The organism is Schumannella sp. 10F1B-5-1 (assembly GCF_006517535.1).
GTDB lineage: Bacteria > Actinomycetota > Actinomycetes > Actinomycetales > Microbacteriaceae > Schumannella.
Window position 1 is genome coordinate 230687 of record NZ_VHQH01000034.1, and the last position, 87047, is coordinate 317733.

Below are 87047 nucleotides of genomic sequence, written 5' to 3' on the forward strand. Positions count from 1 at the left end.
GTCGATGCGCGGCTCGTCGGCGATGCGCGCGGCGGCCGTGCGGCCCGAGTCGACGATCAGCACGACACGGCGGTCGCGCTCGGGGCGCCAGGTGCGCACGACGAGCTTGAGCGCGCTCGGCACGAGCGGGTCGCGGCGGCGGGCGGTCGCGCGCCAGTCGATCGAGCGCACGTCGTCGCCGCGCACGTACTCGCGCAGGCTGTCGAACTCGGTGCCCTGGCCGCGGATCATCACGCTCGTGCGGCCGTCGAGCTCGCGCAGGCGGGCCAGGCGCGAGGGCAGGTGCTTGCGCGAGTGGAACGGCGGCAGCACGCGCACCGCGCCGGGCGCGGCCAGTGTCGCCTGACGCGCGGTCAGACGCAGGGGTCCGAAGGAGCGCACGGTCACGTGCGCGGCCCGGCGCTCGCCGCGGCGGAACGGCGTGAGCGTGATCGTCACGGCGCGACGCTCGCCGCGCGGCACCGCCAGGCGGCGGCGGGTCGGCGACGCTCCGGCCGAGGGCGTCCACGCGTCGCGCAGCACCCCGCGCACCGTGCGGCGGCCCGTGTTGGTCACGAGCAGGGTCGCCGCGACCGACTCGCCCAGCCGCATCCGCCCGGGCAGATCGCGCTCGAGGCGCAGCGCGCGCGGAGAGCCCGCGAGCACGAGATCGAGCACCGCGAGCACGACGCAGACGCCCAGCCACACGGCGAGGGCGAGCCAGCCGCCGCCCGCGATGACGGGCACGGCACCGAGCGCGACGAGCGCGACGAACCAACCGGAGACGGCCATGGGTCAGATCGGAACCCGCACCTGCTGCAGGATCGACCGCAGCACCGTATCGGCCCCGACGCCCTCCAGCTCGGCCTCGGGACGCAGCTGGATGCGGTGCCGCAGCACCGGGATCGCCATCGCCTGCACGTGGTCGGGCGTGACGCCGCTCGCGCCGGTCATCCACGCCCAGGCACGGGAGGCCGCGAGCAGCGCCGTCGTCCCTCGGGGGCTCACGCCGAGCTTGACCGAGGGGCTCGTGCGGGTCGCGCGGGCCAGATCGACGGCGTAGCCGAGCACATCGGGCGACACCGGCACGCGCTGCACCTCGGCCTGGGCCGCGGCGAGCTGCTGCGCATCCAGAACCGGGCGCACGCCGGCCGCATCCAGGTCGCGCGGGTTGAAGCCGCGGGCGTGGCGGCTGAGCACCTCGACCTCGGCGTCGCGCTCGGGCAGGTCGAGCACGAGCTTCAGCAGGAAGCGGTCGAGCTGCGCCTCGGGCAGCGTGTAGGTGCCCTCGTACTCGACCGGGTTCTGCGTCGCCGCGACCAGGAACGGCGACGGCAGCCGGCGGGTGATGCCGTCGGCCGAGACCTGGCGCTCCTCCATCGCCTCGAGCAGCGCCGACTGCGTCTTCGGGGGCGTGCGGTTGATCTCGTCGGCGAGCAGGATGTTGGTGAACACCGGCCCTTCGCGGAACTCGAAGTCGCCGCTCTTGGCGTCGTAGACGATCGAGCCGGTGATGTCGCCGGGCATCAGGTCGGGCGTGAACTGCACGCGCTTCGTGTCGAGGCTGAGCGCGTGGCTGAGGGTGCGCACGAGCAGCGTCTTCGCCACGCCGGGCACGCCCTCGAGCAGCACGTGACCGCCGGCCAGCAGAGCGATCAGCAGGCCCGAGACGGCGCCGTCCTGGCCGACGACCGACTTGGCGACCTCGGCGCGCACGGCGGCGACGGCATCCCGCAGCTCGCTGCCGGGCGGGGATGCCGGGGCCGGGGCCGGGGGAGCGGTCGGGGCGGGCTGCTGCGGCTCGACCGGCTGGGCCTGCGCCTCGGATGGCTGCGAGGTCTGCGGCGCCTGCGGTTCGAACGGCGCGGGCTGCGGCTCCGACGCGAACTGCGGGGACGGCTGCTGCGGCACCTGCGGCTCGAACGGCGCCGAGGGCTGCGGCGGCTGCCCCGCGGGCTGGTCGCCGTGCGGATACTGCGGGTCGGTCATCGGGGCATCCTCTGCGTGGTCGGTGTCGGTCAGGTCGGTGTCGGCGGCGTCCGCGCGCGGCGGGCGCCGGGCGGTCAGTGCGGCAGCCTCGCGGCGACCTCGCGCTCGAGGTCGAGCAGGCGGTCGGAGAGGCGCACGAGCTCGGCGTCGTCGCGCGGCTCGGCGTCGACGAGCAGCGCGCCGATCTCGGCGGGCGGACGGCCGACGAGGTCGGCGACCGCGAGCACGACCTCGGTCACAGTGGATGCGCTGGGCAGCCCCACCGCGCGGGCGAGCCGCTCGACCGTGCCGATGCGCAGGGCGTCGAGCGCCCGCAGGCGCGCCGACGAGCGCGCGTAGAGCCGGGCGCGCCCCTCCATCGTCTCGCTCGCGCGCACCGTGACGGGCAGGTTCTCGACCACGAGCGGGCCGAGGCGCCGGCCGCGCCACAGGATCGCGGCGAGCGCGACGCCGAACAGCAGCAGCACGAGCGGCACGTAGAAGCTCGGCGTCAGCGTGCCCTCGGTCGCCGAGGCGGGCAGGTCGGCGATGCCCGACCGGTACCAGACGAGGCGGTCGGTCTCGCCGAGCAGGTTGATCGTGAGCGCCGCGTTGCCGGCCACGTCGATGCCGTCGTTCTGCAGGGCCTTCGAGGCGCCGAGCACCGTGATCTCGACGCCGTCGCGCTCGAGCTGCACGAGGCTGTACCCGCGCGATTCGCTGCCGAGGCAGCGCGCAGTGACATCAGCGGAGTCGTCAGCGGAGTCGGCCGCGTAGGCGCGGCCCGTGGTCTCGACCCGCTGCGCCTTCTCGACGGCGGGCACGGTGCAGTCGGCGGCGCGGGCGCCCGAGACCTCGCCGCGCGCATCCACGCCAGGGGTGAGGCCGTTGAGCAGCCGGAAGCCGGGCTCGACCAGCACGATGCGGTCGGCGATCGAGGGCAGGTCGGCGATCTGGTCGGCGTCCAGGATGCCGGTGTCGTAGACGAGCAGGGTCGTGTCGGCCGGGTCGGCGGCGGCGTCGCGCGCCTCGGTCAGCGACTCCGCGGAGCGCACGTCGACGCCGTGCTGCCCGAGCACCTGCGCGAGGGCGCGGCTGCCGACGGGGCTCGCGTCGTCGGGAGAGAAGGGGTCGGCGCCCGAGCCGCCGCGGGCGAGCAGCACGCCGGCGAGCAGCAGCACGAGCACGACCGTGACCAGGCCGATCCAGGTGGATGCGCGGCGCAGGCGCGCCCGCACGGTCGGCGTCAGCACCTGCTGCTCGGCGTCGCCGAGCTGCTGCAGCGCGCTCACCGCGGCACCGTCGACACGGGCTCGGCGGCGTCGAGACGGGGGCGGGCGCCGGCGAGCTCGCGGTCGAGCGCGACGAGCTCGTCGTAGGCCTCGCGGCTACCCCCGCCGCCGAGGTAGCGCACGTCGTCGAAGGCGGCGGCTCCGCGGGCGAGTCCGTCGGCCTGCGCGGGGAACACGGCTCCCGCGCGGCGGGCGGCGTCGGCGGCCGTCGTGCCCGGGGTCAGCGTGACGGCCGTGCGCTCGGTCAGGGCGCGGGCGATCGCGCGGAACCGCTCGGCGATCGCGAGCGGCCAGTCGCCGGCCCGCGCGGCCTGGTCGGCGGCGCGGCGCAGGGCGGCCGCATCCCGCTCGTCCTTCGCGCCGAACAGCTCGCCGTCGGCGCCGCGGCGACTGCGGCGGTTCGCGCGCGGAACGCCCCAGACGAGCAGGGCGATCACGACGACCACCACGACCACGCCGAGCAGCAGGAGCAGGCCGAGCGGCGGCGCGCCGTCGGCGACGGGGACCTGCAGTGACTGGATCCACTTCCAGAACCGGTCGGCGATCTGGTCGAACAGCGTCGGCTTCGCCGCCTGGTACTCGCTCTTCGCCAGCTCGCGCAGGATCCACTCGCGCGCCTCGGGCGCGTCGGGGTCGACGGGCGGCTCGGCGACGCGCGCGAGCGCCGGCAGCGCCGCGGAGATCAGGCCCACGGCGACCCGGAGCTCGGGGGATAAGGCGTCGACGCACCGGGCGCGGCGGCACCGGCGGGCTGGTCACCGGACCAGCCGGCCGTGCCGGGCCCACCGGCGCCGGGCGCCCCCGGCATCCCGGGAGCGGGCGCCTCGTAGGGGTCGCGCAGATCGGTCGCGCCGCCGGCCCGGCCCTCGACGAAGCGGATCAGCTCGAGGTCGAGGCCCTCCCGCCGCATCCGGAGGTCGATGAACAGGATCGAGGTGGTCGCCGAGAGCATGACCGTGCCGATCGCCGAGACCACGAGCGAGACGACGAGCGTCGCGGCGTAGATGATGCCGAGCGTCACGAACATGCCGGTGGGGTCGTTCGGGTCGCTGTCGGCGCCGGTCGCGCCGCCGATGATCCCGCCGATGAAGCTGATCGGCGTCGTGATGATCTGCGAGGCCGTCGAGTAGATGACGTTGACCAGCAGGTAGATGCCGAAGGTCTTCCAGAACGAGCCGCGGATGAGCGTCCACGACCGCGCGACGGCGCCCCGGATGCTGCGGCGCTCGAGCGTGATCGCCGACGGCACGAAGATCAGCTTCGTGCCGATCCAGATCGCCGCGACGATGTAGGCGAGAAAGAAGAGGACGCCCAGCCCGATCGCGATGCCGATCGCGCTGCCGCCCAGCGTTCCAAGCGCGAACAGCCCGCCGCCGACCACGCCGATCACGAGCAGGTTGACGCCCGTGATGATGCCCGCCCAGCCGATCAGCGCGCCGAGGCGCGGCTTGAGCCGGCGCCAGAGCCCGGCCAGGCGCAGGCGCTCGCCGAGCGTGCCGCGGGCCACCTCGAGCGCGACCAGGCCCTGCACGATCGCGGTCACGACCAGCTGCAGCGCGAGGCTCACCAGGAACGCGACGACCGTGCCGGCGACGCCGCCCGCCCAGATCGCGTCCTGGTCGGCCGCGTCGGCGCTCATCGACCGGTCGTAGGTGAGGAACAGCATCCCGCCGACCAGGCCGACCGTGATGATGCCGAGCGCGGCGTTGAGCAGCAGCGCGAGGCCGAAGGTCGGCAGCGGGTTGCGGCGCATGACCTGGAAGGTCGCGCCGAGGATGTCGCCGAGCGTCAGCGGGCGCAGCGGCAGCAGGCCGGGGCGCGGCGGCGGGCGCCAGTCACCGCCCGGCATGCCCGGCTGCGGGCCGGGCGCGCCGCCCCAGGGCTGGGTCGGGGCGACGGGGTGCGCAGGGGCGCCACCCCAGGGCTGCTGCGGCGCGGGCGCGTGGACGGGCTGCCCGCCCCAGGGCTGCTGCGGCGCGGCCGGCGAGACAGGCTGCCCGCCCCAGGGCTGCTGCGGCGCGGCCGGCGCGGCGGGCTGCTGTGGCACCGGCGGAACGGACTCCGACGGAGGAACGTCCCCCTGCGGCTGCCAGCGCTGGTCGTCGCTCACCGGGCCCCTCCCGAACGTCGCGGACCCCGAACCGGGGTGATCCTCAGCCATGTTTCCACACTCGACTAACCTGGAACCGAAAACGGCGGTGCTGTGAGCGATCCGCCCCGGAACCCGAAGCGGCGAGGTGCATGAACGCGCGAATCCTGGTGGTCGACGACGACACCGCCCTCGCGGAGATGATCGGCATCGTGCTGCGCGCCGAGGGCTTCGACCCGGCGTTCTGCGCCGACGGCGCCGCCGCACTCGACGAGTTCCGCGCGGTGCGACCCGACCTGGTGCTGCTGGATGTGATGCTGCCCGGCAAGGACGGCATCCAGGTCTGCTCCGAGATCCGAGCCGAGAGCGGCGTGCCCATCATCATGCTGACGGCGAAGACCGACACCGCGGATGTGGTGCGCGGGCTCGAGAGCGGCGCCGACGACTACGTGGTCAAGCCCTTCAACCCGAAGGAGCTCGTGGCGCGCGTGCGCACCCGGCTGCGTCCCTCGCAGCCGGAGGCGTCGGAGACCATCACGGTCGGCGACCTGCTTATCGACGTGGCCGGGCACGAGGTGCGGCGCGGCGACGACCGGATCAACCTGACGCCGCTCGAGTTCCAGCTGCTGCTGGCGCTGGCCGCGAAACCGCAGCAGGTCTTCACCCGCGAGATGCTGCTCGAGCAGGTCTGGGGCTACCACTACAAGGCCGACACGCGCCTCGTGAACGTGCACGTGCAGCGCCTGCGCGCCAAGGTCGAGCACGACCCCGACAACCCCCGCATCGTGACGACCGTGCGCGGCGTGGGCTACCGCGCCGGCGGCGCGGTCTGAGCTCGGCGGTTCCCTCGTGAACCGGCTCTCGCTCCGGCTGTGGCTGGATCGGGCGCTGCACCTCTGGCGCAGCTCGCTGCAGCTGCGCACCCTGCTCGCGACGGTCGCGCTGTCGGGCATCGCCGTCGCCGTGATCGGCGGGTTCATCTCGACGAGCGTGCGCAGCAACCTGTTCGACTCGCGGCGTGACCAGGTCGTCGCCGAGTCGGAGCGCGCGACCGAGAACGCGCAGAGCGAGTTCAGCAACGCGGCCGAGCTCAGCGACTCGCAGGACTTCGACCAGGCCCAGTCGAGCGCGCGCGAGGCGATCGCCCGCAGCACCACGAGCCCCGGCGGCACCCTCGTGGCGATGCTGCGCGTGACCGGCCAGGACGGCCCGGTCGTCATGCAGAACCTGGTGAGCCGCGGCTTCGACGAGTCGACCATGGTGAGCGACGCGCTGCGCAAGTCCGTCGACGCGGATGCGGCGGGCCGCGTCTACTCGCAGCCGGTCGAGATCCCCGGCGACGACAACCGGCGCGATCCCGGGCTCATCACCGGCAGCGTGCTCGACGTGCCCGGCGGCGGTCGCTACGAGCTCTTCATCGTCTACAACCTGCGCGACGTGCAGAACACGCTCGACTTCGTGCAGCAGACGATCGCGGTCGGCGGCATCGCGCTCGTGTTCCTCATCGCGGCGGTGTCGTACGCGGTCGTGCGGCTCGTCGTGCGCCCCGTGCGCGTCGCGGCGGCCACGAGCCAGCGGCTCGCCGCGGGCGAGCTCGACCAGCGCATCCCGGTTCGCGGCGAAGACGTGCTGGCCACGCTCGCCCGCTCGTTCAACGGCATGGCCGACAGCATGCAGCGGCAGATCCGCCAGCTCGCCGACCTGTCGCGCGTGCAGCAGCGCTTCGTCTCCGACGTCTCGCACGAGCTGCGCACCCCGCTCACCACGATCCGCCTCGCCGGCGACGTGCTCTACGACCAGCGCGACGACTTCCCGGCCGCCACGGCGCGCGCCGCCGAGCTGCTGCACACGCAGACCGAGCGCTTCGAGCTGCTGCTCGGCGACCTGCTCGAGATGAGCCGCTACGACGCCGGCGCCGTGCAGCTCGAGACCGAGCCGACGAACCTGGTGCGCCTCGTCGAGGACGCGATCGAGGCCGTTCGCCCGCTCGCCGCCGAACGCGGCTCGGAGCTGCGGCTCGTCGCCCCGGGCGGCTACTTCGAGGCCGACGTGGATGCGCGCCGCATCCGCCGCATCCTGCAGAACCTGCTCGGCAACGCGATCGACCACGGCGAGGGGCTGCCGATCGTCGTGCACGTCGACAGCGACGCGGATGCGGTGGCGCTGGCCGTGCGCGACTACGGCATCGGCATGACGCCCGAGCAGGTCGAGCGCGTGTTCGACCGCTTCTGGCGCGCCGACCCGTCCCGGCAGCGCCGCACCGGCGGCACCGGACTCGGCCTCGCGATCGCGCAGGAGGACGCCGTGCTGCACGCCGGCCGCGTCGAGGTGTGGTCGCAGGACGGCGCGGGCAGCTGCTTCCGCCTGACGCTGCCGCGGCGCCGCGGCGAGGTGCCGGGGGAGTCGCCGCTCGACCTGCCGCCCGAGGACGGGCTCGACATCGAGGCGCTGACCTCCGACGGGGAGGGGGGATCGTGAGCGCGACATCCCGGATCGCACCGCGCTCGCGCCTCGCGACCGCGCTCGCCGCCGCGCTCGCGGCGCTGGCGCTGCTCGCCGGCTGCGTCAGCATCCCGACCTCCGGCGGGGTCACGGCCCACGACCGCACCGCCGACAGCGGCGACGACGGCGGCTTCGCGTTCCTGCCGCGCGGGCCGCAGAAGGGCGACACGCAGGAGGAGATCCTGCGCGGCTTCCTGCGCGCCGGCCTCGGCCCCGACGACCGCTACGGCGTCGCCCGCAGCTTCCTCACGACCGACTTCTCGTCGTCGTGGAACCCGAACGCCTCGGTCACGATCTCCGACGGCAGCGACGACACGATCACGCGCGCCGGCGACGACCGGCTCACGCTCGAGACCACGGTCACCGCGCGAGTGGATGCGACGGGCCAGTACCAGCCGCTCGCCACCTCGGTCACCGATGCGCTCGGCTTCCGCTTCGTGAAGGAGAAGGGCGAGTGGCGCATCGCGGAGGCGCCCGACGGCACGGTGCTCTCGCCCGGCAACTTCGCCACGATCTTCGAGGCCTACCCGCTCTACTTCTTCGACCCGAGCGGCGACTTCCTGGTGCCCGACCTGCGCTGGTTCCCGACGCTGCCGACCACCTCCGAGCGCATCGTGCGCACCCTGCTGCAGGGGCCGGCCAGCTGGCTCGGCTCGGGCGCCGTCATCAGCGCGTTCCCCAGCGGCACCCAGCTGGGCGGATCGCGGGTGATCGTCGGCGACGACGGCACCGCCCGCGTCGACGTCAGCGACGAGGTGCTGGGCGAGTCGACCGTGCAGAAGCGGCGGATGCTGCTGCAGCTGCTCGCCAGCCTGCGCAGCCTCGACAACGTGACGCAGGCCGAGATGACCGTGGGCGACATCGTCGTGGATGTCCCCGGCGGGCCTGCCACGGGCGTCGACTCCGACCCGCAGGTCGACAGCAGCCCGCTCGGCGTGCGCGACGGCGCCTTCGGCTACCTCACCTCGACCGGCGTGCGTGAGCTCGGGGCGCTCAGCGACCGCGTGGCCGCGCTCGCCCCGGTGGCCGTCGCGCTCGATCGCGACCAGACCTCGGCGGCCGTGCTGACCTCCGGCGGCGTCGCGCGCGCGGTCGCCTCGGCGACGCCGGGCATCGTCGACGGGCGCCGCGGGCTCGTCGCGCCCGGGATCGACCCGCTCGGCTTCATCTGGTCGGCGCCTTCGTCCGATCCCGGGGCGATCCTCGCGATCGACGTGAACGGGGTTCAGCATCCGGTGGCCCTGTCGACGCCGATGCCCGCCGGTGCGATCCTCGTCGACCTCGAGGTCGCCCGCGACGGAGCGCGGGTGCTGCTGTCGCTGTCGACGCCGACCGGGCCCATGGTGCTCGTCGAGGCGGTGCAGCGCGACGGCGACGGCGTGCCCGTGCGGCTCGGGGCCGCGGTCGAGCTGCCCATGCCGACCTCGGCCGGCGGCGTCGTGGATGCGGCGTGGATCGACGGCACGAGCGTGGCCGTCATGACCCAGCGCGGCGGCGGCGGCGTGCAGGTGCGTGCGGTGCAGATCGGCGGGCGCTCCACCGACCTCGGCGCCCCGGTCTCGGGCGTGCGGATCGTGGGTGGCAACGGCGGCAGCGGAGGAGTGCGCGTGCTCTCGGCCGAGGGGCAGGTGCTGCAGCGCGGCGGTGCGGGGTGGCAGGCGACCGGGCTGACGGCCTCGGTGCTCGCGACCCAGCAGTAGGGGCGGGTCGGCGCTCTCGTCCCCGTTCCTCCTCCCCAGCGCGCCGGCCGGCGGGGTTGTCCACGGATCGGCGGATGCGCAGGGCGCGGCGTGCGCAGAGCATCCAGCCTGGGTGCGTGACCGACCCCGACCCGCCGCCGTCGACCCCGCCGCCCTCGACGCCGCCGCGCCGGCGCGACGTCGTGCGCGCGGCGCTGCTCGACGCGCTCGCGGTCGTGCTGCCGGTCGACTGCGTCGGCTGCGGGGCGCCCGATCGCGCGCTTTGCGACTCCTGCCGCGCCGAGCTCGCCCCGCTGCCCGTGGAGCGGCGCATCCCCGTCGGCGACGACGGGCCCGGGATGCTCGTGGTCGCCGGTCTCGCGTACGGCGGCGTCGCGCGTCGAGCCCTCGTCGCGCTCAAGGAGCAGGAGCGCACCGAGCTGCTCGGCGCGCTCGCTCCGCCGCTCGCGGCGGCCGCGGTGCGCCTCGGCGAGCTGCTCGGGCCGGCCGCCGACCCGGGCGGCGACCTCGAGCTGTGCCGGGTGCCGACCTCGCGCGCCGCATTCCGCCGCCGGGGGCGCGAGCCGGTCGCGCAGCTCGCGGATCGCGCCGGGCTGCGCACCCGCAGCCTGCTGCGGCTCGGCGGGGCGATCGCGCGTCAGAAGCGGCTCGGCGTGGAGGAGCGAGCCGAGAACCTGCGCGGTGCGATGAGCGCCCGGCGTCCGCTGCTCGGACGCCGCATCGTGCTCGTCGACGACGTCGTGACGACCGGCGCCACGCTCGCCGAGGCCGCGCGGGCGGTGCAGGCGGCCGGCGGCGAGGTGCTCGGCGCGATCGTCGTGGCGTCGACGCCCAAGCTGTTCCGCGGTGCGGGAGACGGCGCATCCACGGTCTCGGCGCGGGCTCCGGATGAACGCTGACCGATCCCGGAGGAGATGCACCGAGAACGGGTGGTGACAACGGAGGTGGCCGGGACTAGCGTGGCCGCACAAGACACGGCGTGAAGGGATGACCGCCTGGAACCGGGCGGTAGCACGCCGGAACAGGAGGTCGCGCATGGACATCACGATCACCGGCCGGGGGGTCGGCATTCCGGAGCGTTTCGAGGATTACGCCACCGAGAAGGCCGACAAGGTCGCGAAGCTCGCCGAGAAGGCACTCGCCCTCGAGATCAAGGTCTGTCGCCATCACGAGAAGGCCGGCGGAACGAGCGGCGACGATCGCGTCGAGCTCACCCTGATCGGGCCCGGGCCCATCGTGCGCGCCGAGGCCGGTGCCGGCGACAAGTACGCCGCCTTCGATCTGGCGCTCGACAAGATGGTCGAGCGCATCCGCCAGGCCAAGGACCGCAAGAAGGTGCACCGCGGTCAGCACCGCCCCACCTCGCTGCGCGAGGCCAGCGCCGACGGATTCCGCACCGCCGGCCTCGAGGCCGCGTCGGCCGAGGCGATCGAGCGGGTCTCGACCGGCTCGATCCCCGTGCAGGCGGAGGAGGAGCAGGACTGGAGCCCCGTCGTCATCCGGCAGAAGGTGTTCCCCGCGTCGCGGATGACGCAGGAGGACGCGGTCGACCACATGGAGCTGGTCGGTCACGACTTCTTCCTCTTCATCGACGCGCGCACCGATCGCCCGAGCGTGGTCTACCGGCGCAAGGGCTGGGACTACGGCGTGATCGGGCTCGAGGAGTCGGCCGACGCGCTGGTCGGCGCTCGCTGACGGCGGCGCTCGCCGAAGATCGTGCAACCTCGTGGGGCGGCGGCCGGTGGTCGTCGCCCCACGGCGTGCTCGGCCGAGGAGCCGCGGCCCCGCAGTGGGGTCAGACAAGCCCAGGATGCACGCCCGGCGGATTGGTAGAGTAACGCGCTGGTAACAGCGGCGATGCCGCGTGCCGCTCAACGGAAACGGAGTCGCTGTGGCGAACGTGCTCGAGAAGGTCCTCCGCGTCGGGGAGGGTCGCATCCTGCGACGTCTCAAGAACTACGCGAAGGCGGTCGACCAGCTCGAAGAGGCCTTCGAGGAGCTGACCGACGACGAGCTGCGCGACGAGACCACGCAGCTGCGCGAGCGCTACGCCGCCGGCGAGAGCCTCGACGACCTGCTGCCCGAGGCGTTCGCGGCCGTGCGCGAGGCAGCCAAGCGCACCCTCGGCATGCGCCCCTTCGAGGTGCAGGCCATGGGCGGGGCGAACCTGCACCTCGGCAACATCTCCGAGATGAAGACCGGTGAGGGCAAGACCCTGACGGCCGTCTTCGCCGCCTACCTCAACGCCATCCCGGCCCGCGGCGTGCACATCGTCACGGTCAACGACTTCCTCGCGAGCTACCAGTCGGAGCTCATGGGCCGCGTCTACCGCGCGCTCGGCATGACCACCGGGTGCATCATCGCCGGGCAGAGCCCGCAAGAGCGCCGCGAGCAGTACGCGGCCGACATCACCTACGGCACGAACAACGAGTTCGGCTTCGACTACCTGCGCGACAACATGGCCTGGCAGGCGCCCGACATGGTGCAGCGCGGCCACTTCTTCGCCGTCGTCGACGAGGTCGACTCGATCCTCATCGACGAGGCCCGCACGCCGCTCATCATCTCCGGCCCGTCGTCGGGCGAGGCCAACCGCTGGTTCGGCGAGTTCGCCAGCATCGCGAAGCGTCTCGTCGAGAACGAGGACTACGAGGTCGACGAGAAGAAGCGCACGGTCGGCGTGCTCGAGCCCGGCATCGAGAAGGTCGAGGACTACCTCGGCATCGACAACCTGTACGAGTCGGCCAACACCCCGCTGATCTCGTTCCTCAACAACTCGATCAAGGCCGCCGCGCTGTTCAAGCGCGACAAGGACTACGTCGTGATGAACGGCGAGGTGCTCATCGTCGACGAGCACACCGGCCGCATCCTGATGGGCCGCCGCTACAACGAGGGCATCCACCAGGCCATCGAGGCCAAGGAAGGCGTGCAGGTCAAGGCCGAGAACCAGACCCTCGCCACGATCACGCTGCAGAACTACTTCCGTCTCTACGAGAAGCTCTCGGGCATGACCGGAACCGCCGAGACCGAGGCGGCCGAGTTCATGTCGACCTACAAGCTCGGCGTCGTGCCCATCCCGACCAACAAGCCCATGGTGCGCAAGGACCAGCCCGACCTCGTCTACAAGAACGAGAAGGGCAAGTTCGACCAGGTCGTCGAGGACATCGTCGAGCGCCACAAGGAGGGCCAGCCGGTCCTCGTCGGCACCACGAGCGTCGAGAAGAGCGAGTACCTGTCGCGCCTGCTCGCCAAGAAGGGCGTCAAGCACGAGGTGCTCAACGCCAAGAACCACGCGCGCGAGGCGGCGATCGTCGCCCAGGCTGGTCGCGTCGGCGCCGTCACGGTCGCCACGAACATGGCCGGTCGCGGCACCGACATCATGCTCGGCGGCAACGCCGAGTTCATGGCGGTCGCCGAGATGAACGCCAAGGGCCTGAGCCCGGCCGACACTCCCGACGAGTACGAGAAGGAGTGGGACGGCGTCTTCTCCGCCACCAAGAAGCAGGTCGAGGAGGAGGCCGAGAAGGTCATCGACGCCGGCGGTCTCTACGTGCTCGGCACCGAGCGCCACGAGTCGCGCCGCATCGACAACCAGCTGCGCGGACGCTCCGGCCGCCAGGGCGACCCCGGCGAGAGCCGCTTCTACCTCTCGCTCGAAGACGACCTCATGCGCCTGTTCAACACGGGCGCCGCCGAGGCTCTCATGTCGCGCGCGCCCGACGACGTCGCGATCCAGTCGCGCACGGTGTCGAACGCGATCCGCTCGGCCCAGTCGCAGGTCGAGTCGCGCAACGCCGAGATCCGCAAGAACGTGCTCAAGTACGACGACGTGCTGAACCGCCAGCGCGAGGCGATCTACGGCGACCGCCGTCACATCCTCGAGGGCGACGACCTGCAGGAGCGCACCGAGAAGTTCCTCGACGACGTGATCGGCGAGGTCGTCGACGAGCGCACCGCCGAGGGCCAGAGCGAGGACTGGGACCTCGACGGCCTGTGGACCGAGCTGCGTCAGCTCTACCCGGTGTCGATCACGATCGACGAAGTCGTGACCGAGGCCGGCGGCAGCCGCGGCAAGCTCACCGCGAAGGCGCTCAAGGAGGAGGTCATCTCCGACGCGCGAATCGCCTACGACCGCCGCGAGGCCGACCTCGGCGAGCCCGCCATGCGCGAGCTCGAGCGTCGCGTCGTGCTGAGCGTGATCGACCGCCGCTGGCGCGACCACCTCTACGAGATGGACTACCTCAAGGACGGCATCGGCCTGCGCGCCATGGCGCAGCGCGACCCGCTGGTCGAGTACCAGCGCGAGGGCTACGCGCTGTTCCAGCAGATGATGGGCTCGATCCGCGAGGAGACCGTCGGCTTCCTGTTCAACCTCGAGGTCGAGGTGACCGCGCACGAGGGGCACCAGCACGTGGATGCCAAGGGACTGGACGGCGACGCCCCGCAGCAGCAGCTCAGCTACTCGGCCCCGAGCGATGACGCCTCGGGCGAGGTCGAGGTGCGCAACCAGCGCGGCCAGATCGAGCGCGGCGCGACGGCCCGCGCCCAGCAGAAGCAGGCGGCGCAGGAGGGCGGCAGCGCCCGGCGCGCGGCCCCGCCGGCGCAGCAGCAGCCCGCTCAGCCGGCCGCGCGCGGCGCCTTCGGTCAGCGCACCGGCGGCGACGACGCCGCCGCGGCGCCGGTCAACCGGGCTGAGCGTCGGGCCGCGCAGAAGAAGAAGTAGCGGCGTCTCCGGATGCCGGGCTCCACCGGCATCCAGAGATCGAGCGGCTCAGAGCACGTGGATCGCGGTCGCGCGCCAGCGGCGGTCGAGCCCCTCGAGCCGGAACGCGACGGCGCGGGCGCGCCCGCGGCCCAGCACGACGACGGTCGCCTCGACGACGCCGTCGGCGGGGTGGCAGATCACGACCGAGCCGATCGTGACCGCCGGCCGGGTCGCCTTCGCCCCGCGCATCTGGCGCGCGCGGGTGCTGAGCACGACCCGCTTGAGCAGGTGCTTGTAGACGCGATCGTCGACCCAGCGGGCGATCTGCTCCAGCTCGCGGGCTCCGGCGAGGATCTCGATCACGCTGCGGGTCAGGTTCTCGAGCAGCGGCCGCGGATCGGGCAGCTCGTCGGTGGTGGAGTGCTGGTGGCCGAACCACTCGTCGGCGTCGAAGCGCCCGCGCGGCGCCCGGGCGGCGGTGCCGTCGACGAGAGCGAGGGCGGGGCGGGCGTCGGACATACGGAGAACCTGACTTCCGGGGGCACGGGGTCTACCCCCGTTCGGGGGTGACCTTCACTCAACCATGCGGCGCGCATCCGCGTCCAGAGGATTCGTCGGATTGTGGAGAACTGCGTCGCGCATCCGCTGTGGAGAACTCGCGCGCCGCCGTCTCGAGCGCCGCTACCGTGCCCGCATGCGCTGGGACCGCCTGTTCGACGACCTCGAGAGTCAGCTCGAGCAGGAGCTCGACGCCGAGCGCTCCGACCTCATCGCCGAGGAGGAGCGGCTGCGCCTCGGCCGCCTCGCGCTGCGCGATCGCCTGACCGAGATGGTGCGCGCCGATGCGGGCGCCGAGCTCGACCTGCTGCTGCGCGATGGGACGCGCGTCGTGCTCGCGGTCGGCTCGACCGGGCGCGACTGGATCGCCGGCGAGCTGCGTGACGACACGCGCGTGCGCGCGTCGTGCATCCTGCCGCTCGCCGCCGTCGGCGCCGTCGTGCCCCGCGGCGACCAGCTCGCCGTGAGCCTCGGCGCGCCCCCGCTCGGCGACCCGCAGCCCTCGCTCTCGGCGCGACTCGGCCTCGGCTACGTGCTGCGCGAGCTGAGCCGCCGGCGCTCGCCGGTCGACCTCGTCACCGGGTGGGGCCGGATGCACGGCACGATCGACCGCGTCGGCCGCGACCACCTCGACCTCGCCGAGCACGACCCGGGCGCGCATCGGCGGCTCGGCGCCGTGCGGCGCACCCTGCTGCTGCCGTTCGGCGAGCTGCTGCTCGTGCGCTTCTGAGGGCGGCACTGCCGCCGGGGGAGTGCTCCGGGCGTCGCCGTCGAGTCCGGACCGGCTCAGCGTCGCCCGTCGCGATCGAAGAGGTCGGCCACGTCGGCGACGTCTCCGAGGTCCGACTGGTTCCAGCGGCTGAGCCGGCGGCTCTCCTCGTACTTGGCGGAGATGTACGACTCGAGCACGTCGCGCTCGACGCGCCACTGGCCGCGCCCGCCGACCTTGATCGCGGGCAGCTCGCCCGAGCGCACGAGCGCGTAGGCCTGCCCGAGCGAGATGTTCAGCACCTCGGCCGTGTCGGCGAGGGTCAGGAAGCGCCCCACGCTGGCAGACGAGTCGGCACCGGTCATGGCATCGAGTATGCGGCCGCCACGTGGGGGAGCGGCGGTCGATCGGGCGCCTGTGGATAAGTCGGCGCGACCTCGGCGCGGCCGGGGCACGATGTGCGGGTGACTTCCGCTCCTCCTCGCCGTCGACGTCCGATCGATCCGCGCCTGCTCATCGGGCTGGCGCTCGTGCTGCTCTCGGTCGCGGGCGTCGTCGGCATCGTGGCGGTGACCGACCGCACGGCGAAGGTCTACGCGGCGGGCGGCACGCTGACCGCCGGCGAGCGCGTCACCGCCGACGACCTCGTGCTGCGCAGCGTCGCCCTCGACGGCGCCGACAAGCACTACCTGCGTGACGGGCAGATCCCGAAGGGCGGGCTCGTCGTCACCCGCACGATCACCGGCGGCGAGCTGATCCCGTCGGCGGCGGTCGCCCGCGACGCCGAGGTCGAGTCGGCACGGCTCGTGCTGCAGGTCGACGGCAGCGTCGGCTCGGCCGTCACGGCCGGCGCCGACGTGGATGTGTGGGGTGCCGCCACCGAGGATCGCGCCGACCCCGACGGGGAGGTCGCGCCGCCCGCGGTGCTCGCGGCCGGGGCGACCGTCGTGCAGGTGCTCGACGACAAGGGCCTCGTCGCCGGCTCGTCGAACGTCGCCGTCGAGGTGCTCGTGCCGCGCGAGCGCGTCGCCCGCCTGCTCCAGGCGGTCGCCGACGGTCAGCGACTCACGCTGGTCGGGCGCGGAGGTCGCGCATGACCGACGTCGGTCTCGGGCTGCCCTTCGACGATGAGCAGCGGCTGGCCGACGCGGCCACCCGGCACGGGCACCGCGTCGTGCTGCGGTGCTCGGGTGCCGACGAGCTCGCGACCCGGGTCGCCGCCGCCGCGCCCGAGCTCGTGATCGTGGCGGCCGAGCCGCAGTACCTGACCGCGCGGCTGGTCGAGGTCTGCGACCGTGCCGGCGTGCGGATGCTCGTGGTCACGATGCCGGGGCGCGAGCGCTGGGCGCGATCGCTCGGCATCGTCGAGACGGTCAGCGGCCCCGCGCGCTGGGAGCTGCTCGAGGACCCGGACCGGGTGCCGCCGCCGCTCGGCGCGGACGGTCGCCCGGTCGCCGGCGAGCCGCCGGCCGATACGATGCCGCGGCCGATCGTCGGCGCGGGCGGCTCCGTCGGCCCCATCGCCGCGGACGCCGGCGCGGCAGCCGACGCCGACGAGCCTGCGCTCCCGCCACGCGCTCCCGGCACCGTGATCGCGGTGTGGGGTCCTCACGGCTCACCCGGGCGCACGACGCTGGCCATCGCGATCGCCGCCGAGCTCGCCGCCTCCGGAGCGCTCGTCGCGCTCGCCGACGCCGACACGCACGCACCCGGCGTCGCTCCCGCGCTCGGACTGCTCGACGAGGCGCCCGGCTTCGCGGCCGCGTGCCGGCTCGCCGGCGCGGGATCGCTCGACCAGGAGGAGTTCGAGCGGCTCGCGCGGGTGCACGAGGCGCCGGGGTCGCGCATCCGGGTGCTGACCGGTCTGACCCGTGCGGGGCGCTGGCCCGAGATCACCGGTGACCGGGTGCGGGCGGTGCTCGCCGCCTCCCGCGACTGGGTCGACTACCTCGTGGTCGATGTCGCCGCCAGCCTCGAGCACGACGAGGAGCTCACGAGCGACGTGATGGTGCCCCGCCGCAACGCCGCGACCGACGCCGTGCTGCACGCGGCCGACCACGTGATCGAGGTGGGCCGCGCCGACCCGGTCGGCATCTCGCGCCTGCTGCATGCGCACGCCGAGCTGCTGGAGCAGATCGCGCCCGCGCGCAGCACGGTCGTGCTGAATCGCCTGCGGTCGAGCGCGATCGGGCTGGATGCGGCGGGTCAGGTGCGTCAGACCCTCGCCCGCTTCGGCGGCATCGATCATCCCGTGCTGATCCCCGACGACGTGGCCGGCACGGACGCCGCCGTGCTGTCGGGCACGACGCTCGCGGCCGTGGCTCCGCGGTCGCCGGCGCTCGCCGCCCTGCGCGCCTTCGTCGCCGCCGAGCTGCTGCCGCCGTCGGCCGTGGTGCCCGCTCGCGGCCGCCGCCGGGGTCGCGACGGCGTCGTCGCGGGCGACGCCGCCGGCCGCCGGCGTGGACGGAGGGTCGGACGCCAACGGCTAGCCTGAACCGGTGAGCACCCTCTCGGAGACCGTCCTCTCGCAGGAGCGATCGACCCAGGCCGACGTCGACTGGCTGCAGGTGCTGGTCGCCGACGGACAGCTGCTCGCCGACCTCGCCTTCGCCGACATCGTGCTCTGGGTGCCCACCGACCTCGGCGGATTCATCGCGGTCTCGCACTCCCGGCCCAGCTCGGCGGCGACGCTCTTCTACCGCGACTTCGTCGGCCAGCAGATCAAGCCCGAGTGGAAGTCGCAGGTCACCGAGGCCTTCGAGACCGGCGCCATCATCGACACCGCCGCCCCCGACTGGTACGAGGAGACGCCGACGCGCGTCAGCGCCATCCCGGTCATGCGCCGACTCGATCCGAGCAGCACGGCCACGACCGACTCGCCGATCGCGGTCATCACCCGCCACTCGAACCTGAGCGAGGCGCGCACGCCCAGCCGCCAGGAGCTCACCTTCAACCAGTGCGCGACCGACCTGTTCGAGATGATCGCCGCGGGCGACTTCCCCGACATGCAGGCTCCCGCCGGCCCGCGTCGCGGCGCCCCGCGCGCCTCCGACGGACTGATCCGCCTCGATGTCGACGGCGTCGTCACCTTCGCCAGCCCGAACGGCCTCTCGGCGTTCAACCGTCTCGGCTTCGACGGCGAGCTCGAGGGCCTCTCGCTCGCCGAGGTCACGACCGAGCTCATCAAGGGCAAGCTCATCGTCGACGAGTCGCTGCCGCTCGTCGTCACCGGCCGGGCGCCGTGGCGCACCGACATCGAGGCCCGCGGCGTCACGATGACCCTGCGCACGATCCCCATCCGGCACGGCCTCACCCGCGTCGGCGCGATGGTGCTGGTGCGCGACGTCACCGAGGCGCGCCATCAGGAGCAGGAGCTCATCACCAAGGATGCGACGATCCGCGAGATCCACCACCGGGTGAAGAACAACCTGCAGACGGTGGCGTCGCTGCTGCGCATCCAGGCTCGCCGCAGTCACAGCCAGGAGGCGACCGATTCGCTGACCCAGGCCATGCGCCGGGTCGCGGCGATCGCGGTCGTGCACGACACGCTCAGCACCGGCCTCAGCCAGAACGTCGATTTCGACGAGGTCTTCGACCGGGTCGTCATGCTCACGGCCGAGGTCGCCGCCGGCCACAACTCCACCGTGCGTCCGGTGAAGAACGGCGAGTTCGGCGTGCTGCCGAGCGAGTATGCGACGCCGCTCGCCCTCGCGCTGACCGAGCTCGTGACGAACGCGGTCGAGCACGGGCTGCGCGACCGCGACGGCTCCGTCGAGATCCACGCGACCCGCGGCGACGACAAGCTGCGCGTCTCGGTCATCGACGACGGCGTCGGGCTGCCCGAGGGGCGGGTCGGATCGGGGCTCGGCACGCAGATCGTGCGCACCCTCATCCAGGGCGAGCTGAGCGGCACCATCGACTGGCACACCCGCACCGGCGAGGGCACCGAGGTCACGATCGAGGTGCCGCTGCGCTATCTCGAGAAGCGCTGATCGCGACGAGAGCGCAGATCGTCACGATGAGTGGATGCGCGCCCCGGCTGAGACTCGCTCAGAAAGCATCCGGAGACGACTCACGCCGCCACCTCGTCGGAACGAGGTTGACGGCGTGAGGGGTGCCGAGGCGCGGCGCCCCGGCGGAAGATCAGGAGGCGCGGCGGGCGCGGGCGGCGCGGCGCTTGAGCGCGCGACGCTCGTCTTCGCTGAGGCCGCCCCAGACGCCCGAGTCCTGGTTGGTCTCGAGGGCGTACTGCAGGCACATCTCGGTGACCGAGCACTGAGCGCAGACCGTCTTGGCCTTCTCGATCTGGTCGACGGCGGGGCCCGTGTTCCCGACGGGGAAGAACAGCTCGGGATCAGCGGTCAGGCAGGCGGCATTGTCGCGCCAGTCCATGGTGGTGCTCCTTGGGTTGTTGCGGGGACACACCGAATCGCGGACGAATCCGCACGATTCAGCGAAGATGAGATGACGTGGATTTCGGGAGGACGTCGACCTCATCGTCGGCGCTCAATCAACCGTCAGCCACTGTTTCATACTTGTTACGGCAGATCAATAGGTCTGAATGGAGTGCGCCTGTGAATCCCCGGCATCCCCGGCCCGTCGTCTGGGCGGCTCTCGTGCTGCTGGGAGTGGAGGCCGCGCTGGCCTTCGCGAGCGCCGTCTGGGTGCTCGTCAGCATCCTCGGCGGCGGCGCCGACTCGGCCGCGAGCGCCTGGGCGCTGCTCGTTCTGGCGGCGATCGCGGTCGCCTTCCTCGTGGGCCTCGTCGTCGCGGTCGCGCGAGGTCGCGCCTGGGCGCGCACGGCGGTGATCGTGACGCAGCTGCTGGTGATCCTGGTCGGCGCGAGCGCGCTCTGGGGTGTCGGTGCGCAGCCCGAGATCGGCTGGCCGCTGATCGTGCTCGGCGTCGCGCTGTTCGCGCTCATGCAGGTGCCGACCGTGCGACAGCACCTGCGCCTGCGCGGCGACGGCACGCTGCGCGAGGAGCCGGCGGATCGTGCCGGCTGAGTCGCCCACCGGACCGGCCGGACCCGCCGGACCGGCCGGGCCCGACGCGCCGCTCGCCCTCGAGCTGCGCGGACTGCGCAAGAGCTTCGGCGCGCAGGTCGCGGTCGACGGCATCGATCTCGCCGTGCCCGCCGGCTCCTTCTTCGGGCTCGTCGGTCCGAACGGCGCGGGCAAGACCACGACCCTGTCGATGGCGACCGGACTCCTGCGCCCCGACGCGGGAGCGGTGCGCGTGCACGGGCTCGACGTCTGGGCCGATCCGCTCGCGGCGAAGCGCGTGATCGGCAACCTCGCCGACGGGGTCGAGCTCTTCGACCGGCTCACCGGCGAGCAGCTCATCGTCTACACCGGGATGCTGTTCGGCCTCGACCGCGCCACCGCGGCCGGCCGCGCATCCGACCTGCTCGATCTGCTCGACCTCACCACGAGCGCGGGCTCGCCCGTCAGCGACTACTCGGCGGGCATGCGCAAGAAGATCGGGCTCGCGGCCGCGCTCGTGCACTCGCCCCGGCTGCTGGTGCTCGACGAGCCCTTCGAGTCGGTCGATCCGGTGTCGGCGGCGAACATCCGCGACATCCTGACCGGCTTCGCGCGCTCGGGCGGCACCGTCGTCGTGTCGAGCCATTCGATGGATCTGGTGCAGCGGATGTGCGACCACGTCGCGATCGTGGCCGGCGGACGCGTGCTCGCCGCCGGCTCGGTCGACGAGGTGCGCGGGCCGGGCACGCTCGAGGACCGCTTCCTGCAGCTGGTCGGAGGACGCCGGCACGACGAGGGGCCCGAGTGGCTGCGGGGCAGCTGACCGGCCCCGGGCCCGCCGCCGCGAGCGGACCGGGCGGACCGGGCGAGCGCGGCGCGACGGGCCCGCTGAGCGAGCGCGCGACGCTCGCCCTGCTGCTGCGTCTGCGGTTCCAGGTGCTGAGGAACACGCTGCGCGCCAACGTGCTGCAGCTCGTGCTGGTGATCCTCGGCGGGGTGCAGGGCTCGATCGTGGCGGTCCTCGCGATCGTGGGCCTCGTCGCTCTCGGCCTGCTCGGCGGCGACACGGCCGGCGCGCTCGAGACGCGGCAGCGCACGATCGTCGTCGGCGGGCTCGTGCTCACGCTCGGCTGGATGATCGTTCCCCTCATCACGAGCGGCGTCGAGAACACGCTCGACCCGCGGCGCCTCGCGCGGTTCCCGCTGCGGGTGGGCACCCTGCTGCGCGCCCAGGTGCTGGTGGGCCTGACCTGGATTCCCGGCATCCTCACCGCACTGGTCGCCCTGGCGACGGCCGCGGTGTGGCGGGGTCCGGCCGTCGCGGTGGCTCTGCTCTGCGCGGTGCCGGGCGTGCTGATCTGCGTGGTCGGCAGCCGGCTCGCCGCGTCGCTGATCTCGACCGCCATCGCGAGCCGCCGGATCGGCCTGCGGGTCGCGGTCGCCGTGGTGGCGCTGGCCGTGCTGGTGCTGCCGATCGGCGGGGCGATCGTGATCGGGATGCGCGCCCCCGAGCCGGTGGGCGGCGCCGTCGACGCGCTCGCCTGGTCGCCGCTCGCCGTGATCTGGACGGCGCCGGGCCTCGTCGCCGAGGGGCGCCCCGCATCCGCCGTTCTCGCGATCGCGCTGGGACTCATCGTGCTCGCGGTGCTCGTGCTCGCCTGGCGCGCGAGCGTGATCGCGACGACCCGCACGACCGGCGACGCGGGAGGCCGCTCGGTCGCGGCCGGACGCCTCGGCCCGCTGCGCTGGATGCCGGCGACGCCCGCCGGGGCGATCGCGGCGAGGTCGCTCGCGTACTGGTTCCGCGACACCCGCTACACCCGGCAGCTCGTGGTCGTGCCGCTCATGCCGGCCCTGCTGATCCTCTGGGCGCGCATCATCGATCAGCCGGCGCTCGCGATCGGCGTCGCCCCGCTCGTCGCCGGGCTGCTGCCGCTGACGATGTTCGCCGGCCTCTCCTACGACGGCACCGCTTTCGCGGGTCAGCTGATGTCGCCCGCGACGGGCCGCGACGATCGGGTGGGCCGCACCGCGGCGATCGCGCTGATCGCCGGCCCGGCCACGCTGGTGATCGCTCTCGTCGGGCTCGGCGTCGTCGGTCGCGTCGACCTGCTGCCCCCGGTGCTCGGGATGAGCGCGGCCGTGCTGCTCGGAGCGCTCGGCGTGATCGCGGTGTCGTCGGCGCTCGTCGTGGTGCCGGTTCCGCGCACGGGCCGCAACCCCTTCGCCGGCTCGGCCGGGGCCGGCATGACCTCGATCGTCGGCTCCTATGCCGTGACCGGCATCACCGGGCTGCTCGCCCTGCCGGCGCTCGGACTCGGCATCGCGGCGATCATCATCGGAGCGGGCTGGCTCGGCTGGCTCGCGCTCGCGGTCGGCGTGATCGAGGGCGTCGCGCTGCTGATCGTCGGCGTGCGCATGGGCGGCGGGTTGCTCGACCGGCGCGGGCCCGAGATCCTGGCGCGGTTGCGCAGCACGGGCGCCTGACGCGCATCCCTGTCGAGGCTCAGGCGGCGGCCGCGGAAGCGGCCGCGCCCCAGGCGGCCGCGGCTCAGGCGGCGGCGAGCCCCAGCTTCTTGCGCAGCATCGCGACGTGCCCGGTCGCCTTCGTGTTGTAGAAGGTCTGCTCGACCTTGCCGTCGGCGTCGATCACGAAGGTCGAGCGCAGCACGCCGGTGATCGTCTTGCCGTAGTTCTGCTTCTCGCCCCAGGCGGTGTAGGCCTCGTGCACGGCGTGGTCGGGGTCGCTCAGCAGCGGGAACGGCAGCTTCTCGTCGTCGCGGAAGCTCGCGAGCTTCTCGACGCTGTCGCGCGAGACGCCGAGCACCGTGTAGCCGGCGGCCTGCAGCGGCGCGGAGCTGTCGCGGAAGTCGCACGCCTGCGTCGTGCATCCCGGCGTGAACGCCTGCGGGTAGAAGTAAAGGATCACGCGCTGCCCGCGCAGCTGCGACAGCGTCACGGCGTCGCCGTGGTCGTCGCTCAGGGTGAAGTCGGGGGCGAGGTCTCCGGGCTGCAGGCGTTCGGTCACCCGACGAGCCTAGGTGGATGCGGTGGCCGCCGCCGCTCGAGCGGCCCGAGCCGGCCGTGGTCGCGAGCACCCTCCGCGGGGTGCTATCGTTGTCCCTCGGTTCGGTTCGCCGGATCAACCGCCTCACGGCGAGCACCTCTAGCTCAATTGGCAGAGCAACTGACTCTTAATCAGTGGGTTCCGGGTTCAAGTCCCGGGGGGTGTACCACGAAGGCCCGGATCCTCACGGATCCGGGCCTTTCTCGTTGCGCGGCGGCGTCTGCGAGGCCTCGACCCGATGGAAACCCGCCGTAATGGTGGGCGCTGGTTTTCGCTGAGTGCGCGTCGCGCTGATCGTCGACGGGAAGTCTTCGTGGCATTCTGGCCGACCTCGACCTCGACCTCAATCTCGCGGCGCCCGCTATCCACCACCTCAGCGGCCACGCGGTGCGACCCGACCGCGGGAGCCTGGCGGGCACGAGCTGACCCGCCAGGCTCCAATCGGGAACGCAACGAACTCCTGAGCGAGTTGCCGGCGTTCCCCAGTCGGGTGCCGAACGAGCTGTCAGCCGAGGATTCGGTTGGTCACCGCGCTGAGACTACGGAGAGCGCGCGCCGATGCGACGGCAGTGAAGATCGCGATCGCCCATGCGATCAGCAGGCCGGCAATGAACCGGATCTGCCCCGGGAACAGACGCCGCCAACGGGCGCGAGCTGATGGAGCGGTCCGTCCAGCGAGTTGAAGGTCACGAGCGAACCAGTCCAGTGTGAGGTCGCCCGCACTCCACGCCAGGATCCTCGACACAGTCGTATACGCGTGGTTGATCAGCTTGCGCGGCGAGTGCAGTTCGGTCATCAATGTCACCCGATGCTCGAGCCACTTCGCGACCCAGCGCTCGCGCGGCGAGAGCACCGCGTAGAAGCGCGGAACCAACATCGCTAGCTCGAGCTGGGGCGTGCTCAATCCGGTCGAGAACGGATGCCATTTCGCCTGGCGCGTCAGGCGCTCCGCAAAGTCGATGACGCGATCGACCAACTGAGCGCGCTGTTCAGCTACCGCGGCAGCGCGTCGCCGGTGGCCGTCGACAAACCAGAGCGACACAGTGACGGCCACCGCTGCAGCAGATGCCAAACTCCCGATCGCGAGGAGAAAAAGTGAGATATCCACGGCAGAACCATACGGTTCTTGAGGCATCGATCCGCCTGACTCGCTAGCTCCCGACCGCCGCACTAGGCGAGAGGCGACTGTCTGCGTGCGCTTCACCTCCGATCTGCATCGAGTGAGCGCAGGTAGCGGTAGGGCCTGCCAACCTCACAAAGGCGCGTCGATCCGGGCTACTGACTTCGGATCGAGAGCCAGTATCGACACGTCGGATCCGGTTCCTTGCTCAGCCATCGCTTCGTTGCCGACAAAAAGGACGCAGTTGGTGACACTCGAATCTCTCGAGGATCGCCAGATGACCCCGCCGACTCGCTCTTCGTCAACATGGAGTTCGTAGCGGAAGTACTCGGCGATGATCTGCGTCGGTACGTAGTCGAGGTTCTGGGTATCCGATGGGTCTGCGATTTTCGCGACGTCCTTCACGAAGTCGTGCATGAACTTGCGAGCCGCTCGCTTGTGGCCTTCTTCGGGATCGAAGAGAGAGGGGATGGCTCCGGCGGTGGTCAGATCCACGACTAGGACGTCGCGGAGAAGAGCGAACTTCCCGATCGTTCCGTCCAGAGACTTGCCAGCGTACCCGGCCACCTCGGCTCGAGCTCCTGCGGCGGTTGAGGCACCATAAAAGGCTCCGATGCCTTTTGGCGTCATCCGATTGTCGCGCGCAACTCCGTCAGGTGGGGATCCCAGGTCTCTTGCGCTGGAGTAGCTCTTGCTCGCATCGTGCGGTCGCACTCGCCACCAACTCGTGCCGGCAACGAGAGTGGTGATCTGTCCCGCTTCCTCGACAGCCGCCGTAACCGCGGCGGGGATCCCGTGCATGGCGATTTCGCCTGCGCCGTCGGCGGTGCTCTGGTCGAACGCCAGGAAGGTGTACCGACGCCGGTGCTTTACGAAGTCCCGGAAGCCTTCCCATCCCCATTGGAGTGCTTGTGTGGGGGACGCAGCATAGGGATCTCGCGGCACCCATTCCATTTGTGTGATGGACCGGGCGAGGTCGGCGAACAGGTCGCCGTTCTCGGTGACCTCGTGGATCTCGAGTAGGTCCTCGGGGTCGTAGATCGCCATCTGATAACCGCCGTCGGCTGAGGAGTAGAGCACCTGCTCGATGGGGTCCTCGTACTCCGTGCGGAATCCGTCAACTATCAGCTCGAGGATCAGCTCGGTGTTCGCTGAGGCATCGGGCCATTCGGGTGTGCGGGAGCAGTAGCTGCACTCAGCGCGGCCGCCTCCTAGCTGGACGAACCGCTGCAGCGCCTCATCCGAAACACAGTCGGAGCAGACGGTCGTGCCCAAGTCTGTCCATCCGCGCGCCTCGATCTCTTCGAGCCACCTTTTCGCACCACCCATGCGACCTCACCTCCAATCCGCGCATCGCTGCGCCGGATAAATCATCATCGGACTAGTTGTGATGATCGCCGACTTTCCAAGGGAATGTCACTCCTTCGTGAGACGATCGCGCTGTCCCTGAGCCAGAGGAGAAGCGTGGTCGATCCGTCTGCGGCGTTCGGCCCAGCCAAGCCGCTCCTTTCGAAGCTCGCCGCATTGATAAGCCTCGACATCCGGGTCGGTTTCGGCGCCTGGCGACGTATGCGCAGAAAGGGGAAGCCCTTCGATCGTCGACGACTCAACCAGGTCTTGGCGTACCCGGACTTCCGGCGGCTCCTGGTTTCCCGGTTGCCGTCCGATATCGCCAAAGCCGATGAACTTTTTCTCAGCTGTCTGCCGCCGGGTGCCCCCGAGGCGAGCATGGCTGACCTTCGGCGCTCAGTCGAACTCGCCTATCTTGCTTCCCTCGCTCCTTCAGCCTCTGTTGCCTTCAAGGACGAGCTCGAGACGATGCGTGAGCAGGTCGCTAGCGAGAGGGCCGCGCTGACGTCGAATGACGCAGCCTCATTCGAATCTCGACTGCGGAGCATGCGTCCGATTCGAGCCAAGCAACTCCGAGAGATTAGAGCCGAGTGGCCACGTATTGTCGGTCTCGTCGGATTGCTGGATGGGACCGACCGAACTGATCAGCAGATTTCGGATTGGTCTTCTGCACTGCCCGACTTCCTTGCTGAAGCGCCTGCGTCCGTTTTTGCCTACCTCGCCGATCTCGCCAACGATCGAGGGCTCGCGAGGGTCTCGATCTCATTTATCGAACGAGCGAGTGCCGGCGGAGCTGACGGCGCCGCATACTGGGCGATCAGAAAGGTCCAGGCTCAAGAGATCCACCACGAAGATGAGGCGGCGCGCGAACTCGCGGCTTACCGCGGCGATCCCCTGGTTGAAGCCTTTCTCGGAAAACCCAGCCTCAAGGAGGCACGTGCCAACCTCGCTAACTTCCAATCGAAGGGCCGCCGCGCAGAGATATTCCGCCGCTGGATACAGATCCACTACCTTGTTGCCGATCTCCTCCTCGACGAGGCGATCGACCTCGCTCAGAAAACCATCGCCGAGTTCGATTCCAGTCCAGTCCGCCTGCTCGAGGCCCGAGCGCGCATGTCGAGATCTGTAGTCGGACCGATTGCGACCCGTGAATCAGACCAAGCAATGGCCCGTGAGATCGCGATACGCACCCGGGACGAACAAGTCCGATGGGGTGTTGTGAGCGGGCCCGCGGCCGCCCTTGCGCTGCGCATCAGCAGACTCACGAATGACCAAGCAACCTTGATAAGACTGTCCGAGCCGCCACCGCTAGGGGAAGCGACTGCGTCGGAGTTGCAAGATGAGGCAGTCCTTGCGGAGATTGCGACTCTCCATGCGCAGAGCGGCGACATGCTCAAGGCGAAGAGTCTTATCGGCAAGTTGACCAGCGCCGGCGTCCGATCCCGGATAGAAGCTTCGATCGCTGACCGAGAAGGGCGCGACGACGACGCGATCTTGCTCTGGCAACGAGCCCTGGACAGCGACGACAGCGAGGACGAGAAGCCTGACATCGCGCTTCAACTCGCCATGAAGGGAGTCGCGAGCGCGTTTCTGGAGCAGCTTGCGGTTCGAAACCCCCAAGTCGCGGACGAGATCCGAGAGGTCGCGCGGCTGTTCGCCCACGAAGATGGGGCGCTCGATAAGTTCCGTATCACGGCAGCTTCGAGCGCTCGTGGAGCGGCCATTCTGGCGACCTACCTGCGGCAGGAGGGCGACCAGACTGGTCTGAGACGGGTCGTTCAGGACGCGGCGCGCCAGTGGAGTGATGCGGGCTTCTGGCTTGAGGCTTCCCAACTGTCGCTGGAAGCGGGCGAGCCTCGGATCGCTATGACCGAGGTCAGTAACGCGCTCGCCAGCGCGCCATCAGATTGGAGCGGCCGACGTCTAGCTTTTCGCCGCATGGTGCATGCAGCTTCAGCAGCGGACATGTGGCAAGAAGCGCGGAATGCAGCTATTCAACTTCTCGCGGTCGATGTTGGAAATCCTTCTGCTGTCTGGGCACTCGTTTCCTGTGAACTCCACATCAACCTGCCCGAGGACGCGTTCGCTACGTGGAAGGCACACGGTCGGCCGCAACCATATGACGAAATGTCCATCGGGAGTTGGATCGAACTTCGTCGGATCTTCGGCGACGAAGTGGGTCGCGCGCGCGATGCGCTCAAAATCGTCGAGCTTTATCCGAAAGACGAGGCGATCCGCCGAGGGCTCATTGGCGCTTTCGTGCTTCAACCCGTGCGTGATGACTCCGACTCCGACTCCGACTCGGGCTCGGTCTCGGACGGTGTGACGGCTGCCGATGCTGGGCCCGAGGAGCTCGCCGATCGCGAAGACGCACGCGCTCTTCTCGCTGGCTACTTCGCAGACTTCCCCGATGGCGCGATCCGTCAAATTGAGGTCGACCTCGAGAACCCGCTTCAGTCGCTTCTCGACGCTGTCGGGGAGCGACCGGACACGAGCGAGTTCGACGCGCAAGTTGCGCGGGGCACGGTCCCGCTCGGCATGAGCGCTGAAGTCCACGGCAAGGGATACCTCGAAGTTCTGCTGATGTCGCTCGAAGGACCGAGGTACGCCGGCGATCGATCGTCAGATTTCGAAGACGTCTGGTCGCGGGTCGAGGGCGGTGGAGCCGTGATCGACGCCAGCGCCCTAGTGACGCTGGCGCTTCTCCCCGAGCTCATCAGCGAGAAGATCCTCGGAGCGGTTGGGCGTCAGACGGTCATCACCGATCAACAGCGCGACGCGATCAGCGCGGTCGAGTGGCTGACTCGGCAAAGCGGGACTATCGGCAAACACGGGTTCGTTCTCACAGACCCAGCGGGCAGGAAGCTCGCACTAGCGCGGCGTGTGGTGGAGTTGTTCTCAACTCGACCGGGCGCAACTCATGGTCGGGTGACTGGGATCGTCGAACTCGCCGAGACTGAATGGCGAACGCCATTCCTTGCTGCTGTCGACTATGCGGCTGACGAGGGACGTCCAGTGTGGGCGGACGAGCGACCGCTGCGGGCGATCGCCCGAGCGGCAGGCGTCTCCGCCTTTGACACTGTCGACCTCCTCCACGGTCTTCATGAAAGGGAAGTGCTTGGTGCGGACGAGCTTCAGCTTGCGCTCGCCACGCTTGTCGCCAATGGCTACGCGGGTATCGAGTTCGACAGCCAAGTGTGGGACCTGGCGGCGACTCTGGCTATATCGCCGGTTCCGATGATCAACGCTGTGAAGGTCAGCCCGCACGACAACCCCGAACTGCGCGCTCGATCCGCAATGGAACTCGCCGGACGCTCAGCTGGAGATCCGACCGTGCTCGAAGGCAGCATCGAGGCCGCGGCAACGTGGATAGTCAGTCTGACCGATTCCAAGGACGCAGCCAGGGAGAACCTGGAGCTTCTTCTGCTGATCGTTCTCGGCCAGCATTGGTTGAACTCATCGACTTTGCCGTTCGTCGTCCGCGCGCTCCGCAACGTGGCCGCTGGCCCCGACGGAGTCGAGGTATTGCTACGACGTCTATACAAGCGTTTCGAGTTCTACGCAGAGCGCGTCGGGGATGAGATTGCGGCCGCGGAAACGTTCGAACTCGTCAGCCGGCTCGAAGCTGCCGATGGGACTCGTATTCGCGCCGCCGTTCTGACCCGAACGTTCGATAGGGACTGAGCGCGCCTACGACTCGTGACTGCCTCTCAACGGGCGCGCCGGACTGCCGAAGTGCACCGTCGGTGCACTGAACATAAGCGGTGCGTGCGCGAATCACCCAGTGTCAAGCAGGGAGCGGCCACCGAGAGAACCCCGCGATTTCAACAGATTTCGGTCTCAACCGGTGCGCAGCGGCAGTGCGATTCCGAACCAGTGGGTTCCGGGTTCAAGTCCCGGGGGGTGTACGAAAAGCCCCGTCTCCTCTCGCCGGGAACGGGGCTTTCTCTCTTTCCGGGGTCCTCGCGGGGCTTTTCCGGGCGCGCATCGCGCGGCCTTCGCCTTCGCCCTCGGCACGAGCAGCGCCCTCAGGGCGTGATGAGCATCCGCGAGATGCGGTCGCCGTCGACCGTGAAGCGGATCGGGCTCGTGCCGTTGTAGCCGTCGCCCGACACGGTGACCGTCACGGTCCACTCGTCGCCGTCGTGCTCGGCGCCCTCGACGACGAAGCGCGAGCGCTTGCCGATGTTGTCGGAGGCGTTCCACGCGCGGGCGCCGTCGTGGCCGTGGAAGCCGCGGCCCCAGTCCTCGAGATAGGCGTCGTCGGCGAAGGTCGCCACGAAGGCGTCGGAGTCGGCGGCATTGGTCGCATCGATGAAGCGCTGGATGGGGGCGGGCAGCTCGGTCATGCACCGAGCCTCACACGGCGGCGGCCGCGCATCCAGGGATCGATGATCCGCGGTCGGCGTGGCGGTCGGGCCTCGCGGTTACGCTGGAACGGCGTCGGCTCGCCCGCAGACTCCACGCCGACGCGACCGTCATCTGCCCTGCCGCTCCGCTCCACCCGTCTCACCCCCGCCGACGGAAGGACGTCCATGGGTCGCACGCCGCCCGCCGCGCTCGCCGCCGCATCCCTGCTGCTGATGCTGGGTGGATGCGGTGCCCTCGCGGACGACGCGCCCGATGATCCCCCGCGCGGTGACGCCACCGCCCCGGCCGATGAGCCGCTGCTCTGGTCGGACGAGTTCGACGGTCCCGCGGGAGTGCGCCCGGCCGCCGAGTGGTGGACGACCGACCTGGGCAACCGCGAATGGTCGGGCTGGGGCAACGACGAGCTGCAGTCGTACACCGCCGACACCGCGAACTCGGCGCTCGACGGCGCCGGAAACCTGGTGATCCAGGCGCTGCCCTCCGACCCGTCCGCCGATCTGCCCTGCTTCACGCGCGATCGCTGCCCGTACACCTCGGCGCGCATCACCACGGCGGGAACGGTCGGCCTGCGCGAGGGGCGCGTCGAGGTGCGCGCGCTGCTGCCGACGGGACGCGGGCTGCTGCCGGCCATCTGGATGCTCGGCGACGGCGTCGACGGAGCCCCCGCCGAGGCGTGGCCGGCCCGCGGCGAGATCGACATCGCCGAGGTCGTAGGCGGCGAGCCGTCGACCGTCTACGGAACCGTGCACGGTCCGGGGTACTCCGGCGTCGACGGACTGAGCGGCACGACGGGGATCGGCGCGCCCGCGAGCGACGGCTTCCACGTCTTCGCGGTCGACAAGCGCGCCGACCGGATCGCCTGGTCGATCGACGGCCGCGAGTACTTCGACGTCACCCGCGACGACATCCCGGCCGGGTCGACCTGGGCCTTCGAGCGCGACATGCACGTGCTGCTCAATGTCGCCGTCGGCGGCAGGTGGCCCGGCGATCCGGACGCCTCGACCGTCTTCCCGGCGCGGATGCTCGTCGACTACGTGCGCGTCTACGGCACCGGCACGGTGCTCTGACCCGGATCCACCGCGCGGGCGGGGCGCCGGTTCTCGGGACTCGGAACCGAGGCGCCGCCGACCGCCTAACCCGCGGCGAACTCCAGGATGCGCTGGGTGATCTCGGCGCGCACGTCGGCATCCGACGCGGTGGCCGTCGTGTCGCCCGGCTGGGCGCCGTAGTCGCCGAAGGAGGCGTGGTCGGCGCCGGGGATCTCGACGAGCTGGGCCGACGCGGGCAGCCGGTGCCGCGCATCCCGGATCTTCGCGGGGGTGCTGAGGCCGTCGCGCGACCCGCCCAAGCTCAGCACGGGCACGTCGTCGCCCGAGATGTCGGCGGCGCAGTACGAGCCGAGCAGCACGAGGCCCGCGATCTCGGGCGCGCCACCGCCGGCGGCGGCGCTCTGGTCGTCAGCGACCAGCTGGCAGGCGCGCACGCCGCCGAGCGAGTGCCCGCCCACATACCAGCGCTGCACGTCGGTGGCGCCCGCCGCATCCGCCACCAGGGTCAGGTCGTGGAAGGAGCGCGTGTCGAACAGCGCGAAGTTCAGGGTGACCGACGGGATGACCACCACGACACCGGCGTCGGCGAGGCCGGCGAGCTTGGCGGCGTAGGCGGCCGGCTCGACGCGCGCGCCCGGCAGCATGACGAAGCCGGTGCCGGTGGCGCCCTGCTTCGGGATCAGCACGACGCCGGCGTCGCTGCGCGTGACCGCGATCGACGAGTCCTGCTCGAGCGCGGCGAGGGGCTTCGCCTCGGCCCGCATCGGGTTGAGCGCCCAGACGACGAAGCCCATCAGGGCGGCGAGTCCGGCGGCGAGGGCGACGAACCCGCCGCGGCGCACGATGCGCACGGCGCGGGAGCGCGGGCGACGAGCCGATGTCTCGGCGGTGCGGTCGGCCGCGGCGTCGTCGGTCATGGTGCGAGCGTAACGGGGTGACAACGGTGCGATCCGGCACCGCGTCGCGACCCGGGTCGGCGACGTGCTGCCGGGTAGCGTGGATGCTGTGAGTGACCTCCGGCTCAGCCCCCGCACCAAGTCCATCCCGCCCCGGTTCTGGAACCGCCCGGCCGCGGAGGTCGCGGGCGAGCGCCATCGCATCGACGTCTTCACGACGCCCGTGCTGGCGCTCGACGAGAGCGCGGAGGGCCACAACATCCGCCGCATGTTCGCGTGGGCCGAGGATGCCGGGGTCGAGCTGGCCCCGCACGGCAAGACCACGATGTCGCCGCGGCTCTGGCGGCACCTGACCGAGGCCGGCGCGGCAGCGATCTCGGTCGCCACGCCGTGGCAGGCGCAGCTGGCGCGCAGCGAGGGCGTGCGGCACGTGCTGCTCGCGAGCGAGCTGCTCGACCCGGCGGCCGCGACGTGGCTCGCGCGCGAGCTCGACGACGACGCCGGGTTCCGCTTCAGCTGCTTCGTCGACTCGCAGGAGGGTCTCGACGTGCTGCTCGCGACCCGCGGCGACCGGCCCTTCGACGTGCTGATCGAGCTCGGCGAGCCCGGTGGGCGCACCGGGCGCCGCAGCTCCGACGAGGCGCTCGCCCTGGCCTGGGCCGCCGCCCGCGCGACCCGCGTGCGCCTGCACGGCATCGCCGGCTACGAGGGCTCGCTCGTCGCCGAGCGCACCCCCGAGACCGAGGCGACCGTGCGCGCCTACCTCGGCCGCCTGGTCGAGCTGTTCGAGACGCTCGAGAGCTTCGAGCTGTTCGACGCCGACCGCCCGCCGGTGATCAGCGCCGGCGGATCGATCTGGTTCGACGTGGTCGCCGACGTGCTCGCGCCGCTGCGCGATCGCGCCCGCATCGTGCTGCGCCCGGGCTCGTTCGTCGCGCAGGACGACGGGGTCTGGGATGCGCAGTCGCCGCTCGGGCGGGGGAGCGCGGCCGCCGGTGAGGCCGAGGGCGAGGCCGACGGCCATGCCGAAGCCGCACCGACCGAGAGCGAGACCGGCACCGGCACCGGCTTCGACCCCGAAACCGACGCGGAACCCGCCGACGAGCCCGACGCGACCCCCGCATCCACCGGCCCCTTCCGTCCCGCCCTCCGCCTCTGGACCCGCGTGATCTCCCGCCCCGAGAAGGGCCTCGCCCTGCTCGACGCCGGCAAGCGCGACGTGCCGAGCGACCTGGGCTTCCCGGTCGCGCTCGCCGAGGACGGCACGGCGCTGCCCGGCCACGAGGTGACGCGGCTCGACGACCAGCACGCCTACCTGCGCATCCCGGAGGACAGCGCGCTGAAGCCGGGCGACGTCGTTCGGCTCGGCATCTCGCACCCCTGCGGCGCCTTCGATCGCTGGCGCGTCATCCCCGTCGTCGACGACGCCAACACGGCGAACCCCCGCGTCGTCGGCTTCGTCGAGACGAGCTTCTGACGCCGCCGTCCAGCACTCGCCGATCGGACCGCTCCGACGGCACGACGACGGCCCCGCCGACTGCTTGGATGAGCGCGTGAGCACTGCGCGTCCCGTCATCGGCGTCACCACCTACCTCGAGCCGATCAGCTCGGGCGTCTGGAGCATCCCGGCCGCCTACCTGCCCGAGACCTACCTGCGCTCGGTGCTCGACGCGGGCGGCATCGGCGTGATGCTGCCGCCGCAGCCGGTGGATGCCGAGATCGCCGCGGCGACCGTGTCGCGCCTCGACGGTCTGCTCGTGACCGGCGGCTACGACGTCGATCCGGCGCGCTATGGACAGGCGGCGGGCGAGCACACCGACGCCCCGCGCGTCGACCGCGACGCCTGGGAGGACGCGCTGCTCGCGGCCGCGATCGAGTCGGGCACCCCTTTCCTCGGCGTGTGCCGCGGCCTGCAGCTGCTCAACGTGCACCAGGGCGGCACCCTGCACCAGCACCTGCCCGACGCCCTCGACGGCGACACGCGCTACAGCGGCGACGCCGGCGTCTTCGCCGTGAACGAGGCCAGCCCGGTCGCGGGGTCGCGCATCGCCGCGCTCTACGACGACGCCGCGAGCGTGGATGTGCGCAGCTACCACCACCAGGCGATCGACCGGCTCGGGGCCGGCCTGCGCGTCACGGCCGTGTCGGCCGGCGCCGGCGCGACCGCCGAGGTCGTGCAGGCGGTCGAGCTGGAAGGCGACCGCTTCGGCGTCGCGGTGCAGTGGCATCCCGAGGAGCTGGGCGATCTGCGCGTCTTCCAGGGCCTGGTGGATGCGGCGGCCGCCTTCCGTGACGCCCGCGCGGCCGCGGCGACCTCCCCGGCGACCTCGGTCTAGGCGAGGCCGCCGCTCAGTCCTCGGCGCTCAGTCCTCGGCGCTCACTCCTCCGTCGGAGGGGTCGGCGGCGCCGGCGGGTTCTTCGGCGTGCGCGGGGTGCGGGGCTTCGCGGCCGGCTTGCTCGCCGGACCGGCCGAACCGGATGCCGAGGATGCGCGGCGCGCGCCGGTCGACCCGGACGCCGGCTTCGGGGCCGCGGGTTTCGAGGCCGCGGGCTTGCGGGCTGCGGGCTTCTTCGCCGGGGCCGGGGTGCTGGATGCGCTGCCCTCGGTTCCGGTCGCGCCGGCGTTCGCGTGGCTGGCCGCCGACTTCGGCGTCGGGAGAACGGCGGTGTCGCCCGGCTTCGCGGCGTCACCGGCGGGCGCGGCGCTGTCGGTCGCATCCACGCTCGCGGCGTCGGCGGCCGCGCCGGCGGCGTCCTCGTCGGTCGGGGTCGAGGAGGCCGCGGTCGACGAAGCGGTCGGGGTCGACGGCGTCGCTGTGGCGGGAGCCGCCGCCGTTGCCGAAGCCGCTGCCGTGACATCCGCCGGGGGAGCCGTCGGCGTCCAGTCGGGCGCCGCGGCGGCCGGCGCGGGCGCCCCGCCCGGAGCGGTCGGCGCCGGCGCGGGCGCCGTCGGCTCGTGCCGGTCGAGGTAGAGCTGCGCGGCGCGGGTGCCGACCACAAGGAAGCGCACCAGCAGCACGACGATGATGATCGCGACGGCGGCGAGGAACATCATGAATCCCGCCCACAGCGCGAAGCCGATCATGTGCAGCCCGCCGAAGCCGTAGCCGCCGCCGATGAGCGGGTTGCGGGTGAAGTCCCCGGCGCTCGGGCCGTCGAATCCGTCCCGGTCGGCGATCGCCGCCAGCAGCGTGAGCGTGATCATCAGTCCTCCAGCTCGAGAGCGTTGTTCTCCTCGATCACCGTTCCGACGGCGATCGCGACGGTCATGGCCCAGCTGATCCACATCAGCACGAGGCGCCAGTCGCGCGGACCCTTGCGAGTCGTCTGCAGCAGTCCGAACGCCCCGAAGAGCGAGCTCAGAACACTCGTGTTCAGCAGGTACTTGCGCATTCCGCCTCCTCAGCAGCTGGCGACCACGCTACCCAACACGGATGACGTGATCCCGAGGTCTACAGTGAAGCGCCAGCCCCGACGGTCGCGGCGGCGAAAGGGACCACGGTTGCGCACCGCGATCATCGGCGCCGTCCTGCTCGTTCTCGGGCTCGCGGCCATCGCCACCGGCCTGCTGCCGGTCGATGACGCCCTCGCGGTCGCCGACCGCACCTGGCCCATCCTGCTGTTCGTGGTCGCGATCACGGTCGTGACCGAGCTGGCCGCCGAGGCGGGGCTGTTCACGGCGATCGCCGAGCGCACGGCCCGCTGGGGCGCGCACCGCGCCTGGCTGCTGTGGATGTTCGTGGTGCTGCTCGCCGTGATCAGCACCGTCTTCCTGTCGCTCGACACGACGGCCGTGCTGCTGACGCCGGTGGTCGTGCAGCTGGCGCGGCACAGCGGCCTGCCGCCGCTGCCGTTCGCGCTGACGACGGTGTGGCTCGCGAACACGGGCTCGCTGCTGCTGCCGGTGTCGAACCTGACGAATCTGCTCGCGGAACATGCCCTGAACGGCATGGACGATGCGACCTTCGCCGCGATGATGGCGCTGCCCGCGCTCGTGGCGATCCTCGTGCCCTGCGTCGTCGTGTTCCTGGTGCACCGGCGCGACCTGCTGCGACGCTACACGCCGGGTGCCCCCGAGCCGATCGACGACAAGCTGCTGTTCCGCGCCTCGGCGATCACCGTGGCCGCCCTGCTGCCGCTGCTCGTCTCCGGGCTGCCGGTCTGGGTTCCGGCGTGCGCGGGCGCGCTCGTGCTCGGCGTGCTGTTCGCGGTGCGGCGTCGCCGCGTGCTGCGTTTCGCGCTCATCCCGTGGCAGCTGGTCGTGCTCGCCTCGGGGCTCTTCCTGGTGGTCGAGACCGGCCACGCGGTCGGGGTGACCGGCCTGCTCGCCCGCGTGGTCGGCGACGGCGAGGGCCCGCTCGAGCTGCTGCGCCTGGCCGGCACCGCCGCGCTGGGCGCGAACGCGATCGACAACCTGCCCGCCTACCTGCTGCTCGAGCCGCTGGCCGCGTCGCCGCACCGCATCGCGGCGCTGCTCGTCGGCGTGAACGCGGGCCCGCTCATCACGCCGTGGGCCTCGCTCGCGACGCTGCTGTGGCATTCGCGGCTCACCTCGATGGGCGTCGAGATCTCGTGGCGGCGCTATGCGCTGCTCGGTCTCGTCGTCGCGCCGATCACGGTCGCGCTCGCGACACTGGCGATCGCGCTCTGAGCGGCGACGCTCCTGGTGTTCCTCTGGCAGCTGGAAGGTCGCCGAAGGCGCGCTCGGTAGTCTGTCGACGTGCCTGACGACAGATCCGACCTCGTCGTCGTCTCGAACCGACTCCCCGTCGACCGCACGGTCGACGCCGACGGCGAACCCACCTGGACGCAGTCTCCGGGCGGTCTCGTCACCGCCCTCGAGCCCGTGATGCGCTCCGCCGGCGGAGCCTGGGTAGGCTGGGGCGGCCAGCCCGACCTCGGCCTGGAGCCCTTCGAGCACGACGGCATCCGCATCATCCCCATCGATCTCAGCGAGACCGACATCGAGCGGTACTACGAGGGCTTCAGCAACGACACCCTCTGGCCGCTCTATCACGACGTGATCGCGCCGCCGAGCTACCACCGCGTCTGGTGGGAGCGCTACGTCGCCGTCAACCGCCGGTTCGCGGATGCCGCGATCGCGGCCGCCGCGCCCGACGCGACCGTGTGGGTGCAGGACTACCAGCTGCAGCTGGTGCCGCGGATGCTGCGCGAGGCCCGCCCCGACCTCACGATCGGCTTCTTCAACCACATCCCCTTCCCCGCCTACGGCATCTACTCGCAGCTGCCGTGGCGCACGCAGATCATCGAGGGTCTGCTGGGCGCCGACGTGATCGGCTTCCAGCGGGTCGCGGACGCGGGCAACTTCACCCGCGCGGTGCGTCGCCTGCTGCCGTACTCGACCAAGGGATCGATCGTCAGCGTGCCCGACGGCGACGGCACCCGGCAGGTGCTCGCCAAGGCCTTCCCGATCTCGATCGACACGGGCGCGTTCGAGGAGCTCGCGCAGCGGCCCGACGTGCAGGAGCGGGCGGCGCAGATCCGCCGCGATCTCGGCAGCCCGCGCAAGATCATGCTGGGCGTCGACCGCCTCGACTACACGAAGGGCATCCGCCACCGGCTGAAGGCCTTCGGCGAGCTGCTGGCCGACGGCCGCGCCGACGTCGGCGACGTCACGCTCGTGCAGGTCGCGAGCCCGAGCCGCGAGCGCGTGGAGACCTACCGCCACCTGCGCGACGAGGTCGAGCTCACGGTCGGCCGCATCAACGGCGACTACGGCACGATCAGCCACCAGCCGATCAGCTACCTGCACCACGGCTTCCCCCGCGAGGAGATGGCGGCGCTCTACCTGGCCTCCGACGTCATGCTCGTGACGGCGCTGCGCGACGGGATGAACCTGGTCGCCAAGGAGTACGTCGCCGCCCGCAGCGGCGACCTCGACGGCGTGCTCGTGCTGAGCGAGTTCGCGGGCGCGGCCGACGAGCTGCGCACCGCCGTGCTGATCAACCCGCACGACATCACGGGCCTCAAGGATTCGATCGTCGGCGCCCTCGAGATGCCGCGCGAGGAGCGACGGCGACGGATGCGCGCGATGCGCAAGCGCGTGCGCGAGAACGACGTCGAGCACTGGTCGGCGACGTTCCTCGAGGCGCTGCGCCGCACACGCAACGGCGAGGATCCGCTGGCGCCGAGCGAGGTCGTCGTGCGCAAGAACTCGTCATCGGATAAGGCCGCCCGATGAGCCGACCGCTGCCCGACGAGCTCGCCGGCGCGCTGCGCGAGCTCGCCCGGCGGCCGCGTCTGCTGGTCGCGCTCGACTTCGACGGCACGCTCGCGCCCGAGGTCGACGACCCCGAGAAGGCGCGCGCGCTGCCCGAGGCGCGGGAGGCCGTGCTGCGGCTCAACGCCCTGCCGAACACCCGCATCGCGATGGTGAGCGGGCGGGCGCTCGACAGCCTCATCCACGTGACCGAGCTGCCGGATGACGTGCTGCTGGTCGGCTCGCACGGCATCGAGCTGCGGCTCGACAACCCCGATGACGCCCTCGCGCTGAACGCACAGGAGCAGGAGGACGTCGAGGTGCTGCACGAGGTGCTCGGCGAGGTCGCCGACTCCCTCGACGACGTGTGGCTCGAGCAGAAGCCCGCGGGGTTCGCCCTGCACACCCGACTGGCGTCGGATCGCGCATCCCGGGTCGCGCACCTGGTGGCGTTGAGCGAGGCGCAGGCCGAGCTCGACAACCTGACGGTGCGGCACGGCAAGAACGTGCTCGAGTTCTCGGTGCGCTCGACCACGAAGGGCGAGGCGGTCGAGCACCTGCGTCGCTATGTGAAGGCGGATGCCGTCTTCTACGCCGGCGACGACGTCACCGACGAAGACGCCTTCGCCGCCCTCGAGCCGCACGACGTGGGCCTCAAGAGCGGCGACGGGGCGACCGAGGCCGCCTATCGCGTGCACGGCCCCGCGGAGGTCGCGGCGGCGCTGGCCGCACTGGCCACGTTCCGCGAGGGCGACGTCCACGAGCAGTAGGCGGCGCGATCGCGCCCAGCGGCTCACAGCTGCCACCCGGTAGACTCCGAGTCACACACCCTCGCCGTCTGCCGCGACCTCGTTCTCGGCCACAGGCACCCGACGAGAAGGAGGCCGCATGATCGCGCTTCTCCTTTTCTTCGCGCTCGGAGGAGTTCTCGCGCCCGTTCTGGTGCGCGCGCTCGGGCGCTCCGCCTTCGCGGTGCTGGCGCTCATCCCGACCGCGGCCTTCGTTCACGCGGCGGCGCAGCTGCCGGCCGTCGTCGGCGGGGGAGCCGTCACCGAGCGGGTGCCGTGGATCCCCGCGCTCGACGTCGCGATCTCGCTGCGGCTCGACGGCCTCTCGACCGTGATGGCGCTGATCGTGGCGGGCGTCGGCGCGCTCGTGCTGCTCTACTGCGCGCGCTACTTCGCGCCCGACGCGGCGGCGCTCGGCCGCTTCGCCGGGGTGCTGACGGCCTTCGCGGGCGCCATGTACGGACTCGTCGTGGCCGACGACATGTTCGTGCTGTTCATGTTCTGGGAGGCCACGAGCGTTCTCAGCTACCTGCTGATCGCGCACCTGGCGGCCAAGGCGACGAGTCGCCGCGCGGCGCTGCAGGCGCTCATCGTCACGACGCTGGGCGGGCTCGTGATGTTCGTCGGGCTGATCCTGCTGCGGGTCGAGACGGGCACCTCGTCGCTGGCCGGGGTCGTGGATGCGCATCCCACCGGCCCCGTCGCCTCGGTCGCCGCCGTGCTGATCGTCGTGGGTGTCGCATCCAAGTCGGCGCTCGTGCCGTTCCACTTCTGGCTGCCCGCGGCGATGGCGGCGCCGACGCCGGTGAGCGCCTACCTGCACGCCGCGGCGATGGTGAAGGTGGGCGTCTATCTGGCGCTGCGCCTGACTCCGGGTCTCGGTGACGCGGTCGGCTGGCGCGAGTCGCTGCTCGTGCTCGGGCTCGTGACGATGCTGCTCGGCGGGCTGACCGCGCTGCGGCACAGCGACCTGAAGCTCGTGCTGGCGCACGGCACGGTGTCGCAACTCGGCTTCCTGACGGCGATGGCCGTCGTCGACACTCCGATCGCGGCGCTCGGCGCGGTCGCCCTGCTGCTGAGCCACGCGCTGTTCAAGTCGACGCTGTTCCTGACGGTCGGCGTGATCGACCACGACCACGGCACGCGCGACCTGCGCAAGCTCTCGGGGCTCGGCCGCGCCCGCCCGGTGCTGGCGGTGACGGCGGCGCTCGCCGTGCTGTCGATGGCGGGTCTGCCGCCCACGCTCGGTTTCGTCGCCAAGGAGACCGTGCTGACGGGGCTGATCGAGGGCTCGCACGACGACGGCGCGCTCGTCGCAGTGCTCGTGCTGGTCGTCGCCGGGTCGGCGCTCACGCTCGCCTACGGGCTGCGCTTCCTCTGGGGCGCGTTCGCGCGCAAGCCCGGCGTCGCCGAGTGCCGGGTGCCGAGCCGCCCGAATCCGCTGTTCGTGGCCCCGCCCGTGCTGCTCGCCGCATCCGGTCTCGTGCTCGGGCCGCTGGCGTCGCTCATCGATCCCGTGCTCGCCCGCGCGGCGGCCGACGCGAACGCCGAGGGCGCACCCGACTACCACCTCGCGCTCTGGCACGGCCTCGAGCCGGCGCTCGGCCTGTCAGCGCTCACGCTCGTGCTCGGCGTCGCGCTCTTCGCGCTGATCGGGCGTCGCACGCGCGAGGCCCCGGGCGAGAGCCTCGCGCCGCGCCTCTACGGCGGGGCGATGCACGGCGTCGACGTGGTCGCCGCCCGCGTGACGGGTGCGACGCAGCGCGGCTCGCTGCCGTTCTACCTGGCCGTCATCCTCGTGGTCACGGTGGGCGCGGTCGGGGCGGCGCTCGTCGCGGCGGCCGGCCAGGGCGTCATCTCGCCCGAGATCCGGCTCGCGGATGCGGGCATCGGCTGGGCGCAGGCGGGCGTCAGCGTGCTCATGATCGTGGCCGCGATCGCGGCGGCCCGGGCGCAGAAGCGGTTTCCCGCGGTCGTGTTCGTCGGCGTCACCGGAACCGGGATGACCGCCCTCTTCGCGCTGCAGGGCGCCCCCGACCTGGCGCTCACCCAGCTGCTCGTCGAGACCGTCACACTGGTGGCGATCGTGCTCGTGCTGCGCCGGCTGCCGGCCCGCCTCGGCGACCGCAACGGCAGCGCCTATCCGGTGGCCCGCGCGATCATCGGCGTCGCCGTCGGCGTGCTGATGGCGGTCGTGGCCGTCGTCGCGGCGGGCGCGCGCACCGCATCCCCGATCTCGGTCGACTGGGCCGACCTCGCGGTCACCTTCGGCCACGGCGAGAACGTCGTCAACGTCGCCCTGGTCGACCTGCGCGGCTGGGACACGATGGGCGAGCTGTCGGTGCTGATCGCCGCCGCCACCGGCGTCGCGAGCCTCGTCTTCGTGCGCACCCGCGAGGACCGCACGAGCCGCCCCGGCCGCCGCGAGCAGCGCGCGGCCCTGCGCGAGCGCCGAGCTGCCGCCGCGGCGGCGCCCGGGTGGGAGCCCGGTCGCAGCGCCTGGCTGCTCGCCGGCCGCACGCTGGGCGAGCGCAACCGCTCGATCCTGCTCGAGGTCGTGGTGCGTCTGGTGTTCCACGCGCTGGTCGTGTTCTCGGTCTACCTGCTGTTCGCGGGGCACAACGCGCCCGGCGGCGGCTTCGCGGGCGGACTCGTCGTGGGCCTCGCCCTCGCCGGCCGCTACCTCGCGGGCGGCCGCGACGAGCTCGCGGCGGCGGCGCCGTTCGACGCCGGCCGCGTGCTCGGCCTCGGCATGATCTTCGCGGCGGGAACGGCGGCCGTGCCCCTGTTCCTGGGCGTGGACGCGCTCACCTCGACCTGGTTCGAGGCCGAGATCCCCGTGCTCGGTCACCTCGAGTTCGTCACCTCGACGTTCTTCGACGTGGGCGTGTACCTCGTGGTGATCGGCCTCGCACTCGACGTGCTGCGCAGCCTCGGCGCCGAGGTCGACCGCCAGTACGAGGAGGTCGGATCGTGAGCCTCTCGCTGGTGCTGCTGGTCACGATGGCCGTGCTCTACGCCTGCGGCGTCTACCTCCTGCTCGAGAAGAGCATGACCCGCGTGCTGCTCGGCTTCCTGCTCGTCGGCAACGCGACGAACCTGCTGATCCTGTCGATGACGGGCGTCGCGGGCGGCGCGCCGATCGCCGACGGCGACGGCGCCGCCGCGACGACCGACCCGCTGCCCCAGGCGCTCGGGCTCACCGCGATCGTCATCACCTTCGGCGTCTCGGCGTTCCTGCTCGCGCTGATCTACCGCTCGTGGAAGCTCGGCCGCCCCGACGAGGTCGCGGTCGACGAGGCGGATGTCGCGGTGCGCACCGAGGGCGTTCCCGAGGAGGAGATCGACGGCGACACCCGCGCCGGCGACAGCGAGTTCGCCGACGAGACCGGGGGAGCCGACGCGGTTCCCGGCGGAGCCGACAGCGACGCCCCGAGCCCCGAGGAGGCGCCCCGATGACATCCCTCGTGCCCCTCGTCGTGCTGATCCCGATGCTCGGCGCCGCCGTCACCCTCACTCTCGCGGGACGTCCGCGCGTGCAGCGACTGTTCGCCGTCACGGCGCTCAGCGCCGTCGCGGTGCTCGGCGTCGTGCTGCTGCTGATCGTGGATGCGCAGGGCACCCTGGTCATGGAGGTCGGCGGCTGGGCGGCGCCCTTCGGCATCGCGCTCGTCGTCGATCGGCTGTCGGCTCTGCTCGTGGCGGTGTCGGCGATCGTGCTGCTCGCGGTGCTGCTCTTCTCGGTCGGCCAGGGTCTGGCCGACGGGCATGACGAGACGCCGGTCTCGATCTACTACCCGAGCTATCTGATCCTCGCCGCCGGCGTGTTCACGGCCTTCTCGGCCGGCGACCTCTTCAACCTCTACGTGGGCTTCGAGATCCTGCTGGTGGCCAGCTACGTGCTGATCACGCTCGGCGGTTCGGAGTCGCGCATCCGCGTCGGCCAGACCTACATCGTGGTCAGCCTGGTGTCGTCGATGCTGTTCCTCAGCTCGATCGCGATGATCTACGGCGCCACGGGCACGGTGAACCTGGCGCACGTGGCGCTGCGGGTGGCCGAGCTGCCGGTCGGCATCCAGATCGTGCTGCACGTCATGCTGCTGCTCGGCTTCGGGGTGAAGTCGGCCGTGTTCCCGCTGTCGTTCTGGCTGCCCGACTCCTACCCGACGGCGCCCGCGCCGGTCACGGCCGTGTTCGCGGGTCTGCTGACCAAGGTCGGCGTCTACGCGATCATCCGCACCGAGACGCTGCTGTTCCCGGGGCCCGAGCTGAACCCGGCGCTGCTGGTGGTGGCGTCGCTGACGATGCTCGTCGGCATCCTCGGCGCGATCGCGCAGACCGACCTCAAGCGCATGCTGTCGTTCACGCTGGTGAGCCACATGGGCTACCTGATCTTCGGCGTCGGCCTCGGCACCGCCGTGGGCACGGCCGCCACGATCTATTACATCGTGCACCACATCGTCGTGCAGACGACCCTGTTCCTGGCGACCGGGCTCGTGGAGCGCATCGGCGGCACGACCTCGCTGCGCCGCCTCGGCGGCCTGCTGCAGGCGTCACCGCTCGTGGCGGTGCTGTTCTTCGTGCCGGCGCTCAACCTCGGCGGCATCCCGCCGTTCTCGGGCTTCCTCGGCAAGCTCGGGCTCTTCCAGGCCGGCGCCGAGCAGGGGTCGGTGCTCGCCTGGGTCGGCATCGGGGTCGGCGCGCTCGTGTCGCTGCTCACCCTCTACGCGCTCATCCGCGCCTGGAGCCTCGCCTTCTGGCGCCCGCGCCCCGCGCCCGTCAGCTCCGACACCGGGGCGCTCACCCTCACGGCCGTGGATGCGCAGACCACCGCCCTGCCCCTGACTCCGTCGCGCCCGGGGCCCGGCTCGCCCGCCACCGCGTCGGACGCCGACGCGAGCGTGCCGACCCGGGCGGATGCGCGCGCCGCCGTCGCCGCGCATCCCGATGTGCAGGGCCGCCGACGCGGCGCCGCGCCCACGCTGCTCGTCGGCGCGACCGCCGGCATGGTGCTCGTCTCGCTCGCGCTGACCGTCGGCGCCGGGCCGCTGTTCGAGCTGGCCGAGCGGGCGGGCAAGAGCCTCGAGGGCCCGAGCTACATCTCCTCGGTGTTCCCCGACGGGGTGCCCGGCATCGGCGACGGCTCGGCGACGGACGGGGGATCGCATGGCTGAGGCGCGCATCCCGGACTCGCCCCGCCCGCGCTGGGTGCTCGTGCAGCAGCTGCCGCTGCTCGTGGCGCTCGTGCTGCTCTGGATCGCCCTCTGGCGCGACGTCAGCGTGCTCGGCGTGCTGACCGGCGCGGTCGTCGCGGTGCTCGTCAGCCGCACCTTCTGGCTGCCGCCGGTCGAGCTCTCGGGTCGCTTCAACCCCTGGCGCTTGCTCGTGCTGATCGGCGCGATCGCGGGTGAGCTCGTCGCCGCGACCGTCGGCATCGCCCGCCTCGCGCTGAGCCGCCACGGCGTGCGCGGCAACGCGGTCGTCGAGGTGGGCTTGCGCACCCGCAGCGACTTCACGCTCACCCTGACCGCGATCGCCGTGTCGCTCGTGCCGGGCACGATCGTGATCGAGGTCGACCGGGGCAAGTCGACGCTGTTCCTGCACGCGATCGGCGTGACGGATGCGGCGGGCATCGAACGCGTGCGCCGCCAGACCCTGCGCATGGAGCGCCGCGTCGTCATGGCCGTCGGGTCGAAGCGCGACGTCGCGCGGGTGCGCGCGCCGGAGGCCGCGGTCACGACGGGGGAGCGCTCATGAGCGGCGGACTCGATCTCGTGAGCCTCGGCGTGATCGTCGCGGGCGCCCTGGTGCTGCTGAGCGCGCTCGCCGCGGTCGTGCGCATCGTGCGGGGGCCGAGCATCCTGGATCGCCTGATCGCGACGGATGTGCTGATCAGCTGCCTCATGCTGGGGCTCGGCGTCGAGATGGTGATGAACGGACACACCCGCACGATCCCGCTGCTGGTCGCGCTCGCGGCGACGGCGATGTTCGGCACGATCGCCGTCGCGCGCTACGTGACCAAGCAGGACCGCGCCGAGCGCGAGCGCCTCGAGCGCGAGCAGGCGGAGCGCAACGCCGCCGAGGCCGCCGCGCTGTCGGCCCAGGAGGGGGAGGGCGCATGAGTCTCGACCTGATCCTCGACGCGCTCACGGCGCTCTGCCTCGTGCTGGCCGGAGCCCTGTCGGCGCTCGCCGGCATCGGCCTGCTGCGCTACCCGGATGCGCTCAGCCGACTGCACGCCGCGACCAAGCCGCAGATCCTCGGTCTCGCGTTCGTGCTCGCCGCGATCGCCCTGCATGACCGGCACTGGACCACCCTGCTCGCCCTCGCGCCCGTGCTGCTCTTCCAGGTGCTCACGACCCCGATCTCGGGCCACATGGTGGGCCGCGCCGGCTACCGCACCGGCAACTACAGCCGCGACCTGCTCGTCGCCGACGAGCTCGTGGATGACATCGACCGCGCCGACACGGGCCGCCCCGACACGGGCCGCCCCGACACGGGCCGCCCCGAGTCCTGAGCCGAGCGCGGACGCCGCCCTACAGCGCGAAGCCGCCGTCGCTGAAGATCGTCTGGCCGGTGATCCAGGCGGACGCGGGTGAGACCAGGAACGACACCAGCTCGGCCGTGTCCGACGGGCGGCCGAAGCGTCCCGTGGGCTGAGCGGCGGTTCCGGATGCGCGGATCGCGTCGTCCATCCAGCCGGTGTCGATCGGGCCGGGGTTCACGATGTTCGCCCGGATGCCGCGCGGAGCGAGCTCGGTCGCCGCGCCGACCACGATGCGATCGAGGGAGCCCTTGCTCGCGCCGTAGGCCAGGTTGTGCGCGACGTGCGGGCTCGTGAGCGCGACGATCGCGCCGGCGCTCAGGTCGTCGGGGCGCCCGGCGGCGCCCGCGCCGGCACCATCGCCTGTGCCCTCCGCCGCATCCGTGCGCGCCGCGATCCCCAGCGCGAACTCGCGGATCAGCAGCCACGCCGCCCGCGCGTTGACCGCGTGGTGCCGGTCGAAGGCCTCGACCGTGGTCGTGAACACGTCGGAGTCGACGCTCTCGGCGTGGCTCAGCACGAGCGCCGTGGGGAGGCCGAGCTCCGCCGTCACCGCCGCGACCAGCCGCGCCGGCACCTCCGGGTCGCCCAGGTCGACCGCATGCCGCGACACCCGCGCGCCGAGGCCGCGCAGCTCCTCGGCGATCGACTCGGCCTCGTCGCCGGCGACGCCGTAGCGCGCATCCACGCTCGGCAGGTGGCAGAAGCCGATGTCCCAGCCCTCGGCGGCGAGCTTCGCGGCGATGCCGGCCGCGATGCCGACGCGGCGTCCGACGCCGGTGATCAGGGCGACAGGTCTCTCGCTCATCCGCCCACGCTAGCCAGGCCCGTACTCTCGCACCATGGATGCGCGCACCCGGCCCGTCGCGCACGACCTCCTCGAGCGGGGGATCACCCGCCCCGCGCTCGACGTCTGGCCCGAGGCCGACCGCGCCGCCGCGCGCGCCGCCGGATTCCGCGTCAGCGAGGTCAGCGCGCCGCTCGGCGCGGGCGACGACGTCTGGCGCCGCGTCACGCACGACCTGCTGCGCTGGCGGGTCAAGACGGCGAGCGGATTCCGCGTGCATCCCGAGCCGACCGCCGCGGTCGAGGTGGATGCGCTGCTCACGATCACCGCGCGCGTCCTGGCCGTCACGATCACCGAGCCGGTCGAGGTGGTCGAGGTGGTCGACGAGGCGCGCCGAGTCGGCTTCGCGTACCGCACCCGGCCCGGGCATCCGGTCGCGGGGGAGGAGGCGTTCGTCGTGCACCGCGACGGGGGAGAGGGCGACGGCGCAGGCCGCGGCGGCGACGTCGTGCTCACGATCCGCTCGCTGACCGCGCCCGCTCCGCAGCAGCCCTGGCGCGCCCTGCACCCGATCCTGCGTCTCGCCCAGCTGGTCGCCCGCCGCCGCTACCTGCGCGCGCTGCGCTGACTGGCGGCCCGCCGCGTCGCCCCGCCAGCATCCCGCCCGCTCGCCCCACCCGCCCCGCACATCCGGCCCACCCGCGAGTCCTAGACTCGTCACATGCCGGAAACACCTGAGAACTCCGGCGCGCCCGCCGCGTCGCCGATCGACCACAAGCCCCGCTCCCGCACCGTCACCGACGGCATCGAGGCCACGACCAGCCGCGGCATGCTCCGCGCGGTCGGCATGGGCGACGCCGACTGGGACAAGTCGCAGATCGGCATCGCGAGCTCGTGGAACGAGATCACGCCCTGCAACCTCAGCCTCGACCGCCTCGCGCGGGCCGCCAAGGAGGGCGTGCACGCGGGCGGCGGGTACCCGCTGCAGTTCGGCACCGTCAGCGTCAGCGACGGCATCTCGATGGGCCACGAGGGCATGCACTTCTCGCTGGTCAGCCGCGAGGTCATCGCCGACAGCGTCGAGACCGTCATGCAGGGCGAGCGCCTCGACGGCTCGGTGCTGCTGGCCGGCTGCGACAAGTCGATCCCCGGCATGCTCATGGCGGCGGCCCGTCTCGAGCTGCCGAGCGTGTTCCTCTACGCCGGCTCGATCGCGCCCGGCTGGGTGCGTCTGAGCGACGGCAGTGAGCACGACATCACGATCATCGACTCCTTCGCCGCGGTCGGCGCCGTCAAGGCGGGCCTGATGAGCGAAGAGGATGCTCACGCGATCGAGTGCGCCTTCGCCCCGGGCGAGGGCGCCTGCGGCGGCATGTACACGGCCAATACGATGGCGTCGGTCGCCGAGGCGCTCGGCCTCAGCATCCCCGGCTCGGCCAGCCCGCCCAGCTACGACCGCCGCCGCGACTACTACGCGCACCGCTCGGGCGAGGCCGTCGTCAACCTGCTGCGCCAGGGCATCTCGACGAAGGACATCCTGACCAAGGAGGCCTTCGAGAACGCCATCGCCGTGGGCATGGCCCTCGGCGGCTCGACCAACATCGTGCTGCACCTGCTCGCGATCGCGAACGAGGCGCAGGTCGAGCTGACCCTCGACGACTTCAACCGCATCGGCTCGAAGGTGCCGCACATCGGCGACCTGAAGCCCTTCGGCCAGTACGTCATGAACGACGTCGACCGCCGCGGCGGCCTGCCCGTGCTGATGAAGGCGCTGCTGGATGCGGGCCTCATGCACGGCGACGTGATGACGGTGACCGGCAAGACGATGGCCGAGAACCTGGCCGACATCGACCCGCCGGCGCTCGACGGCTCGGTGCTGCGCACGCTCGACAACCCCATCCACGAGACCGGCGGACTCACGATCCTCAAGGGCACGCTCGCCCCCGAGGGCGCCGTCGTGAAGACCGCCGGCTTCGACGCCGCCACCTTCGAGGGCCCCGCCCGGGTCTACGAGCGCGAGCGCGCCGCGATGGACGCGCTGACGAACGGCGAGATCCAGAAGGGCGACGTGGTCGTCATCCGCTACGAGGGCCCCAAGGGCGGCCCCGGCATGCGCGAGATGCTCGCGATCACCGCCGCGATCAAGGGCGCGGGGCTCGGCAAGGATGTACTACTCTTGACCGACGGACGATTCTCAGGCGGCACAACCGGCCTGTGCATCGGCCACATCGCACCTGAGGCGGTGGACGCAGGTCCCATCGCCTTCGTGCGCGATGGTGATCTGATACGGGTCGATATCGCTGCCCGGTCGATCGACCTGATCGTCGATCCGGCCGAGCTGGAAGCCCGCCGTGACGGCTGGGCTCCGCTCCCCCCGCGCTATACCCGTGGCGTTCTCGCGAAGTACTCGAAGCTCGTGCGTTCCGCTGCGGAGGGCGCGGTCACCGGGTAGCTTCCTCCTCGCTTCGGCGCGGCACCGCGCGATCGTGCGCATCCGCGTCGTCAGACACCTCGACACGAAGGGTTCACTATGACCGCGGACGCCACGCCAGCGCCTGCCGCCGCGCGCCCGGCCTCGACCGAGCCGCCGATGCTCACGGGCTCGGGCGCCATCCTCGCCTCCCTCGCCAAGCTGGGCGTCACCGACGTCTTCGGCCTGCCGGGCGGCGCCATCATCCCGTTCTACGACGAGCTGATGGCGTCGGAGGAGATCCGCCACATCCTCGTGCGCCACGAGCAGGGCGCCGGCCACGCGGCCGAGGGCTACGCCGCGGCGAGCGGCCGGGTCGGCGTGGCGATCGCGACCTCGGGCCCCGGTGCGACCAACCTCGTCACCGCGATCGCCGACGCCTACATGGACTCGGTGCCGATGATCGCGCTCACCGGTCAGGTCTTCTCGACCCTCATGGGCACCGACGCCTTCCAGGAGGTCGACATCGTGGGCATCACGATGCCGATCACGAAGCACTCGATCCTGGTGAAGAAGGCCGAGGACGTGCCGGCTGCGCTCGCGCAGGCCTATCAGATCGCCACGACCGGGCGCCCCGGCCCCGTGCTGGTGGATGTGACCAAGGATGCCCAGCAGAACACGGCCCCGTTCATCTGGCCGCCCAGGATCGAGCTGCCCGGCTACCGCCCAGTGACGAAGGCGCACGGCAAGCAGATCCACGCCGCCGCCGAGCTGCTCGCCGCCTCGGCGCGACCCGTGCTCTACGTCGGCGGCGGCACCGTGCGCGCCGGCGCCGCGGCCGAGCTGCTGCGCTTCGCCGAGCTGACCGGGGCGCCCGTCGTGACGACGCTCATGGCGCGCGGCGTCTTCCCCGACTCGCACCGACAGAACCTCGGCATGCCCGGCATGCACGGCTCGGTGCCGGCGGTGCTGGGCCTGCAGGAGTCGGATCTGATCATCAGCCTCGGCGCCCGCTTCGACGACCGCGTCACCGGCAAGCCGAGCGAGTTCGCGCCCGACGCGAAGGTCGTGCACGTCGACATCGACCCGGCCGAGATCGGCAAGATCCGTCACGCCGACGTGCCGATCGTGGGCGACGCGAAGGAGGTGCTCGCCGACCTGATCGCCGCCTACGGCGAGATCGCCGCCGAGTCGCGCGCCGACCTCGCCCCCTGGTGGGAGCGTCTCGAGCAGCTGCGCACCGCGTACCCGCTCGGCTACACCGAGCCCGACGACGGCCTGCTGTCGCCGCAGTACGTGATCCAGCGCATCGGCGAGCTCTCGGGCCCCGAGGCGGTCTACGCCGCGGGCGTCGGCCAGCACCAGATGTGGGCCGCCCAGTTCATCAAGTACGAGCGCCCGCACGCCTGGCTCAACTCCGGCGGCGCCGGCACGATGGGCTACTCGGTGCCCGCCGCCATGGGCGCCAAGGTCGCCGAGCCCGACCGCCTGGTCTGGGCGATCGACGGCGACGGATGCTTCCAGATGACCAACCAGGAGCTCGCCACCTGCGCGATCAACGACATCCCGATCAAGGTCGCGATCATCAACAACAGCTCGCTGGGCATGGTGCGCCAGTGGCAGACGCTGTTCTACGACGGCCGCCACTCGTTCACCGACCTCAACACGGGGTCGCTGACCGGCACCGAGCAGACCCGCATGATCCCCGACTTCGTGAAGCTCGCCGACGCCTACGGCGCCCTCGGCATCCGCGTCACGAGACCTGAGGAGATCGACGCGGCCATCAAGCTCGCGATCGAGACCAACGACCGCCCCGTGGTGATCGACTTCGTCGTCAGCCGCGACGCGATGGTGTGGCCGATGGTGCCGCAGGGCGTCGGCAACTCGCAGGTGCAGTACGCCCGCGACCACGCCCCCGAGTGGGGAGAGGAGTAAAGCCATGACGACTCACGTGCTCAGCCTCCTCGTCGAGGACAAGCCGGGTCTGCTGACCCGCGTCGCCGGCCTGTTCGCGCGCCGCGGCTTCAACATCAACAGCCTCGCGGTCGGCCCGACCGAGATCGAGGGCCTCTCGCGCATCACCGTCGTGGTGGATGTCGACGAGCTGCCGCTCGAGCAGGTCACGAAGCAGCTCAACAAGCTGATCAACGTGATCAAGATCGTCGAGCTCGACCCCGCGCAGTCGGTGCAGCGCGAGCACCTGCTCATCAAGGTGCGCGTCGACAACACGACCCGCTCGCAGATCCTCGAGGCCGTGAACCTGTTCCGCGCCCGCGTCGTCGACGTGGCCACCGACGCCCTCGTGATCGAGGTCACCGGCGACAGCGGCAAGGTGCAGGCGTTCCTGCGCGTGCTCGAGCCCTACGGCATCAAGGAGATCGCCCAGTCGGGACTGCTGGCCATCGGCCGCGGACCCAAGAGCATCACCGAGCGCGTGCTGCGCGGCTGACCCGGGCGGCCGCCGCCCCGGCGACCGCACCTCACCGACCCGCGGGCCCCGCCCGCATCCCGAACCCCGGCGCCGAGCGCCGATCAGAACCCCAACAGAGAGAGATACCAAGGCAGATGGCTGAGATCTTCTACGACAACGACGCGGACCTGTCGCTCATCCAGGGCAAGAAGGTGGCCGTCGTCGGCTACGGCTCGCAGGGCCACGCGCACGCGCAGAACCTGCGCGACTCGGGCGTCGAGGTCAAGATCGCGCTCAAGGACGGCTCGAAGTCGGCCGCCAAGGCGCAGGAGGAGGGCTTCGAGGTGCTCAGCGTCGCCGACGCCACCGCGTGGGCCGACGTGATCATGATCCTCGCGCCCGACCAGCACCAGCGCTCGATCTACAACGACTCGGTGAAGCCGAACCTGACCGAGGGCAAGGCGCTCGCCTTCGCGCACGGCTTCAACATCCGCTTCGGCTACATCGACGCCCCCGAGGGCGTGGATGTCATCCTGATCGCCCCGAAGGCCCCCGGCCACACGGTGCGTCGCGAGTACGTCGCGGGTCGCGGCATCCCCGACATCATCGCCGTCGAGAACGACGCCTCGGGCCAGGCCTGGGACCTCGCGCTCTCGTACGCGAAGGCGATCGGCGGCACCCGCGCCGGCGTCATCAAGACGACCTTCACCGAGGAGACCGAGTCGGACCTCTTCGGCGAGCAGGCCGTGCTCTGCGGCGGCACCTCGCAGCTGATCCAGTACGGCTTCGAGACCCTCGTCGAGGCCGGCTACCAGCCGGAGATCGCCTACTTCGAGGTGCTGCACGAGCTCAAGCTGATCGTCGACCTCATCTGGGAGGGCGGCATCGCCAAGCAGCGCTGGTCGGTCAGCGACACGGCCGAGTTCGGCGACTACGTCTCGGGCCCGCGCGTCATCGACCCGTCGGTCAAGGAGAACATGAAGGCCGTTCTCGCCGACATCCAGTCGGGCGCGTTCGCGAAGCGCTTCATCGACGACCAGGACAACGGCGCCGTCGAGTTCCTTGCCCTGCGCGAGAAGGCCGCCGCGCACCCGATCGAGAGCACCGGCAAGGAGCTGCGCGCCCTGTTCGCGTGGAAGCAGACCGACGCCGACTACGTGGAGGGCTCGGCCGCGCGCTGATCCTCGCGCGACACACGTCGCTCGTCCGAAGGGCGGTCCCGCTGCGGCGGGGCCGCCCTTCGGCGTGTGCGGGGGAGCGCGAAGGTGACCGTCTCAAGGAGTTGCCGCAACCCGTGGGGCTGGTGTTGCTCATCCGCCACAGCAGTGACAGCAACTCCTTGAGATGGTTTCTCGGGATGCGGCGGAGGCCGGCCGGTCTGGGCACGCGCGGTTCACCCGACACGGGGCCGGATGACGTGAGCCGTTCACCCGGGATGTCGAACCTGGCCGCGTGCTCAGGCTCGTCCTCGCCGCTCTGACCGCCACGATCATCCTCATCGGGGGTGTCGCCGCGGGGGTTCCGGCGACGGACCCCGCGCGGGCCGAGACGGGAGCGGCGCCGAGCGCGTCGGCCTCGCCGGGCGGCGCGAACGCGTCGAGCGCAGCCGCGTCGGGAAACGCGGGCGGTGCATCCACCGAGACTTCCGACGGCGGCGCCGCGGATGCCGTGCCCGCCGGCGCGGGCGACGACACCTCCGAGGGCCCCGAGCCGGGCGCGGGGTCGCGCGGCGTCGTCGCGGCGCCCACGACGAGCGTGCTGCTCAACGAGCTGAGCAACGGCTCGTCGCGCTCGAGCGCCGACGGCTTCGTCGAGCTGCGCAACTGGGGCGCATCCACCGTGAAGCTCGACGGCTGGAAGCTCTACCGCTGCAGCGTCGGCGGCCTGCGCGCCAACGACGGCGCGGTCGAGGCCGACCTGCGCGGGCAGACGCTCGAGCCGGGGCAGATCCTCACGATCAGCCGCATCGGACTGCCGGGTGCTCTGCACATCTCGCAGTCGTACCCCCGCTCGGGCTTCGGGCTCTGGCTCGAAGACCCGCAGGGACGTGTCGCCGATCGCGTCGGCGTCTACCCGAACCGCCCCTGGATGACGACGAGCGAGTGCACGGGCGAGCGCAACCTTCCCAGCACGCTCGACTGGTCGACCGATCAGAGCTGGCAGCGCCGGGCGTCGACCGGCGACGTGAGCGCCGACTGGATCGCCGCGCGATCCACCGTGGATGCGCCGAACGCGACCGCCGAGCCGGCCCGCGACGACTCGGGAATCGTCATCTCGGAGTTCGCGCCGGCCGGTCCGGCGGGCGGCGGCGACGAGGTCGTCGAGCTGCGCAACGACGGCGCGAGCACGGTCGACATCGGCGGCTGGCAGCTGATGCGCTGCAGCGCATCCGGGCGCCTCGAGTCCGGATACCGGCAGGCGACGATCGCCGCCGGCACGACGCTCGCGCCGGGCGAGCGCTGGCTGGCGGGCGGACCCGGCTACGAGCGCCGCGACCGCGAGCCGCAGCCGGATGCGCGCTACCGCACGGGCTTCGCCGACGCGGGCTCGGGCGTGCTGCTGCGCACGTCCGACGACGTGCTGGTCGACCGCGTCGCGATGAGCCAGTACGGCGACAGCGCCTGTCAGAACGGCGACGACAAGCTCGCCGCGATCCTCGACCCGGTCGCGGGGGAGTCGTGGCAGCGCGTCGAGCCCGAGGGCGACGTCGGCGCGCGGGCCGGCGCGGGCGCGAGCGGCAGCGGCAGCGCCGCCGCGGCGACGGGCTGGATCATCGCCCCGCGCACGCCGGGGGCGCGCACCGCCGACGCCGAGTCGAGCGTCTACCGCGCCGCCGCCGCGCTGCAGCAGACGGGCGTCTACGCGGCGAAGGCCGCCGACCGCGGCGTCGCGATCAGCGAGATCGCGAACGACCCGGGCGCGCCCGTGCTCCCCGCGGACCTGACCCAGCGCAACTTCATCGAGATCGCCAACTACGGACGATCCACGATCGACATCGGCGGCTGGACGCTGCGCCGCTGCATGGCCGACGGCCTGCGCGCCCCCGGCGTGCAGAGCACGGTGCCCGCGGGCACGAAGCTGAAGCCCGGCGCGACCTGGACGACCGCGCGCGAGGGCACGGCAGCGTCATCCACGGCGCAGGCGAGCTACGGCACGACTCTCAGCTTCCTCGGCACCGGCGTCTGGCTGGCGGATGCCGACGGCGAGCGCGTCGACAGCGTCGGCATCTACGGCCGCAACGAGCTCGACGCGAGCATCGACACGGTCAGCCCCTGCACGAAGGGGCTCGCCCTCACGACCTACCTGGTCGACCGGATGCGCGGCCAGAGCTTCCAGCGGGTCGCGTTCACCGGCTCCGACGCCGACGACTTCCGTGCCGCCGCCGCGACGCCGGGCGAGCGCACCGCGCTCGAGGCCGACTACCGCGAGCAGACCGAGTCCCGTGCCGCCGACACCGCGACGGGGTCCGCGCCGGCGCCGGATACCGCACGCGCGGGCGCGGCCGGGAGCACCGCATCCACCCCCGCTGAGCGCCCCCTCGCCGGGTCGGCCGCGACCGTGCTGCGCGCCTGGGCGGGCGCGAGCGAGGGCGGCCGCCTGACGGCCGCGCACGCCGACGGCGAGACGCCGATCGACCCGGCCGCGATCGGCGCGGGCACGGCCCCGTCGGCGGGCGACGCCGGCTACGCCTACCCGTACCAGCGCTTCGAGCTCGACGCCGACCCGGCCGGCGGCACCACCCTGCGCGCCGGCAGCCGAGTCGGCTGGTCGGGCGCCACGACCGGGCGCAACGAGCTGCAGCTCTCGGTCTGGACCGGCTCCGCCTGGCGGCTGCTCGACGCCGGGACCGACCCCACCGCATCCGGAGCCGACCTCGCCCTGCGCGGCACCCTGAAAGCCGGCGACATCCGCGGCGGCAGGGTCGTGCTGCTCGTGCAGGACGGCCCGCGCACGAAGGCCGCGATCGACGGCGCGATCGACGGGAAGCTGCAGCACCCCGACGACTACGACCTCGCGATCTCGCACGTCACCGACACGCAGTACCTGACGGATGCGTACCCCGACGTCTACGCGCAGCAGCTCAGCTGGATCGCCGACAACGCCGCGCGCCGCAAGATCGCCTTCGCGACCCACACCGGCGACCTCGTGCAGAACTGGGTCGACCCCGACCAGGGCGAGCAGCGGGCGCGTGCCGAGTTCGCGCGGGCGTCGGCGATCCAGGGCATCCTCGACCGGGCCGGCGTGCCCAACAGCGTGCTGCCCGGCAACCATGACTCCAAGCGCGGCATCGACTACACGCTGTTCGACGAGTTCTTCGGGCCCGACCGCTACGCCGCGCAGCCCTGGTACGGCGGCTCCATCGCGCCCGGCGACAACGCCGCGAACTATTCGCTGATCAGCGCGGGCGGCGCCGACTTCCTGATGCTCTCGCTGCCCTACGCCTACGGCGAGCGCGAGATCGACTGGGCCGAGCAGGTGGTGGCCGCGCATCCCGACCGCAACGTGATCGTGTCGACGCACGAGCACCTCAGCCCGAAGCTGCAGGCCGAGCCGGCGCACCGCTCGACCGCGTCGCGCTGGGTGTCGCGCGCGGGCGAGCTGTGGGATCGCGTGATCGCGCCGAACCGCAACGTGGTCGCCGTGCTGTCGGGTCACTTCCACGGTCTCGGCCAGGTCGTCACCGAGGATGCCGGCGGCCTGCCCGGTCACGACGTGGTCGAGCTGCTGGCCGACTACCAGGAGTTCCGCACGCACACGGGGCAGCGCGCGACCGGCTTCCAGCGGCTGCTGCAGCTCGACCTGGCCTCGGGCACGATCGCGGTCGACACCTTCTCGACGCGGCTGAAGGCCACGGCGTCGTACCCCTACGACTACGAGCAGTTCCTGCCCGACACGGGCGCCGACACCTCGCCCTCGAACGACCGACCCTGGAACGTCGTCGCGGCCGGGCTGCAGAACCGCTACCAGGCCGAGGACGACGAGTTCACGGCCCACGTGACCTTCCAGTACGCGAAGCGGGTCGCGACGAGCGGGCTCACCACGGCCGGCCCGACCACGGCCTCGGTCGCCGCCGGCGCCGGGTCACGCGACGCCAGTCGCACGCTCGGTCTGCTGCTGCGCGGTGGCGGCGGCGGGGCGGGCGCCGGGTCGAACGTCGGCGCGGGCTGAGCGCGCGCTCCGACCCGCGCATCCCGAACCGTCTCAAGGAGTTGCTGTCACTGGTGTGGATGATGAGCATCGTCAGCCCCACGAGTGACAGCAACTCCTTGAGACGGTTCGTCGAAGGGCCGCGGATGCCCGACGTCGACGGCTCGGCGGCGCGGCTCAGTAGCGCGGCACCGACGGGTCGACCGTCAGCGACCACGACTCGATGCCGCCGGTCAGGTGCCGGGCGGCGAAGCCCTGACGCCGCAGGATCGTCAGCGCCTCATCCGATCGGATGCCGTGGTGGCAGTAGACGACCAGCGGCTTCGTCGCATCCAGCTCGCCCATGCGCAGCGTCAGCTCGCCGAACGGGATCAGCAGCGAGCCCGGGATGCGCGCCAGCTCGGCCTCCTCGGGCTCGCGCACGTCGAGCAGCACCGGCCGCTCCTCGAGCAGGCCGAGGCTCTCGGGAGCGAGCAGCTGCGCCAGCTCGACCGCCGAGACGCCGAGGTCGTCGGGATGCTCGACCGGCGCCGTGGTCTCCTCGATCGAGCCCGGCCGCACGCCCGCGGCGCGGCTGAGCGCGCGGCGCTCGCCGACCGTGCCGGTCGGGTCGAGCAGCACGACCTCGCCGGCGCCCGAGCGGTCGCGCAGCAGCGTCAGTGCGAGCTCCGATGCCAGGGCGGCCGCGGCGGCGATCAGCGCGGGGGAGGGCTCGCCGAAACGGGTCACGGCGATGTCGTCGAGGGCGCCGGCGGCGGACTCGGCGTCGACCGCATCGAGCGGGGGATGCGCATCCCGGTAGTCGAGCTCCGCCTCGTCCCAGCCGCTGCCGACCTCGCCGCCCCGCGCATCCGCGATCGCCCACACCATCGGGATGCTGACCACCGCGGCGCCGTCGTTGCTCGCGTAGCGCGTGCCCGGGTCGTCGGAGGCGTCGACCACCAGGTCGGCGTCGAGCAGCAGGTCGAAGGTGCTGCCGGCCGCGAGGCGCCGTGGCACGCCGCGCACGACGGCGGTCGGGTGCAGCGTCGCGACGGCCGACGCGACCGCTCCGGCCACGATCTCGGCCCGCGAGACCCCGTCGTCGCGGGCGTCGTCGACGAGCTCGATCGTGCCCACGCCGGCCCCCGCGAGGATGCCGGCGACGCGCGAGCCGATCGCCCCGGCGCCGACGACGGTCACCGCGGAGGCGGCGAGGCGCTCCCGCTGCGACCGTGACGACTGCATCCCTCGATCCTGGCACCCCGCATCCTGTGTCGCATCCGTGAGGCTCCACCTGAGAGTGCGCCCCGCGGGTCGGCCGCCTCGCCCGAGTCGAGCGATCCGCGGGTCGCGCTCAGCCGCGAGCACGGCACAATGGGGGACGTGAGCAGATCAGCGGTGCACTTCGGTGCCGGAAACATCGGCCGCGGCTTCGTGGCGCAGTTCCTGCACGAGAGCGGATACGAGGTCGTGTTCGCCGACGTCAACGACGAGCTGATCGGCGCGCTGCAGGCGCAGCCCAGCTACCGCGTGCACGAGATCGGCGAGGGGGCCCGCGATCACGTCGTCGACGGCTACCGCGCGCTCAACAGCCGCAGTCAGGAGTCCGACGTCGTCGCCGCGATCGCCGAGGCCGAGGTCGTCACGACCGCGGTGGGCGCGCGCATCCTGCCCTTCGTCGCCCCGGTCATCGCCCAGGGCCTCGCCCTGCGCGACCCCGATGCGCCGCCGCTCATCGTGATCGCCTGCGAGAACGCGATCGGCGGAACCGACATCCTCGCCGCCGAGGTGCGCAAGGCCACGGCCGCTGAGAACGCGATCTTCGCCAACTGCGCGATCGACCGCATCGTGCCCGAGCAGCACGGCGGGCTCGACGTGACGATCGAGTCGTTCCACGAGTGGGTCGTCGACCGCCGGCCGTTCCCGGGCGCGACGCCCGACATCCACGGCGTGACCTGGGTCGACGACCTCACGCCGTTCATCGAGCGCAAGCTCTACACCGTCAACACCGCGCACGCCGCGGCCGCCTATCACGGGCTCGACCGGGGCTGGACGCGCATCCGCGAAGCCCTCGCGACGCCCGAGCTGCAGGCCGAGGTGCGCGCCGTGCTCGCCGAGACCAAGGCCTTCCTCGTGGCGAAGCACGGCTTCAGCGACGAGGAGCAGCAGGCCTATATCGAGAAGACGCTCAAGCGCATCTCGAACCCCGAGCTGCCCGACACGTGCGAGCGCGTCGGGCGCGGTCCGCTGCGCAAGCTGAGCCGCCACGAGCGCTTCATCGGCCCCGCCGCCGAGCTGGCCGAGCGCGGGCTGCCCGCGTGGGACCTGCTCAACGCGGTCGGCGCCGCGCTGCGCTTCGACGTGCCGGAGGACGCGGAGAGCGTCGAGCTGCAGGCGCTGCTGGCCAGCGGCAAGCCGGCGGATGCGCTGGCCCGCGAGATCACCGACATCGAGCCGGGGCATGCGCTGTTCGACTCGCTCGTCGAGGTCGTGCAGCTGCGGCTGGACCGCTGAGGCATGGCGGAGCGCGACACCCGACACGACGACGCCGAGCTCGACGCTGACGCCGGGCTCGACGACGCGGCCGATGCCGAGCTCGATGCCGCCCTCAGCTGGGAGGGCGACGACGACCTCGGGCGCACGACCTCGCTGACCGACCCGCGCTCGGCCGCGGCGACGCGGCGCCCGCGCTCGCTCAGCGCCGATGGCGCCGGCGGTGCCGGCGACGACGCGCACCTCGACGACGCCGACCTCGAGGCCGACCTGGCCGTCGTCGCCGACCGGCCCCGCCGCGATCCCGTGCGTCTGCTCGTCACCGGCGTCTTCGCCGTGATCTACCTCGCGCTCACGGTCGGCTGGATCCTGGTCGTGACCGAGTCGCTGCAGGCCGGGCTCTCGGTCGGGCAGTCGGGCTGGGTGGATGCGATCGCCAAGCTCAGCCAGTTCCTCGCCTTCATCGCGAGCGCGCTCTGGTTCGTCGCGGTCGTGCACCTGACCCGTGATTCGCGACTGCTCGTGAGGGTCGGCTGGTTCGCGCTCGGAACGCCGCTGCTGATGCCGTGGCCCTACGTGATGGGGTTCACGCTGTGACGCGCGACGAGACCACGCCCGCCGACCGCGACGAGGCCGGCGACGACCTCCCCGAGGAGCTGCGCGACGCGATGCCCTTCGACGACGACGACGCGGCCGACGGCGCCGACGGCGCGACGACCGACGACGTGGAGCACGAGGCCGAGATCGACGGCACCCTGGTCCGCTCGCGCTTCGGCGTGGCCGACCTGATCGTCGCGATCGTGATCGGGTTCCTGTTCCTCGCGAGCGGCTACGCCGCCCTCGGCAACCTCGTCGGGCTGCCGCCGTACCTCGAGGCGATCGGCATCGCCAGCATCCCGTGGGCCCCGCTGGTGGTGGCCGTCGTCGCGCCGGTCGTGCTCTTCGTGGCGGCGATCCTGGTCGGCCGTGGGCGTCCGAGCTTCGACCGCGCACTCATCCTGATCGTCGCGCTCGCGCTGAATGCGGCGCTCGGTCAGTCGCTCGACTGGTTCACGCTGGCGGGCGTGCAGCTCAACTGACTCGCTGCGCCGCGTCGTGCGCCGCGCAGCTCTGCGCACGGACGCCGTCGTGGGTGGCCACAGACGTTCGCGCGCGCCCGCGTGTCCCGTGCATCTCTGGCCACCCTCGCGCCGCCGCATCTCAAGGGTGGCCACGAACGCCCGCTCACGTCGGCGTGTCGCGTGCATTCGTGGCCACCCTCGACCCGGTGGCCCCCATGGGTGGCCACGAACGTCCGCTCGCCACGGCGCGTCGTGTGCGTCTCTGGCCACCCTCGGCGGCGTCGCGCGACCCAGGCCGCAGCCAGCGCCTGCCTCAGCCGAAGGCGGCGAAGAGCACGAGCGCGATCAGCACGATCTGCGCCACGAGCCGCGGCCAGAACGGGATCGCCGTGCGCCCGAAGCGGTCGGGATGCGCGGCCGCGTAGGCGTTCGCGGGGAACACCGCCACCAGGAAGATCACCAGCAGAACCCCGACCACCCAGCGCAGCCCCGGAACGAGCAGTCCGATGCCGCCGAGGATCTCGCACACCCCGGTCAGCACCACGAGCAGGTGCGGCGACGGCCAGCCGGGCCGGCGGAAGAACGGCGGGATCATCGCCCGCATCCCGCGCGCGACGGTTGGCACGAAATGCAGCACGCCCATGCCGACGAACAGCACGGCGAGCACGACCCGCAGCACGGCGGCGATCACCTCGAGCACGTCCATCCCGTCGACCTCAGGCGACCCGGCTCAGGGCGCGGTCTCGCGAGGGGGAGCCGGAGATCGAGGTGCCGGCGATCGGGTCGCCGAGCGGGGTGGATGCGCGTCCCCGCGCCGACCCGTCGGACGCCCCGGCTCCCGTGCCCGCCGTCGCGGCAGGCCGCGTGACCGGCATCGCCCAGAGCAGCGCCGCCGGCGCGAGCAGCACGGCGGCCGCGACGAGCCCGTAGGCGAAGGCGCCCGTGACGATCGCCGAGTGGCTGATGTCGAGCGCGCGCACCGTGCCGCCCGCGGTCGCGACGATCGCCGCGACGCCGCCGAGCAGGGCCAGCGCGCCGCCGAGTCGCCGGGTGAGCCGGCGCGGCAGGCCGGGGGCGACGGGCGGCGCCGCGTGCGGCACGAGCGCGCCGATCGCGGTCAGCGAGGCGGCCAGCAGCACGCCGCCGAGCACGTCGCTCGGGCGGTGCCAGCCGAGGTGCACGAGCTGGATCGACACGGCGCCGAGCAGCACCGCCGACACCGGCGCGAGCACGAGGCGCACGAGGGCGGGGCTCACGAGCAGCAGGGCGAAGAGCACCGAGGCGACCGCGACGGCGTGGCCGCTCGGAAAGCTGTTGCTCGCATCCACCGCCAGGTTCGGGCGGTCGAGCAGCAGGTGCTTGAGCGCCTGGCCGAGCACGTTCGCGACGCCGATCACGCCGACGCCGACGATCGCGCCGATCACGCGGCGCTGCACGAGCGCGACGAGCGCCACGACGGCGCAGGCTCCGAGCAGGGCCGGGATGCTGACCAGCGCCAGCAGCGGCGACGACTCCGAGTAGGCGGCGAGGTCGAGCACGCCCTGCTCCACGTGCTGGCCTCGGGTGGTCAGCACCGCGAGCGCGAAGACGCCGGCGAGTCCGCCGGCCGCCGCGAGCGCCACGACCGCCGCGCGCACGCGGCGCGCGGTGACGGGGGAGCGGCGGATCTCGGGCACGCCCCGACGGTACCCACGCCCGGTGGGAGGGAGCGGAAAGCGCACCGGCGCGCCTGCACTAGGCTGGTCGCGCCCGGACAGCGCGCCATCGGCCGATTCTCGGGCCCTCTCCCCGTCGCCGCACCGAAAGCCGCTACGCCTGTGACCAAGCCGGTCGTCCTGATCGCCGAACAGCTCTCGCCCGCCACCGTCGACGCCCTCGGGCCCGACTTCGACGTCCGCAGCGTCGATGGCACCGATCGCCCCGCTCTGCTCTCCGCCATCGCGGACGCCGACGCGATCCTCATCCGCTCCGCGACCCAGGTCGACGCCGAGGCGATCGCCGCGTCCACGCGCCTGAAGGTCGTGGCCCGCGCCGGAGTCGGCCTCGACAACGTCGACATCAAGGCGGCCACGCAGGCCGGCGTGATGGTCGTCAACGCGCCGACCTCGAACATCATCAGCGCGGCCGAGCTGACCGTGGGTCACATCCTGAGCCTCGCCCGTCACATCCCGGCCGCGCACGCGAGCCTCGCGGCCGGCGCCTGGAAGCGCTCGTCGTACACGGGGACCGAGCTCTATGAGAAGACGGTCGGCATCATCGGCCTCGGCCGCATCGGCGCGCTCATCACCGCGCGCCTGCAGGCCTTCGGCGTGAACGTGGTCGCCTACGACCCCTACGTCACGGCGAACCGCGCGCAGCAGCTCGGCGTCACCCTGCTGAGCCTCGACGAGCTGCTCGAGCAGAGCGACTTCATCACGATCCACATGCCGAAGACCCCCGAGACCACGGGGATGATCGGCACCGAGCAGCTCGCGAAGATGAAGTCGAGCGCCTACATCGTCAACGTCGCCCGCGGCGGCCTGATCGACGAGACCGCGCTGTTCGAGGCGCTGCAGGCGAACGTGATCGCCGGCGCCGGCCTCGACGTCTTCGTCAGCGAGCCCCCGAAGGACTCGCCGCTGCTGGCCCTGCCGAACGTCGTCGTCACGCCGCACCTCGGCGCTTCGACCGACGAGGCGCAGGAGAAGGCCGGCGTCTCGGTCGCCCGCTCGGTGCGCCTCGCGCTCGGCGGCGAGCTGGTGCCGGATGCGGTCAACGTGGCCGGCGGTGTCATCGACCCCTACGTGCGCCCCGGCATCCCGCTGACCGAGAAGCTCGGCCAGGTCTTCGCCGGCCTCGCGGGCGGCGCCATCACGAGCGTCGACGTCGAGGTGCGCGGCGAGCTCGTCGACTTCGACGTGAGCGTGCTGAAGCTGGCCGCCCTCAAGGGCGTCTTCTCGAACGTCGTGACCGAGCAGGTCAGCTACGTCAACGCGCCGCTGCTCGCCGAGCAGCGCGGCGTCGCCGTGCGTCTGCTCACCGACCCCGAGAGCCCCGAGTACCGCAACCTGATCACCCTGCGCGGCGCGCTCGCCGACGGCACCCAGGTGTCGGTGTCGGGCACGCTGACCGGTCCGAAGCAGATCGAGAAGATCGTCGAGATCAACGGCTTCGACGTCGAGGTGCCGATGGCCGAGCACTTCATCGTCATGCTCTACACCGACCGCCCCGGCATCGTCGCGGTCTACGGTCGCGAGTTCGGCGAGGCCCAGATCAACATCGCGGGCATGCAGATCGCCCGCCAGCGCGCGGGCGGCCAGGCCCTCAGCGTGCTGACGGTCGACTCGCGCGCCGCGGAGGAGCTGCTCGCCAAGGTGAGCACGGCGATCGATGCGACCCTGCTGCGCGAGATCGACGTCGTGCTCGACTGACCTCGCGCATCCCGGCTTCCGGCCGCGTCGCCCTCGGGCGGCGCGGCCGTCGTCGTCTCGGCACGCTCGGAACGGCGCATGGGGAGAGCTGCCCGGTGTGGAGTTCCCCTCGCGGTTCTAGGGTGGATGCGCGGCGCCGAGCGGCGGCGCGTGAGGAGCCTCCCGTGACCGATCCCCAGCAGCCCCAGCCCGGTCAGCCGCAGCCGCACCCCGGCCAGCCGCAGCCGCCGCAGACCCCGGGCGAGCCGCCGCAGGCGCCGCAGGCCCCGCAGTACGGCCAGCCGCAGCAGCCCGCCGCCCCGCAGCAGCCGGCGTATCAGCCCCCGCAAAGCGCGCAGCCGCACTACGGCCAGCAGCCCCAGCAGCACCCCGTGCAGCATCCCCAGCAGTCGCAGCCCGCCGCCCCGCAGTACGGCCAGGCGCCCGCGCAACCGCAGTACGCGCCGCAGCAGTACGGCCAGCCGCAGCAGCCCCAGTCCCAGCAGCAGTACGCCCAGCAGCCGTCGCAGCAGCACGCCCCGCAGCCCCAGTACGGCGCCCCGCAGCAGGGTGCCTACGCCGGCCAGCAGCCGACAGCGCCTGGCGCCGCGTCCGGCGCCGCGCCCGCCGGTACCGCCGCCCCGGCGTCGTCGGCCCGCCGTTTCGGGCCTGGCCTGCTCGCCCTGCTCGCGGGCGTCGCCGCGACGCTGGTCGGCATCCTGCGCTCGATCATCTCGCCGTTCATCCTCTCGGCCGACCTCGGCATCGACGGCTACCAGGTCTTCAACTACGGCTTCACCGCCGTGATCGGCATCATCGCGGTCGTCGCCGTGATCTTCGGCATCGTCGCGCTCGTGCGCCGCGATCCGGCGAAGCTCGCGGCCGGCATCGGTCTGGGCGTCGGCGGCTACATCCTGCTGTTCACGATCGTCGGGTTCCTGCAGACGGCGCTCTACTCGGTCGCCGGCAGCTTCTGACCGGGCGGGATGCGCGGCCCCCGCCCCGGCGCGGGGCCGCGCATCCCCGCGGAGTAGGCTGACCCCGCAGTCGGCCCGCCCTCCGCGGTCTGTCCACGGCTCGGGAGACGGCTGACCTTCCCCGTTCCCGCACGACTGGAGCCCCTGCGTGACCCGCGTCCTCGACCTCGCGACCATCCCCGGAGACGGCATCGGAGTCGAGGTGGTCGCCGAGGCGCTCGCCGTGCTCAAGGCCGCGGTCGGCGACGACGTCGAGGTCACGACGACCGAGTACCCCTTCGGCGCCGAGCACTTCCTCGCCACGGGCGAGATCCTCAGCGACGACGACCTCGCGACGCTCGCCCGCCACGAGGCGATCCTGTTCGGCGCGGTCGGCGGCGACCCGCGGGATGCGCGTCTCGCCGGCGGCATCATCGAGCGCGGGCTGCTGCTCAAGCTGCGCTTCGCGTTCGACCACTACGTCAACCTGCGCCCGACCAAGCTCTACCCCTCGGTCACGAGCCCGCTGTCGAACCCGGGCGAGGTCGACTTCGTCGTCGTGCGCGAGGGCACCGAGGGGCCCTACGTCGGCAACGGCGGCGTCATCCGCCGCGGCACCCCGCACGAGATCGCCAACGAGGTCAGCGTCAACACGGCCTTCGGCGTCGAGCGCGTCGTGAAGTACGCCTTCGACCTGGCCGAGAAGCGGGGTCGCAAGCTCACGCTCGTGCACAAGACCAACGTGCTCACCAACGCCGGATCGCTGTGGGCGCGGCTCGTCGAGGCCGAGGCGGCCGATCATCCGGACGTGGTCTGGGATTACCTGCACGTGGATGCCGCGACCATCTTCCTGGTCACCGACCCTGCTAGGTTCGACGTCATCGTCACCGACAACCTCTTCGGCGACATCCTCACCGACCTGGCCGGCGCGATCAGCGGCGGTATCGGGCTCGCCGCCTCGGGCAACGTCAACCCGGATGGCGCGTTCCCGAGCATGTTCGAGCCGGTGCACGGCTCTGCTCCCGACATCGCCGGACAGCAGAAGGCCGACCCCACCGCCGCGATCCTCTCGGCGGCCCTCCTCCTCGACCATGTGGGTCTGCCGGAGGCGGCCGCTCGCGTGACCGCGGCCGTCAGCGCCGATCTCGCCGAACGCGGTAGCGCGCGCCGCACGACCTCCGAGGTCGGTGCGGCGATCGCGCAGCGCGTGCTGGCGACGGCGCCCGCCCACTGACCCTCGATCCGACCGGAGTAGAGCACATGCCCATCCAGCTGCCCATGGCCCAGAAGGACCTCACCTTCGCCGTGACCCGCAACGAGAACGCGAAGACCGTCGAGGAGCGGGAGCAGATCCTCGCCGACCCCGGGTTCGGGCAGCACTTCACCGATCACATGGTCGACATCTGCTGGTCGGAGTGGGGCGGCTGGCACCGTCCGCGCGTTCAGCCCTACGGGCCCATCCAGCTCGACCCGGCCGCGGCCGTGCTGCACTACGCGCAGGAGGTCTTCGAGGGGCTCAAGGCCTACCGCTGGGCCGACGGCAGCGTGCGCACCTTCCGCCCCGACGCGAACGCCGCCCGCCTGCAGCGCTCGGCCCGCCGACTGGCGCTGCCCGAGCTGCCCACCGACTACTTCGTCGACTCGCTGCGGCAGCTGATCCAGGCGGATGCCGACTGGGTGCCCAGCGCGCCGGAGACGAGCCTCTACATCCGCCCCTTCATGTTCGCGAAGGAGGCCTTCCTCGGCGTGCGCGCCGCGAAGAAGGTCAACTACTACGTGATCGCGAGCCCCGCGGGCGCCTACTTCACCGGGGGCATCCAGCCGCTCGAGATCTGGCTGTCGACGCACTACACGCGCGCCGGCCACGGCGGCATGGGCGCGGCGAAGACGGGCGGCAACTACGCCGCCTCGCTCGTGGCGCAGCAGGAGGCCTACGAGAACGACTGCCAGCAGGTGCTGTTCCTGGATGCGGAGGAGGGCAAGTACCTCGAGGAGCTCGGCGGCATGAACGTCGTGCTGGTCACCCGCGACGGCCGCCTGCTCACGCCCGAGTCGGACTCGATCCTCGAGGGGATCACGCTCGACTCGATCCTTCAGTTGGGTCGCGACCGCGGCTTCACGACCGAGCAGCGCCGCATCTCGATCGATGAGTGGCGCGAGGGCGTCGAGTCGGGCGAGATCGTCGAGGCCTTCGCGTGCGGCACGGCCGCGGTCATCACGCCCATCCGCCAGCTGCGCAACGCCGACGTCGAGATCACGATGCCCGAGGTGGCCGAGCCGGTGTCGCTGTCGCTGCGTGAGGAGCTCACCGGGATCCAGTACGGCCGCGTCGAGGACCGCCACGGCTGGACGGTGCGGCTCGACGCCTGACACGTCGCACCCGCGCCGCCCGAACGGCGGTGCGGCGCGCGTCCCCTCTCGAACGCCCCGGAGCCCTGTGCTCCGGGGCGTTCGTCGTCGCCGGAACCCCTGATCAGGCCCGGATGCGCGACGCCTGTCGCGTGTTCGTTACGTGGTCGCAACGGTCACCCCCCGAACTGGTGACACGCTGTCGATCTGGTTCTGTTCTCGTTCACCGAGACGCGCGGTCGCGTTCATCCTGCGCCAATTCACTGCCTTCGCCCCACCAGTGATACCGCCCTGAATCTGCCCGATCGCGCCCCGATCCCTGCCCATCCGGAGTGCCCCGTGAGCTCTGTCGCTCGCATCGTCATCACCACGTTCGACTCGTCGGCCAGCCCGAAGATCGTGCCGTGGCGTGAGCATTCGACCCGCGTCGCGGGCGTCGTGCTCGGCGCCGCCGACGCCCGCCCCACCCAGCCGGCCGTCTGGCATCTCGCCGGCTCGAACCACCGCATGCTGGCCCGCAGCGTGTCGGTGTTCGACTCGGCCGCCGCGGCGATGGCCGACGCGACGGCGGCGCTCGAATCGCAGACCGACCTCGAGCCGCGCCTGGTGCGCGACGCGAACGGCTCAGCGCTCGGCTGGTTCCTGCGCCGAGGGGCAGACCCCGTGATCGCGTGCGCGCGCTGGTACTCGACCGACCGCGACCGTCGCAAGTCGCTGCTCGCCGCGGTCGAGGGCTTCGTGACGGCGACGATCGCGCCGGTCGCGCGCGTCTCGCATCCTCAGCTCGGTCGCCACCCGCGGGTGTGAGCGAGCTGATCGGCGGCTACCGTCTCGGCGAGCTCAGCGGCAGCGGGGCCACCGCGTCGGTGTTCGCCGCCGAGGATGCGCAGACCGGCGAGCGGGTCGCGCTCAAGGTGCTGCACCCGCACCTCTCGGAGCGCGAGGTCGACCGTGAGCGGTTCCTCGCCGGCGCGCAGCACCGGGTCGCGCATCCCAACGTGATCGGCATCCGCGGCGCGGGGGAGCAGATCTCCGGCACGACCACGGTGTGCTGGATCGCTCTCGACTGGGCCGAGGGCGAGCCGCTCGCGCGTCGGCTGCGGCGGGGTGCGCTGGCACCCGCCGAGGTGCGCGAGCTCGCGGACGGCCTGCTGCGGGCGCTCGCCGCCGTGCACGATTCCGGGCTCGTTCATCGCGACGTGTCGACGTCGAACGTGCTCGTGCCCGCCCGCGCGCTCGTGCGCGCCGCCGACGTGCGGCTGATCGACGTCGACCGACTCGCCTGGACCGGCGAGGCGAGCCTCGGCGACGACGCCCTGGGTCCCGATCCGTCGGCCGACGGCGCGCTGCGGGTCGTCGCCAACCCCGACTTCGCGGCCCCCGAGCAGCGCGCGGGGCTCCCGCTCGACCGGCGCGGTGACCTGTTCTCGGCGGCCGCGGTGATCTACGCGGCGGCGACCGGGCATCCGCCCTATCGAGCGGGACGCCGGGATGCGCTGCTGTCGGGCGGCGTCGTGACCCCGCCGATCGCGTCGGTCGACGGCGCCGACGTGCCGGTCGAGGTGGACCGCGCGCTCGCCGCGGCGCTGTCGCCGGTGCCGCTGCGCCGCCCGCGCGACGCGGAGGAGCTGCGGCGTCGGATCGTCGAGGCGCTGGCCGGGGCCGGCGCGGTCGCCGACGACGCGGTCGACGCCGAGGCGGCAGGGGCGGCCGGGGCCGGCGGCGGCACCGGCGGGATCGCCGCCGCGCAGCCCGATGCCGTCACGCGCGTGCTCGGGGCCACCGGGGCGGGGATCAGCGGTCCGCGAGCGAGCGCGTCGCCATCCGACCACACCGCCCGGGACGCGGTGACCGCCGTGATCCCCCCGAGGGCGGCGCGCGCGAGTGGCGCACGCGCGGCGGCTCCCGCGCCGGTCGGCCCCGCCGTGCGCCCCGCCGCCGATCCGGCCGCCGCTCCCGACGACGACGCGCGTGATCGCCCGCTTCGAGGGCGCGGCGGGCTCATCGCCCTCGTCGCCGTCGTGCTGGCGCTCGCGGGGATCGCGACCCTGCCCGCGCTCGCCGGAACCGAAGCAGAGCCGCAGGAGCGCACGACCGCGACCGCGAGCCCCAGCGCTGCTCCGAGCACCTCGGCGACGCCGACCGTGCCGAGCCGCCCGTCGACGGCCGCGCCGCCCGCCGACACCGCGCTGCCCGAGCTCGTCGGGCTCGGTCTCGGCGAGGCGACGTCACGGCTCGCCGCGATCGGCGTCGAGGTCGGCATCGTGAGCGAGGTCGACTCCGCCAGCCCCGCGAGCACGGTCGTGCGGGCGCCGACGTCCGTGCCGGCGGGGTCGCGCGTCGATCTCGTGGTCGCGTCGGGCCGCAACGTCGTGCCCGATGTGGCGGGGCTGACGATCGCCGACGGCCGAGCCCGCCTGAGCGCGGCCGGCTTCGGCGTCGCCGGCGCGAGCGACGACGACGAGGCGGGCACCGCCCCCGGGGCATCCGCCACCGCATCCCGCATCACCGGCACGAGCCCGATCGCCGGCACCTCGCTGCCGATCGGCACCGTCGTGGAGCTGCGGGCGACGCGCATCCCCGCCTCGCCGTCGCCGTCGGCGAGTCCGTCGGCGACGTCGACGCCGCGCCCCAGCGCATCCCCGTCAGCGGCCAGGGGGCCTTCATGACCCCGACGCCTCGTGTTCACCTGCCGAGGTTCGACTGTCTCGACCCTGCTGGGAACTCGCGCCGACCGCGCCGCGAGACCTGCCGCGTCGGCCCGATGACCCGTGTCATCCGGGCATCCACCCCGCTCGACCCGCTGACCCGCCAGATCAGCCCCGCACCCGAGGATCACCGTGACCGCCGCTGACATCCGCCCGCGCTCGCTGCGCACGCGGCCGTCGTTCGCCGACGCCGTGTTCCGGCGCACGGCGTTCTCGGCCGGCATCATCACGGTCGGCATCATGCTCGCCGTCGGACTCTTCCTGTCGGTGCGCGCTAGCCAGGCGATCGGCGTCGCCGGACCGGCGTTCCTGTTCGAGCAGCAGTGGTCGCCCGAGACGAAGCAGTTCGGCATCGCGGCGGTGCTGTTCGGCACGGTCACGGTCGCCGCCGTCGCGATGTGCGTCAGCGTGCCGCTCGCGCTCGGCACCGCGCTGCTGATCTCCGAAGTCGCGGGCGGACGCCTGCGCAGCCTGCTGGTCACCATGGTCGACCTGATGGCGGCCGTGCCCAGCGTGGTGTTCGGCCTGTGGGGCGTGTTCTTCCTGCAGGAGAACGTCATCCCGGTCTCGCGCTGGATCTCGACCTACTTCGGCTGGATCCCGATCTTCCGGGTCACGGATGCGCAGGGCCACGTGCTGACCGACGCGAGCGCGTTCACGTCGTCGGCGTTCATCGCCGGCATCGTCGTCGGCCTCATGGTCGTGCCGACGCAGACCTCGGTCATGCGCGAGGCCTTCTCGCAGGCGCCCGTGGGGGAGCGCGAGGGGGCGCTCGCGCTCGGCTCGACGCGCTGGGGGATGATCCGCACGGTCGTGCTGCCCTTCGGCCGCGGCGGCATCATCGGCGCGACCATGCTCGGCCTCGGCCGCGCCCTCGGCGAGACGATCGCGGTCTACATGATCATCTCGCCGCTGTTCACGATCAACTGGCAGGTGCTCAAGACCGGGTCGAACTCGGTGTCGGCGCTCATCGCCCTGCGCTATGGCGAGGCGAGCCAGTTCGGGCTCTCGGCGCTCATGGCCGCGGGCCTCGCCCTGTTCCTGATCACCCTGGTCATCAACTTCGGCGCCTCGTCGATCGTGGCCCGATCGCGTTCCGGCGCCCAGACGAACTGAGCCCGCGATGACCCTCCAGCAGGCTCCGGTCGCCGAGCGCACCGCCGCCCGTCTCGTCGACGAGCACCGCGACGAGGTCGACCTCGACGACACTCCGCTGCGCCGCCGTCGCGTCGCCCCGCGCACGGTGATGCCCGACCTCGACGGCGTGCCGCAGGCGCCGCGGCGCGGCCTGCGCCGCTCGACGCTCTCGGCGAGGTTCGACGCGATCGGCGCCGCGGCCGCCGCGATCTGCTTCACCGCGCTGCTCTACGGCTGGTTCAGCCCGCTCACCGGCGCGGTCGGCGCGGTCGTGATCGCGTACCTGGTGTTCCTCGGCTTCTACGCGCTGCTCGTCTCGATCGGCAGCGACCGCCGCGCCGTGGCCGACAAGATCATGACGGTGCTGATGATCAGCGCCGGGGTCGCGCTCTTCAGCGCCCTGGTCTTCGTCGTGGCCTTCGCGCTCATCCGCGGATCCAAGGCTCTGCCGCACCTCAACTTCCTCACCCAGACGATGGAGTTCGCGGGGCCGCTCGACCCGCTCACCGAGGGCGGCATCCTGCACGCGATCCTGGGCACGCTCATCCAGATCTCGATCGCGCTCGTGATCACGGTGCCCCTCGGCATCCTCACGGCCGTGTTCCTCAACGAGGTCGGCGGGCGCTTCGCCCGCTTCGTGCGCACGATCTCGGATGCGATGACGGCGCTGCCCTCGATCGTCGCCGGCCTCTTCGTCTACGCCGCGATCGTGCAGCTCATCACCCACCAGCGCTCGGGCTTCGCCGCGGCGATGGCGATCACGGTCATGATGCTGCCGATCGTCATCCGCGCCTCGGATGTCGTGCTGCGCCTGGTGGCCGGCAACCTGCGCGAGGCCTCCTACGCCCTCGGCGCGAACCGCTGGAAGACGGTGTGGCACGTCGTGCTGCCGACCGCGCGCTCGGGTCTCGTCACCGCGGTGATCCTCGGCACCGCCCGCGGCGTCGGCGAGACCTCGCCCGTGCTGCTCACCTCGGGCGTCACGGCCGTGATGAACCTCAACCCCTTCAGCGGACCGATGATCTCGTTGCCGCTGCAGGTCTTCGACTTCGTCAAGTCGCCCGAGCCGAACATGATCGCGCGCGGCTTCGGCACGGCGGCGGCGCTCGTGCTGCTCGTGCTGCTGCTGTTCGTGATCGCCCGGGTGATCGGCGGTCGTCCGCCGGGCATCCAGTCGCCGGGCGAGCGTCGCCGCGCGGCGCAGCGGTCGCGCGAGGACCTCGAGCGGATGACCGCGGCCGCGGCCTTCGCCGCCGCGCCGCCCGCTCTGCTCGGCGCGCCGCCGTCGGCGCTCGACTTCGACCCGCTGCCGCTCGCGCCGGTCGTCGACGACACGACCGACACCGACACCGAAACCGACACCGCAGACCCGGCCGGCGCATCCGCGCCCGACGCCCCTGCCGCCCCCGCCTCCGAGGAGACCCCGCGATGATCCGCACCACCGGCCGCCGCCTCATCGCGGCCGCGATCACGACGACGGCGCTCGCCGCGCTCGCCGTCGTCGGCGCCGGACCGGCGTCGCCCGCGAGCGCCGCCAGCTACGTCGCCATCTCGGGCAGCGGCTCGACCTGGTCGCAGAACGCGCTCGACCAGTGGCGCCGCAACGTCGCCACCAACTACGGCATGCAGGTCAACTACTCGGGCACCGGCTCGTCGGCCGGCCGCACCGACTTCATCAACGGCACGGTCGACTACGCGGTCAGCGAGATCCCGTTCCAGTCGACGCCCGACGTGCCCGGCGCCCAGCCCGAGAACCCCGAGGCCGGCAGCTTCGCCTACATGCCGATCGTCGCCGGCGGCACCTCGTTCATGTACAACCTCAAGATCGGCGGCAAGCGCGTCACCAACCTCCGCCTGTCGGGCGACGTGATCACGAAGATCTTCACGAACCAGATCACGAACTGGAACGACGCCGCGATCCAGGCCGACAACCCCGGTCTCGCGATGCCGAACAAGGCGATCACGCCGGTCGTGCGATCCGACGGCTCCGGCTCGACGGCGCAGTTCACGCTGTGGATGTCGAAGATGTACCCGTCGATCTGGAGCGCCTACTCGGGGCGCAGCGGACTGACCTCGCAGTACCCGGTCAAGGGCTCGATGAAGGCGCAGAACGGCTCCCTCGGTGTCGCAGGCTACGTCAGCCAGGGCTACGGCGAGGGGGCGATCACCTACGTCGAGTACAGCTACGCGATGAAGTCGGGCTTCCCGGTCGCGAAGGTGCTGAACGCGTCCGGCTATTACGTCGAGCCGACCGCCGCATCCGTCGCCGTCGCGCTCATGCAGGCGCGCATCAACGGCGACCTCACGCAGAACCTCGACGGCGTCTACGCGAACACCGACAAGCGCAACTACCCGCTGTCGAGCTACAGCTACATGATCGTGCCGACCAAGGTGCGCGGCATCTTCACCGAGGCGAAGGGCAACACGCTCGGCACCTTCGCGAGCTACATGCTCTGCGAGGGGCAGCAGCAGGCCTCGGCGCTCGGCTACTCCCCGCTGCCGATGAACCTGGTGAAGGCCGGGTTCGCGCAGATCGCGCGCATCCCGGGCGCCTCGAGCGCGAACGTCGACGTGAACAAGTGCAACAACCCGACCTTCAAACCAGGCCAGAGCGAGAGCGACAACGTGCTCGCGCAGACCGCCCCGCAGCCCGCCGCGTGCGACCAGAAGGGCCCGAATCAGTGCACGACCGGCACGGCCGGCGCCAAGACCGACACCGCCGTGAGCGGATCGGGCTCGGGCGGCTCGGCGTCGGGCGGTTCGAGCTCGGGATCGGGCGGCGGGTCGAGCACGGGCGCGACCACCGGGGATGCCGGCGGCACCACCGGCGACCCGGTCTACGACGAGAACGGCCAGCTGGTCAGCAGCACGACCGCCGGCGGCGCCGTGTCGAAGCCCTTCGACCTGCCCGACAGCGGATTCGGCCCGGGGCAGTTCGCCATGGTCGCGGCGCTGCTGCTGCTCGTCGGCGCGATCGTGCTCCCGCCCCTGCTGTCGCGACGGATGCGCGCCTCCGACCGCCGGCCCGACAGCTGACGCGCGGCTGACGCGCGTGCTGACCCGCAGCTGACGCGCCGGCTGACGCGCGGGAGCACCGCCAGGTACCGCGACGGCGTGTGCGCCTTCCCCGTCCGTTCACCTCGATGACACGGGCCGCCAAGAACCTCTCATCGGATTCATCGTGAATCCTCCCGAAACCCGCCTGGAGCACCCCTTGTCCGCTTCGCCCTCGTCGCCGCTGCGCGCGCGCCGCTACGGCGCATCGCTGCTCGCCGGCCTGCTCAGCGCCGGCCTCGCCTTCGGCGTGGGCCTGGTCGTGACGGCCCCGGCGACGACGGCGAAGGCCGACGACGGCTCCTCGGTGACGGTGAGCGCCCGCGACCAGGATGCGGACGCGGCGAACGCGCCGTTCCCCGATCTGAAGCTGACGGTCTCGCAGACGAAGGGCCTCGTGTCGCAGGCGATCGTGCTGTCGTGGACCGGCGGCAGGAAGTCGATCCAGCCGAGCCAGCAGAACGGCGGCAGCGACTTCCTGCAGTTCGCCCAGTGCTGGGGAGACGACCCCTCGGTTCCGGCCGGGGAGCCGGCCCAGCCCGACCGGACCACCTGCCAGTACGGCGGGTTCAACAGCGCCGGCACGACACGCGATCACTATCACGCCTCCGGCTCGGCGGCACCGCAGGATTCGGCCTACACGATCGCCGAGCCGCCGCTCGGCGACTACACGTCGATTCCGTTCCGCGCCGTCGACGGCACGGTGTCGACGAACATCGTCGACGGCGTGCGCACCGACGCCGTCGACCCGAATTCGAACCAGTTCTTCACCAAGTACACGACCAACGAGGTCTCGTGGGCCGGCTCCGGCGACGATGGCACGGGCGCGGTCAAATTCGAGGTGCAGACCAAGGTGCAGGCCCCGGGACTCGGCTGCGGCGACGCCGAGCTCCAGTCCGACGGCTCTCGCATCGGTCGTTCCTGCTGGCTCGTCGCGATCCCGCGGGGGCAGGCCGACGACGGCAGCCGCCAGGTCGACCAGTCGGGGCTGTTCTGGTCGCAGTGGAAGCATCGCCTCGCCGTGAAGCTCGACTTCCGGCCGGTGGGCGACGTGTGCGCGATCGGCGCGGCAGAGCGTCAGCTCCAGGGCAGCGAGCTCGCCGCAGGAGCCATCGCGTCCTGGCAGCCGGTGCTGTGCGGATCCGCCGGCGGCGACGCCTACACGGTGCTGACCGGAACGGAATCGGACGCGGCGGCGATCGCCAACAGCACGAACGTCGGCCCGATGGCGCTCACCTCTCGACCCCTCCAGGGCGATGTCGACGACCAGCTCAGTTACGCTCCGGTCGCGCTGACCGGCGTGGCGGTGTCGTTCGCGATCGACCGGCGCCCCAGCCTCGACGGCACCGTGCCACGGGATGTGCTGGCGCGGGCGGGATTGCCGTTCGAGTCGATGAACCTCACGCCTCGCCTCGTCGCCAAGCTGCTGACCTCGTCGTACCTTGACGCCCTCCCCGCCAACGCGGATCGCACGCACCTCGGCGGCAATCCCCGGAATCTGCTCTACGACCCCGACTTCCTGGCGATCAACGACCCCGAGTGGAAGTACCAGGCGATCGTCGGACCCGCCGTCGCCGACGCGCTCGTACCGCAGGGGCGCTCCGACGCCGCCTCGGCTCTCTGGTCGTACGTGATGGCCGACGCCGATGCTCGCGCGTTCCTCGCCGGCGCGAAGGACCCGTGGGGCATGACCGTGAACAAGTGGTCGAGCTCCGACCCGACGGTCGCGCCGAAGAGCGACGAGGGCCAGAGCTACGCGCAGACCTATCCGACCGACGGCTTCCCCAAAGCGGACCCCTTCGAGGTGGTCTCCGAGCTCGGACCCAAGGCGACTGTGAACTCCGTCACGTGGCGGCCGTACACGAACGATCTCGACTCGTCGGCCTACAAGACCCTCCGCGGCGACGGGCAGGTGCTGGGCGGCTGGAACCCGTTCGCCACCCCGGCCGGATACGACAAGGCGGTGCGCGATCTGCCCGGCTCGCAGCACGTGATCGGAGTCACCGACGCATCGTCGGCAGCCAAGTACCTCACCGTCACGGCATCGCTGCGCAACCCCGCGGGTCAGTTCGTCGCGCCCACGACCACCGGATTCCAGGCCGCTGCCGCCGCGATGACGACGTCGTCGGGCAGCACCCAGGTCTACGGGTTCGACCCGGCCTCGCCCCAGGCGCAGTCGGCCACGACGGCGTATCCGCTGACGATGCCCGTCTACGCCGCGGTCAACCCGGCGATGGACGACGCGACGCTGCGCGCGAGCTATGCCGTCTTCATCCGATATGCGGCCTCCGACGCCGCCCAGACGCCGGGCGTCGATCCGGGCTCGCTTCCGGATGGCTACGCTCCGCTCCCGGCCGGATGGCGAGCTCAGGCGCTCGCCGCCGCAGACCGCATCCAGGCAGGTGGGCTGGTGCCGACGGATCCCGTGACCGGCGAGAGCGCCGGCGGTTCCGACAGCATCTCCGGCAGCTCGGGTGGGGGATTCGGCGACGACCAGCTCGCCGCTTCCGTCTCCGACGACCCCGCCGCCTCGGGGGAGCTCGCCGCCGCCCTCTCCGCGTCGAAGACGCCCGCCGACCCCGACGTCGATGGGGTGCAGGCAGTGATGCCGCTCAGCCTGCTCGCGGGTCTGCTCGGGGCGCTCGCGGTGCCCGCCATCTCCCGGCTCCGGAGACGCCTCTGACCCCCTGATCTTGGCGGGGCACGCTGCACCGGACTGGGATCCGGAGCCTCGCACCAAGCCGCGGACGACCGACTGGGACGCGCGCGGAACCCACCCTGAGACAAAGGACAGCACTCCCTTGAAGATCAAGAAGATCGCGGCCGCTGCCGCGGTCGCCGCGGTCGCCGTCGCCGGCTCCGCGCTCGTCGCCCCCGCCTTCGCGGAGCCGGTGTCGAACAGCTACGTGCTGGTCGGTTCCGACACGCTGCAGGATTCCGCCAACGCGCTCATCAACGGCACGAACGTGACCGGCGCCACCGTCCGCGTCACGGCGGCCAACAAGACCCTCGGCTCGTTCGACGCCTTCGGCACGAGCATGATCCAGACCAAGCCCGGTGGCACCTACTTCGGGCGCCCCTCGGGTTCCGGCCAGGGCGTGAATGCCCTGATCGCCTCGGTCAACAGCGCCAAGTGGACGCCGAGCGCCGCCCTCCCCGAGCGCAACCTCGGTGGTCAGGTCGACATCGCCCGCTCGTCGAGCGGTCCCGGCTCCAACGCCTCGTCGAGCGGCAAGCTGCTCTACGTCCCGTTCGCCCGGGATGCGGTCGGCTACGCCTACCGCGGCGGCACGGCCGCATGGGCCAGTCTCTCCAAGGACCAGCTCACCCAGATCTTCAACGGCACCCTGAAGTCGGTCGACGGCGTCGCGATCAACCCGCGCCTTCCCCAGAACGGCTCGGGAACGCGCTCGTTCTTCCTCGGCGCGATCGGCGTCGCCTCGCCGTCGGACACCGACAACAAGACGGCGGAGAACGACGCGTCGGTGCTCGCCGTCGGCGACATCATCCCGTTCTCGGCCGCCAGCTGGATCGCGCAGGCCAACGGCGTCACGCCCCTCGACACCACGACGGCCGCCGGCGTGAACTTCGGCAGCGCCTACACGACCACGCCGACCCCGGCGTTCACGGGAACGGCGCCGAGCCTCGCGCCGAGCAGCGCCTACTACTCGAACACGACCTTCGGCCGTGACACGTACCTCGTCGTCGAGCGCGCTCGCGTCACCTCGGGCAACGCGAAGTACGACGCCGTGTTGGCCAACCTGCTCGACCCGAGCAACACGACCGGCCTGGCGAACTTCAGCAGCCTGCCGACGTCGTCTGGCGCCGTGAAGCAGAAGTTCGGCTTCCAGGCTCCGTCGACCACCGTCCCCTCGCCGGCTTACCCCAACATCTGATTCCGGAGATCCGAACATCATGAAGATCAGCTCTTTGGCGGCCAAGGCCGCCGCGATCGGCGCCGCCGGTCTCGTGCTGGTGGCCTCCGCGGTCGCCGCAGCTCCCGCCGTCGCGGCCACGCCGAGCGGCTCCACCTCGCCGTTCTACCTCCTGTCGGCCAACGACCTGTCGCACTACCCGGCGGGATCGCAGATGACCTGGGAGAGCGGCGTCATCGCCTCGCCCAGCGGCACGGACTACAACGTCCGCTTCACCGGCACCGACGACTCGACCAGCGCGGCCGTGTTCCTCGCCCCTCGCGGCCAGGAGCGCGTCCCCGCGGCGTGGGCCGCCTCGTCGGTCGTGCTCTTCTCGCCCGGAACGAAGAACGTCTGGCTGCCCAACGTGTCGTTCGACAAGTTCCTCGACGGCAACCCGCTCGGCGTCAAGTCGACCGGCGGGCAGTTCAGCCTCGGCCTCGCGTTCCTCAAGAACAACGCGCTGACGGTGTCGAACGACGGCGTCGCGTTCACCTACGTCGACATCAAGGCCGGGGGCAACTGGACCTACGACGAGCCCACCGACACGACCACCCCGAGCACTCCCGGCACGGGCGGCGGAACCGGCTCGGTCGACGTCTCGGCTCCGGTGACCGGCTCGGTCGACACCACGCTCGAGCTGTCGGTGCCGGCCGGTGCCAAGGCCACCCTGGGGGCGGCGAAACTCGTCAACGGCATGTCGACGTCGACCGGAACCCTCGGCCAGATCACGGTCAAGGACGGCCGCGTCGTCTCGCAGCCGGGCTGGAACCTGACGTCGTCGGTCGCGGACTTCACCGACGGCGCCGGCGGCACCCTCGCCGCCAAGCAGCTCGGCGTGAAGCCGCGCATCGTGTCGGGCCTCGGCTCGGTCGGTGCCGGCAACGTCGTGGGCACGGTCGGCGACGGCCAGTTCGCCTCGGCTCTCGCCGGGCAGTCGGGTGACACCGTGATCGACGCCGACCTGCTCTTCGTGGCCCCCACCGGCACGAAGGCGGGCACCTACACCTCGAAGCTCACGCTGACTCTCGTCAGCAAGTAAGAGGTCACCCGGCCCCGGGCGGGCGTCGTCGCGATCCGACGCCCGCCCGGGGTCATCTCCGTGGATGCGCAGCCCCGCGCATCCTGACAGCTCCACCTCCGCCGACCCCCGCCGCTCGGCCCCCGAACCCGCCCGGCCCCGCTTAAGCGCTCGTTCACCTGACGGATGCGCGGCGGCCAACGACCGATGGCTTCATACACTGTGCCCACCTGGATCTCCGCCGCGAACCCGGCCGCGCGCCTCGCCGCCGCGGCTCTCGCGCTCGTCGCCGCCGCCACGCTGCTCAGCGTCGCGCCGGCCGTCTCCGCCCACGCGGACGACACGATCGGCTTCTCCGGGGCCCCGTCGCAGGGCGGCGTCGCCGATGGCCGCACCCGCTTCACCTACCAGGTCGGACCGGGCCAGCACCTCGCCGACGAGATGCTCGTGAAGAACACCGGCACGACCGCGCAGACCTTCACGGTCATCGGCACCGACGCCTTCAACACCGACGACGGCTCCTGGGGTCTGCTGCCCACCGACGACCAGCCGACCGACGTCGGCGCCTGGGTCACGTTCGGCGGCCAGCCGCGCGCCGTGTTCGACCTCGCCGCCGGGCAGAGCCGCGCCGTCGCCTTCGACGTGCAGCTCCCGGCCGACGCCTCGCCGGGCGACCACGCGGGCGGCATCGTCGTCTCGGCCGTGAGCCCCGACGGGCAGGTGCTGGTCGACCGCCGTGTCGCGACCCGGCTGTACGTCCGCGTGCCCGGCGACATCCAGGCCGCCCTGACGGTCAGCTCGATGAAGGCCGACTACGCCTACAGCTGGAACCCGCTCGACGGGACCCTGGATGTCGATCTCACGGTCAAGAACACCGGCAACGTGGCCCTCAGCGGTCTGGCCGTCGTGAGCGTGCGCACCTGGTTCGGCGTCGGACTCGCCGCGCCCGAGGCCCGCCCCGAGTTCCCCGAGCTGCTGCCCGGCAACGTGCGCAAGCTCAGCGTCACGCTGCACGGCGTCCCCGCCCTCGGCTACCTCGAGCCGACCATCAAGCTGGCGCCGCTCATCTCGCCCGACGCGATCCAGCCGCCGTCGCTGGTCACGACCGAGCGCAGCGCGCCGGTCGCGGCGGTGCCGTGGCTGCTGCTCGGTGTGCTCGCGATCGTCGGCGCCGTCGTCGCGATCACCCGTCTGCGTGCTCGCGCCGACGCCCGTCGGGCGGCCGCGTGGATGGACTACGTCGCCGAGCAGGCGCGCGCCGACTCGGCCGCGAACGCCGAGAAGGTCGGAGCAGATCGATGACGTGGATGCGCACCCGCGCCGTCCTCGCCGCCTCCGCGGTGCTGGCGCTCGCCCTGGCCGCGCCGGCCGCAGCCGCGTCAGCCGCCGACGACGACCTGAACGGCGGCGGCGACTACCCGATCTCGGTGACCGTCACGGACGACGGCACGACGTCTCCGGGCTCCGGCTCGGGCGACGGCTCCGGCTCGGGAGACGGGCTCGGCTTCGGTTCGGCCGGCGACTCCGGTTCGGGCTTCGGGTCCGGGTCTTCGGGCTTCGGCTCGTCCGGTGCGAGCGACGCGGTCGACACGGCCGCGAGCCCGGCGGGGTCGACCGGCGCGACCGACACGAAGACGAAGGAGGCCGACGCGGCCTTCTCGCTCGGCGGTATCCGGCTCGGCTACGGCTGGTCGCCGAACCCGTCGGCGGGAACCCTGTCGACGAGCGTCACCGTGCACAACGGCACCGCCGCATCCATGCCGGTCACGGTGCGGGCGTGGATGACCGGCCCCTTCGGCAACCGCATCGGCGGCCCGGTCGAGCGCGAGGTCGTCGTGCCGGCGCGGGGCGACCGCGAGGTGCGCATCCCCGTCGAGGGCGTCGCCCAGTGGACCGTCGTGACGGCTCACCTCGAGGTCACGCCGCCGAAGTCCGCCGGCGGCATCGAGCTGTCGAAGCTCGTGCGCGAGCAGACGCTGGTCGTTGCACCGTGGCTGATCCTGGTCGGCATCGTCGTGGTGGCCGGCGTCGGCTACCCGCTCTCGCGGCTGGTGCGCCGCCCGCGTGCCGTCGAGGCGTTCGCGTGAGCGTGCTCGAGGCGCCGCCGCCCGCCGCCCCCGAGAACCCGGCGTCGCCGGTCGCGCCCGACGCGACCGGCGCCTCTTCCCTGCCGCCGGCGCCGCCCGCTCCGCCGCGGGGACTCGGCGGCCGCGCGCCCCGCCCGCCGAAGCCGCCGCGCCGCGCGCCGAAGCCGCCCGTGCAGCTCGCCCCGCTGACACCCGCGCAGGCGCTCAGCCGCAGCGCGATCATCGTCGCCGTGCTGCTCGTCTTCGCGTTCCTGGCGAACGTGGTCGTGATCTCGCAGCTGCAGCACATCGAGACGCAGCAGCGCCTGCGCGATGCCTACCGCGCCCAGCTCGCCGCGGGAACGGCGCCCGTCAGCGAAGCCGACTACACCGGCAAGCTGCTGCGCTCGACGTCGCCGGTGGGCCTCCTCAGCATCCCGCAGATCGGGGTGGATGAGGTGCTCGTCGAGGGCACCGACGCCAACGCCCTCAAGGGCGGACCCGGCCACCGGCGCGACACCCCGCTGCCCGGCCAGCCGGGCGTGAGCGTGCTGCTCGGCCGCGCGGCCGCCTACGGGGGACCCTTCTCGCACATCCAGGAGCTCGCTCCCGGCGACCGCTTCACCGTGCGCACCGGTCAGGGCCGCAGCACCTTCGAGGTGATCGGCGTGCGCTACGCCGGCGACCCCACGCCGCCCGCCCTGGCGAAGGGCGGCAGCCGCCTCGTGCTCCAGAGCGCGCGCGGACCGGCGTTCGCCCCGACCGGCGTCGTCTACGTGGATGCGCGGCTCGTCAGCGATGTGCTCGACGGCGGTGCCCGGCAGACCACCTACACGAGCCTCCCGCCCGAGGAGCGTGCGCTCGCCACCGACACCCGTCAGGTGTGGGCGCTGATCTTCGCGCTGCAGTTCCTGCTCGTCGCGCACCTCGCTGCCGCGTGGGCGCGCCGCCGGGTCGGAACCCGCAAGACCTGGCTCGTCGGCGCCCCCGTCGTCGGCCTCGCGGTGCTGCTCACGGCCGAGCAGATCGTGCCGCTGCTGCCCAACCTGCTCTGACCTCGAACCGCATCCGGAGACCCTCGATGACCCACAGCGATCCGCTCACCCAGGTGATGCCGGCGACCCCGTCCGCGGCGCCGCAGCCCGTCTCGGCCGCGCAGTCCGTCTCGGCCACGGCACCCGTCTCGACCGCGACCCTGATGCCGCCGGCCGAGCCGGGTCTGATGCCGTTCCCCTCCGCATCCGCCGCCCCGCTCGCGACGCTCGAGGCCCGCTCGATCACGGCGTGGTTCGGCGACCACCAGGTGCTCGACCGCGTCTCGCTCACAATGCCGGCCGGTCAGATCACCTCGCTGATCGGCCCGTCGGGATGCGGCAAGTCGACGTTCCTGCGCATCCTCAACCGCATGCACGAGCTGGTGCCCTCGGCGAGCCTCGCCGGCGAGGTGCTGCTCGACGGCGACGACATCTACGACCCCGAGAAGCGCCTCACCGACGCGCGCAAGGCGATCGGGATGGTGTTCCAGAAGCCGAACCCGTTCCCGGCGATGTCGATCTACGACAACGTGATCGCCGGCCTCAAGCTGACGGGCGTGCGCGCCGACCGCGCCCGCAAAGACCACCTGGTCGAGACCTCGCTGCAGAAGGCGGGACTCTGGAACGAGGTGCGCGACCGTCTGCGCGCCCCCGGCGGCGGGCTCTCCGGCGGTCAGCAGCAGCGTCTCTGCATCGCCCGCTCGCTCGCCGTGCAGCCGCGCGTGCTGCTCATGGACGAGCCGTGCTCGGCGCTCGACCCGACCTCGACGCGCGTGATCGAGGAGACCATGCTCGAGCTCGCGAGCGAGGTCACGATCGTCATCGTCACCCACAACATGCAGCAGGCGCAGCGCGTCTCGAGCCAGTGCGCCTTCTTCCTCGCCGGCGCCGGCAAGCCGGGCGGCATCGTCGAGCACGGTCCGACGGATGCGATGTTCGGCGACCCGCAGGACACGCGCACCGCCGACTACGTGGGCGGTCGATTCGGGTGATGCCGGCGACGCGGCCCCGTCGGAGGACACCCGCACCGCCGACTACGTGGGCGGCCGCTTCGGGTGATTCCGGCGACACAGCCCGCCGACCGCACGGCGACCCGCGTTCCGGTCGTAGTGGTCGCGCATCCCGACCCGGACCGCGCCCCGAGCGCCGATAGGATCGTCGGGTGAGAGTCGCGCGCTTCAGCACCCAGGACGCCGACCCGCGTTTCGGAGTCATCGACGACGAGGACATCGTCGTCCTCAAGGCCGACCCGATGTTCGCGGGCTACGAGACGACGGGAGAGCGCGTCCCCCTCGCGGATGCGCGACTGTTGGCGCCGGTCATCCCGCGCTCGAAGGTCGTCTGCGTCGGCATGAACTACGGCGCCCACGCCAAGTCGATGGACTGGGACACCGACGGCGACCCGCTGATCTTCCTCAAGCCGAACACCGCGGTGGTCGGCCCCGGCGACCCGATCCGCATCCCGCCGGTCGAGGGCCGCATCGTGCACGAGGGCGAGCTCGCGGTCGTGATCGGCGGCGTCGGCAAGCAGGTGAAGGCGAAAGACTGGGAGTCGATCGTCTTCGGCTACACGATCGCCAACGACGTCTCGGCCCGCGATCAGATGTTCGCCGACGGCCAGTGGGCTCGGGCGAAGGGCTACGACACCTTCTGCCCGCTCGGCCCGTGGATCGACACCGAGATCGACCCGAGCGACCTGCAGATCACGACCTACGTCGACGGCGAGGTGCGCCGCACCGGTCGCACGAGCGAGATGCTGCACAAGCTGCCCGAGCTGATCGAGTTCATCACCGACGTCTGGACCCTGCTGCCCGGCGACGTGATCGTCACGGGCACCCCCGACGGGCTCGGCAGCTTCGAGCACGGCCAGACGGTCGACATCGACATCGAGGGCCTCGGCCGCCTCTCGAACCCCGCCCTGTTCCGCGACCCGCGCTGACCCCGGGGTCGGGATGACCGCCCTCGCCTCGATCGACGCGCTCGCCGTGCACCGGCGCACCCGCGGGGTGCTGGTCGCAGGTCAGGTGCTCGCCGGCCTCGGCATGGGCTCGACGCTGTCGGCCGGAGCCCTCCTGGCGACGCTCGTCTCGGGATCCGAGGCGTGGTCCGGCTCGGCGACGACCGGCTCGACCGTCGGCTCGGCGCTGGCGGCGATCCCGCTCGCCGCCCTCGCGCAGCGCGCGGGGCGGGCGCCGGCCCTCGCGACCGGGGCGCTGACGGCGGCGCTGGGCGGCGTGCTCGGCATCCTGGCGGCGGTGTGGATGCTGTTCCCCCTGCTGCTCGTCGCCTTCGTGTGCATCGGGGTCGGCACGGCCGTGAACCTGCAGTCCCGCTTCGCCGCGACGGATCTGTCGCAGCCGTCGACGCGCGGCCGCGACCTGTCGATCGTGGTCTGGGCGACGACCGTCGGCGCCGTGATCGGCCCGAACCTGATCTCGTCGGGCAACCGGCTCGGGCTCGCGATCGGGCTGCCCGAGCTCGCGGGGCCGTTCCTGCTGACGATCGCGGCGCAGGCGGTGGCAGCGATCGTCTGTGCGGTCGGGCTCCGTCCGGATCCCCTGCGGCTCGCCCGCGACATCGCGCTCGCCGAGGCGGAGGACGCCCGCCGAACCGCCGCAGAGGCCGCCGTCGGAGCCGGCTCGGCATCCCGCGGCTCGTCCGGCGTCTCGTCCGCGGCTCCCGCCTCCGCCCCGCGCCTGCTCGACGTCGACGACCCGCGCACGGCGCGCATCGGCATCGCGATCCTCGGCCTCAGCCACGCCACGATGGCTTCGGTCATGGCGATGACGCCGGTGCACCTGACGCACAGCGGCGCGACGCTCGAGATCGTGGGTCTCACGATCAGCCTGCACGTCGCCGGCATGTACGCACTGTCGCCGCTCTGGGGCGTGCTCGCCGATCGGCTCGGCCGCCCCGTCGTGATCGGCTTCGGCCAGGGGATGCTGCTGCTCGCGCTGGTGCTCGCCGCGCTCGGCAGCGAGAGCGAGGGCTTCGTCGTCGCGGCGCTGATCCTGCTCGGGCTCGGCTGGAGCGCCTCGACGGTCGCCGGCTCGGCCATGATCGTGGCCGCCACGAGCGCCGAGCGGCGCACCCGCACGCAGGGCCGCGCCGACCTGGTCATGAGCTCGGCGGGCGCCGTGGGCGGAGCTCTCGCCGGCCCGGTGCTCGCGCTGCTCGGCTACCCCGGCCTCGCCCTGGCCGCCGTGCTCCTCGTGGCGGTCGCCTCGGCGCTGCTCGCCTGGCGCGCTCTCTCCGCCCGCGCCGCGCTCCGCATCCCCGCCTGACGACGCGCAAGCGGCAGTGCGGCGGTGCGGCGGCCACGCCGTCAGCGCTTCGCTCGCACCAGATCGCGCCCGCGCCCGCGCATCCCCGCCCCGCACTACCCTGGAGCCGATGTCCGCGCTGCCTTTCACCACCGCCTCCGGATCCGACGTCAAGGTCCGGTTCTGTCCCTCGCCCACGGGCACGCCCCACGTGGGCATGGTCCGCACGGCCCTGTTCAACTGGGCCTACGCGCGCCACACGGGCGGCAAGCTCGTCTTCCGCGTCGAGGACACGGATGCCGCCCGCGACAGCGAGGAGAGCTACCAGCAGCTGGTCGAGGCGCTCACCTGGCTCGGCCTCGACTGGGATGAGGGCGTCGAGAAGGGCGGTCCGAACGGCCCGTACCGGCAGTCGCAGCGCGGCGAGATCTACCAGGACGTCATCCAGCGCCTGAAGGATGCCGGCCGGGTCTACGAGAGCTACGTCACCCCCGACGAGATGGAGGCGCGCAACCGCGCCGCCGGCCGCGATCCCCGGCAGGGCTATGACAACCACGAGCGCGACCTCACCGACGAGCAGCGCGCCGCGTTCCGGGCCGAGGGGCGGCAGCCGAGCCTGCGCCTGCGGGTGCCCGACACCGACCTGTCGTACGAGGACCTGATCCGCGGCGACGTGACCTTCCCCGCCGGCAGCTTCACCGACTTCGTCGTGGTGCGGCCGAACGGGGCGCCGCTCTACACGCTCGTCAACCCGGTCGACGACGCGCTCATGGGCGTCACGCACGTGTTCCGCGGTGAGGACATCATGTCGTCGACACCGCGCCAGATCGCGCTCTATCTCGCGCTGATCGACATCGGGGTGACCGACGCCATCCCGCGATTCGCGCACATGCCGCTCGTCTACGGCGAGGGGTCGAAGAAGCTCTCGAAGCGCGACCCCGAGTCGAACCTGTTCCACCATCGCGACCGCGGATTCGTGCCTGAGGGGCTGCTGAACTACCTGGCGCTGCTCGGGTGGTCGATCGCGGCCGATCGGGACGTGTTCACGACGGCCGAGTTCATCGAGGCCTTCGACATCCGGGATGTGAACCCGAATCCGGCGCGCTTCGATCAGAAGAAGGCCGACGCGATCAACGGCGACCACATCCGGATGCTCGATCCCGACGACTTCGAGGCGCGCATCGTGCCCTATCTCGCCGGCTACGTCGAGAATCCGCCGACGCCGGCGCAGCAGGCGATTTTGCGCGAGGCGGCGCCCCTGATCCAAGAGCGCATCATCGTGCTGGGGGAGGCCCGCGAGATGCTCGCGTTCCTGTTCACCCCGGATGCCGAGCTGACGATCGCGGATGACGCGCTGCCCAAGAACGCCGATGAGGCGAAGCTCGTGCTCGAGGCGTCGACGGCGGCGCTCGAGCAGCTGACCTCGTTCGGCCGGGTCGAGATCGAGGAGGCGCTGCGCCTCGCCCTGATCGACGGCGCCGGCCTCAAGCCGCGCGTCGCGTTCGGTCCGCTGCGCACCGCGGTGAGCGGTCGGCGCATCAGCCCGCCGCTGTTCGAGTCGATGGAGATCCTCGGCAAGGAGTCGACGCTGGCCCGCATCGAGCGGTTCCGCGCGTTGCTCTGAGCGCGGACCCCCGGAAAACCGGGCGACACGCCCGGGATGCGCGCGTGATTCGCGCCGACCCGGGGGCACACGTAAAGTAATCCCTCGTCAGCCCAAAGGCGCGGACAGCGAAGAGCGGCTCAGCCGCCCGCATCCAGCCCTCAAGAGCGACACGCTTCACCCGGTCCGCCGGATGAAGATCCCCACTCGAACGAGTCGCCACTTCTGTGGCGCGCAGCGTTTCGCGGAGTTCTCCGCTGAACGGTCTGCCCACCCGAGCGGGGTGGTTGGAGCAGTTGCTCGGAGCCGGACTCGAGAGAGACAAGGCGCCGGTGCGTCCGATCCTTGAGAACTCAACAGCGTGCACTATGTC

73 protein-coding genes and 1 tRNA gene (1 of these 74 cut by a window edge) are annotated in these 87047 nt (G+C 72.1%); 55 read left to right on the forward strand and 19 right to left on the reverse strand.

Annotated features, from left to right (window positions below):
* The 5 genes from FJ658_RS05205 to FJ658_RS05225 all read right to left on the reverse strand — a co-directional run.
* Positions 1-771, reverse strand: partial view of a DUF58 domain-containing protein gene (locus FJ658_RS05205; protein ID WP_141144306.1) — the 5' portion only. It extends 546 nt beyond the left edge of the window; only the first 771 of its 1317 coding nucleotides appear in the window; its start codon is at positions 769-771; its stop codon lies beyond the left edge, outside the window.
* 3 nt (positions 772-774) lie between these two features.
* Positions 775-1968, reverse strand: a complete 1194-nt coding sequence (locus FJ658_RS05210) for a MoxR family ATPase (protein WP_141144307.1) — start codon at positions 1966-1968, stop codon at positions 775-777.
* A gap of 74 nt (positions 1969-2042) precedes the next feature.
* Positions 2043-3239, reverse strand: a complete 1197-nt coding sequence (locus FJ658_RS05215; protein ID WP_141144308.1) for a DUF4350 domain-containing protein — start codon at positions 3237-3239, stop codon at positions 2043-2045.
* The gene (locus FJ658_RS05220; RefSeq protein WP_141144309.1) at positions 3236-3931 is read right to left on the reverse strand and encodes a DUF4129 domain-containing protein; all 696 of its coding nucleotides are present in this window, start codon (positions 3929-3931) and stop codon (positions 3236-3238) included. Before FJ658_RS05220 ends, FJ658_RS05215 begins: the two co-directional genes overlap by 4 nt.
* A complete protein-coding gene (locus FJ658_RS05225) occupies positions 3922-5286 on the reverse strand; it encodes a glycerophosphoryl diester phosphodiesterase membrane domain-containing protein (RefSeq protein ID WP_141144310.1) in 1365 nt (454 codons plus the stop codon). The genes FJ658_RS05220 and FJ658_RS05225 overlap by 10 nt, the downstream gene beginning before the upstream one ends.
* A 194-nt stretch (positions 5287-5480) precedes the next feature.
* Between FJ658_RS05225 and mtrA the strand changes: the two genes are divergently transcribed.
* From mtrA to secA, 6 genes are all read left to right on the forward strand, one after another.
* Positions 5481-6161, forward strand: a complete 681-nt coding sequence (gene mtrA, locus FJ658_RS05230) for an MtrAB system response regulator MtrA (protein WP_141144311.1) — start codon at positions 5481-5483, stop codon at positions 6159-6161.
* Positions 6162-6177: 16 nt separating this feature from the next.
* Complete coding sequence (gene mtrB, locus FJ658_RS05235; RefSeq protein WP_141144312.1) at positions 6178-7806, forward strand: MtrAB system histidine kinase MtrB; 1629 nt, start codon at positions 6178-6180, stop codon at positions 7804-7806.
* A complete protein-coding gene (locus FJ658_RS05240; protein ID WP_181408331.1) occupies positions 7803-9530 on the forward strand; it encodes a GerMN domain-containing protein in 1728 nt (575 codons plus the stop codon). Before mtrB ends, FJ658_RS05240 begins: the two co-directional genes overlap by 4 nt.
* Positions 9531-9646: 116 nt before the next feature.
* Entirely contained in the window at positions 9647-10429 is a 783-nt protein-coding gene (locus tag FJ658_RS05245; protein WP_255447571.1) for a ComF family protein, read from the forward strand.
* Between the two features lie 136 nt (positions 10430-10565).
* Positions 10566-11225, forward strand: coding sequence for a ribosome hibernation-promoting factor, HPF/YfiA family (hpf, locus tag FJ658_RS05250; protein ID WP_141144315.1), 660 nt, complete (start codon positions 10566-10568; stop codon positions 11223-11225).
* Between the two features lie 196 nt (positions 11226-11421).
* Complete coding sequence (secA, locus tag FJ658_RS05255) at positions 11422-14250, forward strand: preprotein translocase subunit SecA (protein WP_141144316.1); 2829 nt, start codon at positions 11422-11424, stop codon at positions 14248-14250.
* Between the two features lie 48 nt (positions 14251-14298).
* Here secA and FJ658_RS05260 read toward each other — a convergent pair whose 3' ends face one another.
* Complete coding sequence (locus FJ658_RS05260) at positions 14299-14751, reverse strand: Rv3235 family protein (RefSeq protein WP_219995713.1); 453 nt, start codon at positions 14749-14751, stop codon at positions 14299-14301.
* A gap of 175 nt (positions 14752-14926) precedes the next feature.
* Between FJ658_RS05260 and FJ658_RS05265 the strand changes: the two genes are divergently transcribed.
* A complete protein-coding gene (locus FJ658_RS05265; protein ID WP_141144317.1) occupies positions 14927-15520 on the forward strand; it encodes a hypothetical protein in 594 nt (197 codons plus the stop codon).
* Positions 15521-15576: 56 nt separating this feature from the next.
* Here the strand turns inward: FJ658_RS05265 and FJ658_RS05270 are convergent, their stop codons facing one another.
* Positions 15577-15864: a helix-turn-helix domain-containing protein gene (locus tag FJ658_RS05270; RefSeq protein WP_141144318.1), complete on the reverse strand. Its 288-nt coding sequence runs from the start codon at positions 15862-15864 to the stop codon at positions 15577-15579.
* A 99-nt stretch (positions 15865-15963) separates the two neighbouring features.
* Between FJ658_RS05270 and FJ658_RS05275 the strand changes: the two genes are divergently transcribed.
* Genes FJ658_RS05275 through FJ658_RS05285 form a run of 3 tightly spaced genes read left to right on the forward strand, consistent with a single transcriptional unit; the run spans position 15964 to position 19491 of the window.
* Positions 15964-16596, forward strand: coding sequence for a hypothetical protein (locus FJ658_RS05275; RefSeq protein ID WP_181408332.1), 633 nt, complete (start codon positions 15964-15966; stop codon positions 16594-16596).
* Positions 16593-17993 carry a ParA family protein gene (locus FJ658_RS05280; protein WP_141144320.1) on the forward strand — a complete coding sequence of 467 codons (1401 nt, stop codon included), beginning with the start codon at positions 16593-16595 and terminating at the stop codon, positions 17991-17993. The genes FJ658_RS05275 and FJ658_RS05280 overlap by 4 nt, the downstream gene beginning before the upstream one ends.
* 4 nt (positions 17994-17997) lie before the next feature.
* Positions 17998-19491, forward strand: coding sequence for a sensor histidine kinase (locus FJ658_RS05285; protein WP_141144321.1), 1494 nt, complete (start codon positions 17998-18000; stop codon positions 19489-19491).
* Positions 19492-19642: 151 nt separating this feature from the next.
* Here the strand turns inward: FJ658_RS05285 and FJ658_RS05290 are convergent, their stop codons facing one another.
* Positions 19643-19891, reverse strand: coding sequence for a WhiB family transcriptional regulator (locus FJ658_RS05290; protein WP_141144322.1), 249 nt, complete (start codon positions 19889-19891; stop codon positions 19643-19645).
* A 224-nt stretch (positions 19892-20115) separates the two neighbouring features.
* Here FJ658_RS05290 and FJ658_RS05295 point away from each other — a divergent pair, with 224 nt between their 5' ends.
* From FJ658_RS05295 to FJ658_RS05305, 3 genes are read left to right on the forward strand one after another with little or no spacing between them, the layout of a single operon-like run.
* Positions 20116-20505 carry a hypothetical protein gene (locus tag FJ658_RS05295; protein WP_141144323.1) on the forward strand — a complete coding sequence of 130 codons (390 nt, stop codon included), beginning with the start codon at positions 20116-20118 and terminating at the stop codon, positions 20503-20505.
* The gene (locus FJ658_RS05300) at positions 20495-21307 is read left to right on the forward strand and encodes an ABC transporter ATP-binding protein (RefSeq protein WP_141144324.1); all 813 of its coding nucleotides are present in this window, start codon (positions 20495-20497) and stop codon (positions 21305-21307) included. The genes FJ658_RS05295 and FJ658_RS05300 overlap by 11 nt, the downstream gene beginning before the upstream one ends.
* Entirely contained in the window at positions 21289-22971 is a 1683-nt protein-coding gene (locus tag FJ658_RS05305; protein WP_141144325.1) for a hypothetical protein, read from the forward strand. The genes FJ658_RS05300 and FJ658_RS05305 overlap by 19 nt, the downstream gene beginning before the upstream one ends.
* A 64-nt stretch (positions 22972-23035) precedes the next feature.
* On the opposite strand, the gene bcp is transcribed toward FJ658_RS05305, so the two are convergent.
* Positions 23036-23512: a thioredoxin-dependent thiol peroxidase gene (gene bcp / locus FJ658_RS05310; protein WP_141144326.1), complete on the reverse strand. Its 477-nt coding sequence runs from the start codon at positions 23510-23512 to the stop codon at positions 23036-23038.
* A gap of 132 nt (positions 23513-23644) precedes the next feature.
* On the opposite strand from bcp, the gene FJ658_RS05315 reads away from it, so the two are divergent.
* A tRNA-Lys gene (locus tag FJ658_RS05315) sits at positions 23645-23720 on the forward strand.
* Positions 23721-24056: 336 nt separating this feature from the next.
* Here the strand turns inward: FJ658_RS05315 and FJ658_RS05320 are convergent.
* Together FJ658_RS05320 and FJ658_RS05325 are read right to left on the reverse strand one after the other, a co-directional pair.
* Positions 24057-24659, reverse strand: a complete 603-nt coding sequence (locus FJ658_RS05320) for a hypothetical protein (protein ID WP_141144327.1) — start codon at positions 24657-24659, stop codon at positions 24057-24059.
* Between the two features lie 144 nt (positions 24660-24803).
* Complete coding sequence (locus FJ658_RS05325; protein ID WP_141144328.1) at positions 24804-26000, reverse strand: HEPN-associated N-terminal domain-containing protein; 1197 nt, start codon at positions 25998-26000, stop codon at positions 24804-24806.
* A gap of 135 nt (positions 26001-26135) precedes the next feature.
* Between FJ658_RS05325 and FJ658_RS05330 the strand changes: the two genes are divergently transcribed.
* The gene (locus FJ658_RS05330) at positions 26136-29705 is read left to right on the forward strand and encodes a hypothetical protein (RefSeq protein WP_141144329.1); all 3570 of its coding nucleotides are present in this window, start codon (positions 26136-26138) and stop codon (positions 29703-29705) included.
* Positions 29706-30049: 344 nt separating this feature from the next.
* On the opposite strand, the gene FJ658_RS05335 is transcribed toward FJ658_RS05330, so the two are convergent.
* Entirely contained in the window at positions 30050-30370 is a 321-nt protein-coding gene (locus FJ658_RS05335; protein WP_141144330.1) for a nuclear transport factor 2 family protein, read from the reverse strand.
* Positions 30371-30556: 186 nt separating this feature from the next.
* On the opposite strand from FJ658_RS05335, the gene FJ658_RS05340 reads away from it, so the two are divergent.
* Positions 30557-31459 carry a family 16 glycosylhydrolase gene (locus FJ658_RS05340; RefSeq protein ID WP_141144331.1) on the forward strand — a complete coding sequence of 301 codons (903 nt, stop codon included), beginning with the start codon at positions 30557-30559 and terminating at the stop codon, positions 31457-31459.
* A 65-nt stretch (positions 31460-31524) separates the two neighbouring features.
* Here the strand turns inward: FJ658_RS05340 and FJ658_RS05345 are convergent, their stop codons facing one another.
* Positions 31525-32358 (reverse strand): alpha/beta hydrolase, encoded by an 834-nt coding sequence (locus FJ658_RS05345; RefSeq protein ID WP_181408333.1) that lies wholly within the window; start codon positions 32356-32358, stop codon positions 31525-31527.
* Positions 32359-32446: 88 nt separating this feature from the next.
* Here FJ658_RS05345 and FJ658_RS16795 point away from each other — a divergent pair, with 88 nt between their 5' ends.
* Together FJ658_RS16795 and FJ658_RS05355 are read left to right on the forward strand one after the other, a co-directional pair.
* Positions 32447-33814, forward strand: coding sequence for an alanine racemase (locus FJ658_RS16795; RefSeq protein WP_141144332.1), 1368 nt, complete (start codon positions 32447-32449; stop codon positions 33812-33814).
* A 76-nt stretch (positions 33815-33890) separates the two neighbouring features.
* Positions 33891-34673 (forward strand): gamma-glutamyl-gamma-aminobutyrate hydrolase family protein, encoded by a 783-nt coding sequence (locus FJ658_RS05355; RefSeq protein WP_219995714.1) that lies wholly within the window; start codon positions 33891-33893, stop codon positions 34671-34673.
* A gap of 41 nt (positions 34674-34714) precedes the next feature.
* On the opposite strand, the gene FJ658_RS05360 is transcribed toward FJ658_RS05355, so the two are convergent.
* Both FJ658_RS05360 and FJ658_RS05365 read right to left on the reverse strand, forming a co-directional pair.
* Complete coding sequence (locus FJ658_RS05360) at positions 34715-35542, reverse strand: hypothetical protein (protein WP_141144333.1); 828 nt, start codon at positions 35540-35542, stop codon at positions 34715-34717.
* Positions 35542-35730 (reverse strand): hypothetical protein, encoded by a 189-nt coding sequence (locus FJ658_RS05365; RefSeq protein ID WP_141144334.1) that lies wholly within the window; start codon positions 35728-35730, stop codon positions 35542-35544. The genes FJ658_RS05360 and FJ658_RS05365 overlap by 1 nt, the downstream gene beginning before the upstream one ends.
* Before the next feature lie 109 nt (positions 35731-35839).
* Between FJ658_RS05365 and FJ658_RS05370 the strand changes: the two genes are divergently transcribed.
* The 9 genes from FJ658_RS05370 to mnhG all read left to right on the forward strand — a co-directional run bounded on the left by FJ658_RS05370 (position 35840) and on the right by mnhG (position 45862).
* The gene (locus FJ658_RS05370) at positions 35840-36988 is read left to right on the forward strand and encodes an SLC13 family permease (RefSeq protein WP_141144335.1); all 1149 of its coding nucleotides are present in this window, start codon (positions 35840-35842) and stop codon (positions 36986-36988) included.
* Positions 36989-37057: 69 nt separating this feature from the next.
* Positions 37058-38539 carry an alpha,alpha-trehalose-phosphate synthase (UDP-forming) gene (gene otsA / locus FJ658_RS05375; RefSeq protein ID WP_141144336.1) on the forward strand — a complete coding sequence of 494 codons (1482 nt, stop codon included), beginning with the start codon at positions 37058-37060 and terminating at the stop codon, positions 38537-38539.
* Entirely contained in the window at positions 38536-39327 is a 792-nt protein-coding gene (otsB, locus tag FJ658_RS05380) for a trehalose-phosphatase (RefSeq protein WP_141144337.1), read from the forward strand. The genes otsA and otsB overlap by 4 nt, the downstream gene beginning before the upstream one ends.
* Positions 39328-39445: 118 nt before the next feature.
* Positions 39446-42322, forward strand: coding sequence for a Na+/H+ antiporter subunit A (locus tag FJ658_RS05385; protein ID WP_141144338.1), 2877 nt, complete (start codon positions 39446-39448; stop codon positions 42320-42322).
* Positions 42319-42804, forward strand: a complete 486-nt coding sequence (locus tag FJ658_RS05390) for a Na(+)/H(+) antiporter subunit C (protein ID WP_141144339.1) — start codon at positions 42319-42321, stop codon at positions 42802-42804. Before FJ658_RS05385 ends, FJ658_RS05390 begins: the two co-directional genes overlap by 4 nt.
* Positions 42801-44519 carry a Na+/H+ antiporter subunit D gene (locus FJ658_RS05395; protein WP_141144340.1) on the forward strand — a complete coding sequence of 573 codons (1719 nt, stop codon included), beginning with the start codon at positions 42801-42803 and terminating at the stop codon, positions 44517-44519. Before FJ658_RS05390 ends, FJ658_RS05395 begins: the two co-directional genes overlap by 4 nt.
* Positions 44512-45102, forward strand: coding sequence for a Na+/H+ antiporter subunit E (locus FJ658_RS05400; RefSeq protein ID WP_141144341.1), 591 nt, complete (start codon positions 44512-44514; stop codon positions 45100-45102). Before FJ658_RS05395 ends, FJ658_RS05400 begins: the two co-directional genes overlap by 8 nt.
* A complete protein-coding gene (locus tag FJ658_RS05405) occupies positions 45099-45467 on the forward strand; it encodes a monovalent cation/H+ antiporter complex subunit F (protein ID WP_141144342.1) in 369 nt (122 codons plus the stop codon). Before FJ658_RS05400 ends, FJ658_RS05405 begins: the two co-directional genes overlap by 4 nt.
* The gene (mnhG, locus tag FJ658_RS05410) at positions 45464-45862 is read left to right on the forward strand and encodes a monovalent cation/H(+) antiporter subunit G (protein ID WP_141144343.1); all 399 of its coding nucleotides are present in this window, start codon (positions 45464-45466) and stop codon (positions 45860-45862) included. Before FJ658_RS05405 ends, mnhG begins: the two co-directional genes overlap by 4 nt.
* 19 nt (positions 45863-45881) lie before the next feature.
* Here the strand turns inward: mnhG and FJ658_RS05415 are convergent, their stop codons facing one another.
* Positions 45882-46697: an SDR family oxidoreductase gene (locus FJ658_RS05415; protein ID WP_141144344.1), complete on the reverse strand. Its 816-nt coding sequence runs from the start codon at positions 46695-46697 to the stop codon at positions 45882-45884.
* Positions 46698-46731: 34 nt separating this feature from the next.
* On the opposite strand from FJ658_RS05415, the gene FJ658_RS05420 reads away from it, so the two are divergent.
* The 6 genes from FJ658_RS05420 (at position 46732) to FJ658_RS05445 (ending at position 56665) form a co-directional block, all read left to right on the forward strand.
* The gene (locus FJ658_RS05420) at positions 46732-47304 is read left to right on the forward strand and encodes a DUF1990 family protein (RefSeq protein ID WP_141144345.1); all 573 of its coding nucleotides are present in this window, start codon (positions 46732-46734) and stop codon (positions 47302-47304) included.
* Positions 47305-47397: 93 nt separating this feature from the next.
* Positions 47398-49128 (forward strand): dihydroxy-acid dehydratase, encoded by a 1731-nt coding sequence (ilvD, locus tag FJ658_RS05425; protein WP_141144346.1) that lies wholly within the window; start codon positions 47398-47400, stop codon positions 49126-49128.
* Positions 49129-49206: 78 nt separating this feature from the next.
* Positions 49207-51021, forward strand: a complete 1815-nt coding sequence (locus tag FJ658_RS05430; RefSeq protein WP_141144347.1) for an acetolactate synthase large subunit — start codon at positions 49207-49209, stop codon at positions 51019-51021.
* 4 nt (positions 51022-51025) lie between these two features.
* Positions 51026-51535 (forward strand): acetolactate synthase small subunit, encoded by a 510-nt coding sequence (gene ilvN, locus FJ658_RS05435; RefSeq protein WP_141144348.1) that lies wholly within the window; start codon positions 51026-51028, stop codon positions 51533-51535.
* Between the two features lie 116 nt (positions 51536-51651).
* Positions 51652-52677: a ketol-acid reductoisomerase gene (gene ilvC / locus FJ658_RS05440; protein WP_141144349.1), complete on the forward strand. Its 1026-nt coding sequence runs from the start codon at positions 51652-51654 to the stop codon at positions 52675-52677.
* Positions 52678-52948: 271 nt separating this feature from the next.
* Complete coding sequence (locus FJ658_RS05445; protein ID WP_141144350.1) at positions 52949-56665, forward strand: lamin tail domain-containing protein; 3717 nt, start codon at positions 52949-52951, stop codon at positions 56663-56665.
* Positions 56666-56821: 156 nt separating this feature from the next.
* Here the strand turns inward: FJ658_RS05445 and FJ658_RS05450 are convergent, their stop codons facing one another.
* Entirely contained in the window at positions 56822-57871 is a 1050-nt protein-coding gene (locus FJ658_RS05450; protein WP_141144351.1) for a ThiF family adenylyltransferase, read from the reverse strand.
* Positions 57872-58009: 138 nt separating this feature from the next.
* Between FJ658_RS05450 and FJ658_RS05455 the strand changes: the two genes are divergently transcribed.
* The 3 genes from FJ658_RS05455 to FJ658_RS05465 are packed head-to-tail and all read left to right on the forward strand — an operon-like array spanning position 58010 to position 60198.
* Positions 58010-59140 carry a mannitol-1-phosphate 5-dehydrogenase gene (locus tag FJ658_RS05455; protein WP_255447572.1) on the forward strand — a complete coding sequence of 377 codons (1131 nt, stop codon included), beginning with the start codon at positions 58010-58012 and terminating at the stop codon, positions 59138-59140.
* A gap of 3 nt (positions 59141-59143) precedes the next feature.
* Complete coding sequence (locus tag FJ658_RS05460; protein ID WP_141144353.1) at positions 59144-59716, forward strand: hypothetical protein; 573 nt, start codon at positions 59144-59146, stop codon at positions 59714-59716.
* A complete protein-coding gene (locus FJ658_RS05465; protein ID WP_141144354.1) occupies positions 59713-60198 on the forward strand; it encodes a hypothetical protein in 486 nt (161 codons plus the stop codon). The genes FJ658_RS05460 and FJ658_RS05465 overlap by 4 nt, the downstream gene beginning before the upstream one ends.
* Positions 60199-60493: 295 nt before the next feature.
* On the opposite strand, the gene FJ658_RS05470 is transcribed toward FJ658_RS05465, so the two are convergent.
* Together FJ658_RS05470 and FJ658_RS05475 are read right to left on the reverse strand one after the other, a co-directional pair.
* A complete protein-coding gene (locus FJ658_RS05470; RefSeq protein WP_141144355.1) occupies positions 60494-60886 on the reverse strand; it encodes a DoxX family membrane protein in 393 nt (130 codons plus the stop codon).
* 10 nt (positions 60887-60896) lie between these two features.
* Positions 60897-61856 carry a phosphatase PAP2 family protein gene (locus FJ658_RS05475; RefSeq protein ID WP_141144356.1) on the reverse strand — a complete coding sequence of 320 codons (960 nt, stop codon included), beginning with the start codon at positions 61854-61856 and terminating at the stop codon, positions 60897-60899.
* A gap of 141 nt (positions 61857-61997) precedes the next feature.
* On the opposite strand from FJ658_RS05475, the gene serA reads away from it, so the two are divergent.
* From serA to gltX, 19 genes are all read left to right on the forward strand, one after another.
* Complete coding sequence (gene serA, locus FJ658_RS05480; protein ID WP_141144357.1) at positions 61998-63590, forward strand: phosphoglycerate dehydrogenase; 1593 nt, start codon at positions 61998-62000, stop codon at positions 63588-63590.
* Between the two features lie 164 nt (positions 63591-63754).
* Positions 63755-64546 (forward strand): hypothetical protein, encoded by a 792-nt coding sequence (locus tag FJ658_RS05485; RefSeq protein WP_141144358.1) that lies wholly within the window; start codon positions 63755-63757, stop codon positions 64544-64546.
* Between the two features lie 148 nt (positions 64547-64694).
* A complete protein-coding gene (locus FJ658_RS05490) occupies positions 64695-65759 on the forward strand; it encodes a 3-isopropylmalate dehydrogenase (RefSeq protein ID WP_141144359.1) in 1065 nt (354 codons plus the stop codon).
* 26 nt (positions 65760-65785) lie between these two features.
* On the forward strand, positions 65786-66895 hold the full coding sequence (locus FJ658_RS05495) for a branched-chain amino acid aminotransferase (protein ID WP_219995715.1): 1110 nt from the start codon (positions 65786-65788) through the stop codon (positions 66893-66895).
* A gap of 318 nt (positions 66896-67213) precedes the next feature.
* Positions 67214-67681: a hypothetical protein gene (locus tag FJ658_RS05500; RefSeq protein WP_141144360.1), complete on the forward strand. Its 468-nt coding sequence runs from the start codon at positions 67214-67216 to the stop codon at positions 67679-67681.
* Complete coding sequence (locus FJ658_RS05505) at positions 67678-69543, forward strand: serine/threonine-protein kinase (protein WP_141144361.1); 1866 nt, start codon at positions 67678-67680, stop codon at positions 69541-69543. Before FJ658_RS05500 ends, FJ658_RS05505 begins: the two co-directional genes overlap by 4 nt.
* 171 nt (positions 69544-69714) lie before the next feature.
* A complete protein-coding gene (gene pstC, locus FJ658_RS05510) occupies positions 69715-70698 on the forward strand; it encodes a phosphate ABC transporter permease subunit PstC (protein WP_141144362.1) in 984 nt (327 codons plus the stop codon).
* Positions 70699-70705: 7 nt separating this feature from the next.
* Positions 70706-72151 carry a phosphate ABC transporter permease PstA gene (gene pstA / locus FJ658_RS05515; protein ID WP_255447573.1) on the forward strand — a complete coding sequence of 482 codons (1446 nt, stop codon included), beginning with the start codon at positions 70706-70708 and terminating at the stop codon, positions 72149-72151.
* The gene (gene pstS / locus FJ658_RS05520; RefSeq protein ID WP_141144363.1) at positions 72148-73755 is read left to right on the forward strand and encodes a phosphate ABC transporter substrate-binding protein PstS; all 1608 of its coding nucleotides are present in this window, start codon (positions 72148-72150) and stop codon (positions 73753-73755) included. The genes pstA and pstS overlap by 4 nt, the downstream gene beginning before the upstream one ends.
* 178 nt (positions 73756-73933) lie before the next feature.
* A complete protein-coding gene (locus tag FJ658_RS05525; protein WP_141144364.1) occupies positions 73934-76456 on the forward strand; it encodes a hypothetical protein in 2523 nt (840 codons plus the stop codon).
* A 118-nt stretch (positions 76457-76574) separates the two neighbouring features.
* Entirely contained in the window at positions 76575-77669 is a 1095-nt protein-coding gene (locus tag FJ658_RS05530) for a hypothetical protein (protein WP_141144365.1), read from the forward strand.
* Between the two features lie 19 nt (positions 77670-77688).
* Positions 77689-78729, forward strand: coding sequence for a hypothetical protein (locus FJ658_RS05535; protein ID WP_141144366.1), 1041 nt, complete (start codon positions 77689-77691; stop codon positions 78727-78729).
* A gap of 186 nt (positions 78730-78915) precedes the next feature.
* The gene (locus FJ658_RS05540) at positions 78916-80010 is read left to right on the forward strand and encodes a DUF916 domain-containing protein (protein ID WP_141144367.1); all 1095 of its coding nucleotides are present in this window, start codon (positions 78916-78918) and stop codon (positions 80008-80010) included.
* Entirely contained in the window at positions 80007-80795 is a 789-nt protein-coding gene (locus tag FJ658_RS05545; RefSeq protein ID WP_141144368.1) for a hypothetical protein, read from the forward strand. The genes FJ658_RS05540 and FJ658_RS05545 overlap by 4 nt, the downstream gene beginning before the upstream one ends.
* Positions 80792-81829: a sortase gene (locus FJ658_RS05550; protein ID WP_255447574.1), complete on the forward strand. Its 1038-nt coding sequence runs from the start codon at positions 80792-80794 to the stop codon at positions 81827-81829. Before FJ658_RS05545 ends, FJ658_RS05550 begins: the two co-directional genes overlap by 4 nt.
* 167 nt (positions 81830-81996) lie before the next feature.
* Complete coding sequence (locus FJ658_RS05555) at positions 81997-82800, forward strand: phosphate ABC transporter ATP-binding protein (protein ID WP_219995720.1); 804 nt, start codon at positions 81997-81999, stop codon at positions 82798-82800.
* A 170-nt stretch (positions 82801-82970) separates the two neighbouring features.
* On the forward strand, positions 82971-83747 hold the full coding sequence (locus tag FJ658_RS05560) for a fumarylacetoacetate hydrolase family protein (RefSeq protein WP_141144369.1): 777 nt from the start codon (positions 82971-82973) through the stop codon (positions 83745-83747).
* Between the two features lie 13 nt (positions 83748-83760).
* Positions 83761-85092, forward strand: coding sequence for an MFS transporter (locus tag FJ658_RS05565; protein WP_141144370.1), 1332 nt, complete (start codon positions 83761-83763; stop codon positions 85090-85092).
* A gap of 109 nt (positions 85093-85201) precedes the next feature.
* Positions 85202-86695, forward strand: a complete 1494-nt coding sequence (gltX, locus tag FJ658_RS05570) for a glutamate--tRNA ligase (RefSeq protein ID WP_141144371.1) — start codon at positions 85202-85204, stop codon at positions 86693-86695.
* Positions 86696-87047 lie beyond the last annotated feature (352 nt).

What these genes read in the sequence shown, in the direction of transcription:
- FJ658_RS05210 (WP_141144307.1), bottom strand. Translation starts at nt 1,968, where the DNA reads ATGACCGACCCGCAGTATCCGCACGGCGACCAGCCCGCGGGGCAGCCG.
- mtrA (WP_141144311.1), top strand. Translation starts at nt 5,481, where the DNA reads ATGAACGCGCGAATCCTGGTGGTCGACGACGACACCGCCCTCGCGGAG.
- hpf (WP_141144315.1), top strand. Translation starts at nt 10,566, where the DNA reads ATGGACATCACGATCACCGGCCGGGGGGTCGGCATTCCGGAGCGTTTC.
- FJ658_RS05260 (WP_219995713.1), bottom strand. Translation starts at nt 14,751, where the DNA reads ATGTCCGACGCCCGCCCCGCCCTCGCTCTCGTCGACGGCACCGCCGCC.
- FJ658_RS05265 (WP_141144317.1), top strand. Translation starts at nt 14,927, where the DNA reads ATGCGCTGGGACCGCCTGTTCGACGACCTCGAGAGTCAGCTCGAGCAG.
- FJ658_RS05270 (WP_141144318.1), bottom strand. Translation starts at nt 15,864, where the DNA reads ATGACCGGTGCCGACTCGTCTGCCAGCGTGGGGCGCTTCCTGACCCTC.
- FJ658_RS05280 (WP_141144320.1), top strand. Translation starts at nt 16,593, where the DNA reads ATGACCGACGTCGGTCTCGGGCTGCCCTTCGACGATGAGCAGCGGCTG.
- FJ658_RS05290 (WP_141144322.1), bottom strand. Translation starts at nt 19,891, where the DNA reads ATGGACTGGCGCGACAATGCCGCCTGCCTGACCGCTGATCCCGAGCTG.
- FJ658_RS05325 (WP_141144328.1), bottom strand. Translation starts at nt 26,000, where the DNA reads ATGGGTGGTGCGAAAAGGTGGCTCGAAGAGATCGAGGCGCGCGGATGG.
- FJ658_RS05335 (WP_141144330.1), bottom strand. Translation starts at nt 30,370, where the DNA reads ATGACCGAGCTGCCCGCCCCCATCCAGCGCTTCATCGATGCGACCAAT.
- FJ658_RS05340 (WP_141144331.1), top strand. Translation starts at nt 30,557, where the DNA reads ATGGGTCGCACGCCGCCCGCCGCGCTCGCCGCCGCATCCCTGCTGCTG.
- FJ658_RS05345 (WP_181408333.1), bottom strand. Translation starts at nt 32,358, where the DNA reads ATGACCGACGACGCCGCGGCCGACCGCACCGCCGAGACATCGGCTCGT.
- FJ658_RS05360 (WP_141144333.1), bottom strand. Translation starts at nt 35,542, where the DNA reads ATGATCACGCTCACGCTGCTGGCGGCGATCGCCGACCGGGACGGATTC.
- FJ658_RS05365 (WP_141144334.1), bottom strand. Translation starts at nt 35,730, where the DNA reads ATGCGCAAGTACCTGCTGAACACGAGTGTTCTGAGCTCGCTCTTCGGG.
- otsB (WP_141144337.1), top strand. Translation starts at nt 38,536, where the DNA reads ATGAGCCGACCGCTGCCCGACGAGCTCGCCGGCGCGCTGCGCGAGCTC.
- FJ658_RS05385 (WP_141144338.1), top strand. Translation starts at nt 39,446, where the DNA reads ATGATCGCGCTTCTCCTTTTCTTCGCGCTCGGAGGAGTTCTCGCGCCC.
- FJ658_RS05395 (WP_141144340.1), top strand. Translation starts at nt 42,801, where the DNA reads ATGACATCCCTCGTGCCCCTCGTCGTGCTGATCCCGATGCTCGGCGCC.
- FJ658_RS05400 (WP_141144341.1), top strand. Translation starts at nt 44,512, where the DNA reads ATGGCTGAGGCGCGCATCCCGGACTCGCCCCGCCCGCGCTGGGTGCTC.
- FJ658_RS05405 (WP_141144342.1), top strand. Translation starts at nt 45,099, where the DNA reads ATGAGCGGCGGACTCGATCTCGTGAGCCTCGGCGTGATCGTCGCGGGC.
- mnhG (WP_141144343.1), top strand. Translation starts at nt 45,464, where the DNA reads ATGAGTCTCGACCTGATCCTCGACGCGCTCACGGCGCTCTGCCTCGTG.
- FJ658_RS05415 (WP_141144344.1), bottom strand. Translation starts at nt 46,697, where the DNA reads ATGAGCGAGAGACCTGTCGCCCTGATCACCGGCGTCGGACGCCGCGTC.
- FJ658_RS05420 (WP_141144345.1), top strand. Translation starts at nt 46,732, where the DNA reads ATGGATGCGCGCACCCGGCCCGTCGCGCACGACCTCCTCGAGCGGGGG.
- ilvD (WP_141144346.1), top strand. Translation starts at nt 47,398, where the DNA reads ATGCCGGAAACACCTGAGAACTCCGGCGCGCCCGCCGCGTCGCCGATC.
- FJ658_RS05430 (WP_141144347.1), top strand. Translation starts at nt 49,207, where the DNA reads ATGACCGCGGACGCCACGCCAGCGCCTGCCGCCGCGCGCCCGGCCTCG.
- ilvN (WP_141144348.1), top strand. Translation starts at nt 51,026, where the DNA reads ATGACGACTCACGTGCTCAGCCTCCTCGTCGAGGACAAGCCGGGTCTG.
- ilvC (WP_141144349.1), top strand. Translation starts at nt 51,652, where the DNA reads ATGGCTGAGATCTTCTACGACAACGACGCGGACCTGTCGCTCATCCAG.
- FJ658_RS05450 (WP_141144351.1), bottom strand. Translation starts at nt 57,871, where the DNA reads ATGCAGTCGTCACGGTCGCAGCGGGAGCGCCTCGCCGCCTCCGCGGTG.
- FJ658_RS05460 (WP_141144353.1), top strand. Translation starts at nt 59,144, where the DNA reads ATGGCGGAGCGCGACACCCGACACGACGACGCCGAGCTCGACGCTGAC.
- FJ658_RS05470 (WP_141144355.1), bottom strand. Translation starts at nt 60,886, where the DNA reads ATGGACGTGCTCGAGGTGATCGCCGCCGTGCTGCGGGTCGTGCTCGCC.
- FJ658_RS05495 (WP_219995715.1), top strand. Translation starts at nt 65,786, where the DNA reads ATGCCCATCCAGCTGCCCATGGCCCAGAAGGACCTCACCTTCGCCGTG.
- pstA (WP_255447573.1), top strand. Translation starts at nt 70,706, where the DNA reads ATGACCCTCCAGCAGGCTCCGGTCGCCGAGCGCACCGCCGCCCGTCTC.
- pstS (WP_141144363.1), top strand. Translation starts at nt 72,148, where the DNA reads ATGATCCGCACCACCGGCCGCCGCCTCATCGCGGCCGCGATCACGACG.
- FJ658_RS05535 (WP_141144366.1), top strand. Translation starts at nt 77,689, where the DNA reads ATGAAGATCAGCTCTTTGGCGGCCAAGGCCGCCGCGATCGGCGCCGCC.
- FJ658_RS05540 (WP_141144367.1), top strand. Translation starts at nt 78,916, where the DNA reads ATGGCTTCATACACTGTGCCCACCTGGATCTCCGCCGCGAACCCGGCC.
- FJ658_RS05545 (WP_141144368.1), top strand. Translation starts at nt 80,007, where the DNA reads ATGACGTGGATGCGCACCCGCGCCGTCCTCGCCGCCTCCGCGGTGCTG.
- FJ658_RS05555 (WP_219995720.1), top strand. Translation starts at nt 81,997, where the DNA reads ATGCCGTTCCCCTCCGCATCCGCCGCCCCGCTCGCGACGCTCGAGGCC.
- FJ658_RS05565 (WP_141144370.1), top strand. Translation starts at nt 83,761, where the DNA reads ATGACCGCCCTCGCCTCGATCGACGCGCTCGCCGTGCACCGGCGCACC.
- gltX (WP_141144371.1), top strand. Translation starts at nt 85,202, where the DNA reads ATGTCCGCGCTGCCTTTCACCACCGCCTCCGGATCCGACGTCAAGGTC.